Origin of the sequence: Mycobacterium pseudokansasii, assembly GCF_900566075.1 — a bacterium.
GTDB classification, from domain to species: Bacteria; Actinomycetota; Actinomycetes; order Mycobacteriales; family Mycobacteriaceae; genus Mycobacterium; species Mycobacterium pseudokansasii.
This window is the reverse complement of the sequence record NZ_UPHU01000001.1, coordinates 980,416-1,095,758: the sequence shown is the minus strand read 5'-3', so window position 1 is coordinate 1,095,758 and position 115,343 is coordinate 980,416. Positions and strand designations below refer to the sequence as shown.

Here is a 115,343-nt window from a genome sequence, read left to right as displayed (position 1 = left end):
CCCAACACTCGCAGGCCAGGACGTAAGGGCCGCATTATCTACAGCGCGTCAAACCGTTACGAGATTAACAGCTGATCTGGGCGGGACTTGCCAGGGTGGCCGTGGCGGCGCCGGGTGAGGGGCACAGTCTTGGTAGTTCGTTACACTTGCTAAGTATCAATGGGTGGCCGACGGAGGGCAAACGAATGACGCAATTGGGTAGCGCGAGCTTCGAGGGCGACACCTGGGACCTGGCTTCCAGCGTGGGTTTGACGGCCACCATGGTCGCGGCGGCCTGCCGGGACGGCGCCGGAGCCATTGCCAGCGACCACTTCGCCGAGCCGCTGGTCACAGCGGTGGGCGTCGACTTCTTCAGCCGCGTCGCCAGTGGCGAGCTGAATACCGCTGACCCCGATGACGACACGGCCAACGGCATCCGGCACTTCGCAACGCCATGGCGATCCGAACGAGGTTCTTCGACGACTTCTTCACCGACGCAACCCGGGCCGGTATCCGCCAAGCCTTGACGTCCTCCCCGCAATGAAATTGCGGGGATTCCTCGTGCCGACCGGCTGTCTCGATAGGCGCTCATGCGGCTATCGCCGTGGGCTGGTCGGTAGTGGAGGTTCGCGCCGAGCGGCTCTGTCGCTTCAAGGCCCTGCGGGCCTTGATACGCGCCACCGACCTCCGCGAAGGCGGATGCCTGCGGCCTCGCCGCTTGGATACTGCTACGGCCAGACCTCGACGCCCATCAACGTCGTGACGGTGAAGCGGCCAACCATCGTTGGCTGCTTGCAGGTCCAGCCGGTCGAGACCATCAGCCCCCGTGCGGACATGCAGTCCCAGGTATGCCGACAATAGGTCCCGGTCTTCTTTGATTCCGCATTCACAACGGTGGCCCCGTTGGGAGAGCGGCTTTTTCTTGCGGTTCCCGCATAGACAGGATTGCGACAGGGTTGTGGTTGTGGTGTTGAACTCGTAGAGACGATTACCGCCGGCGCTTTCAGCCTTGCGGCGCATCCTCTCCACGAGCAACCCCGGTGCCCGGTCGCGCACACTGCGCGGGAAGTTCTTCTGCCACGAAACGTAATCCAGCTTCTCGCACGCCACATCAGCGCCGTGCGCCAACAACCTATTCGCCAACCCACCGTGCAACGTCTTACGGTGCTGCGCCAGCCGGCGATGCTCCTCAGCCACATCCGTAGTGGTCCGCTTGGCCGTGCGGGAACGCTGCCGCCAATCGCAACCGCCGGTCTTGTGGGTGCCGTCGGCGCGGAAGCAGCCCGGCGACCCGGCGCGGTGCTGGCGATCCAGGCGCCGCTGGCGGCGGCGTAACCGCACCGTGTTCAACCGGATTCGATCGGCCAGCGGCTCAATCCATCCCATCCAAGTTCGATCGCTTCGTTGGACGCTGACCGCGATCTCGCTAGGCCCGAGGTCGAACGAGACCCGCCCGTCGCCGACCGGATGCCGGCGGGTCGGTTGCCCATCGCAGACCAGTTGCATGCGGTAGGTGTCGCGCCCGGCGATTACCGTGCGAACGATCCGGGTGGACAACACTTTCCCGGCCACGATCAGTGCCTTGATTTCGGCCAGCTCGGCCTGTTGTTCCTTGCCGCGCCGGCCCGTGCGCGCAGGCGAAGCGATCCCAACCACGAAACCCGCACCCCATTGCAGGCCCACCAGTCGACCGGCCTCATCGGTCTTGGGTCGCAACGCACCATTGCCATCTTTGGCCGCCAGCGAATGCAACCCCCGCCTGGTCGACTTGAACCGCGGCTTGCCTCTTTTGCCGAAGTGTCACTGCTTGACCGCCTCGAACGCCCGCGCCCCCACGTTCTGGGTCCCTGGAAATTACGGACTCGGTCGTGCAAAAAGCCGGGTGTTCTGATCCGGTGGTGTCGGGTGTTCTGAGCAATTTCTTTGAAGTCGAAAACGCCGACAGGGTAGGTGAAGTCGGCTTCGGTGCTTCGGCACGAACGAAGGCATTACCGAATGGGTCGGTTTCCTGTCGCACATCAATGAGCGCCACCCGGGTTTGCACCTCGGGCTGAGTACCCCGACCCAGCCGAGAACAACGGTCGGCTGGACCGCGCCGCTACACCTCGACATGATCCTCGACGGATGCAGCATCTGGTTCGACGAGGCGCTGGTCTTCTCCGACGGCCGGTGGGACCGCGCCGCACTGGACTCTCAGAGCCAGGGGCACACTGTAGGGGAAGTCCTTCACATCGACGCGGTCTGAAACTCAAACACATGGCAATCGACTCATCCCGATCCCCCGGCGACAGCTGGGATTTGGCATCCAGTGTGGGCGCCACGGCGACGATGGTCGCCGCCGCCCGCGCGCTGGCGTCCACGTCGGCCGACCCGATCGTCGACGACCCGTTCGCCGCACCGCTGGTGCGCGCGGTCGGCCTCGACTTCTTCGCTCGCCTGGTCGACGGTGACATTCCCCGCGACGACGAAGCCGACCGCGAATTGCAGGTCATCACGGAGTCGATCGCGGTGCGCACCCGGTTCTTCGACGAATACTTCCGCGATGCCGCCCGCGAGGGGCTTCGCCAATACGTCATTTTGGCCGCCGGCCTTGACGCCCGGGCCTACCGGTTGTCCTGGCCGGGCGACAGCGTGGTCTACGAAGTAGATCAGCCCGCGGTTGTCGAGTTCAAGAGCAGCACCATGTCGGAGCTGGGCGCCGTCCCCGCGGCACGGCGCCGAACGGTCAGCATCGACCTACGCGACGACTGGCCGAATGCTCTGCGCCACAAGGGATTCGACGACAGTAAACCGACGGCCTGGGGCGCGGAGGGCTTGCTGATGTATCTTCCGCCCGATGCGCAGGACCGCCTGTTCGACAACATCACCGAACTGAGCGCGCCCGGAAGCAGGCTGGCCACCGAGTACCATCCCGACACCGGTTCGACGATGGCGCAGCGTGCCCAGGAGTTCAACCAGCGGTGGGCCACGTTAGGCTGCGATATCGACCTGTCGGGGCTGTTCTACGACGGCGAGCGCAGCAACGTCGTGGAGTACCTGACCGGCCGGGGCTGGCAGGTGGGCACCCGGCCGCGCCGGGAGTTGTTCACCGATTACGGTCGCGTGCTACCCGATGACGACATGTCGCAGCTCGGCGATATCGTTGCCGTCACCGCAACGCTCTAACCCCTAAGCCGGATGGGCCGCCGGCGCGCGGACGACCATGGGAACGGCCGGGAACGCCCACGCCATCTCCGAGCGCGACTTGCGCAGTGCCGCCGTGCCGTAACCCTTCTTACGGTGCTCGGGGCGTATCCAGATCCGGACGTTCACCTCGCCGTGGAGAAGCTCGCCGAACACCATGCCGACCTTCTCCCCGGAATCGATGGCGACAAACCAGGCCGCCTCCTCGTCGTCGACTCGGCTGATCGCCGCCCTGATCTCGTCATCGAGGTTGCCGGCGGGTCCGCCGGACCCGTCGCCGGCCGCACCCATTTCCTCGGTGCGTGCGGCGAAGATGTCACGGTCCTCGTCGGCGGAGAAGGGCCGCAGCTCCAGGCTCTCGCCGAAGCTGGCCGGACGGTCTTTCGCGGCGAAAGTCAGCTGTTGGTTCAAGTCTTCGAGTTCGGCCAGGATCTGCGTGCGCGCATCCTGGGTGAGCTGGTCGAAGGACATGCTCATCACCGCTTCGGCGGCCACATGCGAGGTGCCCAGCAGCGTCACGATCGCCTCGACCGCAGCCGCTTTGTTCTCGGCGTCGACAATGGCGTCGGCGACCTCGTGCCGACGTTCAAGTGCGGCGAGCAAGGCATCTGCGATCTCGCGGCGGACGGCGGTCTGGTCGTGGTCTGTCATTGCATAAGCGTAGAACGACACACCCGGTATCGCGCCACCCGCTAGGCCAACTTTGATCCACTGAGCTCCAGGAACCGCCGATAGCGCTCCTTGGTCGGGCCGATCCACTCCGGACGGGGTTCCACGACCCGCTCGATCGTGGCCCAGCGGGCGGCGTCGGTGATCGACGACTCCAGACCGGCCGCCATGCGCCCGAGGAAAGCCGCGCCCAGGGCGGCTCCCTCGGCCACGCGGGACACCTGCACCGGCCGGCCGGTCGCCTCGGCGATGGCCTGCAGCCAGGGCTGGACGCGGGTGCCGCCACCGGATGCGACGAGACGCAAGGCCGGCGCCCCGCTCAACTCGATCAGTTGGCGAACCACGAAGCCCGATGCTTCGAAGGCCGCCCGCCGAACCGACGCGGGGTCCTGGGTGAGGTCCAGGCCGTCGAGCAGGCCTCGGCGGTCGGGATCATGGAACGGCGTCCGTTCGCCACGAATGTAAGGTAGCCAGACCGGTACCCGCTGTGGATCGGCAGCAGCCGGATCGCCCTGTGCCACAACGCGATCTACCCAGCCGAGGAACAAGCCACCGGCGTTGCTGGCCCCGCCGATCTGGCTTTTGCCGGCGGCCGTGTGCGGAATGGTCCACAAGCCCGGCACCTGCCGGGGCTCGGCGATGGTCGTCCACACGATCAGCGTCGTGCCACACAGCACCAGCACATCGCCGTCGTGGTCGGCGCCCGCCACGATCTGCTCACACAGGGCGTCGATGGCGCCGGTACCCAGCACCGCGTCGGTGCCGTGCACCTGACCGATCGCCGTACCGAACGTTTCGACCCGAGGCAGCTGCGCGACACTGGCCCCGCAGTCGGCGCACGCCGCCGGGTTCCAGCCGGACCCGTCGAACAACGGCAAACCCGTGACGGCCGTGGCGAAGTCGATCACCGGCTCACCCGCCAACGCGTAATTGGCCACCGCCGGCGCCGGCCAGTAGCCGGTCGCGTCTGGCGCTTCGGCCGCCGTCCAGCGCAGGAATTCGGCCGCTTCACCCACCGACGGCAGCGGCTGTTGGGCGGCACCGGGTACCCGGCCCCTGCTGTCGCCGTAGAGCAGTCCCGGGGTGACGGGCCGGCCGTCGGAGTCGACGGCGGTCAGGGAGGGCGCCATCGCCGAAACGGCCACCGCTTTCGCAGCGGCAGGGGCCAGCTGGTCCAGGGCCGCCAACGGCCCCCGCCGCCATGCCTCGTCGGCATCGTGCTCGAGCCGGTCGGGCGCCGGCACCCGCAGCTGATGCGGGATCCGCACCCGTGCTGTGACGTTGCCGTTCTCGTCGGCGACCACCGCTTTGACCGCTGTGCTGCCGATGTCGATGCCCATTGTGACGGCTTCACGTGACACGGGCGCCACGGTACGCCAGCATTGGCATACGTGACGTCTCGACCGCGCGCCCTGGTGACGGCCCCGCTGCGGGGACCAGGCCTGGCCAAACTGCAGCACCTGGCCGATGTCGTATACGACCCCTGGATAGACCAGACCCCACTGCGCATCTACAACGCCGAGCAGCTAGCCCAACGGATCACCGTCGAGGCCGCCGATATCGTTGTGGTGGAATCGGATTCGGTCAGCGGGCCGGTGTTCGAGCAGCGGTCGCGGACCCTGATTGCCGTAGCGGCCACCCGTGGGGATCCCAACAACGTCGACATCCGGGGCGCCACCGCGGCCGGCATCCCGGTGCTGAACACCCCGGCCCGCAACGCCGACGCGGTTGCCGAGATGACGGTGGCGCTGTTGCTGGCCGCCACCCGACATGTGCTCACCGCGGACGCAGATATGCGCTCCGGCAACATGTTTCGCGACGGCACGATTCCCTATCAGCGGTTCCGCGGCTGGGAAATCGCCGGGCTCACCGCGGGACTGGTGGGTCTGGGCGCGGTGGGCCGCGCCCTGCGCTGGCGACTCGCCGGGCTGGGTTTGCGGGTCATCGCCCACGACCCGTACAACGACCAAGCCCGCCACGGCCTCGACGAGCTGTTCGCCGAATCCGACGTCATCTCCCTGCACGCGCCGGTCACCGACGAGACTGAGGGCATGATCGGCGCCGATCAGTTCGCGGCGATGCGCGACGGCGTCGTCTTCCTCAACACCGCCCGGGCGCAACTGCACGACACCGATGCGCTGGTGGACGCCCTGCGCAGCGGCAAGGTGGCCGCAGCCGGGCTGGACCACTTCGCCGGCGAATGGCTGCCTGCCGATCATCCGCTGACGGGCCTGCCCAACGTGGTGCTCACGCCGCACATCGGCGGGGCAACGTGGAACACTGAGGTCCGGCAGGCCCAGCTGGTGGCCGACGACCTGGAGGCGCTGCTGTCGGGCAACCGGCCCGCCCATATCGTCAACCCGGAGGTGCTCGGCTCATGACATCGGTGACATCCGTGAAATCCGTGGACAATCCGGAGGCCGCGGTGCTGGCGGCGGCCAAGGACATGCTGCGCCGCGGCCTGGTCGAAGGTACGGCGGGCAATATTTCCGCTCGGCGCTGCGACGGCAACATCGTCATCACGCCGTCCTCGGTCGACTACGGCGACATGATCCTCGACGACCTGGTACTCGTCGACCCGGAAGGCGCTGTGCTGCACGCCAAGCCGGGGCGCTCACCGTCGACGGAGATGAAGCTGCATCTGGCGTGTTACCAGGCGTTCGACGACATCGGCAGCGTCATCCACAGCCATCCGGTGTGGGCGACCATGTTCGCCATCGCCCATCAGCCGATTCCGGCCTGTATCGACGAGTTCGCGGTTTACTGCGGCGGGGACGTTCGCTGCACCGAGTACGCCTCGTCCGGTACTCCCGAGGTCGGGCGTAACGCGGTGCGGGCTTTGCAGGACCGCGCCGCAGCGCTGATCGCCAACCACGGCCTGGTGGCCGTCGGGCCCCGGCCGGACAAGGTTTTGCATGTCACCGCGCTCGTCGAGCGGACCGCCCAAATCGTCTGGGGTGCACGCGCTCTCGGTGGACCGGTCGCTATCCCCGAGGAAGTGAACCGCAATTTCGCCGGCGTCTACAGCTACCTGCGCGCCAATCCGTTGTAGCCCGCCGCGCGTGCGAACCGTGCGACGCGACATGCCGCGGAGGCGTCGTGAGATTCACAATCGCCGCGCGCCGTACCGCTGATCGATGGCCACCTTGACGGCCCCGGTCACACCCTGATCGGCGATCGCCAGGAAGGCATCGCGCCATTGCTCCAGCCCGAAGGTGTGGGTCAGCAGGGGCCGCAGGTCCACCCGGCCGGCTTGCACCAACTCGAGGTAGTGGGCGATGGCGTGCCGGCGGACACCGTCGACCTCCTCGATACCGAAGGCGTTGGACCCGACCCAGCTGATCTCTTTGAAGTAGAGCGGACTCCACTCCCAACGGCCGGGTGTGTGGACACCGGCCTTGACCAGCGTCCCGCGCGAGGTCAGCACTCGCACCCCCACCTCGAACGTTTCCGGCTTGCCGACGGTGTCGTAGACAACGTCGACCGGGCCGGGGTGGGCCATCGGCAGGCCCAGCAACGGCTGACGCAGCCGGCCACCACCCCAGGCCACCAGTTCCTCGATGATGGCCAGACGTGGTTCGTGCGCAACGACTTTGGCGGCGCCGAACCGCCGGGCAAGCTCGGCTTGCGCCGGGAACCGGGCGACGACGGCCACCGCCACGTCCGGATACAGCGCCCGCAGGATCGCCAGTGCACACAATCCGAGCGAGCCGGCCCCGTACACCAGCACCCGGCCCGAGTGCGGCGGCGGATGGCGGGTGATCGCATGCAGCGACACCGAGAACGGGTCGGCGAACACGGCCGCCTCGTCGGGAACGGAGTCGGGAACGGCGAACAGCATGCTGTGGTGGGCGGGCATCAGCTCGGCATATCCACCGGTCACGTCGGCCGACACCCCGGTGTGGATTCCGGGTTTGATGTCGCCGTCGGCGAAGCTCCAGCACAGGCTGTAGTCGCCGGCTTCGCAGGCCGGACATGGCGGTTCGATGCCACGTGGCCCGCACGACAGCCACGGATTGAGCACCACCCGCTGTCCCACCGCAATCCCGCGGGCCTCCGGCCCCAGCTCGACCACGTCGGCAACCACCTCGTGGCCCATGACCTGCGGGAAGGAGCAGAATGCGGCCATGGCGTTGTCGGCGTCATGCTCGCCGAAGTCCAGCAGGATCTGCTTGGAATCAGACCCGCAGATGCCCGTCAGCCGCGGTCGGGTGATCACCCAGTCCGGGCGCAGCAACCGCGGGTCGGGCAGCTGCCGCAGGCCCGTCGGGCTGTGCGACAGATTCTGGGTGAGGGCGTTGGCGCCGTCGGGGACCTCGAACGGCTCGGGTGGCACGCCGTAAACCAATGCCCTCATTGCCAGGTCATGGCCGCCGCGCCGGCGATAAACGCGTCCAGGTCGGCGTTCTTGGCGTCGACGACGTCTTTGAGGGCCATCAACTCGGGCAGATAGTGTTCGAACCGGTCGCTGCCGATGGCCGCGACGATGCCCTCGGCCACCAGGTCGGCGCCAACCTTGGGCCCCCGATAAAGAGGTTCGTCGTTGTCCGGCCGGTCCCAGATCTCGGTGTCCACCGGACCCGGCTGGATCAGCTTCACCGACACTCCGGTGCCCGCCAGGTCGACCGCCATCGCCTCGCTCCAGCCGCATAGCGCGAATTTGCTTGCGCAATAGGCAGCTTCGTGGATGATGCCGAGGCGTCCGCCGACGCTCGACACGTTGACAATGACGCCGGACCGGCGAGCCAGCATCCGTGGCAGCAGTGCCAGCGTCATCCGCATCGGGGCGAAGAAGTTGACCCGCATCACCTCCTCCACGTCAGCCGGCTTCAGCGCGGTCACCGCCCGGCGTCTGGGTATTGCCGCGTTGTTCACCAGCACGTCGATGCCCCCTAGGGCGTGCCAGGCTTGCAATGCCAGCCGTGCGGCCGCGGGGGTGTCGCCCAGGTCGGCGGCCCACATCGCCGACTCCGGCGAGGTCCTGCGGCAGTCGGCCAGCACCTCACCCAGCCGGTCCCGCCGTCGGGCGATCAGCCCGACCACCGCCTGCTGGGCCGCCAGCCGCCTGGCCAGGGCCGCTCCGACTCCCGAGGATGCGCCCGTGATCAACACCCGCTTGCCGGCCATCGCGTACGACATAGTTCTAGGTTGCCGTGCGGGGCTGCCCAAAGCCAGCGCTTTATGCTGGTTTTCGTGGCCCACCATCATCTGCATCGCGTCGTCACCGCCCTCGGAAAGCGGCATGACTACTTCCCGGCCGCGGGCCATGATGCGCTGCTGCCGCTCTACGATCTGTTGGCACGGCTCTTGGGATTCACCCGGGTCTACGAGAAGCTCATCGCGCAGGCCGATATCGGCGACAGCCAGCGCGTCCTGGAAATCGGTTGTGGCACCGGGAATCTGGTGATCCGGGTAAAACATGCCCACCCCGCGGCGCAGCTGGTCGGCTGTGATCCTGATCCGCTGGCATTACGTCGAGCGCAGCGAAAGTCGTTACAGCTGACCGATATTCGTTTCGAACGTTGTTACGCCCAGCAGCTGCCCTATCCCGACGGCGAATTCGACCGGGTGCTGTCGTCGATGATGCTGCACCACCTGGACGATGCGGCGAAAACCGCTGCCGCGGCAGAGGCATTCCGGGTCTTGCGGCCCGGCGGCCGGCTACACCTGGTCGACATGGGGGGTGACCTGACCGATCACGACGGCTTGGCCGCGCGGCTCATCGTGCGCGGCCACCGCGGCGCCGGCAATCTCGGCGATGCGATTCCGCGGCTGCTGACGGCGGCCGGGTTCGACTGCGCCGAGGTCGATACTCAACGGCATCGTGTCTTCGGGCGGCTCACCTACTATCGGGCCATCCGTACCCCGACCACCGGGCAGCAAACCGAATGATATGCATCGAGCCACAACTTACCCGACCGACGGTGACAGCCGGCGGGTATCGGCGACATAAGCTACGTCACCGGAACCCAACTAGACCCGGATAGGACGGACATGGCACGCACTCACGACGACAGCTGGGATCTGGCCTCCAGCGTCGGTGTCACCGCGACCATGGTCGCCGCGGGGCGCGCAATGGCGACCAAGGATCCCCGCGGGTTGATCAACGATCCCTTCGCCGAACCGCTGGTGCGTGCCGTCGGCGTCGACTTCTTCATCAAAATGATGGACGGCGACCTCGATATGGCGGCCATCCAAGATGTGTCACCGACCCGGGCACAGGCAATGGTCGACGGAATGGCGGTGCGCACCAAGTACTTCGACGACTACTTCATCAACGCCACCGGCGGCGGAATCCGGCAGGCGGTGATCCTGGCATCCGGCCTGGACGCGCGCGCCTACCGGTTGCCATGGCCGGCCGGGACCGTGGTCTATGAACTTGACCAGCCCCGGGTGGCCGAGTTCAAGACAACGACGTTGGCCCGGCTGGGCGCCGAGCCGACCGCTTCTCGGCGGGTGATCCCGATCGATCTGCGCGGCGATTGGCCGACGGCACTGCGGGCCGCGGGCCTGGATGCGGCCGCACCGACAGCGTGGTTGGCCGAAGGCCTGCTGATCTACTTACCACCGGATGCCCAGGACCGGCTGTTCGACAACATCGCTGCGCTCAGCGTCCCGGGCAGCACCATAGCCACCGAATTCGTGCCGGGCATAGTGGATTTCGACGCCGACCGGATACGGGAGCAATCGGCGGCGTTCCGGGAGCACGGCTTCGACATCGACATGGCGTCGCTGGTGTATCCCGGCGAACGCAACCATGTCGTCGACTACCTGAGCGCCAGGGGCTGGGACGTCGAGGGTGTGACCCGAGCTGAACTGTTCCGGCGCGCCGGCATTCCGGTGCCCGATCCGGACGACGACGATCCGCTCGGCGAGATCATCTTCATCAGTGCCGTCTTAGCCGCCTAGAAGCGCGACTCCCCCAGCCACAACGCGCTGGCGCCGCTGAGCGTCTGCTCGATACGCTCGACGACACCGGTGATCGAGCGAATCAGCAGCGTCCCGACGGCATCCGGCACCGAAGCCGCCGCCGGTCGCGACGACATGCGCGGAAGCAGCAGGTCCAACAGCGACGAGCCCGGATAGCTGACCAGGCGGACCTCGGTGTCCTCGTCCAGGCCCGCCAGGATTTTCGCGCGCCGTACCGCCGTGCGGAAGCCGCCGAGTTCGTCGACCAGGCCACGCTCGAGCGCATCGGCACCGGTCCAGACCCGGCCTCGGGCCACCACATCCACGGCTTCGGTGCTGAGGTTGCGGCCCTCGGCGACGCGGGCCACGAAGTCGCCGTAGAACAGATCGGCCTCCGCCTCCCGGCGGGCCCGCTGCTCCGGCGTGAACGGCTCGTCTATCGACCAGGCGTCGGCGTTGGCGTTGGTGCGCAAGGTTTCCGACCCGACTCCCAGCCGGTCCTTCAGATCGCGAACCACCAGCTTGCCGGTGATCACTCCGATGGAACCGGTGACGGTGCCGGGATTGGCGACGATCGCGTCTGCCGCCATCGACACGTAGTAGCCGCCGGAGGCAGCGACCGCACCCATCGATGCGACGACGGGCTTGCCCCGGCGACGGGCCCGCTTCACCTCACGCCAGATCGTCTCCGACGCGGTGACGGATCCCCCCGGACTGTCCACCCGCAGCACGATCGCCGAAATCGAGTCGTCGGCGGCCACCTCCCGTAGCGCCGCCGCGATGGTGTCGCCACCGGCGCTGGACGGGCCGAACGGAAGACCCTGCGGGCCACCGCGTCCGCTGACGATCGGACCTTCCACGGTGACCACCGCGATCGTCGGCTTGGAACGGCGGCCGGGTATCGACGGTACCGGTGGCGCCAGTCGCGACCGTGCAGTGCCCGCATAGCGCGCCAGGTACATTCGCGCCGGCTTCTCGTCGGTGTCGACAGAGTCCGACGAAACACCTTCGATACCAACCAGTTCCGCCATATGAGCGTAGGCCTCGTCGCGGAACCCGATCCGGTCGATCAGGCCGGCGGCCACGGCCTCGTCACGCAACAGCGGAGCCCGGTCGGCCAGCTCGTTGAGCACGTCGACGTCGATGCCGCGCGATTCGGCGACCGCCCGCCACACCTGGCCCTGCAGGCTTTCCAACATCCGAGTGACAGCCTCGCGATGGGCGTCGGTGTAGCCGTCTTCGGTGAGAAGGTTGGCCGCCGACTTGTATTCGCCGCGCGTGAAGATCTCGGCTTCGATGCCGGCCTTGTCCAGCGCGTCGCGCAGAAACATCGCGTTGCTGGCGAAGCCGATCAGCCCGACGCTTCCCGAGGGCTGCAGCCAGATCTCGCGGAATGCCGAAGCCAGGTAGTAGGACAGCGTGCCCGGATAGGTTTCCGCCCACGCCACCGACGGCTTGACGGCGCTGAAGGCCGCGATCGCCTCCCGAAGCTCCTGAACGGCACCGGCGGGCGACGGCGGAAGCTGGACGCGCGCAATCATTCCGGCGACCCGTGGGTCCTCGGCGGCCCGATGGATCGCGGCGACGGCGTCGCGCAGAGCCATTGGCCGGCCGCCTCCGGACAGGATTGTCAGCGGGTCGAAACCCGTCGTCTCCACCGGCATGTTGCGCAGATTGAATTCGAGCACGCAACCGTTGGGCACGCCGTGGTGGCGCGCGGTGTCCACCCGGTCAGCAAGGGCGCGCACGTCGTCGACGCCGGGCAGAAAAGACAGGAAGGCGAACATGTTTACCCAGCCTACCGATAGCCGGCGGGCAGCCACCGTACGGTGAGGGTGTGCGGTTTAGCATCGCGATCCCCCAACTGGACTACGACACCTTCGACACCGCCGGGCTGCGCTCGTATCTGGGTCGCGCCGAGGAGTTGGGCTTCGAAGGCGGCTGGGTGCTCGAACAGGCCGTCGGCGAGTCACCGTTGCTGGCACCGTTGGAGCTGCTGGCATATTCGGCTGCCTGCACCGAGCGGCTACGGCTGGGGGTCGCCGTGCTGGTGACCTCGCTGCATGATCCGTTGCAGCTGGCCTCGGCGGTGACCGCCGTCGACCGGCTCAGCCACGGCCGTCTCGATCTCGGTGTTGCGGCCGGCGGTGGTTCCCGCAGATTCGCGGCGTTCGGCGTCGACAAAGCCACCCACGTCCGATATTTCACCGAGGGCCTGGCCTTGATGAAAGCGGCGTGGTCCGACGAACCGCGCGTGACATTCCACGGCCGGTTCCGCGACGTCGACGACCTGCCCATCGCGCCCAAACCGGTGCAGCGGCCACACCCGCCGATCTGGTTCGGCGGCCGGGCGCCCACGGCGCTGGCCAGAGCGGTGCGCCGCGGTGACGCGTTCCTGGGGGCGGGTTCGTCGACAACGGCCGACTTTGCCCAAGCAGTCACCGCGGTGCGTCGTGAGCTCGCCGAACAACACAAGGATCCGGCAACCTTCACCATCGGCAAACGGGTTTATCTGATGGTGGACGACGACGGCGACCGGGGCCGCGAGCTCGTGCTCGACGGGTTACGCGGCATCTACGGCAGGATGTCCGGCATCGATTCGGTGGCGGTGGCGGGCACCCCCGACGACGTTGTTCGGGGCCTGAGCGAAGTGATCGACGCCGGGGCCGAGATGCTGCTGCTCAATCCGGTGGGCGCCGACGTCGTGCAGAACCGCGAGCAGATGGAACGCCTTGCCGCCGAGGTGATTCCGCGGCTGGGTTAGCTTGCGCGAGCGGTATTAGAGCTCGGTGGCTGAGCCGCCGGCCGCGGTGATCTTCTCGCGTGCGCTGCCGCTGAACTTGTGCGCGGTGAGGTCGACCTTGACGGTCAGCTTGCCGTCACCGAGCACCTTGACCAGAGCGTTCTTGCGAACCGCTCCCTTGGCCACCAGGTCCTCGACGCCGACGGTGCCGCCCTGTGGGAACAGCCGATTGATGTCGCCGACGTTGACGATCTCGTATTCGGTGCGGAACCGGTTACGGAATCCCTTGAGCTTGGGCAGTCGCATGTGGATGGGCATCTGCCCGCCCTCAAAGGTCACCGGCACCTGCTTGCGGGCCTTGGTGCCCTTGGTGCCACGCCCCGCTGACTTGCCCTTGGAGCCCCCACCGCGACCGACGCGGGTGCGTGCGGTCTTCGATCCGGGCGCCGGCCGCAGGTCGTGCAGCTTGATGGTCACTTGGTCTTACCTCCGGTCGCCTCCACGTTTGTGGACTCCACCTCGACGAGGTGCCGCACCACCGCGATCAGGCCGCGGGTCTGAGGGTTGTCCTCGCGAACCACCGAGTGGCGAATCCGCCGCAAGCCCAGAGTGCGCAGGCTCTCGCGCTGCTTCCAGCGGGCCCCGATGGTGCTACGCACCTGGGTGATCTTGAGTTGGCTCATGGCTGTGCCGCCTCCCGCACCGCCGCGGCGGCGAGCGCGTCACTTTCGCGGCGCGCCTTCAGCATGCCGGCCGGAGCGACGTCCTCGATCGGCAGACCGCGACGGGCGGCCACCTCCTCGGGACGCTGCAGCATCTTCAGCGCAGCAACGGTGGCGTGCACCACGTTGATCGCGTTGTCGCTGCCCAACGATTTGGCCAGAATGTCGTGCACGCCAGCGCATTCCAGCACCGCGCGGGCCGCACCACCGGCGATCACACCGGTACCGGGGCTGGCCGGGCGCAACAACACCACGCCGGCGGCCGCTTCGCCCTGCACCGGGTGCGTGATGGTGCCGCGGATCAAAGGCACCCGGAAAAAGCCCTTACGAGCCTCCTCGACGCCCTTGGCGATCGCGGCCGGAACCTCCTTGGCCTTGCCGTAGCCGACACCGACCATCCCGTTGCCGTCGCCCACGATGACCAGCGCGGTGAAGCTGAATCGCCGACCACCCTTGACCACCTTGGAAACCCGGTTGATGGCCACGACACGCTCCAAGTAATTGCTCTTGTCGCCGTCGCGGCCGCCGCGGCCGCTGTCGCGCCGGCCCCGGCCGTCGCGCGAGTCGCGGCTGTCCGGGGCGCCTTGCCCGCCAGCCGACTGTTCCGCCATTATGCGGTCCTCCCGTTCATCAGAAGTTCAATCCGTTCTCGCGTGCGGCATCTGCCAGCGCCGCGATCCGCCCGCCGTAGCTGTAGCCGCCGCGGTCGAATACCACGGTGTCGATGCCGGCCGCCTTGGCCCGTTCCGCGATCAGCTGGCCGACCCGGACGCTGCGGGCTTTCTTGTCCCCGTCCAGACCACGCACATCGGCTTCGATCGAGGATGCCGCGGCGACGGTGGTGCCGTTGAGGTCGTTGACCAGTTGCACGTGAATGTGCCGCGCGGACCGGTGTACCACCAGCCGGGGACGCTGCGGGGTGCCGGCGATCTTCTTGCGCAGCCGTGCGTGCCTGCGCAGCCGGGAGACTCGCCGGGTTGCGGATACGCTCTGCCCCACCGGCTTTCGCGCAGCGGTTTCAGCCTGTGATTGCGCCATGACTACTTACCTGTCTTTCCGACCTTGCGGCGGATCTGCTCGCCTTCGTAGCGCACGCCCTTGCCCTTGTACGGGTCGGGACGACGCAGCCGGCGGATATTCGCCGAAATCTGGCCGACCTTCTGCTTGTCGATCCCGGACACCGTGAACTTCGTCGGCGCCTGGACCGCGAACGTGATGCCTTCGGGCGCTTCGATCACCACCGGGTGGCTGTATCCGAGCGCGAACTCGAGATTGGCGCCCTTGAGCTGGACGCGGTAACCGACACCGTAGATCTCCATTTTGGTGGTGTATCCCTGCGTCACGCCGGTGACGAGGTTGGAGACCAGGGTGCGCGACAGCCCGTGCAGGGAGCGGTTGCGCCGCTCATCGTTGGGACGCGTGACGACGATGGCGCCGTCATCGTTGCGGGACACCGTGATTGGCTCGGCGACCGTCATGTCCAGGGCGCCCTTGGGCCCCTTGACGGAGATGTTCTGGCCGTCGATCGTGATGTCGACTCCGGGCGGTACCGGAATCGGTTGCTTACCAATACGCGACATGGTTGCTTCCTCTCACCACACTCTCACCAGACATATGCGAGGACTTCGCCGCCCACGCCCTGTCTGGCTGCCTGACGGTCGGTGAGCAAGCCCGAGGAGGTCGAAATGATCGCCACACCCAGGCCGCCGAGTACCCGCGGCAGATTGGTGGATTTCGCGTAGACCCGCAACCCCGGCTTGGACACCCGGCGCAAACCGGCGATGCTGCGCTCCCGGCTGGGCCCGTACTTGAGCTGCACGATCAGCGATTTGCCGACCCGAGCATCCTCGGTGCGGAAGTCGCTGATGTAGCCCTCGTTCTTCAGTATCTGGGCGATGTTGGCCTTGATCTTGGAGTGCGGCAACCGCACCTCGTCGTGGTACGCCGAATTGGCATTGCGCAGACGGGTCAAGAAGTCTGCGATCGGGTCAGTCATGGTCATGACAGCGTCTGTACCCTTCCTCGCGGTTACCAGCTGCTCTTTTGCACACCGGGTAACTCACCCGCATGCGCCATCTCGCGCAGGCAAATCCTGCATAACCCGAACTTGCGGAACACCGCGCGCGGGCGGCCGCACTTGCTGCATCGGGTGTAGCCGCGCACCGCGAACTTGGGCTTGCGTGCGGCCTTGTTGACGAGTGCCTTCTTCGCCATCTGCTCAGTTCTCCTTGAAGGGAAAGCCGAGGGCCCGCAACAGCACTCGTCCTTCCTCGTCGGTTGTCGCCGAGGTGACGACGTTGATGTCCATGCCGCGCACCCGGTCGATCTTGTCCACGTCGATCTCGTGGAACACCGACTGCTCGGCCAGTCCGAAGGTGTAGTTGCCCACTCCGTCGAATTGCTTGGGCGACAACCCGCGGAAGTCGCGGATACGCGGCAATGCGATCGACGTGAGCCGGTCGAGGAACTCCCACATCCGGTCTCCGCGCAGCGTGACGCGTACGCCGACCGGCATGCCCTCACGCAATTTGAACTGCGCTATGGACTTACGTGCCCGGCGGATTTCCGGGCGCTGCCCGGTGATCAGTGCCAGGTCGTTGACCGCGCCATTGATCAACTTGGCGTCCCGAGCGGCCTCACCGACGCCCATGTTGACCACGACCTTGGTCACGGTCGGGATCTGCATGACGTTGCGGTAGCCGAACTCCTTTTGCAGCGTGTCGCGGATCTCGTTGCGGTAGCGCTCTTTTAGACGCGGCAGGGTCTTCTCTGCAGTGGTCATCAGATGTCCTTGCCGTTGCGCTTCGAAATACGGACCCGTTTGCCGGTCTCCTCGTCGACCCGGTAGCCGATTCGGGTGGGATTGCCGTCGGAGTCGACGACCATCACGTTGGAGACGTGGATCGGGGCCTCCTGGGTGACGATCCCGCCCGACCTGGCGCCACGCTGGTTGGTGGAAACCGCGGTGTGCTTCTTGATCCGGTTGACTCCCTCGACCAGGACCCGGTTACGGTCCGGGTACGCCTGCAAAACCTTGCCCTTTGCTCCTTTGTCTTTACCGGCAATCACCAGCACGGTGTCGCCCTTGTGGACCTTCATCTACAACACCTCCGGGGCCAGCGAGATGATCTTCATGAATCGCTTCTCCCGCAGTTCCCGCCCGACCGGCCCGAAGATGCGGGTTCCGCGCGGGTCGTTGTCGGGCTTGATGATCACCGCGGCGTTCTCGTCGAACTTGATGTAGCTGCCGTCGGGACGCCGGCGTTCCTTGGCGGTGCGCACCACGACGGCCTTGACGACGTCTCCGCGCTTGACGTTGCCGCCGGGAATCGCGTCCTTGACCGTGGCGACGATGACGTCACCGATGCCGGCATAGCGTCGCGACGATCCGCCGAGCACGCGGATGCACAAGATCTCCTTGGCGCCGGTGTTGTCGGCGACCTTGAGCCGCGATTCCTGCTGAATCACTAGATCTCCTGACCTGGTTGACGTGTGCACGGCAGGGTTAACCGAACACCCTGACATGCGCGGTCTTTCGTCACCGACGGGCACGCGGGGCCGATAACGCCTGCGCGCACCGGCCGAGGTCTGCCCAAGGCAACCCCTAGAGTCTAGGGGACGGCCAGCTCAGAGCCAAATTCGAGGGCCGCTTAGCAGGGCGGGCTGCCGGGTGACCGACTTCGATCGCATCTGGGTTGTGCTGGGACTGCGGGCAGGTGAGCCGCGGTGTGGCTTTCGCCGGCAAGCTATGCCGCGCAGGCATGACCAGCTCTGGACCACAGGGGCGTGTTCATCGAGGCTAGAGCCACGGCGACCTGCCTGTGAATCTGCGCGGTGCGTCGTGCACGTGGTTGCAGGCTGGCGGCGACGAGGCGGCGTTTGACAGGGCCGCGCGACGCCACCAGCCACATCGGTCACAGACGCACCGTCCGGCGGCCATTGGCGGATCCACGACGGGTGATCTCGCACGCACCAGTATCCGAACGCCGTCCACACGAAAGCCAGACCCAAGATCCAGACGACCTCACCGAAATCGCCGGCCGAGTTGAAAATTGCCTGGGCAAAGTCGGCTATTCACTCATTCCTGTCGCGAGCCAGTGGAGCGTCTCTTCGTCCAGCTTCAGGGACAATGCCGCCGCGTTCTCGGCGAATTTCTCAAACGTCGTGCAGCCGACCACGGCAAACACCTCAAGCGGGTGGCGCAGCACGTAGGCAAGCGCGACCTGTGCGACGGTGACCCGATGCTCGCGCGCGAATATCCTTGTGCGCTCCAGCTTTTTGATGTTCTCATCGGCGCCGAAGTGGGCGGTACACCGCCGGCTCACGCGATTGGCGGCCGGATGCTTCGGGTCGAAGTGATCTGAAAAGAATCCGCGGCCAAGGCTGGACCACGCGAACACTGATAGCCCGTGCATCGAATACCATTCCCGTGCGGCATGCTGGCCGTCCCCCCCGAGGGTGACCGCTCCAGGCCACAGAGGTCGTGTCCAGTCGGCAAGGCTGAATTGAGCGCTCGACGCGGTGAACGGTTTCAGCCGCTGGCTGATGGCGAGCGCATTGGCGTCAGCAATTCGCTCGTGCGACCAGTTCGACGCACCTATAGCGGTGATTTTGCCTTCGTCAATGTGACGGTTGAGCCGTTCCATGAGCGGTTCGATTTGCGCACCGGGGTGGTCGTAGTGGAGCAGATACAGATCAATGAAATCGGTGCCGAGCGCTTTGAGGGATGCGTGCAGGTCGCGGGTGACGTCTGACGCAGACAGCCGCGGGCGTTTTGACAACAGCGTGGGATGACATCCCTTGCTGATGACCACCACGTCGTCGCGATTCCGGCGTTCCCGAATCCATACCCCCAGCGTCCGTTCGCTGTCCCAATATAAGCGTGCCGTGTCGAAGGAGTTGCACCCGAGTTCGAAGGTCCGATCTAAAAGCGAGAACACCTGTTGCTCACGGCCTCGATTGGGTAGCGACTGCAATAGCGTGCTCCGCAGGCGATCGGTGCCGAAGACGATTCGCGAGACGGGTTTATCGATCCCGGCAACCTTTCCGTACTCCATTCAGTTCACATACTTCGCATAGTCACCAACGATGAATCGACACGCTCGAACCGTGAGAGCCATGATCGTGAGCGTGGGATTCTGGAATCCGGGGTGGACAAAGCATGCGCCGTCGGTCACGAACACGTTGTCCGCGTCCCAGCACTGACAGTACGAATTCAACACCGAGTTTTCGGGTTTGTCGCCCATGCGCGCGCCGCCGGTCTCGTGAATGGCCACTCCAGGCCGGCAGAGAAAACTAGAACGAAGCAGGCGATTGAAGATCTTGTCGACCTTGAGGCCGCCGGCGACCGCAATTTCTGGGAGCCGCTGCCTCATATGGGCAATCATATTGAACTCAGGCCGAGAATAGCTACACGAGATATGAGCCACTGGAATCCCCCACGCGTCTGTGACGGTCGGGTCGAGCGACACATGATTTTGGTATCGAGGCTGCATTTCGCCGAACGCGGTCATGGCCCACCACGGTCGCCCGCGGCCGATCGACATCTGGATGCCGTAGCCGCCGGGAAAGTTTGTTGATTCCTTTTCGCAGAAGCTCGGGATGTAGAGTCCAACGTTTCCAAAATCGAAGCCATCCGCGTTCGTACCGGGCTCGACATCCCTTTTGGGCACTGTGCCAACAAGCGTATGCACCACGTGGTCGCACAGATAGCGACCGAGATTGCCCGACGATCCGCCGACACCGGACGGATGCCTGGCGCAAGCCGAGTTCAGAAGAATCCGCACGCTTTCGATTGTCGACGCGCAGAGGACGACGACTTTCCCGTAAACCAGCTGCGGATTCCCCGTCAATCGCTCGATGTATTCGACGCCGGTCGCCTTCCCCGTTCGCGCATCGATGAGCAACCGGCTCACGACGGCGTCCGTCCGTATGTCGAGGCGGCCTGTTGCCCGGGCGACTCTGGCGGGAAGCGGAATCCGCTCGTTGTCGTACTTGACCTTCCTTGCGTACGTCACGCGAAGCCCCGGGAGACGCTTCTCGACTCGGGACAGAAACGTCTCTTCGACCTTTGTTGTTTTCGCACGTCCGATGAACTGGCCATCCGGGCAATTTGGAATTCCTGCGGATTCTCCGTGGACTCCGAGCGTCCGTTCGACGATATCGTAGTACGGTGCCAGATCTTCGTACGACAATGGCCAGTCGACGCCGTCTCCGCGGACACTTGCGGCTTTGAATTCGTAATTCGACATCCGCGGTGCATGTCGATACCACGTGTGAAGGCGGCCGCCGAGTTGTCGGCCCCTGAACCAGAGGAACGTATTTCCTGGTGCCGATGTATACGGGTTCTCCCGGTCGTTGACATAGAACCGCTTTGTAGTCTCGGAAAAAGCTGGCGATCGCGCCTGAACATGTTGGCCATTGATCGCCGACTTGACGCGTGGCGCAATCCCACTAAATTTCAAGTCGGCGTCGGCAGGAAAGTCGCGCGCGATATCCAGGTTCCGGCCGGCCTCGAGCAGGACCACCCTCAGGCCGCCTTCCGTCAGCTCTTTGACAGCCCACGAGCCAGCAGCTCCGGAGCCGACGACGATGGCGTCATACGTTGACCCAGTCCGGCGCATATGTGCTTGTCTCATTCCTCCGATGTGATTTGCCCGATTTGCGTCGTCAGTTGCGGCAACCGTGGCCAGCGCTGCCGCGATAGCTGCGGATCAGGCCTGCTCGTCCTGGTGATCGTTGGCGGCCATGACCTGACGCAGCAGTTCGTCGACATGGTCGTCGGAAATCTTCGGCATCCGGCCAAGCAGGTCCATCCACCCTGAGCCGGCGATATCGGTGACCTCCGACGACCCGCCGGCGGGGTCCAGCCGGCAGCCGATGCCGACGGCGGCGAACGGTTCGGCTGGGCTCGCGGAGCCACTGGCTGTCTCCACCGCTGCGGCAGGCTCGGCCAAATGTCCGGACAACAGGTCGATCGTCGGGTACTCCTGCGTCAGCGTGGGCGAGAGCTCACGTCCGAGCCAGGTTTCCATTGCTGCGGTCAACCGGATGGCACGGATCGAATCAAGACCGTAGTGCGCGAGCGGCAACGATGTGTCGATCTCAGCCGGTGATAGGCCAAGCTCGAGAGAAAGCCTGGAAACAAACCACTCTGAGATCTCGGCACGCCCGGCGTGCAGTGGAGTCGGCTCGGTAGGCGATACGGCCGGCTGCGGATCGCGCGGCATGTGCCACTGCGCGAAAACCTCGAGGCCGCCGTCGAGGAACCGTTGCCGGCAGGCGTTTCGCCGGATCTTTCCGCTCGAGGTTGTCGGGATCCGCAGCGGCTCCACCAATAAGACGGCGTGCGCCTGAATCTCATGGTCCTCGGTGACCGCGGCACGAATTGCGGCGATAACCGCGCCGACGTCGGCTTCGCGGATCCGCTCGCGATCCACCTCCTGTACGACGATGAGCTGTTCGGCGTCATTGGCTGACGGCATTACCGAGAACGCCGCACCCCGCCCGCGCAGCAGCGCCGCATGGCTGTCCTGCACCGTGGCCTCGATGTCTTCGGCGTAGTAGTTGCGGCCGCGGATGATGACGAGGTCCTTGAGCCGCCCCGTGACGAACAGCTCGCCGTCCAGGAAGAACCCCAGGTCCCCGGTGCGTAGGAACGGTCCGCGCCCGGTATCGGCGAGGAACGCCGAGAATGTCTCTTCCGTCTCGATCGGTTCGCCCCAATATCCCTGCGCGATACCGCCGCCGGCGAGCCAGATCTCGCCGACTTCGCCGTCCGCACAGGACCGTCGGGTGTCCGGATCGACGATAACCACTTCCACGTCGTACAGTGCGGGACCGCAGCCTACGAGCGTGACGGCGGCCGGGTGCGCCGGCGAGACGCCTACCACGTGGTGCTCGCGCAGCGCAACAGGATCGACGTGTCGGACGAGCGGGACGATCCAATCGGCCTGACCGGATGCCAGCAGTGTCGCCTCCGCCAGACCGTACGCCGGTTTGAACGCCTCCGGCTGGAAGCCGCTGGGGCCGAAGGCATCGGCGAACCGGTCCAAGGTAGCGGCGCGCACCGGCTCGGCGGCACACACGGCTAACAACCACTTTGAGAGGTCGAGCGCGGCGCGTTCCTGTTCGCTGCTGCGTTCGACACACAGGTCGTAGGCGAAATTCGGTGCAGCGGTGATCGTGCCGCCATAACGGGAAAGCGCTTCGAGCCAACGCATTGGGCGTTCGATGAAAGCTTCGGGCGGCATCAAGAAGCAACTGCCCCCAAAGCAAATCGTCCCGAGAATCATGCTGATAAGGCCCATGTCGTGATGCGGCGGCAGCCAGGACACCGCGACGTACGAGTCGACCCAGCCCGTGGCCCTACGGATGGTCTCCAGGTTGGACAGCAGGTTTCGGTGCGTCACCATCACGCCTTTTGGTGTGCTCGTAGAACCCGAGGTGTACTGCACGAAAGCGATTGCGCTCGGGTCGATGTCCGGTGTGATCCACTCCGTGGCGGATTGCGGGTTGACGGTGTCTACGGCACACCACTGCAGGGAACTCCCGTCGGCCAAGCCGTCCACCACATTCTTGACCTTCGCTTGGACTTCCGCGGTGGTAAGCACGAAGCGCGCTTGCACATCCGCGATAATCGACGCCACGCGCCCAATCACCCGGTCGCGAACCGGTGGATGCACCGGTACAGCGACGGCCCCGGCGTGGATACACCCGAAGAAGCCGGCGATAAAATCCAGACCCGAGGGACAGAGGACCAGTACCCGTTCGCCCGCAGCGCCCTGTTGTTGCAAGATCGACGCGATCGCACGCGCCTTGATGTCGAGTTCGCGATAGGTTAGCTGGCTATGTTCTTCCCCGTTGGGGGAATACCGGCAATAGTCGAATGCAACCTTGTCTGAATAGCTTTCGGCGTTACCACGCACAAGGTCTGACAAGGTTGGTGGAGCCGGGAACACGCTATCTGTCGGCATCTACTACTCCTTGCTCCGATGGCAATCCGGTTGTTGGGTCGTCGTGCCAGCCGGCGCCACCCCCACCACGACCGGCTCCCTGACGCCATCGGGTCCGTCGTTGCGAAACCCACCTCGGCGAAGCGGGTATGTCCATCAGCCAAACCGCCTCAGGCGAGCCGCATCTTCCAACGCGTCGGCGGTGGCGGCGATACTGTCGGCGGGTTTGCTCATCCGGGCGGCGATTTCGCGCGCACGGCCGCCGCGTTCTGGTGTGAGGATGGCACTCAAGTCGGCGACCAGCGATTCCTGCGTGACATTAGAGAAACGCCGGCCAGTGCCAACGTTGAGCCGCTTGACCGCGGCCGCAAACATCGGCTGGTCGGAAGTGAACCACAGGATCAACGTCGGGACGCCGGCCCGCAAACCCGCGGACGTGGTGCCGGCTCCACCGTGGTGGACCACCGCGCGGCACGCGGGAAAAATGGCCGCGTGGCTCACCGCGCGAACAACTTTGACATGGTCGCGATCCGGAGTCGCGGTGAAATCATTCTCGCCGGTGCAAATCAGCGCCCGCTCACCCAGCTTTTCGCAGGATGCGCTGATCATGGCGATCAGGTCTGCGATCGATTTGACCGGCCTACTGCCGAATCCGAAGTAGATCGGCGGCGCGCCGGCGGCAATCCACGACGCGACCTCGTTGTCGACATCCGTTGCCAATTCCATCGTTAGCGCACCAACAAAGGGCCACCGCCCAGCCCATTCGGCTGCCAGCCCGGGAAATAGCAGCTCGTCGTAGGCTTGGATCTCAAGCGATCCCCGCTCGCCGTTTCGTCGTCCCGCCGAGGGCGTCGCTGTTGGCAAACCCAATTCACGGCGTTGCGCCGCCTCGGCTTCCTTCGTCATCCTCCAGTACATCCACCAGGCCGCCGAAAGCGCGCCGCGGCCCAACGGAGCGGGAAGGCTCGGCAAGAGTCGGCTATTGACTTGCAGTGGAGCGAAATTCAGCATAGCAACCGGAATGCCATAGTATTCGCCAACATTGGCGGCGATCCCGGGGTACATCCAGCTTGACATGATGAGATCGGCATCGCGCGCCAGAGCTGTCAGTGTTGCGCTCATCTCGGCCCAACCCCTGGTGATGAAATCTCTGCCCTTGTGCAGAAACGTGGTCGGAGTCCGGATCATCTTCCAGAAGTCCTTGGCGAAATCGTCCTTCTGTTGCTCCCGCGAGTCCGGCCCGTAGGGGACCGCCGTAAGCCCGACCGACTCGGCAAAGCCAAGCAAGTTGGGCGGCACTGCAATACGCACGTCGTGGCCCCGCCGCAACAGCTCCAGCGCGACCGCTGCGCAGGGCTCGACATCTCCGCGCGTTCCGTAGGAGACCAGGGCAAATTTCATGACGGACCGCGGCCTTTCATGTTGCAGCACAACACAACAACATTGTGGCGACCAAACACATCGCCGGTTCGGCCGGCAACTGCGCGGATCGTTCGTGGGTTGCCGTTCTTCCCGTAACGGCAGTCAACATCGGCATCAGAAGCGGTAGGTGGCACAACCGACCTCGATGCCGGAGCCGACGCTGATGACCAGCCCGATATCGCCCGGACTGACCAGCTGATGCCTCCAGGCGTGTTCCAGTTCGTAGGGCAGACACGAGGAGAACAAATCGGATTCGGTCGCGAGGTCAATGAATCGTGAAACCGGAATGTTCAGGCGCGCGGCGAGTTCGGTGCGATCCGCCGGGGACAGGTGCGGAGGGAACACGGCCGCGATCTGGGAGCCGTCCAGCTCTTCGAGCTTGAGCAGTTCCTCGACAGCGGCCGGGATGCAGTCCAGGTAGCGGGCCGACAGGTCCGGATCGCGGTCGATCTGCAGCCAGCTGCGTCCATCCCCTTGCTGCAAGTACGTTTCCAGTGCGGAGGCGTACTCCGGATGGTGATGGAAGACAAACCGGCCGAAGCCTGAATTGCCGTCGGACCTGCCCAGAATCACCGCGGAGCCCGTCTCGCTGACGCCATACAACGGGTGCCCGCTGTCGGCGCCGTTATTTTCGATCTCGGCAGCCACGACCATCGCGTGTTCGGCTTTTCCAGCGCCGATCATCTGCACGCCCACTTGACACGCGTTGAGGAAGCCGACCGCGCCATTGAGCACGTCGAAGGCGAAAGTCTTTGACGCATCGGGAGAATCGATGTCGACGTTAGCACCGAGTTCGCAGGCCACCAACGCCGCGATGGCCGGTTCGGCGATGAAGTCTTCCCGGTACACCCCGGCGTAGAGGATCAGTTCGAGCTGTGCCGGATCCATGACGCGCCGGCTGAGGCACTGTCTGGCGGCTTGCGTCGCGAGCTCGACTGCACGCCGAGGCCGGGATTGCTCGGCGGCGGTGCCGACCCCTTCGATCCGCACCCGGGGCCCCGGTGGTGGCTCCGGGCGCCGTCGACGGGCCGAGAAGCCGTGGTGGTGGTGTTGACCCTCGGGCGCCCTGCGCATTCGGGCCGGCAGGTCGTCGAAGGTGTAGAGGGCGGCGCCGATCGTCTGTCCGGTGCCGCTGATACTGAACAGCACTTTGTCCCCTGGGTTGATCCGATTGGCCCGGATCTGATCGCCGAGGGCCACGAAGTGTGTGGTGCTGGCGGTGTTTCCCCGTTCACCCAGATTGTTGACGACGCTGGCCGGTTGGGCGCTACCCGGGCCGAACATCCCATTCATCGCCACGACCGCGTCGTTGAGCGATGCCTTTGATGTCTGATGTATGACGATGTGGTCGCAGTGTTCAGGCCGCCAGCCGCGTCGACTCATCACGGCGGCGGTGTACGGCAGTAAACGCTTGACCACCGTGGCGGTGATGTTGATCGAGTCGGTGGTCATAATCGCGCCGCCGTGTGGACCATCGCTTGCCTTGGCCATGCAAAGGGTGCTGTACCGGCTCAGCGTGGCCATGTCGATGTCGTGAAAGCCGACCCGGTCATTGGTGCCGCGCTCGAGGATCACCGCGGCGCCGGCGTCACCAACGGTCAAGCACGCGAGCCGCGGATCCATTGGTCCCTCGATTTGCTGCTGCGCCGTCTCGGTGATGTGGCTGATGTATTCACCACTGACGACCATGGCGCACTCGACCAGTCCGGCCTGCAGGAATGCATCGGCCACGGCGACACCGGTGAACATCCCGGCGCATGCGTTGGAAACGTCGAAGGCAATCGCATTGGTAAGGCCGCATTGGTCTCGAAGCCGCGCCGCGGTGCTGGGCTCGAACACGACCTTGTGCCCGGGTCCGTCGTAGCGGGAAATGTTGCAGCAGATGACCAGATCAATCTCGTCAGGCGCATACTTCGACCGGGCCAGACAGTCGGCCATCGCATTTCGGGCCAGGTCGATCGAGAACTCGCCCGGTCCGACCACCCGCCTGCTGCGGATTCCGGTCAGACGTTCCAACGGAATACCGATCTCGTTGACGCAGCCTGCCAGGACGCTCTCGGTCGACATCACTCCCGCCGGCAGATACACACCGATGCTTTCCATCACCGTGTTACGCGTCTGCGGGCTGGTAGCGGGCACCGGCGGAGCAGAGTCGGCTGCGACGACCTGGCTGCCGGGCTCGGATGTCTCGGATGCTCTAGCCACGTCGGGTTCTGGCACGTCCTGCGTGGCCTTGCCGCCGTACTCGCCGGCCAGCTCGGCGATGGTGCCGAAGACGAACAACGACTCCGGCCGCAACGGTAGGTTGGCTGCATTCGCTTTCGCCGCGACTTCCAGGCTGTGGCTCGAGGAGCCGCCAAGGGAGAAGAAATCATCATGCACGCCAACCGTTTCCAGATCGAGCACCTCACACCAGATCGCGGTGAGGATCTTCTCAGCAGGCGTCCGCGCGGCGACGAACTCCGGCCCCGTTACCGGCGCCGCTTGACGTGCCGCCTTCAGCGCGCGGCGGTCGACCTTTCCGCTCGACGTATGTGGCAGGGATTCGACCATCGAGAAGACCGCCGGCACCATCGCCGCGGGAAGCTGATCGAGGAGAAAGCGGCGCAGCTCGGCAACACTCGGCACGGCATCCTGGGTCGCCACAATATGGGCGACCAGCCGCGGGTTGCCGCGGCTGTCGGTGTCGGCCACGACCGCGCTGTCGCTGACGCCGGGGTGCTTTAGCAGTGCGGCCTCCACCTCACCCGGCTCGATCCGGACGCCGCTGATCTTCACCTGGTTATCGAGGCGGCCCATGTACTCGATGTTGCCGTCCGGCAGGTACCGCGCCCGGTCGCCGGTCCGATACAGCAGCCCTCCGGGAACCTCCGCGAACGGATCGGTGAGGAAGCTGGCTGCTGTTGCGTCGGGCTGATTGAGGTAGCCGCGCGCCACCCCTACCCCACCGATGCACAGCTCGCCCGGCACGCCGACCGGCACCGGGTGCTGATGAGCGTCCAAGAGATGAATGCGAATGTTGGCGATCGGTCGCCCAATCGGGACCGGCGAGCGGGACTCACCACGTTTGCAGTGGTAATGGGTGACGTCGATCGCTGCCTCGGTGGGACCGTAGAGGTTGTAAAGCTCGGCGTCCAAGGTGTCCAGGAAGCGGTCCTGAAGGTCACCCGGCAGCACTTCGCCGCTGCAGAACACCCGGCGCAACCTGACGCACTCGGTTGCCCCGGGCTGAGCCAGGAAGGAGCGCAGCATTGACGGCACGAAATGCACTGTGGTGACAGCCTGTTCGACGATGGTGCGAACCAGCGCAGCCGGGTCCTTATGAACCTCGGGTTCGGCGATGACAAGCCGTGCGCCGACGATCAACGGCCAGAAGATCTCCCAGATCGAGGGGTCGAAACTTATCGGAGTCTTGTGCAGGACCCGGTCCGCAGGAGTGAGTTGGTAGGTGGCCTGCATCCACAACAGCCGATTCCGGATCCCGCCGTGGGTGTTGAGCGCACCCTTTGGCGTGCCGGTCGAGCCGGACGTGTGGACGACGTAGGCAAGGCTTGCCGCCCGACCGCAGCCGTGGGTACCGGCGGCCGCCGCGACGCCGTCTGCCGGCGTCATGGGCAGGTCGAGGCAGAGGCGATGACCGGTGAATCCGGGCAGGCTTTGCAGATGTCGGCGGTGCGTGACGCATACCAGCGCGTCCGGCACGTTGCCAATCATCGCCGCGATGCGGTTGGCCGGTTGCGCCGGGTCCAGCGGCATGAACGCGCCGCCGGCCTTGAGCACTCCCAGCAAAGCCACCACCAGGTCTGCTGAGCGGTCCAACAGCACCGGAACGATGCTGTCGGGCCCCACTCCCAAGCCGCGCAGCCGATGGGCCAGGGCATTCGCTTGGTCGTCGAGCTGCCCGTACGTCATCTCCTGATCGGCGAACGACACGGCGACGGTGTGCGGGCTGCGCCGGGCGGTTTGCGCAACCATCTCGTGCAGGCAATCGGGGGCGTCGTAGCAGACCCGGGTGTCGTTCCATGCCGCCTGTTGGCGGCGCTCCAGCTCGGTCAGCAGCGGCAGCTCCGACAGGCGACCGGCGGGATCGGTGACGATGCCGTCGAGCAGCGTCGTGAAGTGCCCGACCATCCGCTCTATCGTCGCGTCATCGAAAAGATCGCTGTTGTAATGCAGATCGCAGGTGAACTCCCCGCCCGCATCGGCCACCTGGATCATCAAGTCAAAGGCCGCACCGCCCTGGCCGACGTGCAGGGTCTCGAGTTCAAGTGCTTCGGGACCCAGGTCCCCGCCGGCTGCGCGCTGGAATCGGCGGGACTGTTCCCACGCGAACGAGACCTGGACGATCGGCGTAGAGCTCAGGTCCCGGGACGGACGTAGCCGTTCCACAAGCAAGGCAAAGGGGTAATCCTGGTGCGCGAGCGCGCCCAGAACCGTCTGCTTGACCCGTCCCAGCAACGACGAGAACGTCGGGTCACCATGCAACTCGGCGCGCAGAACGACCGTGTTGGCCACGTAGCCGACCAGACCCTCCATCCCGACCCGATCGCGGCAGGCGAATGGTGAGCCGATCAGCAGGTCGTCCTGGCCGGTGTACCGATGCAACAGCGTGGCGAATGCGGCCAGAAACGTCATGTATGGTGTCGCGCCGGCGCCCCGGGCCACCTCCCTGAGATCGGAGGCCAGCCGGCCGTCAACGCTGAATCGTCGCAGGGCACTGCGCAACGACGGAGCCGCGGGTCGCGGCCGGTCGGTGGGTAGGCCCAGTTTCGGCAAGTCGCCGGCCAGCTGTGCGCGCCAATAGTGCCAAAGGCGATCCCCCTCGGTACTCGACAGCATCTGCGTCTGCCGATCCGCGTAACCGACATAACGCTCTGGGCTAACCGCCGGCGCGTCGGCGCCGTGCTGTGCGGCATAGAGTTTGCAGAGATCGTCGAGAATGACGTCGACAGACCAGAAGTCGGCGGCGATGTGATGCACTGCGAGCACCAGGACGTGCTCGTGTGGTGATTGCCGGAGCAACGTCAGGCGGAAAACCGGCCCGGTTTTCAGGTCGAACGCACGATGGGATTCCTGACGTATCCACTCGTCAACCTCGCCAGCATCCACATCTTGTCGGACAATGCGCACCGGCCAGTGTGGATGGACGAGTTGAACCGGCTGCCCGTCGCGCACGACGAACGTGGTGCGCAGGATCGCATGCCGTTCGACAAGTGCCTGTGCGGCGCGTTCCAGCGCCGCCACATCCACCTCGCCGCTGATCCGTCCGGCATAGCTGAGGGTGTAGGCGGGGTTGCCGGGCGCAAGCTGGTAAAGAAACCACAGCGACCGCTGCCCGTATGACAACGGATGCGCCGACGCCGACGCCTGCGCCTTCTCCATCAGTAGCCGCGACAACAACGCGCGCTTTTCCTCGGCGGAGAGCTTGGTGATGTCGATCGACTTCTCGCTGGACCTATCCGTCATCCTCAATCTCCCTTGGCGGCAATAACCTGACGAAGCAGTTCGTCGACGTCGTCATCTGAAACCTGCGGGACCTGGGTCAGCAGCTCGATCCACGGTGCGCCGGCGGTGTCGGTGGCCTCCGGCGTCCGGTTAGGCTGCGCCGCAGTGGTATCGGCGGCCGCGGTCGGATCGGGCTGCGCCGTAGCCGCGCCGGAAAGCTGGTCGGCGAGCCACTCGGCAAGGCCTGCGATGCTGCCGCCGTCCAGCAGCTGAACGGCCGGGACAGCGATGCCGAAATCGTGGTCAATCTGATTGCGCAGCGCCAACGCGCTCAGCGAGTCGAGCCCCAAGCGGTCGAGGGCCGACTGGGTGTCCAGGCGAGACGGTGTCACACCGAGTTTGCCGGCAGCCAGATCACACAGGTACGACTCGAGCCGACGTTGACGCTCCTGGCGGTCTGCGTGGCGCAGCGCGTCGCCCAAGCTCGCTTCCTGGTCGCGCGGGCCGGCCAGCCCGGCCAGCAGCGAGGACTCTTTGGCGGCGGGGAAAGATTGGAACCACTGGCGGGCGTCGAATCTGAACACTCCGGTGCGGGCCCGGTCGGCAACCAGAAGTTGTTGCATGGCAGCCAATCCCAGCTCCGGGGTGAGCATCGAAAAGCCCCGATCGGCCAGGAATTGCCCACGACCCACCTGCGCCCACGGCCCCCAGTTGATTCCGATCGCCGGTAGACCCTGAGAGCGTCGGTAGGCCACCAGCCCATCCACCCACGAGTTGGCTGCCGCATAGGCCCCCTGTCCCGGTGAGCCCAATAGCGAAGCAGCCGACGAAAAGGTCAACCACCAGTCCAGGTCGAGGTGAGCGGTGGCTTTGTGTAACCACCAGTGGCCGGCCACTTTTGGCGCGAACACTCGCGCCATCGCCGACGCCGACATGTTCGACACGATCTCATCGGCCAACACCATCGCGCTGTGCAACAAACCGGCCGGCCGCAGTCCGGCTTCCTCGACGGCGGCCACCAACCGCGCCGCGGTATCAGGTTGGGCGATATCGCCGGTGATGACCTGCACCCGGCGTCGGCCGGTGTTCATTTCCGCAATCGCGTCCGCAACCTCGGCGCCGGGCGCCGAGCGCCCGTTAAGCACCACCAGGCCCGCGCCCTCGGCGACCAGCCAGCGCGCCACGACAAAGCCCAGCCCGCCCATGCCGCCCACCACGATGTAGCCGCCATCGGCCCGGACCAGCGGTTGGGCGGGCGGGAAGGCAAGCGCTGCAATGCTTCCCGCGGTCGGCATCGAGATCACGATCTTGCCGATGTGAGTGTCCGAAGCCATCATCTCGAAGGCGTCGACGGCCTGGTCGAGGCTGAATACGCTGACCGGGAGCGGCTGCAGCTCGCCGGCCACCACCTGTTGCAGAATCTCTTGCAACAGCTCACGGTAACGTCGCGACCGCAATCTCAGATTCACATCCAGATCGACCACTGCGAAAGACGCACTCCTGGCCAGCGCAGCCAGCTCCAGCTGCGCACCGGCGTAGCCGTCGCGTTTACTGAGTTCGACGAATCGCCCACCGGGAGCCAGGATCTCCATGCCACGACGCCGAATCGCTTCTTCGGCCGACGAATTGAGGATGACGTCGACGCCTTGCCCCCCGGTGGACGCTGCTATCTCATCAGCGAACCCCAAGCCGTGCGAATCGCCGACGTAATCAACACCCAACTGCGTCAACATCTCACGCTGGGCCGGCGAGTTCGCCGTCACGTAAACGATCGCCCCGACGACCCTGGCGATCGACACCGCCGCCAACCCGACATCACCGGCGGCCGAATGGATCAACACCCGTTCCCCGGCCGTAAGCCGCCCCACCTCACACAATCCGTGCCACGCCGTCAGGTAGGCAACACTCAGGCCGGCCGCCTCATGATCCGACAACGCCTGCGGCACCGGCACTACCAAATCGGCCGATGTCGTCAGATACGAAGCAAGCGAACCAGGCCCCAACGCGATAACCCGCTGTCCCAGCTGAACCGAATCCACCGCAGCGCCAAGGCCGGTCACATATCCCACGCATTCGCTGCCAAGCGCCGGCACACCGTCGCCCACCGTGTCGTCCAACGCGGGATACAAACCCTTCGCCTTGAGCACGTCGCTGCTGTTGAGCCCAGCGGCCACCACCCGGACCTCGACCTGATCCGCTGCCAGCGGCATACGCCGCGCCGCATGCACCGCCAACGCACCCAACCGCCCCGGCTGATCGGTCTGCAAGCGCACCGCGCCGCCACGATCGAGATCGACCAGCGCCGGACGCCGCTCGGCAGCCACGACACCGGTAGCCGAAACCGGTACCCGGACAAGGCGATTCACGTACCGCTGCCCATTGCGCAAGGCCACCTCATCGTGGCCGCAATCGGCGCACAACTCATCAACCAGCGCGTCAGCCGACATATCGGCTTCGGCATCAACGTCCACGATGGTGGTCTGCAACTCCGGATGCTCAAACGTCAACACCCGCGCCATGCCACGAAGCGTTGTCTGCGCCAACGTCACCCGCTCACCAGCAGCTACGTGCTGAGCTCCGCGGGTCACCATCCACAACCGCGGACGACCGCGAATACCGCTCCGCGACAAACTCTTGACAATGTCGGCAACCAACAGTGTCCGCGACTGCGCCACCTCCAACTGCGCAGAATCAGACAACGCCTCATCGACCGAACGCGGTGGACACACCAGCACCACCGCGCTCCACCACACATCGCTTTCGGTCAACGCGTCCTGAAGCCCGGCCCGATCCCCCGCCAGCACCACCTGACAGTGCGACGCCCGTCGTGAAAGCCCTGCGTGGACCGCGTCCAGCAACCCGTCAGCTGCACCATGTTCACCCACCAGCAACACCGCACCCACCGCAGCGGCCGGCTTATCCGCATCCACCGGCTCCCAGGCCAAGGTGAACGTGTGACCGGCCACCTCGTTGCCGGCCCCGGCCCGCACCACCGCCATCTCGATCTCATCGATCACCAGCAAGGCCTGCCCCTGGCTGCCTGTGAGCACCACTCGGCCTACGTACCGATCCGGGTCCGCCGTCGGCCTCAGCACCCCCAGCGCGGCAACACCTTCGGTGAGATCTCCATAAACCCGCACACCGCGAAACCGTGCCGGAAGCACCATCGACCCGGTGCCCTGCGCACCGCCAAGGTCGGTAGCCGGCTTGGTCGCGCCAAGTGTCTGCAACGCAACATCGACCATCACCGGATGCGCCAGGAGCCGCCGCACACCCTGCCGGGCAACCGATGGCAGCCGCACCTCGGCCCGAGCCGCGCCGCAACCGAATACGCTGAGCCCGATCACCCCCTGGAAAGCAGGACCATGCTGTTGAGCGGCACTGCGCAACCGGTGATAAAGGCTGTCGGCATCCAACTCCGTAACCGACGAGTCGTCAACGTCAATCGGTTCGACGACCCGCGGCACGCCGCGCTCCAGCACCGCGCTGGCATGCAGCGTCCACCCCGAATCCTGGCTTCCGGAAAGGATTTCCACGCTCGGCCGGGACGCGGTACCACTCAGTGTCGTGACGACGACGGTAGGTTCGGTGATCGGCATCAATTCGCGCAGGCACAACTCAACAACTTCCCACGGCATATCGCGGTCAGTCCCATGCGCATCGGTCGCCGCCGCCAACGCCATCTCGATATACGCCGCGCCCGGCAAGACGCAGCTGCCATCTATACGGTGATCGCCGAGCCACAGGTAATCGGGAGTCAGCGTGCGTTCCCACACCCGAATTCCATTGGTGGGATCGGTAACGCCGACCCCCAACAGCGGATGGCCCACCACCGCCGCGGCGGTGGCCGACCCGGCGGAAAGCCAGTGCCGCTCATGCTGCCAAGGAGTGGCCGGCAGCACCGGATGCGGGCCGGAGGGATGCGGCAGGCGTGGCGGGTGACTGATGCTGGCAGCGTTGAGGTTGGTGTGGAAGCTCAGCGTGTCGTCGCCGTCACGCCACAGCGTGCCAATGCTGTGATGGTGCATCTCCGATCCCAACGTTTCGGTGATGGCATACGTCAGCATCGGGTGCGGGCTGATTTCGATGAAGATCGCATGGTCTTGCCCGGCGGCAGTGATGGCCCCGCTCAGCAGTACCGGTTGCCGGAGATTGGCCACCCAATAGTCGGCATCCAGCGGCGGGTTGGCGGTACCTGTGACGGTGGAGAGCAACGGAATCATCGGCGTCTTGGGGGCCAAATCGGCTAGCGCGGAACGCCACTCGGGCAGGATCGGATCCATCAAAGCGGTATGCGAGGCGACCTCCATGTTGACCCGCCGGGCAAACCGGTCTTGCCGCTGCACCTCGGTGATCACCGCGGCCACCTCGGTTGGGGGTCCGGCGATCACCGTTTGCCGCGGCGACAAGAAACCCGCCGCGCTGACCCCGGGATGGGTGTCGAGCAACGCGGCCGTGGCCTCGGCGTCGAGTTCTATCAGGGCCACCGCGCCCTGGCCGGCCAGCCGCGCCATCAATCGCGATCGGACCGCGATCACCCGCAACCCCTCGGCAGGTGTCAACGCCTCGGCCACCACCGCCGCGGTGACCTCGCCCATCGAATGACCGATCACCGCATCCGGATGGACCCCGTAAGAACGCCACAACTGCGTCAGTGCCAGCTGCAGTCCCATGATCACCGGCTGAACCCGCGCATCACCGGTCACCGGCTGCGCCTCGGCCAGTACCTGATGCAGCGAAAACCCCACCTGCTCGACGAATATCGGCTCGAGTTCGGCCACCGCCGCCGCGAAAACCGGTTCGTCGGCCAACAACTGCCGACCCATTCCCGCCCACTGCGAGCCCTGACCCGAGTACACGAACACCGTGCCCGTCCGGCAGGCCCCCTCATGCGGGCCGACTAGCCCGGTTACCGCCCGGCCGGCTGCCAACGCCCGTAGCCCGGCCACCGCCTGCGCCCGTTCCCGGGCACACACCGTGGCAAACCGGGAATGGTGCACCCGGTGATGCGCGAGCGTGTGAGCCACCTCCGCCAACTCGACCCCGGCACCCGCACCGGCCATCCAGTCCGCCAACACCCCCGCCGCCGCCGCAATCCGCTGCGGCGTCTTACCCGAGACCACCAACGTGCCGACGGCCGGGTCCGGCTCGCGCACCACCCCAACGTGCTCGGGGGCTTGCTCCAACACCACATGTGCATTCGTGCCGCCGAATCCAAACGACGACACTCCCGCCCGCCGGGGTCGGCCCACTGCCGGCCACTCCTGCTGATCCGCAACGACTTTCAACCGCAACTGGTCAAAAGCAATATGGGGGTTGGGGGTTTCGAAGTGCAAGCTCGCCGGCAGCCGGCCCCGCTGCACCGCCAGCACCGCCTTGATGAAACCCGCGACCCCCGCCGCCGCCTCGAAATGTCCCAGATTCGTCTTGATGGAGCCGATCAACAGCGGGGAGGTGGCCGCGCGCCCGCGACCCAACACCTTGCCCAGGGCACGCGCCTCGATGGGATCACCCAACAAGGTCCCGGTCCCATGCGCCTCCACATAGTCCACCTCGCGCGGCGGCACGTCTGCGTTGGCATAAGCGGCCCGCAGCACCGCCATCTGAGCAGCCGGATTCGGAGCCATCAGCCCGTTGGATCGGCCATCTTGATTGACCGCCGAACCGCGCACCACCGCGAGCACCCGATCCCCGGCACGCAGCGCGTCATTGAGCCGTTTGAGCACCACCACGCCACAGCCCTCGCCACGCACAAAGCCGTCGGCATCCGCGGAAAAAGCATGACAGCGACCGGTTGGCGACAAGACACCGGCTTGATCGAAGCCGTGGAAAATCGCCGGCGACAACAGCAGATTGACCCCCGCGGCAATGGCCAGGTCCGAGTCGCCCATCCGCAGGCTTTGACAAGCCAGATGGATCGCCACCAACGACGACGAACATGCGGTATCCACCGCAACGGACGGGCCGTGCAGATCAAGGAAATACGACAACCGATTGGCGATGATGCTCAACGCACCGCCGGTGTTGTTCCACGCATCAACCCCGGGCAAATCGGTGGCTGCCAGGTGCCCATATTCGCTGACACAAGCGCCGGCGAACACTCCGGTCTGCGAGCGCCGCAATGACGTCGCGGGAATCCCAGCGTGCTCCAAGGCTTCCCAGGCCACTTCCAGGAGCAGTCGCTGCTGGGGATCCATCTTGGCGGCTTCGCTCGGGGAGATCTCGAAGAACTCGGCATCAAACGCGTCGATGTCGCTCAGGAACGAGCCCCACCGAGTCGTCCGGGCGAGGGTTTGTTCTACCGCGGGCGAGCCGTCATCGAACGGCATCCAGCGATCAGCCGGAACCTCACCTATCGAACAGCGACCTTCCCACAGAAACTGCCACAGTGCTTCGGGCCCGGAAATCCCTCCCGGGAACCGGCAGCCCAGGCCGATGACCGCGATCGGTTCGTCGACCCAACGATTGATCGAATGACCCTCGTCCACAACAGATTCCGACTCCGTCGTGGTGAGAAAAGCGACCAGAGCGTTGATCGTCGGGTGCTGCCAACAGTCCACCGGCGACACCGGCCGACCGAGCAGCTTGGCCAGCTCGCCCGACATATTGATGACATCCCGGGAGCCCAGCCCTAAGTCCTTCAGCGACAGGTCTGGGTCGATCCCATCCGCATTGCACTCAACGTTGGTTACCAGGTAATCGATCAGCCACTTTCGAAGTTCCACATCGCCAGGAAGGCTCGCCGTCACGGCGTGACCTCGACACGCTCCAATTCATCCCGCCGATAACGCTCGGCACAGGCCGAACGCCGAACCTTGCCGCTGGTCGTGGTCGGAATCGAACCAAGCGTCACAAAAACGAGATCCGCGATGCGCAGGCCATGCGAGTTCGAAATCGCCGAGGTGACTTCACCCTTCAGCGTTCGGAGCTTTTCCTTTTGCTCTTCATCGGACATGCCGGTTGGCTTGACCTCGGCAATGGCGACCAGCTGCTCGGTCCCGTCATTGGGAACAGACACCGCCGCGGCCCGGCCCCTGGTTATTTCGTGAATGGTCGCCTCGATGTCGTCCGGATAGTGATTGGACCCGTCCACGATCAGCAGATCCTTGATTCGGCCGATGATGAACAACTCGTCGTCGGAAATGACCCCTAAATCGCCGGTTCGCAGCCACGGTCCGACCGGCGTGCCGGTCGACGGATTAACCAGGCGGGCGCGGAATGTTTGTTCCGTCTTTTCAGGATTGCGCCAGTACCCCATCGCGACGTTGTCGCCCTGCACCCAGATTTCGCCGGTCCGTCCCGCCGGACACTCGGTCCGCGTCTCGGGGTCGACGATCCGCACCAGCGGTGATTGCGCCAACCCGTAACCGACCAGCGCCGCACCGCCATCCCGGCACCGCTTAGCCCGCCCGGCGGACAGTTCCTCCGAGTCGAAATGAACGATGTCCGGCGGCTGAGCCGGTGTTCGGGTCGACGCGTACACCACCGTCTCGGCGAGCCCATAGGTGGGCCGTATCACCGTATCGGGCAGATTGAAGGGCGCAAACCGCCGCGTGAAGCGCTCCAAGGTTGCCGGCTGTACCCGCTCTCCACCGCTGCAGAGAATCAGCAAGCCGCCAAGGTCCAGCCCGGCCATGTCCTCGTCGGCGGTTTTTCGTGCCGCCAATTCGAAGGCAAAGTTCGGCGCCGACGTTAAGACGGTCCCATTGGTCGCTGCCAATTGCATCCAACGAGCCGGCCGTTGCACGAACGACACTGGACTCATGAGCACGGCGTGTCCGCCGGACAGCATCGGCTGGCAAAGTCCCATCATCAATCCCAAGTCGTGGTAGAACGGCAGCCACGAGACCGCGGTTATCGCACCACGGTGACCGCCAGCCAAATCGCGCGTCCACTGCCGAAAATTGGCCACCACGTTCCGATGCGAGATCATGACCCCGGTGGGCCGACCGGTCGATCCCGACGTGTATTGGAGATACGCGGGTTGGGAAGGTGGGCAACGCCTGGGTTCCGATTGGCATAGCGCTTCGGTGTCCAGCGAATCGATCTCGATGGCTGAAGCGGCGGAACCGTCGTTGCAACCACCCGTGTACCTCACGGCATCTGCAGCGGCGCCGCTGGTCGTGAGAATTACCGAGGGAGCGCAATCTCGCAGCGCTGAAGAAACCCGCTCCTCGTGAACGCCGAACTGCGGAAACGGCAACGGAACCGCTATGAATCCGGCGTGGAGTGCACCCCAGAAAGCAACAATGTATTCAAGGCCCTGCGGGGCCAGGATGGCGGCCCGATCACCGCTCGAGCCGCATATCAAGAGCTCTTCGGCAACAACTTGTGCTCGTTGATGAACTTCTCCCCAGGTGAGGGTTTCGGAAATGCCGTTCGGGTCGGTCTCGTAGTCGATAAAAGTGTATGCGTCGCGGTCAGGGTGCTGGTTGGCTATTTCCTGCAGCAGTTCCGTCAGAGAAGGTTCACCGGCCATAGGTAATCGTCGCCTCCGTCTGTCTCATGTTGGATAGACCTCGCCCAGATCAGCCTCGGACAGATTAGCTTCGAACTGTGGGGACGTACGCGGAATGGCAATAATTATCGATCACGTAGATCGCAGTCGTGCCGGGACCCAGATCGGTTTGGCCATACCGGTTTTCGGGACCGGTTTTCGGGACCGGTTTTCGGGCGGTGACGCGTTGCGCGGTCTTCAGCGATGCGCTCTGATCACGGCGGGCCAACCGGATTCCTCGGCACCGACGTCGCCACGTCCGGCCCGCTGCTACTCCGATTCCCGGTACCACGCAATGACGTAGACCACCATGGCCGTGGCGAGCGCTATCAGCACCCAGATCACCACGGCCTGGTCGATCCACGACCCCGCCGGCGGCGAGCCGGGAAGGATATTGCGCAGCGGCACCACGGCGAACAGCATCGCCGCATACCACGTGGAGAATGGTGGCAGGAATTTTCGCCGGCCGGTGACCATCTGGATGGCCACGAACAGGGCCAGCGTCGGCAGCGTGACCAGGACCAAACAGATTCCCAGGTCGAAAACCAGCGGGCCCTTGGCTCGCTTCAGCGTGATGATCACGTTGTCCGGGCGATCCGAGGTCTGACTCGCGTCCCCGACGCGCTGGGCGCTGATGTCCCAGCCCTCCAGCGATCCGGTCACTTCGACGCGGGCCGGCTTGTACTGGCGAGTGTCGCCCGCCCCGACCAGCACATCGGCCTGGATGGTGTCGGTGGTGTAGGTGTCGAATGGCCAGTTACCCGGATCACCGTGCGCCTCGATGGTGGTGGCGACCTGAGCCGGCGATTTCCCTACCGGGTACTGCAGGTCACCCAGGTCGTTGGTCGGATAAAGGCGCACCGAAGTGTCGGTGGTCAGCACGTCCAGACGCTTGTCGATCATCGAATCGTCGGGCATTACCAGAACTTTCACGTCGAGGCGATTTGCCACGGTGTGCAGCTGCTCGAAGCGCACCAACACCACGGTGTCCTCGGTGGTGCCCACATCCGGCTTGGGCAACGGTCCGGGCGTGCTGGCCAGCCAGTGATAGCCGACCAGCGACAGGACGTAGACGACGGCGACACCGACAATGATCGACACGTCGAGCACCAGATGTTTCCGCCGCGACATGTGGGGGCGGGCCGGCGGAGACGCCGCTGATCCGCCCGGCGGAGACGCCGCCGCAGGTGTACCCGGCTCTGGCGCCGCCGGCGCGTGGTTATCGGTCATCTGCGGTCACCGCCGGAGAGACCGCTGACATATGCCTGCCCCCGAACACGGAGTCAGATGGTAGCAACCGGCGTTCCCGCCGGTGACGTTTCTAGATCAGTCCGATTGCCGGCGGTAGGCGAAGATGAACAGGCTCATCGCCACGATCAATGCGATCAGCACCCATAGCGTGACGGCTTGGTCGATCCAGGAGCCGGGCGGCGGGTTGCCGGGCAGGATATTGCGCAACGGGACCACGGCGAACAGCATGGCGGCAAACCACGACACGAACGGCGGCAAGAACTTCTTCCTGCCCAACGCCATCGGGATGGACACCCACAGCCCCAACGTCGGCAGGCTGATGAGGACCAGAATGATGCCCAGGTCGAAGATCAGCGAGCCCTTGGCCCGATGCAAGGTGATGATGACGTTGTCAGGGCGAGTGGTGGTCTGGCTGGATTCCCCGACCCGCTGCACGCTGACGTCCCAGCCGTCCAATGACCCGATCACCTCGACCCGGGCGGGTTCTTTCACCCGGCTCTCGCCGGTCCCGACGATCACGTCGGCAGAGATGACGCCGGTGGTGTAGGAGTCGAACGGCCAGTTGGCGGGATCGCCTTCGGCCTCGATCGCGGTGCTGACCTGCGCCGGTGTCTTACCCACCGGGTACTGCAGGTCGCCGAGATCGTTCTCTGGATACAACCGCACGGCCAGGTCTTGGGTCAACACGTCGAGGCGCTTGTCGAACTTCGAATCTTCTGGAATGACAAGCACATTCACCGTGAGACGGTTGGCCACCGTCTCCAGCTTCTCGAGCCGGACCTGCACGACGGTGTCTTCGGTGGTGCCCAGGTCCGGTTCCGGAAGCGGGGGCGCCGACGTGGCCAGCAAATGCACACCGAATAGCGATAGGGCGTAGACGACGATGACGCCGACGACGACGGCCAAGCCGATCGCGAGGCGCATTCCACGCGACTTGCCCGGGGGCGGAGACGCTGGTGCCGGGGCCTCCGGAGCCTGATGCGTCATAGCGCCCAGCTCTTCGTGGTGAACACGGGGCAGATGCTAATAAGCCGCACCGGCGATCAGGCGGCAACGCGCCGGGCCGAAGACCCGCGAATTTCCTTAGCCCGATCCGCGTTCGGCCACACACCGGAATCCGATGTGGGTGGTCGCGGTGTCCTGTGATTGCGGCGAGCGGGCCGCCGGCCGATACCGATGGCAATACTCCGGCGCGCACAGATGCGAGCCGCCTTTGAGGGTCTGGCTGATGGTGGGGTCGGCAGGACCGGCCGGAGCGCAACACGCCTTCGGAGCCTGATCGAGGCGGTGGTGCGCGGCGAACTCGGTTGCGGTCCATTCCCACACGTTGCCGATCATGTCGACCAGACCGAAGCCGTTGGGCGGGAAGGCGCCTACCGGCGAGGTGCCCACCCAGCCCAGCGCGCCGTCGTTGCGGTAGGGAAACTGCCCCTGCCAGGTGTTGGCCATCAGCTGCCCGCCGGGCGTGGCCTCGTCGCCCCAGGCATACGTCGTCGTGGTTCCCCCGCGCGCCGCGTACTCCCACTCGGCCTCGCTCGGCAGCCGCCGTCCCGCCCACCGCGCGTAGGCGGCCGCGTCGGGATAGGCCACCTGCACGACCGGGTGGTCGGGCTTGTCGGCGATGTCGCTATCCGGGCCAAAGGGCTGGCGCCAGGTCGCACCCGGCGCCCAATCCCACCACTGCCGCCAGTCGCGCAGGTCGACCGGACCTGCGGTCGGACGGAACACCATCGCACCGGGAACCAGGTCGTCGGGGTTAGCCCCCGGATAGAACGCAGGGTCCATCGGTTGTTCGGCGACGGTGACATACCCTGTGGCAGCGACGAATTCGGCAAACTGCGCATTGGTGACCGGGTGGCGCTCGATCGCGAACGCGGACACGGTGACGGTATGAATCGGCGCTTCTTCGGGGTAGAAGCTCGTCGACCCCATCCGGAACGACCCGCCCGGCAGCTCAACCAGTTCGGTTAACACGGCTTCAGGGTATGACTCAGGGGATGACGACGGCGAAGTTCTGCATCAAGGCGGACTTTGCCGAACGGAAGCCGGGCACCGCCGCCGGGCCCTCCAGATGGATGGCCACCAGGTAGTTCTTGGTGTTGGTCCAGATGTGAGTGATGCGGTCGGCGAATTCGATCGGGCCGGACGATCCCTGCAGGGTGCCGGTCAACAGCTGACTGCTGAAGCCGCAGAACGGCGCCCCGGTGGCGGAGAAATTGAGGCGCCGCACCGACCGGCCCAGGCTGGCGGTGTAGGCCAGGAAAGCGCTGTCCGGCTGCCGGTCGGTGGGGGCGATGGTCACTGTCGCCGACATGCCTTTGGGGCCGGTCAAAGTCAGCGCCGTATCCCCGCTGCCGGGGGTCGAGGTCCAACCGTCTGGCACGCTGATCGTGATCCTGGGTGCGGCCGGGTCCGAGACACTGGCGAGCGTCGCTCGCCCCTCGCCGGTCAGCGACGGCGAACAGGCGACCGTGTCGGGCGGGATGTGCTCGGGGTGCGTCGTCACGATGCCGGGCACCGGCTCCGCCGGGTCAGGATGTGCGGGCGTGCCCGGCCCACCACCGCGCTCACCGCAGCCGGCCACGATGCCCGACGGGCATAGCAGCGCCACCGCGCACAGCAGTCTCGCTGCGCGCCTAGTCGCGCGAAAAGGCAAGGGCGAGTTCTTTTTCCACGTCTTCATACGGTCGTCCGGATAGGTCGATCGTCACTTGGGCAATGGTTCCGCCGGTGAAGGCGAACGGCGCCTTGTAGCGGCTGGACACCGCCGAACCGCCGTTGTGTCCGACGGTGATACCGGCACCTGCCAACCCGAATGTTCCCGGGTGGGTGGTCACGTCGGCGAGCGCACCGACCTCGTGGTGGTCGAAGTACATCGTCAGGTCACCCAGCGGGGTGTGGCTGTTGGGCACGGTTCCGGTCCGCGCGTAGCGCACGCCGAGCAGGTGTCGGCCGAGCGGGATCGGGCCGACCGACGAGAGCAACTGCTGGCGCTCACCAAGGAAGTTGTAGACGTAGTGCAGGCGTCCGTCCTGGATGAACAACACGTGCCCGCCGTGCGCGCCGCCCTGCTTGAACAGCACGCCTTCGGCACCGGTGGTGTCGACTGTCACGTCGGCCACGACGGCGAACGAACGGCCGCGGATTTCGGCGGCGGCCCCGATACCGACGTCAGCGCAATTGGGGTAGTAGATGTAGGTGGATCGTTCGGTGACCAGGTAGGGCCGCGACCGCATCATGGTTTCCACGATGTTGAGATCCGACAGCGGCAGGCCGTTGTACTTGGCCGCCTCGGAATACCACAGCGCCTTGAGTTCTTCGAGCTTGTCGGGGTGCTCGGCAGCGAGGTCATGGCATTGGCTGCGGTCTTTTTCGATGTGGAACAGTTCCCACCGATCGGTGTCGAAATGCGACCAGCCAGCCGGTGTGGCGGCGTGGATGGTGTTGGCGAACCAGCCCTCGTGCCAGATCCCGCGGGTGCCGAGCATGGCGTAGAACTGAGTGCGCTTGCCGCTGTCGGCGGCCGGATCGTCAAGGGCGGCTTTGAAACTCACCCCATCCAGGGGCTTCTGGGTGATGCCTTTGACGGTGTCCGGCGGCGTCATGCCCAGCAGCTCGTAAACGGTCGGGGTGACGTCGGCGACGTTGACGTAGTTGTCCCGGACTGCACCGTGGGCCGCGACGCCGGACGGCCAGGAGATGATGGCCGTATCGGCGATTCCGCCTTCGTGCGAGGCATAGCGCTTGAACAGCTTGTAGGGCGTGTTGAAGGCCATCGCCCACCCGATCGGGTAGTGGTTGTAGGTTTGCGGGCCACCCAGGTGGTCGAAGAGCTTCATGCTCTCTTCGACGGTGTCGATATAGCCGTTGAAGAATTTTCCTTCGTTGACCGACCCGTTGGGTCCGCCCTCGCCGCTGGCACCATTGTCGGAGATCACCACGATGATGGTGTTATCCAGCTGTCCCGATTCCTCGAGGTAGTCCAGGATCCGGCCGATCTGTGCATCGGTGTAGCTCAGGAAACCGGCGAACACCTCGGCCATCCGGCAGAACAGCTTCTTCTCTTCATCGTTGAGTGAGTCCCACGGCCGCACGGTGTCCTGCAGTGGCCATGGCTCGCCTTGCGGTCCCTTCACGTCGAGATAGGGGTTGATGGGCGACAATTCGGTGTCCGGCGGCACGATCCCCATCGATTTCTGCCGTTCCAGCACGACCTCGCGATACTTTTCATAGCCCATGTCGAACTTGCCGGCGTATTTGTCCGCCCACTCCTTGAAGACGTGGTGCGGTGCATGCCCGGCGCCCGGGCACAGGTAGGTGAACCAGGGTTTGTCCGGCGCGATCACCTTGGCATCGCGGATGAATTGGATCGCCTTGTCCGCCAGGTCCTTCGACAGGTGATAGCCGTCCTCAGGGGTGCCGGGCGGGCTGACCGGGTGGTTGTCGTACACCAGGTCGGGATACCACTGGTCGGTCTCGCCACCCATGAATCCGTAGAAACGTTCGAATCCCCGAGACGTGGGCCAATGCCGCTTCGTCGAGGCCATGTTGGCCTCTTCCAGCGGTGTCAGGTGCCACTTGCCCACGCAATAGGTGTTGTAGCCGCGTTCGGCAAGCACCTCCGAAAGTAGGGCGGTATCGGCCGGTATCCGTCCGTTGCAGTTGGGGAAACCGTCGGTGAATTCTTCGATGGTCGCCATGCCGACGGTGGTCGCGTTGCGACCGGTCAACAGCGACGCCCTGGTTGGCGAACACAACGCGGTGGTGTGGAATTGCGTCAGGCGCACGCCACGCTCGGCGATGCGCGTCATGGCGGGCATCTCCACCACGCCACCAAAGCAGTCCCAGGTCGCGATGCCGGTGTCGTCCCAGACCAGATATAAGATGTTGGGCGCGTTCTCCGGCGCGGTCGGCGCCGCGTAGGGCCCCCAATCCGGTTCCGAATCACGGATGTCCAGCTCGATCTTGCCTTGAAACCCGGTTGACCCCGTCGTCACTGCAACACACCCACTTTCTGTACGCACATTTATCGGCGTCGCGTGGAGATTACCCCGAACAGAGGTGACCCGACCGCACAACGACGCGGCAGTGCACAATTTGGGCGCTTGCCAGATTTTGCGGCCTGCCGCTACCTTACATTGTCAACATAGTATGACAAATTTCGCGGGGCCGGCATCGGGGTCTTGCCGGGCGTTCCGCGGGCCCCGCCACTGCTGGCGGCTTCCCGCCCGCCGGCACCGGTGGCGCGGTCAGTTGAATTCCACGACGAGGTGCCGCAACCCGTTACGGCGGTTGCTACCGGTCCACTCCACGGGCGCCGACACCTCGCCTTCTTCGGAAGGCGGCGGCGTAGCAACTGGCTGTCGCGCCATGATCCGGCCGCCGCACCGAACGCCCGTGCGATGTACTCCGCTCGGAGCCGCGGTGTCGGGCGATTCGCCTCACCACGACCAACTGTCATGTCCAAGAAGAAGCGCCGGGTCAGGCGATGAAAATCAGCTGACCCGGCGCTCAGAAAACTCTTTCGGCCGTTACTTGGCCTTCTCGAGGATCTCGACCAGCCGCCAGCGTTTGGTCGCCGAAAGCGGACGGGTCTCCATCAGCGAAACGCGGTCGCCGATGCCGGCGATGCTGTTCTCGTCGTGCGCCTTGACCTTCTTGGTGGTGCGAATGATCTTGCCGTACAACGGGTGCCGCATGCGGTCTTCGAGCTCGACCACGATGGTCTTCTGCATCTTGTCGCTCACCACGTAGCCGATGCGTGTCTTACGACGGCCCCGCGACTTGGGTGCGCTCGGAGTGTGCTTGGGGCCCTTCGCTTTCGAGGGGACGTCCTTGGCTGCGGCCTCTTTGGACGCTGCCTTGCGTGGGGCTTTAGCCGCCGCGGGTGCCGCCTTTGCGCCAGTCTTAGCCTCTGCCATCACGATTCCTTACCTTCGGGACCTTCGGGGCCGGAAGCCAGACCCAGTTCTCGTTCGCGCAGCACCGTATAGACGCGGGCGATTTCCCGACGCACCGTGCGGAGCCGGCGGATGTTGTTGAGCTGGCCGGTCGCCATCTGGAAGCGCAAGTTGAACAACTCTGCCTTGGCTTCGCGCAACCGCTCGGTCAGTTCCTCGTCGGTGAGCTCACGCAGTTCGCCAGGGGAAATTCCCACTGCCATCAGAACTGTTCCTCTCGCGTGATAATGCGTGCCTTGATCGGCAACTTGTGGATCGCACGGGTCAGCGCGGCCCGCGCGATCGCTTCATTGGGGTAGCTGAGCTCGAACAGCACCCGGCCCGGCTTGACGTTGGCCACCCACCACTCCGGGGAGCCCTTGCCCGAACCCATCCGGGTCTCGGCGGGCTTCTTGGTCAACGGGCGGTCCGGAAAGATGTTGATCCACACCTTGCCGCCACGCTTGATGTGCCTGTTGATGGCGATACGGGCCGACTCGATCTGCCGGTTGGTGACATAGGCGTGCTCGAGGGCCTGGATCCCGTAGTCGCCGAAATTCACCGACGTTCCACCGCTGGCGATGCCTCGCTGGCGGGGGTGATGCTGCTTGCGGTGCTTGACCTTGCGGGGAATCAGCATGATTCATTCACTCCGTACTCTGCGCTTCAACGGCCGGCGCGGTCTCGTTGCCGGCCCCCGCGGTGCTCTCTTCGCCGCCCGCGGCGCGGCCCGCGTCGGTGCCCGTGGCCGTCGTGCCCGAGGCACCGCTGCGGCGCGGACGGGTGCCCGCCGGCCGTTCGCGGCGCGGCCGTTCGGGGCCCGCGGGGACCGCGGCGGCCAATTCGCGCTTGCCGCCGACGATGTCGCCCTTGTAAATCCACACCTTCACGCCGATCCGGCCGAAGGTGGTCTTGGCCTCGTACAGGCCGTAGTCGATGTCCGCGCGCAAGGTATGCAGGGGCACCCGGCCTTCGCGGTAGAACTCCGAGCGGCTCATCTCGGCCCCGCCAAGGCGGCCCGAGCACTGAACCCTGATCCCCTTGACGTTGGGCTGACGCATCGCCGACTGGATGGCCTTGCGCATCGCGCGACGGAACGCCACCCGGTTGCTCAACTGTTCGGCAACGCCCTGGGCCACCAATTGAGCTTGCGACTCGGGGTTTTTCACTTCCAGGATGTTGAGCTGAACCTGCTTGCCGGTCAGCTTTTCCAGGTCCGCACGGATGCGGTCCGCCTCGGTGCCGCGGCGGCCGATGACGATGCCCGGGCGCGCGGTGTGAATGTCCACCCGGACCCGATCGCGGGTCCGCTCGATCTCCACGTCGGCGATACCCGCGCGCTCCAGGCCGCTCGACAGCAACCGGCGGATCGCGACGTCCTCCTTGACGTACTCGGCGTACTGCTTATCTGCGTACCAGCGCGACTTCCAGTCGGTGGTGATGCCCAGCCGGAAGCCGTGCGGATTGATCTTCTGGCCCACTAGTCTGAGCCTCCCTTCGCTTCAGAAGTCTCAGATGTCTTTGCGGGTGACTTCTTGGCGGGCGCTTTGGCAGCCGCCTTCTTGGCAGGCGCCTTGCTCGCCGCCTTCTTAGCCCCCGAACCAGGACCCGCCTTTGCGGCGGCCTTGCTGCCCTCGGCACGGCGCGCCCTCGACGACTTCGAAGACCGCTCGTCCTTGGCCGGCCGACTCTCCACCACCACGGTGATGTGGCTGGTGCGCCGGCGAATTCGGAACGCACGACCCTGGGCTCGCGGACGGATGCGCTTGGCGGTCGGACCCTCGTCGGCGTAGACCGTGGCGACCACCAACGTCGTCGGGTCCAGGCCGTTGTTGTTCTGCGCGTTGGCGGCGGCACTGGCGATCACCTTGGCCACCGGCTCACTGGCGGCCTGCGGCGCCCAGCGCAGGATATCGAGTGCATCCGATACCGAGCGGCCCCGCACCAGATCGATGACCCGGCGCGCCTTTCTCGGCGATACCCGCACGAACCGTGCCTTGGCGACGGCCGACGGATATTCGGTAGTGGTAGTCATCGCCGCTTACTCTTCCGGTCGTCCTTGATGTGCCCCTTGAAGGTGCGCGTCGGTGCGAATTCACCGAGCTTGTGACCCACCATCGCCTCGGTGACGAACACTGGGACATGTTTGCGGCCGTCGTGCACCGCGAAGGTGTGGCCGATGAAGTCGGGGATGATGGTCGAACGTCGCGACCAGGTCTTGATGACCTGCTTGGTGTTCTTCTCGTTTTGTACGTCGACCTTCTTGAGCAGATGGTCGTCGACGAACGGGCCCTTCTTCAGGCTGCGTGGCATAGTTGGCTACTCCTGAAATTTCCTGGGTCTAAATTGCCCGCGCGCATCGTCGCGAGGCTAGCGGCCATGCTTCTTGCCGGTGCGCCGGCGGCGGACGATGAGCTTGTTACTTTGCTTGTTCGGATGGCGGGTGCGCCCTTCCTTCTTGCCCCAGGGGCTGACCGGGTGACGGCCACCGGAGGTCTTACCCTCGCCACCACCGTGCGGGTGGTCGACGGGGTTCATCACCACGCCACGGACCGACGGGCGCTTGCCCTTCCATCGCATCCGACCGGCCTTGCCCCAGTTGATGTTCGCTTGCTCGGCGTTGCCCACCTCGCCGACCGTCGCGCGGCAGCGGACGTCGACCCGGCGGATCTCGCCGCTGGGCATACGCAGCGACGCGTAACTGGCTTCCTTGCCGAGCAACTGGATGCTCGACCCGGCCGAGCGCGCAAGCTTGGCCCCGCCGCCGGGCCGCAACTCCACGGCGTGGACCAAGGTGCCGGCCGGGATGTTGCGCAGCGGCAGGTTGTTACCAGGCTTGATGTCGGCATTGGGACCCGATTCCACCACGTCGCCCTGCGAAAGCCCGTTGGGCGCAATGATGTAGCGCTTTTCGCCGTCGAGATAATGCAGCAGTGCGATCCTTGCGGTGCGGTTCGGGTCGTACTCGATGTGCGCGACCTTGGCGTTGACCCCGTCCTTGTCGTTACGACGGAAGTCGATGAGCCGGTAGGCGCGCTTGTGACCGCCGCCCTTGTGGCGGGTGGTGATCCGGCCGTGCGCGTTGCGGCCGCCGTGGCCGTGCAACGGACGCACCAGCGACTTCTCCGGCGTGGACCGGGTGATCTCGGCGAAATCCGACACACTGGCGCCGCGGCGGCCCGGCGTCGTCGGCTTGTACTTGCGAATTGCCATGTCTAATCAGGTCTTTCTCTCGCGCGCGGCTGGCGGTATTGCCCAGCTCCTCCTCATCGCTTCGCTCTGCATCGTTCGCCGGGCTACGCCGGTGCTCCGAACAGGTCAATCGGCTTGCTGCCCGCCGCCAAGGTCACGATGGCGCGCTTGGTGTTGTTGCGCCTGCCGTATCCGGTGCGGGTGCGCTTGCGCTTGCCTGGCCGGTTCGCGGTGTTCACCGATGCGACCTTGACCGAGAAGATTTTCTCGATGGCGATCTTGATCTGCGTCTTGTTGGAATCGGGATGCACCACGAACGTGTAGACGTTGTCGTCGAGCAACCCGTAGGACTTCTCCGAGATCACCGGGGCCAGGATGATGTCGCGGGGGTCGGCGATGGTCGCCATCAGGCCGAAACCTCCTCGGGAGTGTTGGCTGTTGTATTAGCTGCTGTACTGGCGGCTATGTAGGCGTTGAGCGCCGCCACGCTGAAAACCACGTCGTCGGCGCGCAGCACGTCGTAGGTGTTGAGTTGGTCAGGCGACAGGACGTGCACACCGGGCAGGTTGCGGACGCTCTTGGCCGCTGTCTCGTCATCGCGCCCGATGACCACCAGCAGCTGCTTGCGGTCGGTCAGCGTGGCCAGAAATGTCTTGGCGCTCTTGGTGGACGGGGTTTGACCGGCGACTAACTCGGTGACGGCATGGATGCGCCCGTTGCGCGCCCGGTCCGACAACGCGCCCCGCAACGCGGCGGCGATCATCTTCTTGGGGGTGCGCTGGCTGTAGTCACGGGGCTTGGGACCGTGCACGACGCCGCCTCCGGTGAACTGCGGCGCCCGCGTCGATCCCTGCCGGGCGCGACCGGTGCCCTTCTGCCGGTACGGCTTACGACCACCGCCGCTGACATCGCCGCGCGTCTTCGTCGAGTGCGTGCCCTGGCGGGCCGCTGCACGCTGCGCGGTGACCACCTGGTGCATCAGCGCGATGTTGGCCGGTACGTCGAACAACTCGGCCGGCAGCTCGATGGAGCCCTCGACCTTGCCGGCCGGTGTCTTGACGTCAATCTTGAGGATGGTGGCAGCCATTACTTTTCACCTCGTTTGATCGCGCTGCGGACCATCACGAGTCCGCCGGTGCGGCCGGGAACCGCACCCTTGATCAACAGCACACCATTTTCGGCATCGACCTTGTGCACCAACAGGTTCTGCACGGTTACCCGGTCATTGCCCATCCGGCCGGCCATCCGGGTGCCCTTGAACACCCGCGCCGGGGTGGCACAACCGCCGATGGAGCCGGGACGCCGGTGCACCGCCTGGGCGCCGTGGGCAGCTCCCTGACCGCGGAAGCCGTGCCGCTTCATGGTGCCGGCGAAGCCTTTGCCCTTGGAGGTACCGGTCACGTCCACGTAGCTGCCGTCGGCGAAGATCTCGGCCGTCAGCTCCTGCCCGACCTCGTATTCGGCCACCGCGTCCGGGTCATCGAGGCGCAGCTCGGCCAGGTGCCGCCGCGGATTGACGCCTGCGGCGGTGTATTGACCGGTCAGCGGCTTGGTGACCTTGCGGGGACTGATTTCGCCGTAGGCCAGCTGCACGGCGCTGTAGCCGTCGCGCTCCGGCGTGCGGATGCGCGTCACGACGTTCGGCCCTGCCTTGACCACTGTCACCGGTACGACTCTGTTGTTCTCGTCGAATACCTGCGTCATGCCCAGCTTGGTACCGAGAATGCCCTTTCGTGCCATGCTCTGCAGACTCCTACTGGATATTGACGTCGACGCTGGCTGGAAGATCGATGCGCATGAGTGCGTCAACCGTCTTCGGGGTCGGGTCGAGAATGTCGATCAACCGCTTGTGGGTGCGCATCTCGAAGTGCTCCCGCGAGTCCTTGTACTTATGCGGGGAGCGGATGACGCAATACACGTTCTTCTCGGTCGGCAGTGGCACCGGACCTACGACGCTGGCACCCGTGCGGACGACGGTCTCGACGATCTTGCGCGCCGAAGCGTCGATAGCCTCATGGTCGTAGGCCTTCAGCCTGATGCGGATCTTCTGTCCCGCCACGCTTCTCCTACCTCACTCCAATACTTTCAGGCCCGGGTCCGGACCTGGTGCCCCCAGCCCGCCGTTCGACCCGGCCGATCCCGGGTCGAACGAGCGTGCGCCGGATACTGCGCCGCTGTTTACCTGTCGTGGTCCACCGACCCCCGCGGTCGGGCGTGTCGCCCGCACGCAGCCTCGTAGGCGCCGAAATCGGTCGCGCTCCAAGGATGGGGCCGGACGCGCCCGTGTGGGCGCCGGTCGTGTGCCTGGCCAGGCGCAAACCTGGCGCAAGGCAACCTGAACAGTATGCCCCAGATCACCGCTTCGGCCAAATCCCGGGTCATCGACATAGATCGACATATGTGGGGCCGCCCGCGGTGTCTGCAGGGCGGTCCACGGTAAGCGCCGGCAGCGACCCTACCAGCGCTTTTGGCTTGTTCCACCCGGACACCGGCGCTACGCGTAGGCTCTCATCCCGTGATCGGGCCGGATTTGGGGGAACCTGACGCCGCGCAACCGATGGTCGACTGGATCAACGGTGCCCCGCCGGGCGAACTAGCCGCCGAACTGATGGCGGCCTTCGACCCCAACGTGTCAGGGAGGGCGCCGGCACTGGCGTTGTCGGAGTTCAGTGACTGGATGTTCCGCGGCTTCCCGAGGCGCCGAGGCCTCATTGTGCCCGCTAGATCGGTGCTCGAGCCGATGCTGGAAGCCATTCAGCTGTTGGAGCATTCCGAACTGATTCTGGTGCGCTGGATCATCAATAACGAGTTCAAGTGGAGCGCTACCCGCCTGGGCTTGGCCACACTGGCCGAAGGCAACGCCGCGGTCAGGCAGCGGATCAAGGATCGGACCGGCCGGTAAGGCAGCTCAAATCCGTTGAGCGGGAGGCAGATTCGTCCGTTGACTCATGCCGATTCGATGTTGGTGGCAGCCACCGCTCCGTCCCGCCGGCGCTGGACGTACAGAAAGCCGTCGACTGCTGCCCGCGCGCATTCCCGATAATCGAAGTCCGGCAGGGTGCTCAAGCGTCCCAGCACCAGTGGGCCGATCAGCAGGGCGATCGCGCGGGACCGGTCGATCTCGCCCAATTCGGCCGCCTCCGGGCTGTCGAAAATCGCATCGAATGGCGCCGCATACTGCTGGGCGATGCGTTCGCGCAAGGTGGCAAGCGCAGTGCTGTCACCGCTATGGGCGCGCCGCGCTTCCGGCAGTTGTTCAAGATCGCCGCCCAGCGCGACCCAGGCCATTGCAGTCAGCATCCCCGGCGCTTCGGCAATCAGCTCGGCCTGAGCCTGTAACAACGCGATGAGCCGGTCCCGCAGCGAACCTTCCGAAGGCGGCATGGGCGCCGGCGGTATCAGGCTGTTGAACGTCGCGGCCAGCAGGTCGTTACCACTGGAGAAGTGGCGGTACAACGTGGCTCTGGCAACGTTGGCGCCGCGAGTGACCGCCTCCACGGTCACCGCCCTCGGCCCGCCGGAACGCAGCAGCGCAGCGGCGGCTTCCAGTAACCGAGCCCGAGACCGCTCCGGGCGGGGATCAACGCTACTGCCGGCGATCTGCACTACCTCCGTTTAAGAACGAGACTATCCGTCTATATGCAAGACCGTTAGTCTCGGCAAGTACTTGCCGCCGGAAGGAGGCGTACAGCATGGTGAACACCCTCATCCGGCCTCATCAGCGTACCGACGGGATGCCGTCGGGTACCTCTGATCGCGCTCGAATCTGGACCCTGGCGGTGGCCTGCACGGGCGTGTCGCTCGTCGTTGCGTCGATGGTCGCGTTGAACACGGCACTGGGCGACCTTGCAGTGGCGACCTCGGCGACGCAATCCGAGCTGACCTGGGTGGTCGACGGTTACACCGTGGCGCTGGCCTGCCTGCTGCTACCGGCCGGGGCCATCGGCGACCGTTACGGCCGGCGTGGCGCGCTGCTGTTCGGTCTGACTGTGGCCTCGGTGGCCTCGGTGGCGCCGGCGATCTTCGACGCCCCGCTGCAGATCATCGCGGCCCGGGCGGTGGCCGGCGCCGGCGCGGCATTCGTGATGCCCGCGACGCTCTCCCTGCTGACCGTTGCTTATCCGAAAGAAGAGCGGATGAAGGCCGTCGGGATCTGGGCCGGAGTGGCGGGCTCCGGAGGGGTGCTGGGCATGTTCGGTTCCGGTATCCTTCTCAGCTTCTGGGATTGGAAGTCGATCTTTTGGGCACTCGGCGCCGCCGGCGCGTTGGTCTTTGTGCTGACGTGCACCGTCGCGTCGTCACGCGAACCCGATGCACCGCGAGTCGACTGGCTGGGCGCGGTACTGATCGGCGCCGCCGTCGCGGTGTCGGTATTCGGCATCCTGCAAGCACCCCAGCGCGGGTGGAGCGACGCCGTCGTCGTCGGCGGCCTGGTCGCCGGAGCGGTCCTTGCCGGGGCCTTCGGTGTCGTCGAATTCCGGCGGCGGCAACCGCTTCTCGACGTGCGCCTGTTCGCCGATCCCGGCTTTGCCACCGGGGTGGGAACGATCGTCATGCTGTTCGGTGCGACCTTCGGCTTCTTCTACCTCGGCATGCAATACGTCCAGCAGATCATGGGCTACTCCGCTCTGATGACGGCGGTCGCCTTCGGCCCGTTCATGGTGCCGCTGGGCATCTTGTCGGCACTGTCGTTCTGGTACGTCCCGAAACTCGGTCTGCGGCTGGTGCTGCTGGTGGGCATGCTGGTGATGTCGGTCGGTTTCCTGTGCATGCGCGGGCTGTCGGTGGACTCGTCGTACTTCGACCTGGCCTGGCCCGCGTTGATACTCAGCGCGGGCATCGGGTTATGCACGGCACCAACGACTTCGGCGATCATGGCGGCGGTTCCCGACGAAAAGCAGGGCGTGGCATCGGCGGTCAACGACACCACCCGGGAGGTGGGAGGAGCGTTGGGAATCGCGGTGGCCGGCTCGATACTGGCCGGACGCTACGCGCAAGAGCTCGCGACGAGTTTGTCGGCCTTCCCGCCGGCTGTCCGCAACCCGGCGGGCGATTCGCTGGCCAAGGCCGTGGAGGTGGCCAACAAGCTTGGGCCCCAGGGAAAGCAGCTTGCCGACGTCAGCAAGGCGGCTTTCCTGACCGCCATGCACGCCTCGACGCTGGTGATGGCCGTGATTGTGGCCGTCGCAGCGGTGCTGATCGGACTGTGGGCACCCGGCCGGGATGGACGGCAACTGGGTCTGATCCGCCGGGTCGTCGCACCGGCGCCGGCAACGGCGGGAGGTCACCGGGCCTGAAGCTCATGCGACGAATTCGGCCGCCCGATGCCCCAGCATCACAATGGTGGCATGCGGACCGCGGCTGGTGATCACCGGCAGGACGGAACCGTCGATCACCCATAGGTTTTGGATACCGTGCACCCGGCACCGGACGTCCACGACGCCCCGCGGGTCACCGTCGGCACCCATGGGGGCGCTGCCGCACAGGTGTTGTGACGTCGACCACGCCGCTTGCCCAATATCCGTTGCTGCACAGGATATTTCGCGGACCAGGTCGACGCCCCGCTGCAGAGCGGCGACGTCGGCCGGCTCGCTGTCGTAACGATGCTCGATCCGCGGCGGCACGTCGGGATCCGCCGAGATCAGCGTGATCCGACCGCGCGCCCTGGGCTGCATGAGCGCCACCCCGATATGTGGCCAATCAGGCTGTCCCGCAATACCATTACCGGTCATCGCCACGAAACCACCGGTATAGGGCCTGATCTCGAGGCCGTCTGCGGTATGGAGCACCACTTCCAGCACCGGCCGTTCGGGAACCACGCCCCACGTCGTGGGGAGCACCCATTCCGCGTGATCGCTGCAATTCATTCCGACCGCCAGCGGCGCCACCACCGGCACGCCAACCGCACGCAGCATCGCCTCGTCACCGACGCCGGACAGCATGAGCAGATGCGCCGACTCAATCGCACCGGCGCAGAGAACAATTCGGTCGGCCGCCAGAATAATCGGCCCGGATGGGCCAACCGCGTCGACACCGACGGCTCTGGTGCCGGAGAAGCGCAATCGCAAGGCGCGGGTTTGCTCCAGCAGTGTCAGGTTTGGCCGCCGCAGCGCGGGCAGCAGATACCCGGCGCCGGACCCGGTCCGGACACCGTCCACGATGTTCAGCGGGACCGCGCCCACCCCCGAGACACTCGACGGTCCAACGTCGTTCAGGTCGTCGATCCAGGGGAATCCGGCGCGCTCGGCAGCAGTGATGAAGCGCTGGGTGATGCCGGCCATCTCGCGCGTCCGCCGAACCAGGATGGGGCCGGCGCCACCGTGCGCAGGCGTGTTGAAATCCAGATCTGTCTCGATGGCCCGGAAGTGTTCGAGTACGTCTGGCCATGCCCAGCCGGGTAGCGCGGCGCGATCGAAATCCTGTGGTAGTCCGCGGCAGAAGTAGCCGCCGTTGATCGCACCGCAACCACCGAGCGTTGCACCCCGAACGATCGCCAGTCGGCGAATCGGCCGGTCGGTGAGCCGGGTCTGGTACCGCCGGACCAGCGGACTACCGACGCCGATCGGCAGCCGAAACCCATCGGAGGTTTGTGCCAGCAGCTGCGGATCGGCGAGGCCGGGACCCGCCTCGAGGACGGTCACGACACAGCGGGGATCGGCAGAAAGACGGGCGGCCACAACCGATCCGGCGCTGCCCGCGCCGACGATCAACACGTCGCTGTGCCCGGCGGCAGCGGTCAAGGTGGCCGTTATGCCCGAATTTGCGGTTTGAGCGCGCCGACATTGCGTTCGCGCACCACGCCGTACCACAGGCCCAGGCCGTAGGCGAGGTCGTCGACGCGCTTGAGTAACACGTAGGTCAGCACGCCGATCGGTTCGGTATCGCCATCGGCGGCCTCTTTACGGCGGAGCCAGTCGACCACGCCCTCGACGATCGCGGCGACCAGCACGACCCGCCGGCAGCGCCGAAAAAGCAGGGCCGCAACCAAGGTCACCGGCCAGTAGTGCCGGCACATAGCCGACGCCAACTGCAAAGCCGCGGAACACAATCCGCGCGTGGCGACTACCAGCACATCCGACAGTGAGGTGTCTGCGCTGCGCATTGTCCTGGCGATGCGCCGACCGGTCACCACCGCGATGACCAGCGACGCCAGCTGACAAAGCCCGGTACCCAATGACATCAGGATCCAGGCCGTCAGTGCCCAGCCGGAAATCACCAGCGGCGCGGTCTTGTCGGGGTGACGCACAGACAAGGGCGCGGCCGAACCGCCGTAGAAGGCCTTGCGCGCAATCCAGTCCCGTAGCTGCGTGCGATGGTCGTGCGCGACCAGCGCGATCGGCTCGTAGCGCAGCCGGGCGCCGACTTCGATCAACCGCCAGCACAGGTCGACGTCCTCTCCCGAATACAGGGTCTCGTCGAAACCACCCACGTCGCGCAGGGCTGCGGCGCGGCAGACGATCGCGGCGCTCGGCACGTAGGACACCGGGCTGTGCGGTAGCACCGGCGCCTCCCGCAAACCGAGATCCAGCGACGAGCGCACCGCCTCGTAACGAGCCACCAGGTTCTCGCTTTGCGCCATACCGACGATGCGGGGCGCGACCAAGGCGACCGTGGGATCACAGAAGTGGCCCAGCAGCGCTTCGAGCCATCCCCGGCGTGGCGCCACGTCGGAATCCAGGAATGCCACGAAGTCGGTGGTGCACGCCGCCAGACCAGTGTTGCGTGCCGCCGCCGGACCTTTGCTGCGCGGGTGATGCAGCACCTCGATGTCGCAGCGCGCCCCGGGAAAATCCTCCAATTCGACCGGGCACGCCGACCCGTCGTCGACCACGATGACGCGCAATCCACGCAGTGAGGCCACCAACCGGCGCACACCAGATGTGTTGTCGCGCACCGGTATAACTATGGTGACGTCACGATATGAGGGACCGCTGGCGGGGCGCGGATGCGCCACCGTGGCATCCAGCAGGGTGCGGGCCAGTTGTGCGCTGAGCTCGTCGCGCACCTTGAGCCGGCCGTCGGAAAGCATGTCCTGCGCGGCGGGAGCCAGCCGCAGCAGCCGGGTCGGTGAACCACCGAGCAGGGCCGAGCCGTGGCCGAGCACCCGCACGCGGCGGTCGACCTGCACCGCGAACCCATCCGGCAGTCGCGTCTGGGTCATGCCAGCATCCCGTCGGGTCCGGGTAACCACCGGGCAATCCGACGCCGGCAATCATCGACCATCTCCGCGAAGATCCGTCTTCCGGCCGCCGCCGTCGCCGTGGTTGGGTCGCCCAGCACCCCGGTCGGACTGACGGCCGCGACTCCGCCGCGCCGCATCGACGGCAGCAATTCCTGCAGCGGCGCGCCGTTGCCGGCCAACAACCGGTCGGTCAGCACTTCGTCCGGCGAAATATGCAGCAGTACCGATGTTTCAGTGTGCCCGGCATGCGCGTCACCGCCCACGGTGCTGCACGAACACCATCCGGCGTCGCGACCTTCGGAGCGCAGCAGGCCGACTGCGCGGCCCAACGCCCCGATATTGCCGCCGTGACCGTTGACGAAAACCAGCCGATCGGCCCAGCAAGTGGCCGACCTGCCGTACTCCACCAGCAGCATGGCCAGGGCGTCGATACCGATGGAGATCGTCCCGGCAAAGCTCTGATGCTCACCGCTGGCGCCGTAGGCGATCGCCGGAGCCACCAGCCAGTCCGGCCGGGGCAAACGCGTGGCCACCGCCCGGGCGACGGCGGTCGCGATCCGGGTGTCGGTATCCAGCGGCAGGTGCGGACCGTGTTGTTCGGTAGACCCCAACGGGACCACTATCGTCGGCGAGATGCTTGGTAGCTGGCTCGACGTCGAGTTCCCCAGTTCGCCGCGTACGGGCACTCGCCGATGGTAGGCCGAATTTACCTGCCGTGCACCGATTGTTACCTCTTCTACTGAATTTTTTTCTGCGCCACCGATATTGACGCGGCCGGAATTTACTTGGAAGTTACACACCCAATTCCCGAGCGAAACCCGCGGGCACGATGATGTCGTCCGGCCGCAGGTCATGGACCGAACTGCGGCAAAGGCCCATCAACGCGGAGTCGATGCCGCCGCGCAGGATGTCGAGGACGTTTTCGACGCCGGCCTGGCCGTTGGCGGCCAGTCCCCAGAGGTACGCGCGGCCGATCATCACTGCTCGCGCACCCAACGCGACCGCTTTGACGACGTCGCTGCCCCGCCGGATGCCGCCGTCCAGCAACACCTCGATCTGGTCGCCGACCGCTGCCGCCACGGCGGGCAGGGCACGAATCGAGGCAGGCGTGCCGTCCAGGTTGTTGCCGCCGTGGTTGGATACCGATATCGCGGAAACGCCGGCATCGACCGCTCTTTTGGCGTCGTCCACCCGCATCACTCCCTTGAGCATGAACGGGCCCCCCCACAGCTCACGCAGCCAGGCGATGTCTTCCCAGGTCGGCGGCGGGGTGCCGAGCCACTCGCCGTAGGCGGCGAAGAACGTCGGGCCGGGTTCGCCGCGGCGGCCCTGATTGGGCACCCGCAGATCCGGTGGGCGCAGCGTCTTGCCGAACTTCCACAACCAGCGCGGCCGCACCATCGCCTCCGGGAACCGCTGCACCACCGACCACAAGCTCATCTCTTCGGGAATCTTGGGGCTACCCCAGTCGCGCCCGTGCGAGAACGACCAGTCGGTGGTGACGATCAGCCCGACCGCTGCGGCCTGCCGAGCCCGTTCGACACGCTCGGCGATGGCGTCGCGGCCGCCGAGCCAGTAAATCTGGAAGAAGATCTTGGGATTGGCGGCAACGACCTCTTCGATCGGTTTGCTGGCGAACGAGGACAAGCCCATCGCGGTGCCCCGGGCCGCCGCCGCCCGCGCGACGGCCACCTCGCCGTCGGGATCGACCGCCTGCACACCGGTCGGCGAAATGATCACCGGCAGCGAAATATCCTGGCCCATCACGGTCGTGGCCAAGTCACGCTTTTCCGTCGCGCCGATGACGTGTGGCGCGAAGCCGAGTTCTGCGAAGGCCGCGACATTGTCGGCGACCGTGATTCCGTTTTCGCTTGCCGCGATCAGCGACGAGTACACCGACTTGGGCAATCGCCGCTTTGCGCGTTGCTGGGCGACCGCCACCGTTTCGAACCAGGCATCGGCCATGACTACAGCGGGCTTTCGTTGCAGAGCCTGGCCGGCGGTCTGACGTTCAGTGTCAGGGGTACGGGTCGACTTGCCTTTCGCGAATGGTCGACGCGCGGGCGCGGCGCCTCGCGTTGGCGGGCCAGGGCCGGCGCAGCGTGGCCTTGCACGCATTCGGGATCCGGGCCGTCCAGTGGCAGGCCGGTGAAAAACTTGGCCGCCATGCATCCGCCCCGGCAGCTGTCGTAGTGCCCGCAGCTGCCGCAAGCACCCGCGGATTGCGGCTCCCGCAATTCACGGAATAACGGAGCGTTCTTCCAAACATTCTCGAAGCCAGTGCCAAAGCCGGAGTCGGACAACACGTTTCCGGCCAGAAAGCGGTCATGGATGGCAAACGGGCAGGCATACACGTCGCCCACCGGATCGATCAGGCAGACCACCCGGCCGGCGCCGCACATATTGAGACCGGCCAGCGCACCGGATTCGCCCAGTGGGGACAGGTGGAAGAAGGAGTCGCCGGTGAGCACCCGCTCGCCGTTGCGCACCAACCAGTCGTAGAGCTCAACCTGCTGAGCCGCCGTGGGGTGCAGGTCTTCCCAGACATCGGCGCCCCGCCCCGACGGGCGCAGCCGGGTGATCCGCAGGGTGGCGTCGTAACGGCTTGCCAGCGCGGCGAATTCGTCGAGCTGACCGACATTGTGGCGGGTGACCACCACCGAGATCTTGGCGGCTCCGGCCTTGCCGAAGCCCGCCTCGGCCAGGTTTTCCAGAGCACGCACCGCCATCGCATACGAGCCCGGGCCGCGGACCGCGTCGTTGACCTCGGCGGTCGCGCCGTCGAGCGAGATCTGGACGTCCACGTAGTCACTGGCGGCCAACCGCGCCGCCACCTCCGGGGTGATGCGAACCCCATTGGTGGAGAACTTCACGCCGACCCGGTGGGCGGTGGCGTAATCCACCAACTCCCAAAAGTCGGGACGCACCGTAGGTTCACCGCCACCGATGTTCACGTAGAACACCTGCATGCGTTCGAGCTCGTCGATGATGTCCTTGCACTGGCGGGTGGACAGCTCGCGCGGATCACGTCTGCCGGACGACGAAAGACAGTGCACACACGCCAGGTTGCAAGCGTAGGTCAACTCCCAGGTCAGACAGATCGGCGCGTCCAGTCCGTGTTCGAACTGCTCGATGAGCCGCGGTACCGTCACCGGTCCTCCCGGGGGATCAACATCGTCGAAGCGGCCAGCACACCCAGCGCATGCAGATAGGGACCCTGTCCGGAATCCGCCACACCGGCGCCACGGCAGGCGGAGCGCGCGTCGGGATAATCGGCCAGCGACTGCACCACCGTCAGGATGGTGCGATTCTTCAGAAACGACAGCTTGCGGTTGCCGAAGTGATACAGCAGCGCGCCGAAGGGCTCGGGCCGAACCGCCACCTGCGGGTGCAGCCGCCAGCCGCGATCCGGATCGAACTCGTCAGGCACGCCCTGCGACGATGCGGGCCGGATAGCACCCCGAGGTGGGGGTCCCACCCGCTTGCGGGGGAGAACCGGGCAATCCGGCACCGGGTCAGTAGACCCCGCACATGCCGTCAATGGAAACTTCTTCAACCAGGGTCTCGGTGACGAGTTCGACGTCGGTGTCAGTCTCGTGGTCCACGTGGATGCCTTTCGTCCTGGGCCTCGACAATGTGAGGTGGTACCGGTCACACTGATCGCTAGAATATGGCATCGAGTGCCTAAATGGAAGGGCGGGGTCTGATGCTGCACGCGTCGCGGGTGGGCCGGCGCCGCTCGACGACCAAGCACCACATCACCGACGTTGCCATCGAGTTGTTCGCTGCCCGCGGCTTCGGCGAAGTCAGCGTCGACGACGTCGCGCAGGCAGCCGGCATCGCCCGTCGCACCCTCTTTCGCTACTACGCATCCAAGAACGCGATTCCGTGGGGTGACTTCGACGCCCACCTCGCGCAGTTACAGCTCCTGCTCGACAACATCGATCCGCGGGTCCGACTGGGCGCTGCGTTGCGTGCGGCGCTGTTGGCGTTCAACACCTTCGACGAGTCCGAGACCGTCCGGCACCGCCAGCGGATGCGTATCATTCTGGAAACCGCTGAGCTGCAGGCATATTCGATGACGATGTATGCCGGCTGGCGAGCGGTGATCGCCGGGTTCGTGGCCCGCAGGCTCGGCGGCAGGACCACCGACCTATTGCCTCAGACCATCGCCTGGACGATGCTCGGGGTCGCTTTGAGCGCCTACGAAAACTGGCTGGGTGACGAATCCGTGTCGCTGCCCGAGACACTCGGCAATGCCTTCGACGTCGTCGGCGCCGGGTTGGACCGGCTCGGATGAGCGGCCCCATCGATAGCGGGCACCTGCTGCACACCCTGCGATCGCAGGGACGGTTCTGCGCCGGCTCCGGCTCACCGATGTACGGCGAGCTGTTCGAGCTGGTGGCCGCCGACGTCGAAGCCGACGGGGTCTTCGCGACCGTCCTGGCCGGCCACGAGGCCGACCCATCACGCCACGCAGTGCCGCTGCGTCTACTCGGCGGCCTGCACCGGTTGGTACTCGACGGCCGGGCGCCGTCGTTGCGCCGCTGGTATCCGAGCACCGGCGGCAGCTGGGATGCCGCATCCGCCTGGCCCGACATCGTGCGTGTCGCCGTCGATCGCACCGATGCGTTGCGGGCGGCCCTGGACCAACCACCACAAACCAACGAGGTCGGCCGGTCCGCCGCGCTGATCGGTGGCCTGTTACACCTCAACCACGAATTCAGGTTGCCGGTAAGACTTTTCGAGATCGGTGCCAGCGCCGGCCTGAACCTGCGGGCAGACCGGTACCGCTATCGCTACCACGGCGGCCAGTGGGGACCGGCCGAGACACCGGTGACGATCGACGATGCGTGGCGCGGTCGGTTGCCGCCGACCGCTGCGGTGCGCATCGTCGAGCGCCACGGGTACGACATCGCGCCCATCGATGTGACCGGCGCCGACGGCGAATTGACCGTGTTGAGCTACGTCTGGCCCGACCAGCACGCCCGCCTGAAACGGCTGCGCGGCGCCATCGAGGTCGCCCGGAACGTCCCGGCGCAACTGCACCGTCAGACCGCGGCCGAGGCGGTCGCCGCGCTGACACTGGCCGACGGCGCCATGACGGTGCTGTGGCATTCGATCACCTGGCAGTACCTGTCCGCCGACGAGCGGTCCGCGATCGGCGCCGCGGTCGAGCACCTGGGCGCGCAAGCCGGCGAGCGCACCCCGTTCGCGCACCTGACGCTCGAGCCGGCGCGCAACGGACCCGCCGGTGCGCTGAAATTCCTGGTCCGCGCCGCCAGTTGGCCTGACGGGCGGACGCGGGTCCTGGGCGAATGTCATCCGCACGGGCCACCGGTGACCTGGCAGTAGTTTTGTCGCGCCCGGGTCGTGGGCCTGTCCACCGATCGGAGAACACCACCCGCGCCATTCGGGGATCGGCGTTCAGCCCGATAAATGGCTATTCGGCTCATGCCATACGGTCCGCCGGTCACGCAGTATGATAAGGCGGTGACTCGCATCCCATTCGGCGGGTCATCGCCTCTGTGCGTCTCACCAAATCTCCGTAGATGCTGCCATGCCGATTCATGCTCACCGGGCACCACGGGGAATTTCGGCCCGGATTGGTCCTTTTGGCCCAATCGGTTCCTCGGCTCGGCCGACCCTGCGGTTATCGGCCATCGCACGGGCACGCATCGGACCATCAGCCCCGAGGAGACATGGCAGGCCGTACAGCCATCCCGTTCCGCTGCCGGTATCACTCCCGTCGCCGATATCACCTGGCTGGACAGTCTCGGTATTCCCGCAGTGCAGGCGGTGCGCCCGGCGTCGCTGACGGTGTCGGTGAGCCAGGGAAAGGCGACCAGCTACCGCGCGGCCCACGTTAACGTGCCCGAACGCGAGCTCGCCGCCGGCCCGGCCGAGCATCCCCCCACGCTGTCGTGACCGCGACACCGGTAGTTCTGTGCGGCACCAACTACGGCGCCTGCTACGTCCCGTCGCTGCAGGAACTGACCGACTCGTTCGAGCTGATCGGCATACTCGCCGCCGGCAGCGAGCGTTCCGCACGGCTTGCCGCGCGGCGAAACGTTCCTGGACAAGCGTCGCGGAGGTTCCCGACAAGGCGCGGGCCGCCATCGTCGCGCTTCCGCCGCCAACCGCGGGATTGGTGACCGCACAGCTGCTGCGCCGCGGTGTGCACGTCCTGATGGAGCACCCGGTGCGCGCCGACCTACTCCGGGAGCTGCGTCAAAAAGCCTTGTCGGCGAAGGTAATTCATGCCGTCAACTGCCACTTCGCGGAATTGGGCCCGGCGCGCGCGTTCGTCGGCGAATGCCGTCGGCGCCGAGCCTCGAACCCGCCGACGTACGCCTCCGTCGTTACCGCGCCCCGATCGGCATATGCCACATTCGATCTGCTGGGACGAGCGCTGGGCTCCCTGGCCGGGTCAGCCCTGGAGCGCGAAGTGGCGCCGAGCGCTACACCGGAACACCCGTTCAGGAGCTTTCGCGGGGTCATCGACGACGTGCCGGTACGCGTGCAATGCAGCCATGACGCCGGCGCCGTCGACGACGGGAGCGACAGCCCCGTACCGCAGCGCATCGAAATCGGATTCCCGGACGGCAGCCTGATACTGCACTCATACGCCGGCCCGGTCATCTGGCTGGAGAAGTTCCGAATGCAGTTGCATAACACCACGATTCCGCTGTGGCGGACCCACGCACCGGAGATTGCGACGTTTTCGGGATTGATGGACGAGCGCGTGCAGGCGAACAGTCGAGCACTACGGGAATTCCGTCAGCAAATCCAGACCGGAAAACAGCCCGAACACCGAACCACCGAATGGCTGACCGCCGTGGCTGAGCTCGCAAGGGCCATCCGAACCCGTCAAGTGCTGCCGGAATAAGGCTCAACCGGCGTCGGGTGATTCCAGCATTTCGGAGATGGGTACGCCGGCGGCGATCTTGGAGCGCACCTTCATGACCTTGCCCGGCATCCCGCCGCCCACCACCCCGACCAGCACACCATCGCGCTCGTAGTAGGCCAGGAACCTTCGGCCGTCGTCCTCGACGAGGTGGACGATATCGGTGGCGTGCGGCTCACCCAAGCACTGGATCTTGACGTCATACTGGTCGCTCCAGAAATAGGGGACGACCACGTTGGACGGTACGTCGCGGCCCAGCATCGCCGGCACAACCACCCGGGCCTGGTCGGCAACATTGCTCCAATGTTCCACGCGCACTTGGTGTCCCATCGGATCGCGCCAGGAGGCGACATCACCGAGCGCCCAGACATTGGGCGCACTGGTGCGTCCGGCTTCGTCACAGATCACGCCGTTGTCGACGTTGACGCCGCTACCGTCGAGCCAGCCGGTCGCCGGATGCGACCCTATGCCGACAACCACCAGGTCGGCGGGTAGTTCCGTACCGTCGGTCAGGACCACCGTGTCGACATGGCCCGCACCGCGGACCTCGGCCACGCCGATACCGGTGCGCACGTCGACGCCCTCGTCCCGATGTAGGCGGGCCACCAGCTGACCGATCTGCGCGCCGAGCACCGATGCCAGCGGCGTCGGCTGCGGTTCGACCAACACCACGGCCACACCCAGACCGCGCAGGCTGGCCGCCACCTCGCAGCCGATAAAACCGGCCCCGACGACGACGGCGCGGGTGGCGGCCGACGCGTGGGTGCGCAACGCCATGCACTCGTCGTACGACCGCAGCACCCGAATGCCCTCGATGTCCGGGAAGGTCGGAATGCGCCGCGGCACCAGGCCGGTCGCGATGACGAGCTCGTCGTAGCCCAAGACGGTTCCGTCGGCCAGGGTCAGTGTCTGGGCGACGGTGTCGAGGCCGGTGGCCGCCGACCCCAGCCGAAGCGTGATGTCCTTCTCGTCGTACCACTCACGCGGTTTGAGGGCGACGTCGTCGACCTCCTTGCGCAGTACTTCCTTGGACAACGGCGGCCGGTCGTAGGGGAGGTGGACTTCGTCGCTGACAATCGTGAGGCGACCCGCGTAGCCGGCCCGGCGGAGTTGCTCGGCGGTCCGGGCTGCGGCCAGTCCCCCACCGACGATCACGATCCCGCGGTTTACGCCTTCGCTACTGGTCACCTGCAGTTCATACACGATCGCGCGTCAATACTTCAAGGCGCCCTTGTCGACGGGTATCTGCGTTCCGGTCAGCGTGCCCGAGCCGTCGCCGGCCAACCACACGACCACGTCGGAGACCTCATCGGGAGCCATGAATCCCTTGGGCTGCAACGGCATTGGCGGGAAGCTATGCACATAGCCGGCATGCTTGGCAAATATTTGCATCATCACTTTGGGCTCGATCATCGGGCTGTCGACCGAATACGGGTGGATGGAGTTGACCCGGATACCGAACTCGCCGAGCTCGAGCGCCAGCGTGTTGGTCAACGCGACCAATCCGTGCTTGCTCGCTGCGTAGTGTCCGTTTCCCGGCGTGGCCTTCAGCCCCGCCGCAGAGCTGACCACCACGATCGACCCGCCGTTGCCCGCCTCGATCATCGCGGGCACCGCGGCGCGCAGGGTCTGCCAGGTGCCGGTGAGGTTGACCCCGACCACGGTGTCCCACTGCTCATCGGTGAGTTCCCAGAGCCGCCCCCAGCCCAGCACCCCGGCATTGGCCACCAGGATGTCCAGCCGGCCGAAAGCCGCGATGCCATCGGCCACCAGCTGGCGCAGCGCCGCGCCGTCGCGGACATCGGCCTCGCGCGCCAGCACCTTGCGGCCCTCGGCCTCCACCGCGCGGACGGTCTCGTTGAGGTCCTCCGGTGTGGCCGCGGGGTAAGTGAGACAGTCCGACGCCGGCGCACAGATGTCCAGCGCGATGATGTCGGCCCCCTCCCGGGCCAGCCGCACCGCGTGCGACCGTCCCTGAGCGCGGGCAGCTCCGGTGACGAATGCGACCCGTCCCCGTAGTGATCCAGCCACGTGCACCCCTTCCGCCGCCTGTCAGGCTAGCAGCGGAATTGGAACGTGTTCTAACGGCCGGCGACGAGGCGACGGCGGGTCACGGGCGGGCTTGGCCGTCGAGTGTGCAGTGGCGGCTTTGACTGTGCGGCCACGGCGAGTTCCCGGCCGGTATGCCGCCGTGTGGTCACACCGGAATCCGTAGGCGCACACTCGAACAAACGCAGTCGGCGGAGGCGGACCGGGCGATCCAGCCGCCCGGCGACGACCCGTCCCCGCTCAGATTTCGGCGATGATCTGCGCCCGCCGGCTGGTGTACTCCTGATCGTTCACCACGCCGCTGGCCCGCAGCGACTCCAGCTCCTGCAGCCGATCGGCGATCGACGCCTGCGAGGCGGCCGGCTGGGACCCCGGTGCCTGCTGCTCGGCCGCCCGTCGTACCACCGCTTGGATCTGCTGACGCAACGCCGGATTCGACCGGATGTCGACCATTCGGTTGAGTGGAATGCCATTGGCCTTCAGGATCTGCAGGATCTCCATCAACGGGCCGGCCTGCCCGCTCAAGTCGTAGGTCTTGTTGTCCTCGGCCAAGGTGAACTGGGCCGGGAGCAGGCCGTTGACCAACGCGCTGCGCTCCCAATCAATCAGGTATTGCTGGGTGGACGGGTCGACCAGAACGACAAGCTTGCGCGCGGTCAGGTTGCCGAGGCGGGTCACGCTGGCGATGACCCGGTCTTCGCTGTCGAACGGCACGATGCCGGGTCCGGCGATGTGCAGGTGCACCTTGACCACCGGTTGGTCATTGATCCGGGTCCCGGTTTCTGTGAGGCCGGTGATTTGCGCGAGCGCCAGCACACCGCTCTGCTCGAGCGCGGCACTCTTGGCCGCCGTCTTGACGCCCCAATTGGTCAATGCCAGCGCGATCAGCACGTCCGCCACGGTGATCAGGAGACCGACATAGAACATCCACGACATCAGGCTGCCCAGGCCAAGCGTGAAGTAAACGATCAAGAAGATCGGCCCGACCAGGCCGCCGCACAACAGCACCAACAACTGCATCTTGATATAGCGCGCCAGCATGTGCCTGCTCCTCGCATCACGGTTAGGTCGTGTCAGATTAGCGCGCACGTTCGGCTACCGATCACATACCGCGCTGCGGACACAGTCGCTTGCCGAGGGCAACAAGCACCAGGCCCGGATTGCCATGATCGGCAATCCGGGCCTGGCGATGAACCGGTTAGCGCTACTTGATGATCTTGGTGACCCGGCCGGCGCCGACAGTACGGCCGCCTTCACGGATCGCGAACCGAAGACCTTCGTCCATGGCGACGGGCTGGATCAGCTTCACCGCAATGTTGGTGTTGTCGCCGGGCATCACCATCTCGGTGCCCTCCGGCAGCGTCACCACACCGGTCACGTCGGTGGTGCGGAAGTAGAACTGCGGACGGTAGTTGTTGAAGAACGGCGTGTGCCGCCCGCCCTCGTCCTTGGACAGGATGTAGACCTGGCCCTCGAACTCGGTGTGCGGTGTGGTGGTGCCGGGCTTGATGACGACCTGGCCGCGCTCGACGTCTTCACGCTTGACGCCACGGAGCAACAGCCCGACGTTGTCGCCGGCCTGCCCCTGGTCGAGCAACTTGCGGAACATCTCCACACCGGTGACGGTGGTCTTGGTGGTCGTCGGGCGGATGCCGACGATCTCCACTTCCTCGTTGACGTTGACCACGCCGCGCTCCACACGACCGGTGACCACGGTGCCGCGGCCGGTGATGGTGAAGACGTCCTCGACGGGCATCAGGAACGGCTTGTCGGTCTCACGGACCGGGTCCGGGATCGACTCGTCGACCGCATCCATCAGCTGCTCCACCGACTCCACCCACTTGGGATCGCCCTCGAGAGCCTTGAGTGCCGAGACCCGCACTACCGGGGCGTCCTCGTCGAACTCCTGGGCGGCCAGCAGTTCGCGGACCTCCATCTCGACGAGCTCGAGCAGCTCCTCGTCGTCGACGGCGTCGGCCTTGTTCAGCGCGACCAAGATGTAGGGCACACCCACCTGACGCGCGAGCAGCACGTGCTCACGGGTCTGCGGCATCGGGCCGTCCGTGGCGGCAACCACCAGGATCGCGCCGTCCATCTGGGCGGCGCCAGTGATCATGTTCTTGATGTAGTCGGCGTGGCCCGGCGCGTCGACGTGTGCATAGTGCCGCTTCTCGGTCTGGTACTCCACGTGCGCGATGTTGATCGTGATACCGCGCTGACGCTCCTCAGGCGCGTTGTCGATCTGGTCGAACGCCTTCGACTCGTTCAGGTCCGGGAACTTGTCGTGCAGGACCTTGGTGATAGCCGCGGTCAGGGTGGTCTTGCCGTGGTCAACGTGACCGATGGTCCCGATGTTGACGTGGGGCTTGGTCCGCTGGAACTTCGCCTTCGCCACTGTTGTGTCCTCCTGGACTGTTGGTGCTTATAAAAGCAGTGTTGATGTTTTCGGTTATGCCGCGGTAGGTAACCGGGCCAGCTTACTCGTGAGCCCGACGACCTATTACTCGCCCGTCGCCTTCGCTGTGCTCATTGCTCGACTCCTTGCCTCGTAGGCTGCACCTACTCGCCCGTCGCCTTCGCTGTGCTCATTGCTCGACTCCTTGCCTCGTAGGCTGCACCTACTCGCCCGTCGCCTTCGCGATGATCTCCTTCGACACCTGAGCCGGCACTTCGGCGTAGGAGTCGAACACCATCGAGTAGTTCGCCCGGCCTTGAGTCTTGGACCGCAGGTCGCCGACGTAGCCGAACATCTCCGACAGCGGCACGTGCGCCTTGACGACGCGCGAACCGCCCCGCTCCTCCATGGCCTGGATCTGACCACGGCGCGAGTTCAAGTCGCCGATCACATCGCCCATATACGTTTCGGGCGTGGTGACCTCCACGGCCATGATCGGCTCCAGGATGACCGGCTGCGCCTGGGCCGCCGCCTTCTTCAGCGCCTGGGAACCGGCGATCTTGAATGCCATTTCCGAGGAGTCGACCTCGTGGAAGGCACCGTCGAGCAAGGTGACCTTGAGATTCACCAGCGGGTAGCCGGCCAGCACACCGTATTGCATAGCGTCTTGGGCTCCGGCGTCGACCGACGGGATGTACTCGCGCGGGATGCGGCCACCGGTGACCTTGTTCTCGAACTCGTAGGTCGCACCGTCTTCGCCGGTGAACGGCTCCAGTTTGATGATCACCTTGGCGAACTGGCCGGAGCCGCCCGTCTGCTTCTTGTGGGTGTACTCGACGGTGTCCACCACGCGGCGAATGGTCTCCTTGTAGGCCACCTGCGGCTTGCCGACATTGGCCTCGACCTTGAACTCGCGGCGCATCCGGTCCACCAGGATGTCCAGGTGCAGCTCGCCCATACCACCGATCACGGTCTGGCCGGTTTCTTGATCCAGATGCACCTTGAAGGTGGGGTCCTCCTCGGCGAGCTTCTGGATTGACAGGCTCAGCTTCTCCTGGTCGCTCTTGGTCTTGGGCTCGATCGCCACCTCGATCACCGGGTCGGGGAAAGTCATCGACTCCAGCACGATCTGGTTGTTCGGGTCGGCCAGCGTGTCACCGGTCGTGGTGTCCTTTAGGCCGATCACCGCGTAGATGTGGCCGGCGCTGGCCCGCTCGACAGGGTTCTCCTTGTTGGAATGCATCTGGAACAGCTTGCCCAGCCGCTCCTTTTTGCCCTTGGTGGCATTGATGACCTGGCTGCCGGACTCGACGGTGCCCGAGTACACCCGGATGTAGGTCAACTTGCCGAAGAACGGATGCGTGGCGATCTTGAACGCCAGCGCTGCGAAGGGCTCGTCGGTAGTCGCGTTGCGGACGACCTCTTCGTCCTCCTTGCCGGGCGGATGGCCGATGGCCGGCGGCACGTCCAGCGGCGACGGCAGGTAATCCACCACGGCGTCGAGCATCGGCTGCACGCCCTTGTTCTTGAAGGCGCTGCCGCACAGCACCGGGTAAATCTCACTGGCGATCGTCAGCTTGCGGATCCCGGCCTTGATCTCCGCGACGGTGAGTTCCTCGCCGCCGAGGTACTTCTCCAGCAACTCCTCGTCAGTCTCGGCGACCGTCTCGATCAGCTTGGTGCGGTATTCCTCGGCTTTTTCCCGCAGGTCGGCCGGGATTTCGATGGTGTCGTAGGTCTCGCCCAGCTTGGTCTCGCCGCGCCATACCTTGGCGTTCATCTCGACCAGGTCGACGACGCCTTCGAAGTCGGCCTCGGAGCCGATGGGCAGCTGGATCGGCACGGCGTTGGCCCCCAGCCGCTCCTCCATGGTGCGCACCGAGAAGTAGAAGTCGGCGCCGATCTTGTCCATCTTGTTGACGAAGCAGATACGCGGGACATCATATTTGTCGGCTTGGCGCCAGACTTGCTCGGACTGCGGCTCGACGCCCTCTTTGCCGTCGAAAACGGCGACCGCCCCGTCGAGCACCCGCAGGTTGCGCTCCACCTCGACGGTGAAGTCGACGTGTCCCGGCGTGTCAATGATGTTGAGCTGGTTGTCTTTCCAGAACGTCGTCGTCGCAGCAGAGGTGATGGTGATACCGCGCTCCTGCTCCTGCTCCATCCAGTCCATCGTCGCGGCGCCGTCGTGCACCTCACCGATCTTGTAGTTGATGCCGGTGTAGTACAGGATTCGCTCGGTCGTCGTGGTTTTGCCGGCATCGATATGTGCCATGATGCCGAAGTTGCGGACCCTGCTCAGGTCAGTTAGCACGTCCTTCTGTGCCACAGAAGTCTTCCCACTCTTTCGGTTGCGTAGTTAATTCGCTGTCGGTTGCGCCCGGCCGCCTCTCGCCGGCAGCTCTCACCAGCGATAATGCGCAAAGGCGCGGTTCGCCTCGGCCATCTTGTGGGTGTCCTCACGCCGCTTGACGGAGGCCCCGAGGCCGTTGCTGGCATCCAGAATTTCGTTTGCCAACCGTTCGATCATCGTCTTCTCCCGGCGTTGCCGCGAGTAGCCGACGAGCCAGCGCAGCGCCAGCGTGGTCGACCGGTCCGGGCGCACCTCGACCGGCACCTGGTAGGTCGCACCACCCACGCGGCGGCTGCGGACCTCCAAGGCCGGTTTGACATTGTCGAGAGCGCGCTTGAGGGTGATGACGGGATCGGTGCCGGTCTTGTCGCGGGCATGTTCGAGCGCTCCATAAACAATGCGCTCGGCCAGCGATTTCTTCCCCTTCAGCAGAACCTTGTTCACCAGTTGGGTGACCAGCTGCGACCCGTACACCGGGTCGTTGACCAACGGACGCTTGGGCGCGGGCCCTTTGCGCGGCATCAGCTCTTCTCCTTCTTGGCGCCGTAACGGCTGCGAGCCTGCTTGCGGTTCTTCACTCCCTGGGTGTCGAGCGAACCGCGGATGATTTTGTACCGCACACCGGGCAGGTCCTTCACCCGGCCGCCACGCACCAGCACCATCGAGTGCTCCTGCAGGTTGTGGCCCTCGCCGGGGATGTATGCCGTGACCTCAACCTGACTGGTCAGCTTCACCCGCGCGACCTTGCGAAGCGCCGAGTTCGGCTTCTTCGGAGTGGTGGTGTACACCCGAGTGCACACGCCACGGCGCTGCGGGCTGCCCTTGAGAGCCGCGGTCTTGACCTTGGCGATCTTGTCCCGACGACCCTTTCGGACCAGCTGCTGAATGGTTGGCATCTACCGGCTTTCTGTGTCGCTGTCTAGGGTCCGGCTCCGGTCCCCGTATTGTTATCAAGTCCTTGTACTGCAGTTATGCCCTGCCTCGGAACCAACGTCGTGTCAAACGCCGTACCCCGCTGCCGGGTGCGTCGCATGCGGTTGGCCTCCGAACTCAATCCGCCTCGTCCATGACATCTCGGTGACATCATGGACATGCGAATTGGCCCGGCATCCACGCCCTCAAGTCGGGCGCTGTAGGCCGCCAGGCACGAGCAACCACAATACCGCTCGGCGGTCAGGCAGGTCAAAGTGGTGCCCGAACCAAGCGGAGATCCATTACCCGGGCCTACCCAATCAGCGTTAGGCCTGCTTGGCGCCGTGCTCCGCGGTGCGCTTTTCCATCCCCGCCGCCAGGCGCAACACCATGTCGGAGAACACCGCGTCGGTATCGATCTCATCCATCACGCCGGTCATTTCCAGCAGCACGAACCCGTGTAGTGCCGACCAGAACTCCAGCGCTGCGTAAAAGGCCTCTTCGCCTTCCAGGCCGTAGGAGGACAGCACAGCGATCACCGGCGCGGCGGCACTTCTGGTCGCCGCGGCGTACTCGGGATCGTCGCCGCCCAACGGCATCCGGGTGAATGCCGAGTACCGACCCGGATGGTGGTGGGCATAGCTGCGGTACGCACCCGCCATGACCAATACCGCGTCATCGCGGGCGCGCCCCTCGCCAACCCTGTTCAGCATCGTGATGATGTCGTCGATCACCCGAACCCGCACCGCGCGGCGCAGGTCCTCCAGGCTGTCCACATGGTTGTACAGCGACGGCCCCTTGGTTCCCAGTTGGGTCGCCAGCGCGTTGATGGTCAGCGAATCCCAGCCCTCCCGGTCCAGGAAGGTCAGGGCACCCTCGACGATGGAATCTCGGCTCAACTTGGCCGGCCGCGCCGCGGCTTTCACGGCGCGCTGGCGCCCAGCCGTTGACGGCGATTCCGGCGAAGCTGCCATGACGATCGTCCTTCAATTGCTCCACGTGCGAATGACGGTGGGTCATCGCCGCTCTAGCGGTTGTGGGAGGTCAACGGTGGGTCAACTAATGACTCTAGTTGACCCGACCGTGGATCGACCGCGCCAGAGGCGGGCGCGGCGGGGTGTCAACCAAATGCGCTCAACGCTGTCGTCGGGCAGGGCACTACACCTAGGCTAGGTGCACACCTCAATCGAGCACCGATCACGCGCCAACGGAGGGGGGGGGCCCGCAGTGAAATGGACAACCGCCGCCGCGTCACTGGCCAGCTGCGCCGTCACCATCGTCACCACCGCCGTCACGTCGATCGCGCTACCGCCGGCCGCGCACGCGAAAAACGGCGACACCCATATCACCGGCGAGGGCCTCGAGCAGGTCTTGGACTGCAACGATTCGACCCTGTTGGTCAACGGCACCGCCAACATCATCACCGCGAAGGGAACGTGCTGGGCGGTGACGGTGATGGGCTCGTCCAACACCGTCGTTGCCGACACGGTGATCAACGACATCACGGTCTACGGTTGGGATCAGACGGTGTTCTTCAAGAACGGCGATCCATTCATCTGGGATCGCGGCCGCGAACTGGGTATGGTCAACCGGCTCCAGCGAGTGGGCCCCTAAGGAATCGAGGAGCCTATGCGCGCTCACGTCCCCACCTCGCGGCTGTCCGCGATCGCTCTGACACTGGCACTCGGCACGACGGCCGCCGGGCTGGTCGCCTGCAGCTCGACGGCCAATCCCCCGCCGGCCACCAGCAGCTCCGGAAAGTCCACAACCGCGACGAGCAGCGGAACGGCGGCGCCGTCCACGTCCAACGGGCCCCCGACGACCGCGTCGATCGAGATCGGCAACATGCTGAACTACGGGTCGATCGGGACGACCGCCACCCTGGACTGCGCCGACGGCAAGTCACTGAATGTCGCCGGCTCGGAAAACACCCTCACCGTCAACGGCACCTGCTCGACGGTGACCATCGGCGGCACCAACAACAAGATCACCTTCGACAAGATCGACCAGCACCTGAGCGTGCTGGGGCTCAACAACACCATCACCTACAAGGACGGTGACCCGAAGGTCGACAACATCGGCTCGGGCAACACCATCAACAAAGGCGGCTGACGCGCCGGGCGCCGTCACGTCACGCCGGGGCGCCGTGGCGACCGGCGCCCGCGGCAAAGCGTGCGGCTCCCGTCGACGCCTCGCCCGCCACCCGGGACATGCTGGCGAATTCCAGATCGAGCGCCGCCGATTCGGGCAGACCCCATTGGTGCAGCGCCGACAACCGATCCGATCGCAGGCACTGCTGCGGCAGGGCGGCCAACTCGGCCGCCAACGCCTCGGCCGCCTGCCTGGCCTGCCCCTTGGGCACCACACGATTGGCCAGTCCCATCGCCAGCGCCTCATCAGCCCGCACCGCCCGGCCGGTGAGGATCATGTCCATCGCCCGGCTGTGTCCGATCAGCCGCGGCAACCGCACCGTGCCGCCGTCGATCAGCGGTACTCCCCAGCGGCGGCAGAACACACCGAACACGGCGTCCTCTTCGGCCACCCGCAGGTCGCACCACAACGCCAATTCCAGACCACCGGCTACGGCGTAGCCACTGACAGCGGCAATTACCGGTTTGGACAGCACCATTCGTGACGGGCCCATCGGACCTGGGCCCGTGCGGTGCACGGCATTTGCCTCCGCCGTGCCGAAGGCCTTCAAATCAGCTCCGGCGCAAAAGGTTCCGCCATTACCGCACAACACGGCCACCGCAGCGGTGTCGTCGCGGTCGAATTGCTCGAATGCCGAATAGAGCGCGGCGGCCGTCGGGCCGTTGACCGCATTGCGCTCCGCCGGCCGGTTGATGATTACCGTGGTCACCGGGCCGGTGCGCTCCACTTGCACCAGATCGCTCACGTCGCCTCCAGAAGTTGAGTTGGGTCAAGGCGTTTCGCCAGCTCGGTGGCGAAGTCATGGTATGCCGCGCGCAGCCGGGCACCCGGCCACTGTGCGGGCAGCAGTTCGGCGGGCAGCATCGGATCGGTGAGCAGATGGCGGACCATCGCGGCGGCCACCACGAAACGACCGGGAATGTCTGCGGCTTGGGCGATCTCGTCCAGCAACTGCTCGCCGGCGTCGGCCCAGTCGGCTAGGTCCCATAGCCGTGCCGCCAGCTCAGCGGGTGCGTCATCGTGGGCGCTGAGCACCCGCACCTGAGCTGTGATATCAGGGGGAAGTTCCAGGTCGAGGTTGTCGGGCCGCAACCACACCCCTTCGCGTAGTTCACCGAACCGCTTGTCCTGCAGGTTGGTTCGCAACGCGGCGCGGGTGCGGGCGTCGTTGCCGACGCTGGTGATCACTACCAGGCGCCAGGAGCCGTTCCAGTCCCGGGCCCGCGGGCGCATAGCCTCGTCCTGCCGCCGCTGACGGGCCAGCAACCGATCCGAAAGCCGGTAACCGTCGGCGGATCTGATCAGGTCGCCGGTGCTGACCATACGGGTCAGCGCCACCCGCAACGTCGCCTCCTTGATACCGAAATCGGCTGTCAGCCTGACCAGTTTGCCTGCACTGGCCCACGCGGGGTGAGCCCCGAGCAGCAGACTGAGCACCACTGAGCGAGCGGTCATGCGCGCCAGCGATTTCGGCATGAAGTTACACTCCGGACGCTTTCCGGCCGTAGTCGCCGAAGGGCTCGTCGCGGTGCTTGACCGCATCCCGGAAGCCGTGCTCGACCGCGTCGGCGACGAAGGCGTGGCCCTCGGGCGTGTGCCGGGCGATCCCGTCGAATACCGTGCTGACCATCCTGCTGGTGGCCACACCCTGTTGCAGCAGAGCCGAATTGAGCGCCAGCTTGATCATGACCAGCTGATTGACCGGCAAGGCAGCGATCCGTTGCACCAGCCGCTCGGTGCGTTCGTCGAGGTCCTTCGGATCCGGCGCCTCAACGGCCAGGCCCCATTCGGCCGCTAGGGCACCGGTGATGCAATCGCCCGTGAACAGCAAACGTTTGGCACGCTGGTCGCCGAGCCGGTGTGCCCACAAGCCCGCCGCGGGCACACCCCAGACCCGTGTCGGCGGGTACCCGATCTTGGCGTCGGCTGCGGCGATCACCTGGTCGGCGTGCAGCGCGATGTCGGTGCCGCCGGCCACGCAGTAGCCGTGAATCTTGACCACCGTCGGCTTGTCGGCATGCATCAGGCTGGAGAACCCGCGCACGAACCGGCTCATCATCTGGTAGTCGATCATCGGGTCCCACGGCTGGTTGGGCAGGTGGTTGACGGCCTGCGTCTTGCCGTCCAGCACCGTGCCCTGGTAGGCGCCGGTGCCGCCCGCCGAGCCGGTGCCGTCCGCGTAAGCCGACAGGTCGAAGCCCGCGCAGAAACCGTCGCCCCGGCCGGAGACCAGAATGACGTGCACCTTGGGATCGAGGTCGGCGCGCTCCACCAGCGCCGACAACTCCAGCGGTGTATCCGCGACGATCGCGTTGCCTTTCTCGGGCCGATTGAAGGTGATCCGCGCAACTCGATCGGCGACCTCGTAGGTCATCGTTTTCAGATTGCCGAAATCGACCGGCCTGATCGCATGAGTCATCCCTTGACTAAAGCACGCTCGAGAATGGGCGCCAGATCCAGTCCGGTCGGCATGGTGCCGAACGCCCCGCCCCACTGCCCGCCGAGCCGGGTGGCCAAGAACGCCTCGGCCACGGCCGGATGCCCGTGTCGCACCAGCAGTGACCCCTGTAGCGCCAGGCAGATATCCTCGGCTATCTTGCGGGCCCGGTATTGGATGGTGTCCAGGTCGCCCAGCTGTTCCCGCAGCCGGTCGACATGGCCGTCCAAGCGGGCATCCTGGCCCGCACTGTTAGCCAGGTCGTCGAACAGCACCTCCACGCATTCTGGACGAGTTGCCATGGCGCGCAACGTGTCCAGTGCGCTGACATTGCCCGAGCCCTCCCAGATGCCCATCAGCGGCGCCTCCCGGTAGAGCCTGGGCATGCCGGAATCCTCGACATAGCCGTTGCCGCCCAAGCATTCCAGCGCCTCGGCGGCGTGCGGAGTTGACCGTTTGCACACCCAATACTTGCTGGCCGCCAGGCCGATACGGCGGAATAACGCCTCGGTCTCGTCGCCGCGCGCCGCGTTATCGGTGGCACCGGCCATCCGCATCGCCACGATCGTGGCCGCCTCGGCCTCCACCGCCAGGTCGGCCAGCACGTTGCGCATCAACGGCTGGTCGATCAGGTAGGCGCCGAACGCCTTACGGTGCTGCGCATGGTGGATGGCACGGGTGAGACCGGTGCGCATGCTGGTGGCGCTGCCCAGGGTGCAGTCCAGGCGGGTCAGGTTGACCATTTCGATGATGGTGGGGACGCCGCGGCCCTCCTCGCCGACCAGCCACGCGATGGCACCGTCGTATTCGACTTCGCTGGAGGCGTTGGCGTGGTTGCCGAGCTTGTCCTTGAGCCGCTGCAGGAACATCCGGTTGCGGGTGCCGTCGGGAAGGATCCGCGGCAGCATGAAGCAGGACAACCCCTTTGGGGCCTGCGCGAGCACCAGAAAGATGTCGCACATCGGCGCGGAGGTGAACCACTTGTGGCCGGTCAAGCTGTAGGTGCCATCAGCGTTCGGCGTCGCCTCGGTGGTGCCGGCGCGCACGTCGGAGCCGCCCTGCTTCTCGGTCATCGACATGCCCGCGGTGATACCGCGTTTCGTGCTGGCGAGCTTGAGCTCCGGATCGTACTCGCGGCTGGTAAGCAGCGGCTCGTAAACGCTTGCCAGCTCGGGGTTGTGGCGCAGCGCCGGCACGACGGCGTAGGTCATCGAGATCGGACAGATATGGCCGGGCTCGACGGTCCACACGGACGTCTTGGCGGCGCGCACCACGTGGGCTCCCGGCCGGTCGTCGGCCCAGGGGGCGGCATGCAGCCCGTGCGCGATCGCGGTGCGCATCAGTTCGTGGTAAGCCGGGTCGTATTCGACTTCATCGATGCGGTGGCCCACCCGGTCATGGGTGTGCAGGACGGGCCGGTTGCGATCGGCCAGCTCACCCCAGCGCTGGGCGTCGTGGCCGCCCGAGATCGCGCCGAGCTCGTTCACCTCGTCCAGTCCCCACTGTCCACCCTCGCGGATCAGCGCTTCGACGAGCATCGGTGAAGTGGCGGGATTGTGGTTGTCCAGCGGCGGGACCTGATTGGTGACGACATGGGTGTCTGGCATGTCACCAATATTACATTTTACCGACAACCGTACAAGAGGTGTAATGGGTCGTGCTCAACGAGGATGGGCAGCGAAGAACTCCCACAACATTTCGCTGGCCACCGATGGCCACTCATGGCCGCCGTCGTCAACGGTGACCAGCACCACGCTGCGGTCGTTCGCGCATGTAGCGGTGGACGTGGTAACCCGGCCATTGGTCGTGGTGGCAGGGCGCGCACATTGATCAACGTTGCGCCAGAACGCATTCAGCTCCTCGACCGGCGGCCCGTCGATCTGGGCGAATCCGGCCCCCGGCCCACCGAAGTAGCGGACAAGTGGATCCCCGGTGCCGTGAATATGCATGACCGACACCCGATGCGGGGATGGGCACGGGTCGAGTTGCGTTCCCGAAACGGGACCGATCGCGGCGAAGATCCCGGTGTTGCAGGCCAGGGTGTAGGCCATGATGGCACCGTTGCTCATGCCGGTGGCGTAGATCCTGGCCGGGTCGACGGGCACGTTCGCGGCGACGTCGGCAACCGCCGCGCTGACAAAGGCGACGTCGTCGACGCCTTCGCGTGCGGACCGGCCGCAGCAGCCGCCACCGTTGGCGTTCCACGCCCTATTCAGACCGTCGGGGTAGGCGACGACGAACTTCTCCGAATCGGCCAATTCGTCCCAGTCGTAAGATCTTTCAGCCTGTCGGGCGCTGCCGAATCCACCGTGCAGCATGACGACCAGCGGGGCTGCTCGCGGCAGGCCTGCGGGCTTGTATAGCCGGTAGGAGCGCTGGACACCGCCGACGTCGATGGTGTGGAAGCTCGTGCCGTTTCCAAACCCGGCGGGCGGCGGCGCCGGGATGTGCGCGCAGCCAGCCAGCAGCCCCACGACGCCCAGCAGCGTGACGAAATGGCGAACCATAGGTTAACGGTAGGCCCGCGACGCGACGTTAACGAGGTTTAATTGAGCCGTGAAATCAGCCGTTGACTTTTTCCCGCAGGAACGCGATGTCGTCCTTGCGGCCCTCGTCGGCGGTTTCGCAGATCACCGGCGCATCGGCGGCCGTGACCACCGCGACGAGGTGGTCGGGATCGATCCGACCGTTGCCGATATTGGCATGCCGGTCGGCACCTGACCCCGCGGCGTCCCGTGAGTCGTTGCAGTGCACCAGGTCGATGCGGCCGGTCAGGGCCTTGATCCGGTCGACCGCGTCGATCAGTTGCTCACCCGCGGCCCACGCGTGGCAGGTGTCCAGGCAGAAGCCGAGTCCCTTGTCGCCGATGTGATCCCATAGTCTGCCGATGGTGTCGAAGTGGCGGGCCATCGCATGGTCGCCGCCCGCGGTGTTTTCCAGGTACAGCTGCACGTCCGTTTCGAGGTAATCCAGCGCTTTGACCCACCGCTCGAAGCCGGCCTCCATGTCGTTGTCGTCGGCGTGGCCGCCGTGCACGATCACCGCCGTCGCGTTGATGGCAGCGGCCGCGTCACAGGTGTCCTGCAGGATCTTGCGCGACGGGATGCGGATGCGGTTGTTGGCCGATGCGACGTTGATCAGATACGGCGCGTGGACATACAGCGGAATGGTCGACGCCTTCAGCATCTCGGCGTCGTGCCGCGGCTTGGGCTTCTTCCAGCTCTGCGGGTTGCCGAGGAAGAATTGCACCACGTCAGCGCCGTCGGCCTGAGCGGCAGCCAGGGGATCGTCCGAGTGGACGTGCGAACCGATGAGCACGACGGCCAGTCTAGTGGGTTGCCTTTCTGTGACGAGCAGTCGCAAAAGCCCCCGACACGCCGTGGGTGGGGGCGCCTTTGCGGCTGCTCGCCGGACTGAGCAGGTGGAATGTGATGCGGTCCGCGAGGCTCACGGGGTCGCCGCGAATGTCGTCGACCGTCATGGGGATGCTGGTCCAGCCGCATTCCTGCAGACGGGCGGTTTTCAGCCGGTCGTGGACGAGGGCCTCGCGGCTCGTGTGCCACTGGATGCTGTCGTACTCGGCGACGACCATCGCTTCCGGCCATGCGAAGTCGACGCGCCAGACTCTGCCGTAACGGTCCACAATGGCATACTGCACCTGCAGCATCGGTAATCGGTTGTCAATGAACACAAGTCGCGCCTCGCTCGCCATCGGTGATTCGGCACGACCGTCGGCGTAGCGGATCAATTCCCGGACTCCGACGATGCCGCGGCGGCCTCGTTGTTCGCGGATCGCCGCATCCAATTCGCCTCTGGTGCATGCGCCAAACCTGCAAAGCAGCATCGAGCGTCGCCAACGCACGCGGCCGACGCAATGTCCGCGCGACTTCGATCACCGTCCACGCCGGCGCTGTCGCAAGCCGGCACCGCCGACAGTTTGATCCCGGCATCTTCGAGCAGCTTTTCCAGCCGCTGGATTTCTTTGGTGCGCGCTCGGGTGATGGTGGTGCGCGCCCGGGTCAGATCACGCAACATCCGAATCGGCTCCGGCGGCACAAACGAGGCGCGCACCAGGCCATGAGCACCCAGATCAGCCAGCCAGGTGGCATCCGAGACATCTTGCGTCCGGGCACATTGCGCACCGCCTTGGCGTTGACCAGCACCACATTCAACGCGTCTTCGAGCAGGTAATAAAACGGCTTGCAGTCGGGTAGCTCCGGCGCGTCGCCGCGCCGGAGCCCCCTCAGAACTTGGGTGACGGCCTCGGCAGTGTGTGTGAATGAGACGGAACGCGGTATAACCCAATGACTCTGGCCCCGAATCGACGACGATCGCCTGGTGGCGGATCGCCTTGGCGGTGGCAGTGATCCACTGCTCCCACTCGTCGGGGTGTTGCGGCTCGACCTCAGCGTGCAGCAGTAGCTGGCCGCAAAGCGGGCAGCGTCCGCGCTGCATGCGGATCAGTCTCGACCGGGCCCGGCCCAGCGGGGGTCTCCCGCGGCGGCGCCGGGTCGCCCAGTAGTCGGTCAAGGCAGGGTCGTCCGGGGACGCCCAGCCCTTGACCAGGGTGTGCCGGGTGATCGCCGTCCAGGCGAACTTGACCAGTAGGCGCCGCTGTCGCGGTCACCGAATACCCAGCGGTCGCGCCGGGACGGGTGGAACGCGCCGAAGTAACGGGACACGATCCAGCGCCGTCCCTTGTGCGGATGGGTGAATCTGGCCCACTTGTCGGTGAGCTTGCGTCGACCCCACCGGCCCGCCAAACAACCACTTACCCAGCCGAACGGCCGGCACTAATTTTCATCCCCCACCGCGGGGCGACGCCCCCCGCACAGCTGCTCGCGGAATTACCGGTAGTCGCTGTAGCCGTAGTCGTCCAGCGGCACCGCGGCCCCGGTGGCCTGGCCGAAGTCCGGGCTGTAGTACTGGTCCTCGTAGGACGGGATCGTGTACGCCGCTGCCCGGGCCTCCTCGGTCGGCTGCACCGCGATGTTGCGGTAGCGGTTGATACCGGTACCGGCCGGGATCAGCTTTCCAATGATCACGTTTTCCTTCAGACCGTTGAGCTTGTCGCTGCGGCAGTTGATCGCCGCATCGGTCAGCACTCGCGTGGTCTCCTGGAACGACGCCGCCGAGAGCCACGAGTCGGTGGCCAGCGACGCCTTGGTGATTCCCATCAGCACCGGGCGGCCGGCGGCGGGCTCGCCGCCCTCAGCCACCACCCGGCGGTTCTCCGCCTCGAACTCGGCACGGTCGATCAGCGAGCCGGGCAAGAATTCCGTCGAGCCCGAGTCGATGATGGTGACCCGGCGCAGCATCTGGCGAACGATCACCTCGATGTGCTTGTCGTGAATCGACACGCCCTGCGCGCGGTAGACCTCCTGGACCTCGCGGACCAAGTGGATCTGCACCTCGCGGGGGCCCTGCACCCGCAGCACCTCGTGCGGGTCGGCCGAGCCTTCCATCAGCTGCTGGCCCACCTCGACGTGGTCGCCGTCGGAAAGCACCCGCTCCGAGCCGTCCTCGTGCTTGAACACCCGCAGCCGCTGCCGCTTGGAGAGCTTGTCGTACACGACCTCCTCGCTGCCGTCGTCGGGCACGATGGTGATCTTGTAGAAGCGTTCACCGTCCTCGAGGCGCACCCGCCCGGTGACGTCGGCGATCGGCGCCTTACCGCGGGGCACCCGGGCCTCGAACAGCTCCTGCACCCGCGGCAGACCGCCGGTGATGTCCTCACCCACACCACCCTGGTGGAAGGTACGCATGGTCAGCTGGGTGCCGGGCTCGCCGATGGACTGGGCGGCCACGATACCGACCGCCTCGCCGATATCCACCAGCTTGCCGGTGGCCATCGAACGTCCGTAGCACGTCGCGCACACGCCGGTGCCCGTGGTGCAGGTCAGCACCGAGCGCACCTTCACCTGCGTGATGCCCGCCGCCAGCAGCGCGTCGATCTCCGGGTCACCCAGGTCCTCGCCGCGCGCGACGACCACGTTGCCGGCCTCGTCGACCGCGTCGATGCCCAAAGTCCTTGCGTACGCCGAGGTTTCGATGTACGGGTCACGGATCAGCGCGACCTTGCCATCAGCCCCGGGCTGGCGCTCGGCCAGCTCGACGACGATGCCGCGTTCGGTGCCGCAGTCGTGCTCGCGCACGATGACATCCTGGGACACGTCCACCAGACGACGGGTCAGGTAACCCGAGTCGGCGGTACGCAACGCGGTGTCGGCCAAGCCCTTTCGAGCACCGTGGGTGTTGATGAAGTACTCCAGCACGGTCAGGCCCTCACGGAACGACGACTTGACCGGACGCGGGATGAACTCACCCTTGGGGTTGGTCACCAGACCCTTCATGCCGGCCAGCGTCCGGGTCTGGGTGAAGTTACCCGTGGCGCCGGAGTCGACGATGGTGATGATCGGGTTGTCGCTCGGATAGTGCTCCCGCAGCGCCTGGCCCACCTCGTCGGTGGCTTCCTTCCAGATCTCCACCAAGGCCTCGTTGCGTTCGTCGTGGTTCAAAGCGCCACGCTGGAACTGCTTTTCGACCTTGTCGGCGCGATCCTCGTAGCGGTCGAGGATCTCCTTCTTGCGCGGCGGAACGAGCACGTCGGCCATCGAGACCGTGACGCCGCTTCGGGTCGCCCAGTAGAACCCGGCGTCCTTGAGCTTGTCGACGGTCTGCGCGACCACGATCATCGGGTAGCGCTCGGCCAGGTCGTTGATGATCGACGCCTGGACCTTCTTGTGCATCTGCTTGTTAACGAACGGGTAGCCCGGCGGCAGCAACTCGTTGAACAGCACCCGGCCCAGCGTCGTCTCGGCAATCCAGGGCTCGCCCGGATGCCAGCCGTTGGCTCCGAACAGCTCGGCCTCGATCTCGGCCGACGGACGCAACTGGGTCAGCCGCACCTTGATCTTGGCCCGCACCGAGAGCACACCGCGGTCGGCCGCCATGATGGCTTCGGCCGGCGAGGAGTACACCCCCGTCTCGGGACGGTCGGCTGCGGCCGGCTGGTATTCGCCGGTGTCGCCGTCGACCTCGGTGGTCAAGTAGTACAACCCGGTCACCATGTCCAGACGCGGCATGGCCAACGGGCGACCGGAGGCGGGCGACAGGATGTTGTTGCTCGACAGCATCAGAATCCGGGCCTCTGCCTGCGCCTCGGCGGACAGCGGCAGGTGCACGGCCATCTGGTCACCATCAAAGTCGGCGTTGAACGCCTCACACACCAGCGGGTGCAGCTGAATCGCCTTGCCCTCGATCAGCATCGGCTCGAACGCCTGGATACCCAGCCGGTGCAGGGTGGGCGCCCGGTTCAGCAACACCGGGTGCTCGGCGATGACCTCCTCCAGCACATCCCACACCTGCGGACGCTGACGTTCCACCATCCGCTTGGCGCTCTTGATGTTCTGCGCGTGGTTGAGGTCGACGAGCCGCTTCATCACAAACGGCTTGAACAGCTCCAGCGCCATCAGCTTGGGCAGACCGCACTGATGCAGCTTGAGCTGCGGACCGACCACGATAACGGACCTGCCCGAGTAGTCGACACGCTTGCCGAGCAGGTTCTGGCGGAATCGGCCCTGCTTGCCCTTGAGCAGATCACTCAACGACTTCAGCGGACGGTTACCCGGCCCGGTAACAGGCCGGCCGCGACGTCCGTTGTCGAACAGCGCGTCCACCGACTCCTGCAGCATCCGCTTCTCGTTGTTGACGATGATCTCGGGTGCGCCGAGGTCGATCAGCCTCTTGAGCCGGTTGTTGCGGTTGATCACCCGGCGGTACAGGTCGTTCAGGTCCGACGTGGCGAAGCGGCCACCGTCGAGCTGCACCATCGGGCGCAGCTCCGGCGGGATCACCGGGACGGCGTCGAGCACCATGCCCATCGGCGAGTTGCCCGACTGCTGGAACGCGGCGACCACCTTCAGCCGCTTGAGAGCGCGAAGTTTCTTCTGCCCCTTGCCGCTTCGGATGACCTCGCGCAGCGCCTCGGCCTCTGCGTCGATGTCGAAGTTCTCGATGAGCTTCTGGATCGACTCCGCTCCCATGGCGCCGGTGAAGTATTCGCCGTAGCGGTCCTGCAGCTCGCGGTAGAGGTTCTCGTCGACGATCAGCTGCTTGGGCGCCAGCTTGGTGAAGGTGTTCCAGATGTCTTCCAGCCGGTCCAGCTCACGCTGGGCCCGGTCGCGCAGCTGACGCATCTCGCGCTCGCCGCCGTCGCGAACCTTGCGCCGAGCGTCGGCCTTGGCACCCTCGGCCTCCAGCTGGGCCAGGTCGGCCTCCAGCTTTTGGGCACGCGCTTCCAAGTCCGCATCACGCTGGTCCTCAACGGCCTTGCGCTCCACCATCATTTCGGCCTCGAGCGTGGACAGCTCGTTGTGCCGCATCTCCTCGTCGACCGCAGTGATCACATAGGCGGCGAAATAGATGATCTTCTCGAGGTCCTTGGGCGCCAGGTCCAGCAGGTAGCCCAGGCGCGACGGCACGCCCTTGAAGTACCAGATGTGGGTGACGGGTGCGGCCAGCTCGATGTGGCCCATCCGTTCCCGGCGCACCTTGGCGCGTGTCACCTCGACACCGCAACGCTCGCAGATGATGCCCTTGAAGCGCACCCGCTTGTACTTGCCGCAGTAGCACTCCCAGTCGCGAGTCGGCCCGAAGATCTTCTCGCAGAACAAGCCATCCTTCTCGGGCTTGAGCGTGCGGTAGTTGATCGTCTCCGGCTTCTTGACCTCGCCGTAGGACCATTGCCGGATGTCCTCCGCGGTGGCCAGGCCGATGCGGAGTTCATCGAAGAAGTTGACGTCTAGCACGTAACTCCCTTTCCCCTTGCGGGTTTAGTTACTTCCAAGAAGGTTCAGGCCAAGTCCTCGACGGAGGCGGATTCGTTGCGGGACAAGTTGATTCCCAGATTTGCTGCCGCGCGCTCCAAGTCCTCGTCCTCGCCTTCGCGCAGCTCGATCGCCGCGCCGTCGGACGACAGCACCTCCACGTTGAGGCACAGCGACTGTAGCTCCTTGAGCAGCACCTTGAACGATTCGGGGATGCCCGGCTCCGGGATGTTCTCGCCCTTGACGATCGCCTCGTAGACCTTGACCCGGCCGACGGTGTCGTCGGACTTGATGGTCAACAGCTCCTGTAGCGTGTACGCCGCGCCGTAGGCCTGCATGGCCCAGCACTCCATCTCACCGAACCGCTGGCCACCGAACTGCGCCTTACCGCCCAGCGGCTGCTGGGTGATCATCGAGTACGGGCCGGTGGAGCGGGCGTGGATCTTGTCGTCCACCAGGTGGTGCAGCTTCATGATGTACATGAAGCCGACAGTCACCGGGTACGGGAACGGCTCGCCGCTACGGCCGTCGAAAAGGACCGCCTTGCCGTCGCCGTCGACCAGCACGTCGCCGTCACGGTCGGGCAATGTCGACGACAACAGGCCCTGCAGTTCGGCTTCCTGGGCGCCGTCGAACACCGGAGTCGACACGATCTGGTTCGGCTCGGCGCTGCGCAACGCCTCGGGCAGGTTGGCCGCCCACTCGGGTGAGCCCTCGATCTGCCACCCGCTGTGCGCGCACCACCCCAGGTGGGTTTCCAGGATCTGGCCGATGTTCATCCGTCGCGGCACTCCGTGGGTGTTCAGGATGATGTCCACCGGGGTGCCGTCCGGAAGGAACGGCATGTCCTCTTGCGCCAGGATCTTGCCGATGACGCCCTTGTTGCCGTGCCGGCCGGCCAGCTTGTCGCCGTCGGAGATCTTGCGCTTCTGGGCCACGTAGACGCGGACCAGCTCGTTGACACCGGCGGGCAACTCGTCGTCGTCCTCGCGGGAGAACACCCGGATGCCGATCACCTTGCCGGACTCGCCGTGCGGCACCTTCAGCGAGGTGTCGCGGACCTCGCGGGCCTTTTCGCCGAAGATCGCCCGCAGCAGCCGCTCCTCGGGTGTCAGCTCGGTCTCACCCTTCGGCGTGACCTTGCCGACCAGGATGTCGCCGTCGCGCACCTCGGCGCCGATGCGCACGATGCCGCGCTCGTCCAAGTCCGCAAGGACCTCGTCGGAGACGTTGGGGATGTCCCGGGTGATTTCCTCGGCGCCCAGCTTGGTGTCGCGGGCGTCGATCTCGTGCTCCTCGATGTGGATCGAGGTGAGGATGTCCTCTTCGACCAGCCGGTTGGACAGGATGATGGCGTCCTCGTAGTTGTGGCCCTCCCACGGCATGATCGCCACCAGCAGGTTCTTGCCCAGCGCCATCTCGCCGTTCTGGGTGCACGGACCGTCGGCGATCACCTGGCCGGCCTCCACGCGGTCACCCGCATCCACGATCGGAGACTGGTTGGCGCAGGTGCCGTGGTTGGAGCGGGCGAACTTGCGCATCCGGTAGGTGTGCCGGGTGCCGTCGTCGGCCATCACGGTGATGTAGTCGGCGGACACCTCCTCGATCACCCCGGACTTCTCGGCGACGACGACGTCGCCGGCGTCGATGGCCGCACGCAACTCCATGCCGGTGCCCACCAGCGGCGCCTCGCTGCGTACCAGCGGAACCGCCTGACGCTGCATGTTGGCGCCCATCAGTGCCCGGTTGGCGTCGTCGTGCTCGAGGAACGGGATCATCGCGGTGGCCACCGACACCATTTGGCGTGGCGAGACGTCCATGTAGTCCACCTCGGAGGAGGCGACGTATTCGACCTCGCCCGCCTTGCGGCGCACCAGAACGCGCGGCTCGACAAAGCGGCCGTCAGCGTCGATCGGCGAGTTGGCCTGTGCCACGACGTGGCGGTCCTCTTCGTCGGCCGTCAGGTAGTGGATCTCATCGGTGACCAGCCCGTCGATCACCTTCCGGTACGGCGTCTCGATGAAGCCGAACGGGTTGACCCGCGCGTACACCGACAGCGATCCGATCAGGCCGATGTTGGGACCCTCCGGGGTCTCGATCGGGCACATCCGGCCGTAGTGCGAAGGGTGCACGTCACGCACTTCCAGGCCGGCACGCTCACGGGACAGACCGCCCGGCCCCAGCGCCGAAAGCCGGCGCTTGTGGGTCAGGCCCGACAACGGGTTGTTCTGGTCCATGAACTGCGACAGCTGGCTGGTGCCGAAGAACTCCTTGATGGCGGCGACCACCGGGCGGATGTTGATCAGTGTCTGCGGCGTGATCGCCTCGACGTCCTGAGTGGTCATCCGTTCCCGGACCACCCGCTCCATCCTCGACATGCCGACCCGGATCTGGTTTTGGATCAACTCGCCGACGGTGCGCAGCCGCCGGTTGCCGAAGTGGTCGATGTCGTCGGTTTCCACCGGGACCTCGACCCCGCCGGGCACAGTCATGACGGCGGGCTGGCCATCCTGAGAAGCATGATGCAGGCGGACCAGGTACTCGATGGTGGCGACGACGTCTTCTTCGCTCAGCGTGGTCGTGGTGATCGGATGATCGGTGTTGAGGCCGAGCTTCTTGTTGACCTTGTAGCGGCCCACGCGGGCCAGGTCGTAGCGCTTCTCCTTGAAGAACAGGTTCTCCAGCAGGGTCTGGGCGGACTCTTTGGTCGGCGGCTCGCCCGGACGCAGCTTGCGGTAGATGTCCAGCAGCGCTTCGTCGGTGCCGGCGGTGTTGTCCTTTTCCAGCGTCGACATCATGATCTCGGAGAACCCGAACCGCTCGGTGATCCGCTCGCTGGTCCAGCCGAGGGCCTTGAGCAGCACGGTGACCGGCTGCCGACGCTTGCGGTCGATGCGCACGCCGACGGTGTCGCGCTTGTCGACGTCGAACTCCAGCCAGGCCCCCCGACTGGGGATCACCTTGACGCTGTGCAGCGTCTTGTCGGTGGACTTGTCGATGGTCTCGTCGAAGTAGACACCGGGCGACCGGACGAGCTGGCTGACCACCACGCGCTCGGTGCCGTTGATGATGAACGTGCCCTTCTCGGTCATCATCGGGAAATCACCCATGAACACCGTCTGGCTCTTGATCTCGCCGGTGTTGTTGTTGATGAATTCGGCCGTCACGAACAGCGGGGCCGCGTACGTCATGTCCTTGTCTTTGCACTCATCGACCGGCGCCTTGACCTCGTCAAAGCGGGGGTCGGAGAAAGACAGCGACATCGACCCGGAGAAGTCCTCGATCGGCGAGAGCTCGTCGAGCACCTCTTCCAGGCCGCCGATCGGGTTCATCCCCCCTGCGGCCTCGCCTCGGGCTATAGCGGAGTCCCGCCAGCGCTGGGAGCCGATCAGCCACTCGAACGAGTCGGTCTGCACGTCAAGCAGCCCCGGAACCTCCAGCGGTTCGCGGAGCTTGGCGAAGGAAACCCGATTAGGCGCTCCGGGCACGGAGCTGTTTGAAGAACTTTGCGGGCGACTCTGAGTGGGACTAGCGTCTGTTTTGCTTTGGCGGAAATCAGCCAAGATGCGTCCTTCCAGCACCTCGTGCGACTACCGGGAGCCGGCGGTCACCGGACCTTTCGCCGCAGATAATTGTGTCGGTTAGGCCGGCGAACGAACTGTCCGGATCTCACGCACGCAACCGAACAACTGAGCCGGAAACTGGGCTCAGGCTTAGACCACAATGTCAAGTGGCGGGTGAGGTGGGCAGGAGGTAGCCAGCGCAACGTCCTACACTAGCGCAGGACAGCGCATTCCTCAAATAGCTACCGATATGTGTCCCCGGGAAGCGGCGCTGGCTGGCATTTCGACTTGCCCTGGTACAGGTACAACACATGCTGCCCAACAGATTGACCCGTTTACGCCCCGTCGTCAAGGGGACGGGCGGCAAGTTACCGCAAGTTAGCGTGAATTCTTGCTCACCGACCGCCCGCGGACACGGCCACTGTTAGTTGCGTCACCGCGCGCATGAGATTGACTGAAACAGCCGCCGTCACCGCCGCCGCGGGTTGCGGCGCTTCACCGCCGGCGTCGCCGGGGTTAGCCGCCGAACTCGCTCGCGTGATACTTGTGTGTGCCCTCGAGATCGTCGAGGATCGCTTCCTGGGCCTTCTTCGGCAAGGTGTGCAGCATGGCGCGCACCCGGGCCTGGCGGCGCGCCACCGCTTTGCGCTCCGGCATGCCCGGCGTCGCGGTGATCTGCGGCGGCACGCCCTCGATCTCCTCGACGCCGCCCGCCTGGTGACCGGCGTCTAGCAGCGCCTGCTCTTCGGCCATGGTGGCCTCGTCCTTTTCCTCGGACATGCCGATCGGCCCGATGCGCCGGCCGTTGAGGAACTGTCGCACCACCGGCTCGTCGCTGGTCAGCAGCACTTCGCGGGGTCCGAACATGACCAGGTGCTTGCGGAACAACATGCCCATGTTGTCGGGCACCGTACGGGCGATGTTGATGTTGTGGGTAACGATGAGGATGGTCGCGTCGATCTGGGCGTTGATGTCCATGATCAGCTGGCTCAGGTAGGCGGTACGGACGGGGTCTAGACCTGAGTCGGGCTCGTCGCAAAGAATGATCTGCGGATCGAGAACCAGCGCCCGGGCCAGGCCGGCACGCTTGCGCATACCGCCGGAGATCTCGCCGGGGAACTTCTTCTCGTCACCGCCCAAGCCGACCAGCGCCAGCTTCTCCATGACGATGTCACGGATCTCTTTTTCTTTTTTCTTGGTGTGCTCGCGCAGCGGGAAAGCGGTGTTGTCAAACAGGTTCATCGACCCGAACAGCGCACCGTCCTGGAAAAGCACACCGAACAACGTCCGGATCTCGTAGAGCTCCTTGGCCGAGCATTCGATGATGTCGGTGCCGTCGATGACGATCGAGCCGCGTTCGGGCCGAAGCAGGCCGATGAGGGACTTCAGGAACACCGACTTGCCGGTACCCGACGGTCCCAGCAACACGCTGACCTCGCCGGCGGGGATCGTGAGCGTGACGTCCTCCCAGATCCTCGAGGAACCGAAGGACTTCGTGAGTCCGTTGACCTCGATAGCGACGCCCATGGGAAATCCTTCCGACGCTCAACATTTGCAAGATGCCCGCCACCTGCCACTTTATGTGGCTTGAGTCACTGTAGCGCACCGCTGGGGCGCGACATCAGGGTTGGATACATAACAATCCTCGCCGAGGCCGGCGCGTGGTGTCGGGGCGCCTCAAGCAGCCGCCGGTGCCCAGTTGCCGTGGAAGCCCATCGGGACCCGCTGCGGCAGGTGCACGGTGGCGATCAATTCGCACGTCTGGGCGTCCAGCAACAACAGCTGGCCCTCGTCGCGGTCGCGGTGGTAGCCGTACCCCATCAGGATGCCGTCGTCTTCCGCCCTTTCCCCGGAAGCACCCGGTGGGTTCGGGACGAAGCACATCTCGCCGATCAGCAGGGCAGCATCCAGCGGGGCGAGTTGGCAGGATCCGGTCTTGTAGTCGTGCTTGTACAGCGAGGTGGACATTTCCGTCGTTCCGCCGGTCAGGTAGCCGCCGTCCACGCCGAGGGTGTAGCCGAAGCGATGCCGAGCGCCCAGCAAGGTCTCGTTGATCCGGGGAAACTCCTGCGGCCGGTCGTCGCGGCATTCGGTGGTGACGGCGCCGGTGGCCAGGTTGAGGGTCCAGCGGTCCAGCGATGGACGCGTGTCGCCGGGGCCGTGCCGATCGCGGTCGAACATCCGTGAGTACCGCACCACGTCGAGCACCAGCAGCTCGGACCCGTCTCGGGCTTCGGCGTAGGCGTTGAGGGGGTGGTAGACATAGCAGGGCTCAATGTCGAACCACCGCACGTCCCGATTGGTTCCGTTCCGCGGCATGACACCGATACGGGCCGGATAGTCCCGATTCCAGGCGTACGGCATGCGATCCGACGGCTTGGGGTTGCGGTTCATCATCGCGGCGATCGGTCCGGGGACCCGAACGTGACCGATCAGGGCCTGCATCACCAGCTGGGCCGGCAAACTCAGCCAGCGCGGCATTTTCGCGGGCAGCACCTGCGATGAGTCGAAGGTCACCGGCAGGTCGTAGACCACCACGTAGTTGTCGGTCAATGAAAAATCGTGCATCATCGGCGATCCGGTCACCTCGATGTCAACGGTGCGGCGCGCCCGCCCTCGGGTATCGATTACCGAATACTGCACCGTCCCTCCGCGGGCGAAGGAATAGGAAACGGCGTGCAGTTCGCCGGTCCGGGGGTCGCGGTGCGGATGGGCCGTGTAGCCGCCGCGCAGGGTGCCGCCGAAGTCGCATGTCCCGACGGTGTCGAGGTCCTCGGTGAGTTCGTAGTTGGCGACACCGCCCTCGACCAGCGCCAGGGTGCGTCCGGCGTGGGTCAGCACGCTGGTGTTGGCGCCCAGGGACAACATCCCCGCCCGGGGATCGAGCCTGCTCGGAGCCGGCTCTCCGAGGGCCGCACAGACCGGCAGGCTGCGCACCCAGCGGTTGCGATACCAGCTGGCCCGCCCTTGACGAAGGGCGACCCCGTGCACCATCCCGTCACCGCTGAACCAGTGATAGACGGCGGGATCGACCTCGGCGACCGGGTTGGGCCCATTGCGCAGATACCGTCCGTCGAGATGCTCCGGGATCTGCCCGGTGACCTTCAGGTCGGTCGCGGTCACCTCGTTGCGCACCGGCGCCATGAAGCCCTCGAGATACGGGTTCCCGGATTGGGCAGTTCGCATTGTCGTCACCGCTGAACTCCTATAACGTCGTTATTTCAGTGTTATTCGGACCGTACGCCTGCGATGAGACGATGGCAAGGGATGACGAGAAATGGCTGAACAAGCCCAACACGGCATTCGCGGTGTTCGCGAGGAGATGGTGCACGCCGCCGTCGCCCTGCTCGACGAGCACGGACCCGACGCCCTGCAAACCCGCAAGGTGTCCGGAGCCGCCGGGACGTCGACGATGTCCGTCTACACCCATTTCGGCGGCATGCGGGAACTCATTGCGGCGGTGGCCGAGGAGGGATTGCGGCAGTTCGACGCCGCGCTCGCTGTGGTGGTGCCGACGGCCGATCCCGTTGCCGATCTATTGGTTGTCGGGGCAGCGTATCGACACTATGCCATCGAACGACCGCACATGTATCGGCTGATGTTCGGCAGTACCAGCGCCCACGGCATCAAGGCGCCGGCCCGCGATGTCCTGACGCTGACGGTCGTAGAGATCGAGCAGCACCACCCCAGCTTCGGGCACGTGGTGCGCGCGGTGCACCGCTCGATACTGGCGGGACGAATCACCGTGGGTTCGACGGGCGACGGGGACATCCCGGACCAGGTGGTCGTTTCCGTTGCCGCCCAGTTCTGGGCGTTGATCCACGGCTTCGTGATGCTCGAACTGGCCGGTTTCTTCGGCGAGGAGGGCGCGGCGGTCCCACCGGTGCTGGCCGCGATGACCACGAACCTGCTTGTGGCGCTGGGCGATTCACCCGAGCGGGTGCGGCTGTCGCAGCGCTCCGCGTTCGGCTGAGCGCACCATGCCCCCGGTTCCGATACCGGGGGCTTGGGCGTGCGGACTTACTTGACGGTGACGGTGGCGCCGGCAGCCTCGAGCTTGGCCTTGGCCTCGTCGGCGGCCTCCTTGGCAACCTTTTCGAGCAGCGGCTTGGGCGCGCTGTCGACCAGGTCCTTGGCCTCCTTGAGGCCCAGGCCGGACACGATCTCGCGGACAACCTTGATGACGCCGATCTTCTTCTCTCCGGCGGCCTCGAGGATCACGTCGAACTCGGACTGCTCTTCGGCGGCCTCAGCCGGCGCGCCACCGGCGGCAGGACCGGCCGCGGCGACGGCGACCGGTGCGGCCGCGGTGACCTCGAAGGTCTCCTCGAACTTCTTGACGAAGTCGGAGAGCTCCAACAGGGTCATTTCCTTGAACGCGTCAAGCAGTTCGTCTGTCGAGAGCTTGGCCATGGTGTGGGTCCTTCCTGGTTTCGGGTAGTGGGGTTATTCGGCTGATGCCGGTTCTGGAGCCGGGGTTTCAGGGGTGGCAGCCGGCGCGTCTGCGGCAGGTTCTGCCGCGGCCCGCTTCTCCTGCAGCGCGGCCGCCAACCGGGCAACCTGCGAGGCGGGCGCGTTGAACAGCCCGGCGGCCTTGGCGAGGTTGCCCTTCATCGCGCCGGCCAGCTTGGCCAGCAGCACCTCGCGCGACTCCAGGTCGGCGATCCGCTCCACCTCGGCGACGGTCAACGGGTGGCCGTCCATGTAGCCGCCCTTGATGACCAGCGCCTTGTGTTCCCTGGCGAAGGTCTTGAGGGCCTTGGCCGCGTCGACCGGCTCACCGGTGACGAACGCGATCGCCGTGGGGCCCGCGAACAGCTCATCGAGGCCGTCGATACCGGCCTCGGATGCCGCTCGCTTGATGAGGGTGTTCTTGGCCACGGCGTAGGTGGCCGACTCGCCCAGCGATCGGCGCAGCTGAGCCAGGTGGGCCACCGTCAAGCCGCGGTATTCGGTGATGACGGTCGCGGTCGAGGCCTTGAAGCGCTCTGCGATGTCTGCAACGGCGGTGGCCTTGTCAGCCCTGGCCATGCATACCTCCTGAAGTGTGCGACGTGGCGTCTGCGGCCACCTCGGAACGTCGAAGAACGTCGAAGAACGTCGAAAGAACGTCTGAGAACGACGAACGCCCCGGCGCAGGGAACGGCACGGGGCGTAACTGATGCACCGACGCTCGCGCCGGCGCTGATGCCTCGTCCTCCTGCGTGGGCCGCCGGGTTGTTCCCGGACCTTCAACCGATTGCTCGGTGACCGACGGTCTTCGGTGGATCGGCAACCACAATAGCGTTACCGGTTCGATCAGCCAAAACCGGGTGGACCCGGCGCACCGGGGCGTCAAGTGTGCTCCCACGGCTCCGGACGAGCATGCCGGGCGGCTACACGCCGACGTCTCCGACCAGGTTGCACAGTCGAAGCCAACGACTCGCGCTCGACGGACACTGGGCGCGCAATGGCCGAACCTGCTCCGTCACGGCGCGCGGGCTAGCCGGGCCCCACCAGCCGGGCCGCGCCGACCAGCCCGGCCGCACCACCGAGCTGGGCCGGCACCAGCCGCAGCCCGGCCAGGAAATCCAGCCGCGCATGATCGGCCAGCGCCGCCCGCAGCGGGTCGAACAGCAGGTGCCCCGACTTGGCCACTCCCCCGCCGATGACCACGAGGTCCAGATCGCACACCGCCCCGACGGACGCGATCATCGCCGCCAGCGCTGTGGCACTCCGGCGGAAAGCGGCCAGCGCCAATGCATTTCCGGCGACCGCTGCCTCGGCAAGCTCCTTGGCGCCGGCGCCGCGGGGCGCGGACCAGCCGTTGTTGCGGGCCCAACGCACCATCGACGGGCCGGACGCGATGGTCTCCACGCAACCGCGGCCACCGCACGCACACCGCGCACCATCCTGGTCGACCACGACGTGACCGACGTGACCGGCGTTACCGGTGCGGCCGGGATAGGGAGCACCGTTGAGCACCAACCCGCCGCCGACACCGGTGGACACCACCATCCCCAGCAGGAATCGGGCGCCCCGTCCCGCGCCGAGCCAGTGCTCGCCCAACGCCATACACACGCCGTCGCCGCCGAGCTCCACCGGCGCGCCGGGCACCACCGCCGAAACCCGGTCGCGCACCGGAAACCCCCGCCACGACGGAATGTTGATCGGGCTGACGGTTCCGCTGAGCCGGTCGATCGGACCGGCCGACGCGATGCCGACGCCACGAACGGCGCCACCGGCGACGAGTAATGCATCGGCGATCATCGCGGCGACCACGTCCCAAATCCGTTCGGCTCCTTCGGCAGCCGGGGTCGGACGTTCGGCGGTGTGCACCAGGGAGCCGCCCGGGTCAGCCAGGCCGGCAGCGATCTTGGTGCCGCCGATGTCAAGGCAGAGGGTATGCATCAGTGGCGGTGGGTGTTGTCGGGCTGTCGGGGGTCACCGGGATGCTCATAGCCGGGAGCCAGCCGCACCGCCTCGGCCCGGCGGGCATCCAGCCAGATTCGAAAGGCGCGCCGCCGCGCGGCGGCCAGCAGATGACCGGCGATCGCCGGCCGCACCTGCTCCAGTGGCGGACCGGCCACGGCGGGAGCGCGCCAGCCGTGAACTTCGGGGCGCGGCGGGGCGAACCGCAGCGGGTTGCGCGCATGGTAGTCGGCCACCTCGTCGTCGGTGATGACGACCTCGGCGGTGACGTCGGCGAACAAGGCCCGCGCGCGCGAGTCGGCCAACACCGCCGCGGCGACGCTACCGATCTCCAGCCGCGCCGCCACATCCGGCAGCAGCTCGGCCTCGGTCGGAGCGGCTGCCGCCGTCAGTCCGCGCGCCGCCGCCTCGGCGGCAATCAGGCGCTCGGTGACGATCAGTTGGGTCAGCCAGCGCCGCAGCTGGCGTCCCTCGCTGGTGCCGCTTGGCGGCAGGGCGGCCGCACGCGGACTGTTGCGCAACCCTGCTTCCCGCGCGTCGACGTCGCCGACGTGGACGGGAACTCCGGTGACGGTAGCAACCGGGTCGGCGCTCATGTCACCGTCACCTTCACCGCCGGCGAGTAGACCAGCCCACCGGCGCAGCCGACCCGCACCAGCGCCCACCACTGGCCGGGTTCCCGCCACGGCGGCGGGGTTACGTCGAATGCAAGCTCGACCGTGCCGCCCGCGGGCAAGACAGCAGCTCGTACCGCCGGACCGAGCCACTCCCAGGTGCCCCACGGGCTGATCAGGTGCGCCTCGACTGCCACGTCGGCTCCGGCACGGCTCCCGAGGGTGACGATGATGCGAGCCGAGTCGCCGGCGACCACGTCGATGTCTGTCGGCCCATCGACGAGGTAGGCCAGCTCCTGCTGAGGTGTACCGACCGCCAGCACGCACACGTCCTCCACCACCTGCCGCCACGCGGCCGGCGCCTCCCGGTCGGTGACGGCCAGCCGGGCCCGGACCGGATACAGCCCCGGCGGCGTGTCGGCCGGGATCATCACGACGACATCGGCTTCCAGGTATTCGCCGGCAGCCAAGGTGAACGGCAGCCGGGCCGGCGCCACCGACCAGCCGCCGGGACACACCACATCCACCGTGCCGCCCAACGCGGAATCGCTGCAGTCGCTGGCGGCGGTGAGACGCAACACCACCTGGTTTCCCGCCTCGGCGCTGACCAGCCGGGGATGAAGGTAGGCGACGGCCGGCAGTCCGCCCAGCGGAGCCGGGCCGCGGTTGTGTAGCCAGTAACGGGCATACAGCGGCTGCGCCGTTTCGGCTTGCGGCCCGAGTTCGGCGTCGCCGGGGGTCTCGCTGATGTCGAGCCGCGCCACCACGGTCGCGACCTGGTAGCCGTGCAGGTCGATTGATCGCTTCCGCTGCTGCGGGGATTCCAGCAGGTCGGCCATCCGGAATCCGGCTACCTTGCCGACGCCGGAGCCGATCCGGACGCGGGCGGCGGCCCCGGTGGTCTCCACCAGCCGCAGCGCGACCACCGCGGGATCGACGGGCTGGGCGCTGCCGGCCGTCAACGGGTTGCCCGCCGCTTTGAGCGCGCTCAGGTGGACCGCATCGGCGGGATCGACTTGCAGCAACGAGCCGGCCGACGGCAGCCTTGCCGCCGATTTTCGCGGGATCACCGCGATGAGCGGATGCGCGAACTGCGCGCTGCTCGTGGGCAGGCCGGCCCTTCGCCAGTCGCCGTCAGCGCAGACCAGGGCGTAGTCGAAATCGTGTGTCCAGTGCTGGAGCTGGAAGTTGGAGCCGTCGGGCGCGGTGCGGCGCGGTTCGTCGATCCAGACACCGGACGGCCAGCCGGTGCAGGAGCGCATCAGCGCGGTATGCAAGGTGCCCTCGGTGTCGACGGCGAAGCTGGGCACCCCGCGGTTGAGCAGTGCCACGGTGCGGGCCTCGAAGGGTTGCATCGCAGGCGGTGCCTGTTGACGGACCTCGATCTCGGCGTCGCCTAGGTCGGCGATCAACGAGGTGATCGCCGCGGCGAGGCTGGCGTCATCGCGGCCGTCAATCACCAGCACCGGCAGCGCGCCCGGCGCGCGCAGGTCCGCCCCGGGCACCCAGACCGCCGGCAACGGCGCCGCAGCCGGCACCCACATCCTGGCCCGGCCGGTCTCGGCCAGCTGCCGCTGGAGTTCGGCGGTGTATGCCGGGTCGGCCTCGGCCAACACCGCCTTGGTGAACACGTTGCGGTCGGGCCCGCCCAGCGCGATCCGGGTGTCCGGCAGGTTGGAGTCCACGTCGAGGTTGCCGTAACGCGGTTTATCGGCGCCGCTGCAGGTGGCCGTGACGCCGGCGCGAACCAGCGCGACCATCAGCTCGCGAGCCATCGGGCCCGACATCGTCTCGCCGGGCGAAACCACCTCGGCGACCGATACCGCCCGGACGGCGTCACCGCCGGCGCGGACCCGCACCGCCGACGACAAGCCGAACCAGCCGTGGGCCGGGTTGTCCAGCGTCCACGGGTGGTCTGCTGTGTCGACCGAGCGGTGCCCCGATTCACCCGCGCTGTGCAGCAGCGCGAAACCGCGCCCGACGACGGCATCGCCCACCTCGCTGACCGGCATGGCGCCCGGGACCGGACACGGCCAGCGCAGGCGCAGCAAGCGGTCCTCGCCGGTGAACCCGTCAACCGTGGTGCGGCAGTCCACACGGGCCACGCCGTTCCATAGGGTCAGGGTTTGGGTGTAGCGCAAGACCGTGCCGATCCGGCCGCGCACCACCAGCTGCTGGCCCAGCGGGCACCGGTAGGCCCGCACCTGCGCCGGCGATTCCGACGAGCAGACCACCGGCCCCTTGGGCAGCAGGTGCCAGGGACCCTCACCCTGCGTCGGGTGCGCGGGGTATTCCTCGTAGACGGCAAGCTCGTTGCCCACCCCGCCGTCGGCGATGAGCTGACGACCGTCCTGCACCAGCGAGGCCACCGCTCCGCCGCGCGCGGGATCGACGCTCAAGCGGTAGTGCTCGTTGGCAATCGCTTCACCGGACGCCGGTTGCCAGCCGACCGGGCCGTGGGCCGTTTCCAGTCGGTAGCACCGCCAGCCCAGTGACGGCACGTCCCGCGCCAGCCAGGTGACCGTGCGCCCGTCGTGCTCGACGAGTGCGGGAACCTCGGCGCCCTCGGAGTCACGGACCCGCACCCCGGCGACCTGCGGCGCTTCGAGCCGCACCGTGACGATGTCGGTGCGCCGGTGGGTCAGCGGGTTCCACACGACGACAGCGCCCTCGGGAGCATCGACCAGGCCGGAAATCGATGCCAGCGCGTTGTCGCGGGCGGTGCGGCCCAGTTCCCACGCGTCACGCCAGCCGGTCAGCAGATCGAGGTAAACCTGGTCGGATTCCGACCCGGTGATCGCGTCGTGGTGAGCGCCGTAGGCCAACTGCACCCAGGCTTTGGCCAACCCTGCCTGCGGATACCGGGCGCCGGTCAACACCGCGGCGAACACGGCGAATCGTTCGGCGTCCAACAACGCGTTCTCGGCGCCCCGATTCGCTTGCTTGGTGTCGATGTACGAGACGTCCTTGCCGGTGTAGATCGGGTTCATGTCGCGAGTCTGCGGCGACGGCACGGCACCGCGCTCGGCGAGTTCGGCGCGTACCGCCGCGAAGAACTCCCGCGGCAGCCCGCACACGAACCGCGGCCAGGTGTAGCGCGCCGCCCAGTGGCGGTGGATCTCGGTCACCCACTTGTTCGGCGGGGTGTAATCGGTCCCGACTGGCAGCAACACATTGCGGGTCAGCGCAACCTTCTTGAGCTGGTCGAAAAGCGCATACGCGGCCTCCTCCGCCTCGGCCAGCGAGCTCGACGAGTCCATCCACCAGCCCGCCGAATAATGTGCCGGCATGTAGTGGGTGAGCAATCCGCGGCCCGACGGCGAAATCCACTCGAACTCGCTGGAAAATTGCATCCGGTCGACACCGCCGCCGTCAGAGCCCCCCTGGGCCGGGCCCCATTGATGGTGTGGCCCACGAGCCCACGAACTGGACGTCAGCCCCGCGTCGGCGGCCATCCCGGGAAATTGCGGGTCGTGGCCGAACACGTCGAGCTGCCACGCGGTGGCCGGATCGGCACCCAGCACGTGACGTTGAAACCCGCTGCCGTGAACCAGGTTTCGAATCGTCGTCTCGGGACCGGTGAGATTGGTGTTGGGCTCGTTATAGGTGCCGCCCATCACCTCGACACGGGCCTCGGCGAGGAACCGGCGCAAGTCGGCACGGTCCTCGGGGTGGGTGTCCCAGTATGGCTTGAGGTAGTCGACTTCGGCGAGCACGAACTTGTAGTCGGGATCGCGGCGCGCCAGCTCGAGATGGGCGCGCACGAGCTCGAAGCCATTGGCCTGTCGGGCTCGCCCCGGCGGGTCTTCACGCCACTGGCTGGTGTAGCCGGCCTGGGTGTTCCACCACACCGGGTCGTAGTGGAAGTGGCTGACCATGTACATGGTCCAGCCCGGCTCGGCCACAACGAAATCGAAAGCCAGGCCGGCCCCAGCGGCGCGCACCCGCGCGGGCAGCCGCGCCCCCACCACCGGCCGGTCCACCGAGACCGCGATCTCGACCACCTCTTCGCCGGAAGCCACGACCGTCTCCCCGCTCAGGCCGTCACCGTCGATGCGCAGCGGTGTCGACTCGGCGCATCCGGCGACGGCGACGCGTACCAGTTGCAGCGGCTGATCGGGCGGGCCTACGAACAGCTCGGTCGATGCCGCCGAAACCAGTTGCATGACCGCACCCTACGGTGCCGTACCCGCACGATGAAGACGTTTGCCCATCGCACCCGCCGCCGCCTGCACCAGCACCTCGAACTCGGCACCCACCTTCGCGAAGTACAACACCATCCGCTGTCCACACCCGACGCGACTGCAGCAACCCCAGCAGCTGCAGCACCCGACTCGTGGTCGCCGACGTGCGAGCAAGTCTGGCACTGGCCCACCCAGCTGCGCCCGCGCCCGGACGGCCTGACCGACGACGGATACTTCTGGTAGCCGGTGCCGGACTGCTGGACCATGCATCCGGACGGCTCGGTGGATTTCGTGTATGCGACTCCCAGCCCGACGCCGTTCACCACCATCGCCTGGCGGCTGGCTCACGTCATCGTCGGAGCGTTCGCTGTTGCGCAACCACCACCACTCCGGGGGTCCGCCGGCGGACTACCGGAAGTGGCGGTACGCCACCCACGCCGCGACCGCCCTGCGGCAACTAGACGAGGCTTACGCGAACTGGATGTGCGTGCGCTGTCCGCCACCGACCTGAACCGGCCATGCGGTCCGGCGGCAGGACCCTACGCCCAGTACGCATTGAGTGAATTTATCCTGCACATCAACCGTGAGGCGATCCATCACGGCGCTGAGATCGCATGTCTGCGAGACCTTTGCCTGCACAACCAACTGCACACAACTCCACAACCACCCGCACAACCAGTTGCACGACCGAAAGGATTGACAATGCCGGCCCTTGCCGCTCCAGTCACCGATGAGCGCAGCGCGCTGCGCGAGTTCCTGGCCTATCACCAGAGCGCCTATTTCGCGGTGTCTTACGGCCTGACCGACGACCAGGCGCGATCGGCGCCGTCGGCCAGCGCGCTGTCCATCGGCGGTCTGATCAAGCACGTCACCGGTATGCAAAGGGTATGGATGGCACGGGTGGCCGCCGCGCCGAACCCCCCGCAGGAGGATCCGCGGCCGTTAGCTCAACGCACCGCCGAACACGCCGGCGAATTTGTGATGCGGCCCGAGGAAACCCTTGCGGATTTACTCGAGACATTTGCCGCGCAGAACGCGGAATCGCTGCGGCTCGTCGACACCACTGACCTCGACGCCGCGGTGCCGGTCCCGCGGGACGCCCCCTGGTTTCCCAAGGACGTCGAAGCCTGGTCGGTGCGCTGGGTCATCTTGCACGTGGTCAACGAACTGGCGCGCCACGCCGGGCACGCCGACATCGTCCGGGAAAGCATCGACGGGGCCACCATGTACGAATTGATCGCCGGCCTGGAGAAGTGGCGGCCGCAGCCGTGGCTGACACCCTGGCAACCCAAATAGACCGCCGAACGTGTACTCAGTGCGAAAATCCGCGCCGATTTTCGCAGTACATACACGTTCAGCGAAGGCATAGCCCATCCGTCGGCCGCGCTTTTGCCGCGAGTGAGGGCAGCGCACGCAAATTGTGAGTCGTCTCCACCAATTTGGCACACTGCACAGATGAGTTCCACCAAACACCGCGACGTGGCCAAGCTCGACCGGGTGCCGTTGCCGGTCGAAGCGGCCCGGGTCGCCACTACTGGTTGGCAGGTCACCCGCACCGCCGCTCGGGTGCTCACAAGGCTGCCGGCTAAGGGTCCGTGGCACCAGAAGATCATCAAGGAAATCCCGCAGACCTTCGCCGATCTGGGGCCCACGTATGTGAAATTCGGGCAAATCATCGCCTCCAGCCCGGGGGCGTTCGGCGAGTCGTTGTCGCGGGAATTCCGCAGCCTGCTGGACCAGGTGCCGCCCGCCGACACCGACGAGGTACACCGGCTTTTCATCGAGGAGCTCGGCGACGAGCCGGCCAAGCTGTTCGCCACCTTCGAAGAAGAGCCGTTCGCCTCAGCATCGATCGCCCAGGTGCACTACGCGACCCTGAAGACCGGCGAGGACGTCGTGGTCAAGATCCAGCGTCCGGGCATCCGCCGGCGGGTCGCCGCCGACCTGCAGATCCTGAAGCGCTTCGCGCAGGCGGTGGAGTTGGCCAAGCTGGGCCGGCGGCTCTCGGCACAAGACGTGGTTGCCGACTTCTCCGACAACCTGGCCGAAGAGCTGGACTTCCGGCTCGAGGCACAGTCGATGGAGGCGTGGGTGTCGCACCTGCACGCCTCCCCGCTGGGCAAGAACATCCGGGTTCCGCACGTGCACTGGGACTTCACCAGCGAGCGGGTGCTGACGATGGAGAAGGTGCAGGGTATCCGCATCGACAACGTCGCCGCCATCCGCAAGGCCGGGTTCGACGGCACCGAACTCGTCAAGGCGCTGCTGTTCAGCGTGTTCGAGGGCGGGCTGCGCCACGGGCTGTTCCACGGCGACCTGCACGCGGGCAACCTGTACGTCGACGACCAGGGCCGCATCGTGTTCTTCGACTTCGGGATCATGGGCCGCATCGATCCGCGTACCCGCTGGCTGCTGCGCGAGCTGGTCTATGCCCTGCTGGTCAAGAAGGACCATGCCGCCGCCGGCAAGATCGTCGTGTTGATGGGCGCCGTCGGGACCGTGAAACCCGAGGCCCAGGCCGCCGAAGACCTGGAGAAGTTCGCCACCCCGCTTACCATGCAATCGCTGGGCGAGATGTCATATGCCGACATCGGCCGGCAGCTGTCGGCGCTGGCCGACGCCTACGACGTCAAGCTGCCCCGAGAGCTGGTGCTGATCGGCAAGCAGTTCTTATACGTCGAGCGGTACATGAAGCTGCTGGCGCCCAAGTGGCAGATGATGTCGGACCCGCAGCTCACCGGGTACTTCGCCAACTTTATGGTCGAGGTCAGCCGCGAGCATCAGTCGGACTTAGAGATCCAGTGAGGTCCAGTGAGGTCCAGCGAAGTCCAGTGAGGTCCAGCGGAGGTCTGGTGGAAGTTCGCAGCGGCACCGCGGTCGCGGGGCAGGTGAAGTTGTACTACGAGGACATGGGTGACCCCGACGACCCACCCGTGCTGCTGATCATGGGTCTTGGTGCCCAACTGCTCCTGTGGCGGACCGCCTTCTGCGAGAAGCTCGTCGCCCAAGGTCTGCGAGTCATCCGTTACGACAACCGCGACGTCGGCCTGTCCAGCAGGACCGAGCACGTCGACCCCGGCCAGCCGATGCCCTCGCGGCTGCTGCGCTTCTGGTTCGGCCTGCGCAGCCAGGCCGCATACACGCTGGAGGACATGACCGACGACGCGGCCGCGCTGCTGGACCACCTGGACATCGAGCACGCCCACATCGTTGGCGCGTCGATGGGCGGCATGATCGCCCAGGTCTTCGCGGCACGCTTCCCGGAGCGGACAAAGGCCTTGGCGATCATTTTCTCCAGCAACAACCGAGCGTGCCTGCGGCCGCCGGCACTACGCGCCTTGCGGGCCATGCTCAACGGCCCACCGCCGGGTTCGCCGCGCGAGGTAGTGGTCGACAACGTCGTGCGGGTCACCAGGATCACGGGCAGTCCCGGCTATCGCCTGCCCGAGGAACGCGTCCGGGCCGACGCGGCCGAGAACTACGATCGCAGCTTCGACCCGCTGGGGGTGCGCCGACAGTTCAACGCGGTCCTGGGCAGTGGCAGCCTGCTCCACTACAACAGGCGCATCACGGCGCCGACCGTGGTGATCCACGGCCGAAAGGACATAATGGTGCGGCCTTCCAATGGCCGCGCGGTCGCCCGCGCGATCGATGACGCTCGACTGGTGTTGTTCGACAGGATGGGCCACGATCTGCCCGAACCGCTGTGGGACGGGGTGATCAGTGTGCTGATGAGCAACTTTGCCAGGGCCGGCTGAGTCTTGAACGAGGGTTGTAGGGTTGCAAAAGGAGGTTGTCTCACGTGGCCGAGTTGACACCGTATTACGAGGACTCGCAAGCGGCGTACGACATTTCGGACGACTTTTTCGGGCTTTTCCTTGATCCGACGTGGGTCTACACCTGCGCCTACTTCGACCGCGACGACATGAGCCTGCAAGAGGCGCAGCTGGCCAAGCTCGACCTGGCGTTGGACAAGTTGAATCTCGAGCCCGGGATGACGCTGCTGGACGTCGGGTGCGGCTGGGGCGGCGCGCTGGTCCGGGCGGTCGAGAAATACGACGTCAATGTCATCGGCCTGACGCTGAGCAAGAACCACTGTCAACGCAGCCAGGACCGGCTCGCCGCAATTCCCACCCAGCGGCGGGCCGAGGCGCGGTTGCAGGGCTGGGAAGAGTTCGACGAGAAGGTGGACCGGATCGTCTCCTTCGAAGCGTTCGACGCCTTTCACAAAGAGCGCTACGGCGCGTTCTTCGAACGCGCATACGAGATCATGCCCGACGACGGGCGGATGCTGCTGCACAGCCTCTTCACCTATGACCGCAGGTGGCTGCACGAACAGGGCATCGCGCTCACGATGAGCGACATCCGATTCCTGAAGTTCCTGCGCGAATCGATCTTTCCGGGCGGCGAACTGCCTTCCGAACCCGACATCGTCGACAACGCGAAGGCCGCGGGTTTCTCCGTCGAACAGATCCAATTGATGCAACAGCATTACGCCCGGACCCTGGACATGTGGGCCGCCAACTTGGCGAACGCGCGCGAACGTGCCATCGAAATCCAGTCCGAAGCGGTCTACGACAACTTCATGCACTACCTGACCGGATGCGCCGAGCGGTTCCGTCGCCGCCTGATCAACGTCGCCCAGTTCACCCTGGCGAAATAGCCCGGCACCGGCTCTGGCCTGGGCAGACTCGGTCGTGATTTAGTGCTGCGGCGCCAAATCAGATAACATTCCCCGAGCACATGGGGGAGCGTTTTTCGGTGCATCTTATGTGAGCACCGTAGGGCCGGTCCTGGCCCGGAAAGGCATTCATAAGGTCATGGCTGAACAACTGACGCCGCATTTCGACGACGTGCAGGCGCACTACGACTTGTCCGACGAGTTCTTCCGGCTGTTCCTGGACCCGACCCAGACCTACAGCTGCGCCTACTTCGAGCGCGACGACATGACCCTGGAACAGGCCCAGATCGCCAAGATCGACCTGGCGCTGGGCAAACTGGGCCTGCAACCCGGGATGACGCTGCTCGACGTCGGCTGCGGCTGGGGCGCCACCATGCGCCGGGCCATCGAAAAGTACGATGTCAACGTCATCGGCCTGACCCTGTCGAAGAACCAGGCCGCCCACGTCCAGAAGAGCTTCGACGAACTCGACACCCCGCGTACCAGGACGGTGCTACTGAAGGGCTGGGAACAGTTCGACGAGCCCGTCGACCGGATCGTGTCCATCGGCGCCTTCGAGCACTTCGGCCACGACCGCTACGACGACTTCTTCGCCATGGCACACCGGGTTCTGCCCGCCGACGGCGTGATGCTGCTGCACACCATCACCGGGCTGACCGGACCGCAGATCGTAGAGCGCGGCATGCCGATGACCTTCGAGATGGCGCGCTTTATCAAGTTCATCGTGACCGAGATCTTCCCCGGTGGCCGGTTGCCGTCGATCGAGAAAGTCGAGGAGCACGCGGGCAAGGCCGGCTTCACCCTGACTCGGCGGCAGTCGCTGCAGCCCCACTACGCGCGGACCCTGGACCTGTGGGCCGCGGCGCTACAGGCGCACCAGGACGAGGCCATCGCGATCCAGTCCGAAGAGGTCTACGAGCGCTACATGAAGTACCTGACCGGCTGTGCCAATGCGTTCCGCATCGGCTACATCGACGTCAACCAGTTCACCCTGGAAAAGTAGTGACTGCGACCATCGCAGATCCAGTCGGGAAAAACCGGCGTCTCATCGACTTTCAATGCGATGGATGTGCCCTACCCGGTGTAGGGTGCCGTGGATGATCACCGCGTGAGGGTGCTCATCTGTTCTTGGAGGACATATGGCTGGTAAGACCACAAATGCCGTAAGCACCCGGTCTAACTTGGACGACGTCCAGGCTCATTACGACATATCCAACGAGTTTTTCGCCCTTTTCGTCGATCCCACGCGCACCTACAGCTGCGCGTACTTCGAACGCGACGACATGACCCTGCACGAAGCGCAGCTCGCCAAGATCGACCTGACGCTGGACAAGCTGGGACTGCAGCCGGGGATGACGCTGCTCGACATCGGTTGCGGCTGGGGCTCGGTGCTCAAGCGCGCGGTCGAGAAGTACGACGTCAACGTCGTCGGGCTGACCCTTTCCAAGAACCAGCACGCCTACTGCCAGCAGGTGCTCGACGAGGTCGACAGCAGCCGCTCACGTCGAGTGCTGCTGCGCGACTGGGCCGAGTTCACCGAACCGGTGGACCGCATCGTCGTCATCGAAGCGCTGGAGCACTTCGGCTTCCACCGCTATGACGACTTCTTCAAATTCGCCTACAACGCCATGCCCAGTGACGGGGTGATGCTGCTGCATGCGATCACCGGGTTGCATGTTAAGCAGGTCATGGAGCGCGGCATACCGTTGACCATGGAGATGGCCAAGTTCATCAGGTTCATCGTGACCGACATCTTCCCGGGCGGCCGGCTGCCGATGATCGAGAAGGTCGAGGAGCACGCGGACAAGGTCGGTTTCACGGTGGCCCGCCGCCAGTCGCTGCAACTGGACTTCGCCAGGACTCTGGACTTCTGGGCGGAGGCGTTGGAGACACGAAAGGACGAGGCGATCGCGATCCAGTCCGAGGAGGTCTACGACCGGTACATGAAGTACCTGACCGGTTGCGCCAAGGCATTCCGGATGGGCTACATCGACTGCAACCAGTTCACACTCGCCAAGTAGACTCTGGTGCCACAGACGGGCTATGGGTGCACACGCTCGCGTCGATAGGTAATAACGCCTCGAGGGTGCGTCGAGCGGTTGCACAAGTCACACCGAGGCTTCGCGTGCGTTCGGGCAATGAACACTATCCAGGAGAACAGGACGACAATGGCTGAAAAGGCGCCGACACAGACGAAGACCCGGACGCGCTCGGAAGACATCCAAGCGCACTACGACGTCTCCGACGACTTCTTCGCCCTGTTTCAAGACCCGACCCGGACCTATAGCTGCGCTTACTTCGAGCGCGACGACATGACACTCGAAGAAGCTCAGTACGCCAAGATCGACCTCAACCTGGACAAGTTGGACCTCAAGCCGGGTATGACGCTGCTCGACATCGGCTGCGGCTGGGGTATCACGATGAGGCGGGCCGTCGAGCGTTTCGACGTCAACGTCATCGGCCTGACCCTGTCCAAGAACCAGCACGCCCGCTGTGAGCAGGTACTGGCCGCCCTGGACACCAACCGCTCACGTCAGGTGCGGCTACAAGGCTGGGAAGACTTCACCGAGCCCGTCGACCGGATCGTCTCCATCGAGGCCTTCGAGCACTTCGGACACGAGAACTACGACGACTTCTTCAAACGGTGTTTCGACATCATGCCTGACGACGGGCGGATGACGGTGCAAAGCAGCGTCGGCTACCACCCCTTCGACATGGCCGCCCGCGGCAAGAAGCTGAGCTTCGAGACGGCGCGCTTCATCAAGTTCATCATCACCGAGATCTTTCCGGGCGGCCGGCTGCCGTCGACCGAGATGATGGTCGAACACGGCGAAAAGGCGGGTTTCACCGTCCCCGAACCCCTTTCACTGCGACCGCATTACATCAGGACGCTGCGGATCTGGGGTGACACCCTGGAGTCCAACCGGGACAAGGCTATCGAGGTGACCTCCGAAGAGGTGTACAACCGCTACATGAAGTATCTGCGCGGTTGCGAGCACTACTTCACCGACGAGATGCTGGACTGCAGCCTGGTGACCTACCTCAAGCCGGGCGCCGTCGCCGCCTAGTTGGTGTCGGATTAGGGCTGCGCGGTCGTCTAACCGGTAGAGAGTGGAGCACAGGGCTTCGCTCACTGCCGGAGGTGACCACGATGCAGTACTTCGCCCTATTGATCAGCCAGGAGCGCGACCGCACGCCCGACGAGCGGGCCAGCGAGATGGCGGCCTACGAGGCCTTTCACACCAGGGTGGCTTCGGCGATCCGCGGGGGTGACGCGCTGCTGCCGGCGGCGACCGCCGTGCGCATCACCGGCGGGCCCGACGCACCGATCGTCACCGACGGCCCATTCGCCGAGACCGCGGAGGTGGCCGGCGGCTACTACGTGTTCGAAGCCGACAACCTGGATGAGGCATTGGCTTTGGCGCGCGACATCCCCGCGGCCAAACACGGCGCAGTGGAGGTCTGGCCGATGTTCGGCAGCTTCGAACCGACCCGGCGGGAAGGCAGCCAGTGGCTGGCGCTGCTGCTGGAACCGCCATCGAACGCGGTCGCGCCGGGCAGCCCCGAATGGCAGGCGTTGGCCGCACCGCACCAGGAATTCATGGCCGCAGCCGGTGATCACATCACCGGCGGAGCCGCCCTGCACGAACCGTCCACGGCGACCACCGTGCGGGTGCGTGGCGTCGAGGCCCTCATCACCGACGGACCCTACGCCGAGGCTAGCGAAGTGGCCAACGGCTTCTATGTGCTCAGCGCAGCCGACCGCGACGAGGCCGTCAAGCTCGCATCGATGATCCCTGCCTCCGCCGTGCACCTACGTCAGCAGGCCGGCGTATCCGGACTGTAGCTGTCGATGGTCAATCTGGACGGCGTCTTGCGTCGCGAATGGGGTCCGGGCCGTCGCCGCGATCGCCCGGTGGTCCGGCGACCTCACCGTTGCCGAAGACGCCGTCCAGGAGGCCTGCGCGGAAGCGCTTCGCGCCTGGCCGCGTGACGGACTGCCGGATCGCCCCGGGGGTGGCTGGTAACGGTCGCCCGCAACCGCGTCCGGGACCGCCGGACCGCCTTCGCCGCGAATCTGCGCGTCCTGGAAAGGAAATGGCGGCCGTGATCGACGAGATTCGGGCGCGTACCGATGGCACCGACCCACATCCGGTTCGCGACGACGAGCTACGGATGATGTTCACCTGCGCCCACCCGGCATTGGACCGGCAGTCGCAGCTGGCGCTCACACTACGGCTGGTGTAGGGGCTGACCGTCGCGGAGATCGCCCGCGCGCTGCTGCAGACCGAGACGGCGGTCGGTCAGCGAATCACCCGTGCGAAGAACAAGATTCGCCGTGCCAATATCCCGCTGCGGGTGCCGCCCGCCGAGCTGCTGGCCGAGCGGACTCCGCATGTGCTCGGCTGCATCTACTCGGTGTTCACCGAAGGATATTGGTCCACGGCAGCTCCGTCGGCGATTCGTGACGAACTGTGCGACGAGGGAATCCGGCTGGCAGAAGAGCTGTGTGCGCTGATGCCGAATGAACTGAACACACATGCGCTGGCCGCCCTTGTGCTGCTGCATGATTCGCGGCGAGTCACTCGGGTGGACGCCTCCGGGGTGCTGGTGCCGCTGGAGGAACAGGACCGTCACCACTGGGACCGCGGCCGCATCGCCCGCGGCCTGGACCGGCTCCGGCAGGCCCGCGGATCGACCGGACCGCGATCTGCGCGGCCTACGACCGGCTACTGCAGCTGACCGACTCTCCGGTGGTGCAGGCCAACCGAGCGCTGGCGCTTGGTTTCCGCGACGGCCCCGGTGCCGGTTTGGCGGCACTGGAATGGGTGGCTCACGACCCCCGACTGGCCCGTGCGAACCTGGTCGCCGGGTACGTGCCGATCTGCTGCGCCGCGCCGGACGCCGATCCGAAGCCCTGGTCTGGTACCGAAAGGCGTTGGACGCCAACGGCTCCGATCCGGGCCGGGCATTCCTGCGGCGCCGCATCGCCGAGTGCGGCCGGTAATCCGCCAGCGGTGTTCGCCGGGCCCGGCCCGGCCACCAGACACAAAAGCGCCGGACACGCCGGGGAAATAGGAGCTTTTGCGACTGCTCGCCGGGGCGGACTAGGCCTCGGCGAAGTTGCGGGTGATGGACGGGTCGACCGGAATGCCGGGGCCGGTCGTCGTCGACACGGTGATCTTCTTCAGATAGCGCCCCTTCGATGCCGACGGCTTGAGCCGCAGCACCTCGTCGAGAGCGGCGCCGTAGTTCTCGGCCAGCCGCTTCTCGTCGAACGACGCCTTGCCGATGACGAAGTGCAAGTTGGCCTGCTTGTCCACCCGGAAATTGATCTTGCCGCCCTTGATGTCGGCGACGGCCTTGGCGACATCGGGGGTGACGGTGCCGGTCTTGGGGTTGGGCATCAGGCCCCGCGGGCCCAGCACCCGCGCGATGCGGCCGACCTTGGCCATCTGGTCGGGTGTCGCGATCGCGGCGTCGAAGTCCAAGAACCCGCCCTGAATCTTCTCGATCAGGTCGTCACTGCCGACAATATCGGCTCCCGCGGCGACGGCAGCATCGGCCTTTTCCCCTACCGCGAACACCGCGACCCGGGCGGTCTTACCGGTGCCGTGGGGCAGGTTGACGGTGCCGCGGACCATCTGATCAGCCTTGCGCGGGTCAACCCCGAGCCGAATCGCCACCTCGACGGTCGCGTCCTGCTTGGTCGACGACGTCTCCTTGGCGAGCTTGGCCGCTTCCAGCGGCGTATAGAGCTTGCTGCGATCCACCTTCTCGGCGGCGGCGCGGTAAGCCTTGCTGGTCTTGCTCATATTCGATATCCAATCTGGTGTTGGGTCGTGGTTTCCAAACGGGCCGAAGCGAGCCCTCCCACGCGGGTTTGATCCCGGCTTATGCCGACCTATGCCGACCTATTCAACAGTGATGCCCATCGACCGGGCGGTGCCGGCGATGATCTTGGCCGCAGCGTCGATGTCGTTGGCGTTGAGGTCGGTCTTCTTGGTCTCGGCGATCTCGCGAACCTGATCCCAGGTGACCTTGGCGACCTTGTTCTTGTGTGGCTCCGCCGAACCCTTGGCCACACCTGCGGCCTTGAGCAGCAGCTTGGCCGCGGGCGGCGTCTTCAGCGCGAAAGTGAAGCTGCGGTCCTCGTAGACCGTGATCTCCACCGGGATGACCTGGCCGCGCTGGTTCTCCGTTGCGGCGTTGTACGCCTTGCAGAACTCCATGATGTTGACGCCGTGCTGACCGAGCGCAGGGCCAACCGGCGGTGCCGGGTTGGCCTGACCTGCCACGATCTGCAGCTTGATCAGCCCGGCGACCTTCTTCTTCTTCGGGGGCATGGCGACTCGATTGTTCCTTCCTGGTTAAACCTGGTTAATGCGCTGTGCTTGATTGTCCGGCCCGCTCCGGCCGGCGGGGGCGGGCCCCCCTGCGGCGGGCCGGCTAGATCTTGGAGACCTGGCTGAAGGTCAACTCCACCGGTGTCTCGCGGCCGAAGATCGAGACCAGCACCTTGAGCTTCTGCTGTTCGGCATTGACCTCGCTGATGGTCGCGGGCAATGTGGCGAACGGCCCGTCCATGACGGTGACCGATTCGCCCACCTCGTAGTCGACCTCGACAACCGGACGTTCCAGCCCGCCGGCTTCGGTGACGGCGGCGGTGCTGGCCGCACCCTTCGCCGCCTTCTTCGCCGCTCCCCGGGGCAGTAGGAACTTCACCACGTCGTCGAGGGAGAGCGCCGATGGGCGCGAGGTTGCCCCGACGAACCCGGTGACCCCGGGCGTGTTGCGCACCGCCGCCCAGGAGTCGTCGGTCAAGTCCATCCGCACCAGGATGTAGCCGGGCAGCACCTTGCGGTTGACCTGCTTGCGTTGGCCGTTCTTGATCTCGGTGACCTCTTCGGTGGGCACCTCCACCTGGAAGATGTAGTCACCGACGTCAAGGTTCTGCACCCGGGTTTCCAGGTTGGCTTTGACCTTGTTCTCATAACCCGCGTAGGAATGGATGACGTACCAGTCGCCGGGCTTGCTGCGCAGTTCCGCCTTGAGCGCAGCTGCCGGGTCGACCTCTTCAGCGGGGGCGTCTACTTCCTGGGCGGTAGTGGCCTCTTGCAGGTCCACCGCCTCACCCGCGGACGTGTCACCGTCGAAGGTAGTCACGGTTTTCAGTCCTCTCTGTCACTGCCAAGTCTCAGCCGAACACCAGCATCACGAGCCTGCCCAGGCCGAGATCGGCGCCGCCCACCAGCGCCACCATGAAGGCAAGAAATACCAGCACCACAGACGTGTAGGTGATCATCTGCCTGCGGTTAGGCCAGATCACCTTCCGCATCTCGGCCACAACCTGCTTCATGTAGTTGTAGACGAAGATGAACGGGTTGGCCGAGCGTGCGGCAGGTCTGCCGGCCTTCGTGGCTTTCTTGGCCTTCACCGACTTCTTAGCCTTAGCCGACGTCTTAGCCGACTTCGTGTCTTTCTTGGCGGAGCCCTTCTTCGAGACCTCGGTCGCGGTCGACGACTCCGTGTCCTCGGCGTCCTCGTCGGTCTCTACCGCGCGCTGCCGAGACCGCTTGCCGGTCGGTCGTTGCGGCCGCACCACGGACTTCGTCACCACGGCCGTGCGACCACCGCCGTCGCTGCCGTCCTCGGTTGCGCCGCCGTCGTTTGCGGCGCCATCGGCGGCGTCGCGCTCGTCGCTCACCGCGTGCTCCTTTGTTCGCTAACTATCCCGCCAGCCGTCTCGCTAAGACTGGGTATCCTCCCAGTGTCCAGCATGGCATGTCTTTGCCTTCAGCAGGGGCGACAGGACTTGAACCTGCAACCTGCGGTTTTGGAGACCGCTGCTCTGCCAGTTGAGCTACGCCCCTTCGCGGTTGGCAGGCCAACCTACTCGTGTCGGGGCTTACATGACACGCGCGCACCCGGTCGGTGGTCACGAACCGAAGTGAGACAATTCGTTCGTCTCGCTCCCGTCGCCGGCTTCGCTCGACCGACTCACGGAAAAGTGCGCTGATGTTGGGAAACCCCGGGGTCCGAGTGTACTAGAGTCTACCCAGGCGCCGGTGCCAGATACTAATTACGCAGTCCTGATGACCTGCCCGGATTCCTTGTCCCATTTGAGTTTGGCGGAGCCGTCGCCCTGCTGACCCATCAGGGTGGTGTAGGCCTCCAGCACCAGCTCGCCGTCGTCGTTGTGGCAGGTGTTCTTTGTGACGACGATGTCGGCGCCGAAACGCTCGTCCACGGAGTGGATGTCCATCCGGGCCCATAGCTTGTCCCCGGCAAGCACGGGTTTGTAGAACACGAACCGCTGGTCGACCTGGACGATCTGCATGGTCTCCATGCCGATGTCGACGCTTCGGAAGAAGTCGAGCTGGACCAGCTTGGCGAGGATTGTCACGAAGGTCATGGGCGCGACGATCGCGCCGTAGCCCAGTTCGGCGGCCGCGTCCTCTTCGAAGTAGGCCGGATGGTCGCACTTGATGGCTTGGGCAAACTGGCGGAGTTGCTCGCGGCCGACGATGAAGTAGTCGGGGTAACGCCAGATCATCCCGCGGATATCGGTTTTCAAGGCCATGGCTATGCGAATTCCTAAGCCAATTTCGCCGACGCGATCGCCCGCCCGAAGATTTTCTTGCCGCCGGTGGTGGCAGTGAGCGCGATGGTGACCGACTTGCTGTCCGGATCCACCGACTTCACCCGGCCGCTGAACACGAGCTCGGCGCCCTTGCCGTCGTTGGGCACCGGTACCACCGCGGTGAACCGCACGTTGTACTCGGTGATCGCGCCCGGATCCCCGACCCACGACGTGACGTAACCACCGCCGATACCCATCGTCAGCATGCCGTGGGCGATCGCGGTGTCCAGCCCGACGACCTTGGCGAGCTCGTCGTCCCAGTGAATCGGGTTCAAGTCACCCGACACGCCGGCGTAGTTCACCAGATCCTGGCGAGTCAGCGGATAGGTCCGCTCCGGAAGCTGGTCTCCGACCTTGACCGAACTGAACTCACGCAGCGCCATCTGAAAATCCCACTTCCCCGTCCTCGCCGGCACGACCCGCCAGGGTCGTGTAGGTCTCCTGCACAATGTCACCGTCTTCGTTGGTGATGATGTTCTTGGTCACGATGATCTGGGTGCCATGCGCCTCACGCATCGAATCCACGTAGACGTCGCAGTAGAGCTTGTCACCGGCAACGATCGGCTTGGCGAACTTCAGCACCTGGTCGACCTGGACAACCTGCGCGTCCTGGACGGCGATGTTCGCGTGTTTGAAAAACGCCGACTGCGCCTTGTAGCCGAACACACAGATGAACGTCAACGGGGCCAACAGCCCGTCGTAGCCGAGCTCCGCGGAGGCCTTCTCGTCGAAAAAGAAGGCGTCGTCGTTTTGCACGGCCTGCGCATGTTCGCGGATTTTCTCGCGTTCTACCTCGTAATGGTCGGGGTAGCGGTAATGCATCCCGACAATGTTGGTTGTCAGTGGCACGGCTATCGAATCTACCGAATCAGTTTGCGTCCCGTATGTGGTCACCGCGTCTCGCGGTGCGCTTGGTGCTTGCCGCAGTTCGGGCAGAACTTCTTGAGCTCCAGGCGGTCGGGGTCGTTGCGGCGATTCTTTTTGGTGATGTAGTTGCGGTGCTTGCACACCTCGCATGCCAAAGTGATCTTCGGCCGCACGTCGGTACTGGAAGCCATGACGGTTCTCTCTCGAATCTGATGTCAAACGTCTCGATGTTGTGTTGTAGCGATGGCCGGACTCGAACCGGCGACCTAACGATTATGAGTCGTTCGCTCTAACCGACTGAGCTACATCGCCTCTGGGCGGCCCTTGGTTCGGGGCTGCCCGCCTGCTCGGCGTCCGCCGAGCCCCCTAACGGAATCGAACCGTTGACCTTTTCCTTACCATGGAAACGCTCTACCGACTGAGCTAAGGGGGCCGCTCACCCGTAACGGCCAGTCGTGCCCCGGGCAAAAAGAGGGTACAGCCTGGTGCGCGGGGTCACCAAACCACGTGCGCGACGCGATGGGCCAACTGACGGCCTGGAGACGCGGGACAACGGCGGCCACGACGGGTGCGCAGATCAGCTGCTGCGGTTGCCCCGGCGAGGGTCGAGCACACTGAGATCGCTGAACTCGTCGTATTCCTCCTCGTCGGCCTCCCCGCTACCGCCCTCGGCGAGAAGGGTCCGCAACGCGAGATGGACCGCCTCCCGCGCACCAGCCAGACCGTACCGACGAATCGCTTCCTGGACCAGATCGTCGTCGATCTCGATCTCGACCTTCTTCAGCATGCGCCAAGAATACCCACCGGCCTCGCCCCGGGAATCACAGAAGGGCCGCATTTCGCATCCGGGCCATCATGGCTTCAACGCCGCCAGCATTGGACCGATCTTGGATCAGTCATAGTCTGGTGACGTGTCAGACTCGGACCGGCTGTATTTCCGGCAACTGCTCTCCGGTCGCGACTTTGCGGTCGGCGACATGATCGCCGCGCAAATGCGCAACTTCGCCTACCTGATCGGCGACCGCCAGACCGGCGACTGCGTGGTGGTCGACCCCGCCTACGCCGCCGGCGACCTCTTCGACACGCTGGAAACTGACGACATGCACCTGTCGGGAGTGTTGGTGACGCATCATCACCCGGACCATGTCGGCGGCTCGATGATGGGCTTCGAGCTCAAGGGATTGGCCGAGTTGCTGGAGCGGGCCACCGTACCGGTGCACGTGAACACCCATGAGGCACTGTGGGTTTCCCGGGTGACCG

At 65.7% G+C, this 115,343-nt stretch carries 103 protein-coding genes, 3 tRNA genes and 6 pseudogenes (1 of these 112 running past the window's edge); 28 read left to right on the top strand and 84 right to left on the bottom strand.

Annotated features, from left to right (window positions below):
• Positions 1–185: 185 nt before the first annotated feature.
• Positions 186–505 (top strand): annotated as a pseudogene (locus EET10_RS05080) (class I SAM-dependent methyltransferase); the annotation flags it as partial.
• 62 nt (positions 506–567) lie between these two features.
• On the opposite strand, the gene EET10_RS05075 reads toward EET10_RS05080, so the two are convergent.
• A complete protein-coding gene (locus EET10_RS05075; RefSeq protein ID WP_036398351.1) occupies positions 568–1,731 on the bottom strand; it encodes a zinc ribbon domain-containing protein in 1,164 nt (387 codons plus the stop codon).
• 286 nt (positions 1,732–2,017) lie between these two features.
• Here EET10_RS05075 and EET10_RS30120 point away from each other — a divergent pair, with 286 nt between their 5' ends.
• Both EET10_RS30120 and EET10_RS05065 read left to right on the top strand, forming a co-directional pair.
• Positions 2,018–2,224, top strand: a complete 207-nt coding sequence (locus EET10_RS30120) for a hypothetical protein (protein ID WP_036398353.1) — start codon at positions 2,018–2,020, stop codon at positions 2,222–2,224.
• 11 nt (positions 2,225–2,235) lie between these two features.
• The gene (locus EET10_RS05065; protein ID WP_122501945.1) at positions 2,236–3,144 is read left to right on the top strand and encodes a class I SAM-dependent methyltransferase; all 909 of its coding nucleotides are present in this window, start codon (positions 2,236–2,238) and stop codon (positions 3,142–3,144) included.
• Positions 3,145–3,147: 3 nt separating this feature from the next.
• On the opposite strand, the gene EET10_RS05060 is transcribed toward EET10_RS05065, so the two are convergent.
• Positions 3,148–3,813 carry a GNAT family N-acetyltransferase gene (locus tag EET10_RS05060; RefSeq protein ID WP_063467679.1) on the bottom strand — a complete coding sequence of 222 codons (666 nt, stop codon included), beginning with the start codon at positions 3,811–3,813 and terminating at the stop codon, positions 3,148–3,150.
• A 41-nt stretch (positions 3,814–3,854) separates the two neighbouring features.
• Complete coding sequence (locus EET10_RS05055; RefSeq protein WP_099188659.1) at positions 3,855–5,192, bottom strand: xylulokinase; 1,338 nt, start codon at positions 5,190–5,192, stop codon at positions 3,855–3,857.
• Positions 5,193–5,222: 30 nt separating this feature from the next.
• Here EET10_RS05055 and EET10_RS05050 point away from each other — a divergent pair, with 30 nt between their 5' ends.
• The gene (locus EET10_RS05050) at positions 5,223–6,212 is read left to right on the top strand and encodes an NAD(P)-dependent oxidoreductase (protein ID WP_036398357.1); all 990 of its coding nucleotides are present in this window, start codon (positions 5,223–5,225) and stop codon (positions 6,210–6,212) included.
• A 14-nt stretch (positions 6,213–6,226) separates the two neighbouring features.
• Positions 6,227–6,883 (top strand): L-fuculose-phosphate aldolase, encoded by a 657-nt coding sequence (locus EET10_RS05045; RefSeq protein WP_036399434.1) that lies wholly within the window; start codon positions 6,227–6,229, stop codon positions 6,881–6,883.
• A gap of 54 nt (positions 6,884–6,937) precedes the next feature.
• Here EET10_RS05045 and EET10_RS05040 read toward each other — a convergent pair whose 3' ends face one another.
• Both EET10_RS05040 and EET10_RS05035 read right to left on the bottom strand, forming a co-directional pair.
• A complete protein-coding gene (locus EET10_RS05040; protein ID WP_036398359.1) occupies positions 6,938–8,188 on the bottom strand; it encodes a zinc-dependent alcohol dehydrogenase in 1,251 nt (416 codons plus the stop codon).
• A complete protein-coding gene (locus EET10_RS05035; RefSeq protein WP_036399437.1) occupies positions 8,185–8,958 on the bottom strand; it encodes an SDR family NAD(P)-dependent oxidoreductase in 774 nt (257 codons plus the stop codon). Before EET10_RS05035 ends, EET10_RS05040 begins: the two co-directional genes overlap by 4 nt.
• A gap of 66 nt (positions 8,959–9,024) precedes the next feature.
• Between EET10_RS05035 and EET10_RS05030 the strand changes: the two genes are divergently transcribed.
• The gene (locus EET10_RS05030; RefSeq protein WP_246013602.1) at positions 9,025–9,723 is read left to right on the top strand and encodes a class I SAM-dependent methyltransferase; all 699 of its coding nucleotides are present in this window, start codon (positions 9,025–9,027) and stop codon (positions 9,721–9,723) included.
• A gap of 102 nt (positions 9,724–9,825) precedes the next feature.
• Positions 9,826–10,740 carry a class I SAM-dependent methyltransferase gene (locus EET10_RS05025; protein ID WP_063467651.1) on the top strand — a complete coding sequence of 305 codons (915 nt, stop codon included), beginning with the start codon at positions 9,826–9,828 and terminating at the stop codon, positions 10,738–10,740.
• Here the strand turns inward: EET10_RS05025 and sppA are convergent.
• Positions 10,737–12,527: a signal peptide peptidase SppA gene (gene sppA / locus EET10_RS05020; RefSeq protein WP_063467650.1), complete on the bottom strand. Its 1,791-nt coding sequence runs from the start codon at positions 12,525–12,527 to the stop codon at positions 10,737–10,739. The genes EET10_RS05025 and sppA overlap by 4 nt on opposite strands.
• Positions 12,528–12,577: 50 nt before the next feature.
• On the opposite strand from sppA, the gene EET10_RS05015 reads away from it, so the two are divergent.
• Positions 12,578–13,504 (top strand): LLM class flavin-dependent oxidoreductase, encoded by a 927-nt coding sequence (locus EET10_RS05015; RefSeq protein WP_122501943.1) that lies wholly within the window; start codon positions 12,578–12,580, stop codon positions 13,502–13,504.
• A gap of 15 nt (positions 13,505–13,519) precedes the next feature.
• Here EET10_RS05015 and rplO read toward each other — a convergent pair whose 3' ends face one another.
• The 33 genes from rplO to rpsJ form a co-directional block, all read right to left on the bottom strand.
• Complete coding sequence (gene rplO, locus EET10_RS05010; protein ID WP_063467648.1) at positions 13,520–13,960, bottom strand: 50S ribosomal protein L15; 441 nt, start codon at positions 13,958–13,960, stop codon at positions 13,520–13,522.
• Positions 13,957–14,166 (bottom strand): 50S ribosomal protein L30, encoded by a 210-nt coding sequence (gene rpmD / locus EET10_RS05005; RefSeq protein WP_063467647.1) that lies wholly within the window; start codon positions 14,164–14,166, stop codon positions 13,957–13,959. Before rpmD ends, rplO begins: the two co-directional genes overlap by 4 nt.
• Positions 14,163–14,816: a 30S ribosomal protein S5 gene (gene rpsE, locus EET10_RS05000; RefSeq protein WP_063467646.1), complete on the bottom strand. Its 654-nt coding sequence runs from the start codon at positions 14,814–14,816 to the stop codon at positions 14,163–14,165. The genes rpmD and rpsE overlap by 4 nt, the downstream gene beginning before the upstream one ends.
• 19 nt (positions 14,817–14,835) lie before the next feature.
• Positions 14,836–15,204 carry a 50S ribosomal protein L18 gene (gene rplR, locus EET10_RS04995; RefSeq protein ID WP_081260668.1) on the bottom strand — a complete coding sequence of 123 codons (369 nt, stop codon included), beginning with the start codon at positions 15,202–15,204 and terminating at the stop codon, positions 14,836–14,838.
• 41 nt (positions 15,205–15,245) lie between these two features.
• Entirely contained in the window at positions 15,246–15,785 is a 540-nt protein-coding gene (gene rplF / locus EET10_RS04990) for a 50S ribosomal protein L6 (RefSeq protein WP_063467644.1), read from the bottom strand.
• A gap of 23 nt (positions 15,786–15,808) precedes the next feature.
• A complete protein-coding gene (rpsH, locus tag EET10_RS04985; RefSeq protein ID WP_023370958.1) occupies positions 15,809–16,207 on the bottom strand; it encodes a 30S ribosomal protein S8 in 399 nt (132 codons plus the stop codon).
• A gap of 26 nt (positions 16,208–16,233) precedes the next feature.
• Positions 16,234–16,419: a type Z 30S ribosomal protein S14 gene (locus EET10_RS04980; protein WP_011739072.1), complete on the bottom strand. Its 186-nt coding sequence runs from the start codon at positions 16,417–16,419 to the stop codon at positions 16,234–16,236.
• 4 nt (positions 16,420–16,423) lie between these two features.
• Positions 16,424–16,987 (bottom strand): 50S ribosomal protein L5, encoded by a 564-nt coding sequence (rplE, locus tag EET10_RS04975; protein WP_063467643.1) that lies wholly within the window; start codon positions 16,985–16,987, stop codon positions 16,424–16,426.
• On the bottom strand, positions 16,987–17,304 hold the full coding sequence (gene rplX, locus EET10_RS04970) for a 50S ribosomal protein L24 (protein WP_036398370.1): 318 nt from the start codon (positions 17,302–17,304) through the stop codon (positions 16,987–16,989). Before rplX ends, rplE begins: the two co-directional genes overlap by 1 nt.
• Positions 17,305–17,673: a 50S ribosomal protein L14 gene (rplN, locus tag EET10_RS04965; RefSeq protein ID WP_023370951.1), complete on the bottom strand. Its 369-nt coding sequence runs from the start codon at positions 17,671–17,673 to the stop codon at positions 17,305–17,307.
• A 602-nt stretch (positions 17,674–18,275) separates the two neighbouring features.
• On the bottom strand, positions 18,276–19,262 hold the full coding sequence (locus tag EET10_RS04960) for an aldo/keto reductase (protein WP_051490187.1): 987 nt from the start codon (positions 19,260–19,262) through the stop codon (positions 18,276–18,278).
• Positions 19,263–20,843 carry a GMC oxidoreductase gene (locus EET10_RS04955; RefSeq protein WP_246013601.1) on the bottom strand — a complete coding sequence of 527 codons (1,581 nt, stop codon included), beginning with the start codon at positions 20,841–20,843 and terminating at the stop codon, positions 19,263–19,265.
• A gap of 75 nt (positions 20,844–20,918) precedes the next feature.
• Positions 20,919–23,180: an AMP-binding protein gene (locus EET10_RS04950; protein ID WP_081260662.1), complete on the bottom strand. Its 2,262-nt coding sequence runs from the start codon at positions 23,178–23,180 to the stop codon at positions 20,919–20,921.
• Positions 23,181–23,315: 135 nt separating this feature from the next.
• Positions 23,316–24,560: a glycosyltransferase gene (locus EET10_RS04945; RefSeq protein ID WP_036399446.1), complete on the bottom strand. Its 1,245-nt coding sequence runs from the start codon at positions 24,558–24,560 to the stop codon at positions 23,316–23,318.
• A 135-nt stretch (positions 24,561–24,695) separates the two neighbouring features.
• On the bottom strand, positions 24,696–30,047 hold the full coding sequence (locus tag EET10_RS04940) for a non-ribosomal peptide synthetase (protein WP_122501941.1): 5,352 nt from the start codon (positions 30,045–30,047) through the stop codon (positions 24,696–24,698).
• A gap of 2 nt (positions 30,048–30,049) precedes the next feature.
• A complete protein-coding gene (locus EET10_RS04935) occupies positions 30,050–36,775 on the bottom strand; it encodes a type I polyketide synthase (protein WP_122501940.1) in 6,726 nt (2,241 codons plus the stop codon).
• Positions 36,772–38,505 (bottom strand): AMP-binding protein, encoded by a 1,734-nt coding sequence (locus EET10_RS04930; protein WP_036398371.1) that lies wholly within the window; start codon positions 38,503–38,505, stop codon positions 36,772–36,774. Before EET10_RS04930 ends, EET10_RS04935 begins: the two co-directional genes overlap by 4 nt.
• A 288-nt stretch (positions 38,506–38,793) precedes the next feature.
• A complete protein-coding gene (locus EET10_RS04920; RefSeq protein ID WP_036398375.1) occupies positions 38,794–39,753 on the bottom strand; it encodes a DUF4436 domain-containing protein in 960 nt (319 codons plus the stop codon).
• A 96-nt stretch (positions 39,754–39,849) separates the two neighbouring features.
• Positions 39,850–40,761: a DUF4436 domain-containing protein gene (locus EET10_RS04915; protein ID WP_036398377.1), complete on the bottom strand. Its 912-nt coding sequence runs from the start codon at positions 40,759–40,761 to the stop codon at positions 39,850–39,852.
• A gap of 96 nt (positions 40,762–40,857) precedes the next feature.
• Complete coding sequence (locus tag EET10_RS04910) at positions 40,858–41,748, bottom strand: formylglycine-generating enzyme family protein (protein ID WP_122501939.1); 891 nt, start codon at positions 41,746–41,748, stop codon at positions 40,858–40,860.
• 16 nt (positions 41,749–41,764) lie between these two features.
• Positions 41,765–42,430 (bottom strand): hypothetical protein, encoded by a 666-nt coding sequence (locus tag EET10_RS30520; protein ID WP_244601841.1) that lies wholly within the window; start codon positions 42,428–42,430, stop codon positions 41,765–41,767.
• Positions 42,411–44,771, bottom strand: coding sequence for an arylsulfatase (locus tag EET10_RS04900; RefSeq protein ID WP_122501938.1), 2,361 nt, complete (start codon positions 44,769–44,771; stop codon positions 42,411–42,413). Before EET10_RS04900 ends, EET10_RS30520 begins: the two co-directional genes overlap by 20 nt.
• A gap of 534 nt (positions 44,772–45,305) precedes the next feature.
• A complete protein-coding gene (gene rpsQ, locus EET10_RS04895) occupies positions 45,306–45,698 on the bottom strand; it encodes a 30S ribosomal protein S17 (RefSeq protein WP_122447175.1) in 393 nt (130 codons plus the stop codon).
• Positions 45,695–45,937 (bottom strand): 50S ribosomal protein L29, encoded by a 243-nt coding sequence (gene rpmC, locus EET10_RS04890; protein WP_063467636.1) that lies wholly within the window; start codon positions 45,935–45,937, stop codon positions 45,695–45,697. Before rpmC ends, rpsQ begins: the two co-directional genes overlap by 4 nt.
• On the bottom strand, positions 45,937–46,353 hold the full coding sequence (gene rplP / locus EET10_RS04885; RefSeq protein ID WP_011739064.1) for a 50S ribosomal protein L16: 417 nt from the start codon (positions 46,351–46,353) through the stop codon (positions 45,937–45,939). Before rplP ends, rpmC begins: the two co-directional genes overlap by 1 nt.
• A 7-nt stretch (positions 46,354–46,360) precedes the next feature.
• The gene (gene rpsC / locus EET10_RS04880; RefSeq protein ID WP_063467635.1) at positions 46,361–47,194 is read right to left on the bottom strand and encodes a 30S ribosomal protein S3; all 834 of its coding nucleotides are present in this window, start codon (positions 47,192–47,194) and stop codon (positions 46,361–46,363) included.
• A complete protein-coding gene (gene rplV, locus EET10_RS04875) occupies positions 47,194–47,748 on the bottom strand; it encodes a 50S ribosomal protein L22 (protein ID WP_063467634.1) in 555 nt (184 codons plus the stop codon). Before rplV ends, rpsC begins: the two co-directional genes overlap by 1 nt.
• Positions 47,745–48,026, bottom strand: a complete 282-nt coding sequence (rpsS, locus tag EET10_RS04870; RefSeq protein WP_003892827.1) for a 30S ribosomal protein S19 — start codon at positions 48,024–48,026, stop codon at positions 47,745–47,747. Before rpsS ends, rplV begins: the two co-directional genes overlap by 4 nt.
• A 57-nt stretch (positions 48,027–48,083) precedes the next feature.
• Complete coding sequence (gene rplB, locus EET10_RS04865; protein ID WP_023370926.1) at positions 48,084–48,926, bottom strand: 50S ribosomal protein L2; 843 nt, start codon at positions 48,924–48,926, stop codon at positions 48,084–48,086.
• Between the two features lie 83 nt (positions 48,927–49,009).
• Positions 49,010–49,312: a 50S ribosomal protein L23 gene (gene rplW, locus EET10_RS04860; RefSeq protein WP_036398384.1), complete on the bottom strand. Its 303-nt coding sequence runs from the start codon at positions 49,310–49,312 to the stop codon at positions 49,010–49,012.
• The gene (gene rplD, locus EET10_RS04855; RefSeq protein WP_036398385.1) at positions 49,312–49,992 is read right to left on the bottom strand and encodes a 50S ribosomal protein L4; all 681 of its coding nucleotides are present in this window, start codon (positions 49,990–49,992) and stop codon (positions 49,312–49,314) included. Before rplD ends, rplW begins: the two co-directional genes overlap by 1 nt.
• Positions 49,992–50,645, bottom strand: a complete 654-nt coding sequence (rplC, locus tag EET10_RS04850) for a 50S ribosomal protein L3 (protein WP_023370920.1) — start codon at positions 50,643–50,645, stop codon at positions 49,992–49,994. The genes rplD and rplC overlap by 1 nt, the downstream gene beginning before the upstream one ends.
• A gap of 13 nt (positions 50,646–50,658) precedes the next feature.
• Positions 50,659–50,964 (bottom strand): 30S ribosomal protein S10, encoded by a 306-nt coding sequence (rpsJ, locus tag EET10_RS04845; RefSeq protein ID WP_003873519.1) that lies wholly within the window; start codon positions 50,962–50,964, stop codon positions 50,659–50,661.
• A 456-nt stretch (positions 50,965–51,420) separates the two neighbouring features.
• Between rpsJ and EET10_RS04840 the strand changes: the two genes are divergently transcribed.
• Positions 51,421–51,807 carry a hypothetical protein gene (locus tag EET10_RS04840; protein ID WP_036398386.1) on the top strand — a complete coding sequence of 129 codons (387 nt, stop codon included), beginning with the start codon at positions 51,421–51,423 and terminating at the stop codon, positions 51,805–51,807.
• A 44-nt stretch (positions 51,808–51,851) separates the two neighbouring features.
• On the opposite strand, the gene EET10_RS04835 is transcribed toward EET10_RS04840, so the two are convergent.
• Entirely contained in the window at positions 51,852–52,454 is a 603-nt protein-coding gene (locus EET10_RS04835; protein ID WP_051490267.1) for a TetR/AcrR family transcriptional regulator, read from the bottom strand.
• A 143-nt stretch (positions 52,455–52,597) separates the two neighbouring features.
• On the opposite strand from EET10_RS04835, the gene EET10_RS04830 reads away from it, so the two are divergent.
• Complete coding sequence (locus EET10_RS04830; protein ID WP_122501937.1) at positions 52,598–54,202, top strand: MFS transporter; 1,605 nt, start codon at positions 52,598–52,600, stop codon at positions 54,200–54,202.
• Between the two features lie 3 nt (positions 54,203–54,205).
• On the opposite strand, the gene mftG is transcribed toward EET10_RS04830, so the two are convergent.
• The 7 genes from mftG to mftA form a co-directional block, all read right to left on the bottom strand.
• Positions 54,206–55,645 carry a mycofactocin dehydrogenase MftG gene (gene mftG, locus EET10_RS04825; protein ID WP_063467632.1) on the bottom strand — a complete coding sequence of 480 codons (1,440 nt, stop codon included), beginning with the start codon at positions 55,643–55,645 and terminating at the stop codon, positions 54,206–54,208.
• Between the two features lie 8 nt (positions 55,646–55,653).
• Entirely contained in the window at positions 55,654–57,066 is a 1,413-nt protein-coding gene (gene mftF, locus EET10_RS04820) for a mycofactocin biosynthesis glycosyltransferase MftF (protein ID WP_036398390.1), read from the bottom strand.
• Complete coding sequence (gene mftE / locus EET10_RS04815; protein ID WP_063467676.1) at positions 57,063–57,812, bottom strand: mycofactocin biosynthesis peptidyl-dipeptidase MftE; 750 nt, start codon at positions 57,810–57,812, stop codon at positions 57,063–57,065. Before mftE ends, mftF begins: the two co-directional genes overlap by 4 nt.
• Positions 57,813–57,879: 67 nt before the next feature.
• On the bottom strand, positions 57,880–59,052 hold the full coding sequence (gene mftD / locus EET10_RS04810) for a pre-mycofactocin synthase MftD (RefSeq protein ID WP_063467631.1): 1,173 nt from the start codon (positions 59,050–59,052) through the stop codon (positions 57,880–57,882).
• A gap of 2 nt (positions 59,053–59,054) precedes the next feature.
• Positions 59,055–60,239 carry a mycofactocin radical SAM maturase gene (mftC, locus tag EET10_RS04805; RefSeq protein WP_122501936.1) on the bottom strand — a complete coding sequence of 395 codons (1,185 nt, stop codon included), beginning with the start codon at positions 60,237–60,239 and terminating at the stop codon, positions 59,055–59,057.
• Positions 60,236–60,517 (bottom strand): mycofactocin biosynthesis chaperone MftB, encoded by a 282-nt coding sequence (mftB, locus tag EET10_RS04800; protein WP_244601840.1) that lies wholly within the window; start codon positions 60,515–60,517, stop codon positions 60,236–60,238. Before mftB ends, mftC begins: the two co-directional genes overlap by 4 nt.
• A gap of 85 nt (positions 60,518–60,602) precedes the next feature.
• Positions 60,603–60,692 carry a mycofactocin precursor MftA gene (gene mftA, locus EET10_RS04795; protein ID WP_036395329.1) on the bottom strand — a complete coding sequence of 30 codons (90 nt, stop codon included), beginning with the start codon at positions 60,690–60,692 and terminating at the stop codon, positions 60,603–60,605.
• Between the two features lie 101 nt (positions 60,693–60,793).
• On the opposite strand from mftA, the gene mftR reads away from it, so the two are divergent.
• From mftR to EET10_RS04775, 4 genes and pseudogenes are all read left to right on the top strand, one after another.
• Positions 60,794–61,387, top strand: coding sequence for a mycofactocin system transcriptional regulator (gene mftR / locus EET10_RS04790; RefSeq protein ID WP_036399460.1), 594 nt, complete (start codon positions 60,794–60,796; stop codon positions 61,385–61,387).
• On the top strand, positions 61,384–62,442 hold the full coding sequence (locus EET10_RS04785; RefSeq protein ID WP_036398391.1) for a DUF2332 domain-containing protein: 1,059 nt from the start codon (positions 61,384–61,386) through the stop codon (positions 62,440–62,442). Before mftR ends, EET10_RS04785 begins: the two co-directional genes overlap by 4 nt.
• Positions 62,443–62,613: 171 nt before the next feature.
• Positions 62,614–62,997: pseudogene (locus EET10_RS04780) on the top strand (hypothetical protein); the annotation flags it as partial.
• A 37-nt stretch (positions 62,998–63,034) separates the two neighbouring features.
• Positions 63,035–63,976, top strand: coding sequence for a Gfo/Idh/MocA family oxidoreductase (locus EET10_RS04775; RefSeq protein ID WP_167480127.1), 942 nt, complete (start codon positions 63,035–63,037; stop codon positions 63,974–63,976).
• 3 nt (positions 63,977–63,979) lie between these two features.
• Here EET10_RS04775 and EET10_RS04770 read toward each other — a convergent pair whose 3' ends face one another.
• From EET10_RS04770 to EET10_RS04735, 8 genes are all read right to left on the bottom strand, one after another.
• A complete protein-coding gene (locus EET10_RS04770; RefSeq protein ID WP_246013714.1) occupies positions 63,980–65,188 on the bottom strand; it encodes an NAD(P)/FAD-dependent oxidoreductase in 1,209 nt (402 codons plus the stop codon).
• An 18-nt stretch (positions 65,189–65,206) separates the two neighbouring features.
• On the bottom strand, positions 65,207–66,031 hold the full coding sequence (locus EET10_RS04765; protein WP_174719673.1) for a mycofactocin-coupled SDR family oxidoreductase: 825 nt from the start codon (positions 66,029–66,031) through the stop codon (positions 65,207–65,209).
• A gap of 252 nt (positions 66,032–66,283) precedes the next feature.
• The gene (locus EET10_RS04760; RefSeq protein ID WP_036398400.1) at positions 66,284–67,084 is read right to left on the bottom strand and encodes an SHOCT domain-containing protein; all 801 of its coding nucleotides are present in this window, start codon (positions 67,082–67,084) and stop codon (positions 66,284–66,286) included.
• A gap of 163 nt (positions 67,085–67,247) precedes the next feature.
• Entirely contained in the window at positions 67,248–68,438 is a 1,191-nt protein-coding gene (gene tuf / locus EET10_RS04755; protein WP_023370882.1) for an elongation factor Tu, read from the bottom strand.
• Positions 68,439–68,661: 223 nt separating this feature from the next.
• Complete coding sequence (gene fusA / locus EET10_RS04750) at positions 68,662–70,767, bottom strand: elongation factor G (RefSeq protein ID WP_036398405.1); 2,106 nt, start codon at positions 70,765–70,767, stop codon at positions 68,662–68,664.
• Between the two features lie 75 nt (positions 70,768–70,842).
• A complete protein-coding gene (gene rpsG / locus EET10_RS04745; RefSeq protein ID WP_023370878.1) occupies positions 70,843–71,313 on the bottom strand; it encodes a 30S ribosomal protein S7 in 471 nt (156 codons plus the stop codon).
• Positions 71,313–71,687 carry a 30S ribosomal protein S12 gene (gene rpsL / locus EET10_RS04740; RefSeq protein ID WP_007167812.1) on the bottom strand — a complete coding sequence of 125 codons (375 nt, stop codon included), beginning with the start codon at positions 71,685–71,687 and terminating at the stop codon, positions 71,313–71,315. The genes rpsG and rpsL overlap by 1 nt, the downstream gene beginning before the upstream one ends.
• A gap of 342 nt (positions 71,688–72,029) precedes the next feature.
• The gene (locus tag EET10_RS04735; protein WP_036398407.1) at positions 72,030–72,677 is read right to left on the bottom strand and encodes a TetR/AcrR family transcriptional regulator; all 648 of its coding nucleotides are present in this window, start codon (positions 72,675–72,677) and stop codon (positions 72,030–72,032) included.
• Positions 72,678–72,930: 253 nt separating this feature from the next.
• On the opposite strand from EET10_RS04735, the gene EET10_RS04730 reads away from it, so the two are divergent.
• Complete coding sequence (locus EET10_RS04730; RefSeq protein WP_036398409.1) at positions 72,931–73,317, top strand: DUF3060 domain-containing protein; 387 nt, start codon at positions 72,931–72,933, stop codon at positions 73,315–73,317.
• A gap of 15 nt (positions 73,318–73,332) precedes the next feature.
• Entirely contained in the window at positions 73,333–73,815 is a 483-nt protein-coding gene (locus EET10_RS04725) for a DUF3060 domain-containing protein (protein WP_036398411.1), read from the top strand.
• A gap of 19 nt (positions 73,816–73,834) precedes the next feature.
• On the opposite strand, the gene EET10_RS04720 is transcribed toward EET10_RS04725, so the two are convergent.
• The 12 genes and pseudogenes from EET10_RS04720 to EET10_RS04665 form a co-directional block, all read right to left on the bottom strand.
• The gene (locus tag EET10_RS04720) at positions 73,835–74,599 is read right to left on the bottom strand and encodes a crotonase/enoyl-CoA hydratase family protein (protein WP_063467627.1); all 765 of its coding nucleotides are present in this window, start codon (positions 74,597–74,599) and stop codon (positions 73,835–73,837) included.
• Positions 74,596–75,318, bottom strand: a complete 723-nt coding sequence (locus tag EET10_RS04715) for a PaaX family transcriptional regulator C-terminal domain-containing protein (protein ID WP_099188657.1) — start codon at positions 75,316–75,318, stop codon at positions 74,596–74,598. The genes EET10_RS04720 and EET10_RS04715 overlap by 4 nt, the downstream gene beginning before the upstream one ends.
• A gap of 16 nt (positions 75,319–75,334) precedes the next feature.
• On the bottom strand, positions 75,335–76,273 hold the full coding sequence (locus EET10_RS04710) for a crotonase/enoyl-CoA hydratase family protein (RefSeq protein ID WP_036398415.1): 939 nt from the start codon (positions 76,271–76,273) through the stop codon (positions 75,335–75,337).
• The gene (locus EET10_RS04705; RefSeq protein ID WP_122501934.1) at positions 76,270–77,898 is read right to left on the bottom strand and encodes an acyl-CoA dehydrogenase family protein; all 1,629 of its coding nucleotides are present in this window, start codon (positions 77,896–77,898) and stop codon (positions 76,270–76,272) included. The genes EET10_RS04710 and EET10_RS04705 overlap by 4 nt, the downstream gene beginning before the upstream one ends.
• 54 nt (positions 77,899–77,952) lie before the next feature.
• Positions 77,953–78,798 (bottom strand): CE1 family esterase, encoded by an 846-nt coding sequence (locus tag EET10_RS04700; RefSeq protein ID WP_036398419.1) that lies wholly within the window; start codon positions 78,796–78,798, stop codon positions 77,953–77,955.
• Between the two features lie 55 nt (positions 78,799–78,853).
• Positions 78,854–79,609: a deoxyribonuclease IV gene (locus EET10_RS04695; RefSeq protein ID WP_036398424.1), complete on the bottom strand. Its 756-nt coding sequence runs from the start codon at positions 79,607–79,609 to the stop codon at positions 78,854–78,856.
• 10 nt (positions 79,610–79,619) lie between these two features.
• Positions 79,620–80,214: pseudogene (locus EET10_RS04690) on the bottom strand (hypothetical protein); the annotation flags it as partial.
• Positions 80,186–80,493, bottom strand: a pseudogene (locus EET10_RS04685) (IS110 family transposase); the annotation flags it as partial. The pseudogenes EET10_RS04690 and EET10_RS04685, both read right to left, overlap by 29 nt.
• 645 nt (positions 80,494–81,138) lie before the next feature.
• Positions 81,139–85,101 carry a DNA-directed RNA polymerase subunit beta' gene (locus EET10_RS04680; protein ID WP_036398426.1) on the bottom strand — a complete coding sequence of 1,321 codons (3,963 nt, stop codon included), beginning with the start codon at positions 85,099–85,101 and terminating at the stop codon, positions 81,139–81,141.
• Between the two features lie 44 nt (positions 85,102–85,145).
• Positions 85,146–88,682, bottom strand: coding sequence for a DNA-directed RNA polymerase subunit beta (gene rpoB, locus EET10_RS04675; RefSeq protein ID WP_122502743.1), 3,537 nt, complete (start codon positions 88,680–88,682; stop codon positions 85,146–85,148).
• Positions 88,683–89,198: 516 nt separating this feature from the next.
• Positions 89,199–90,209: an ABC transporter ATP-binding protein gene (locus EET10_RS04670; protein WP_023370852.1), complete on the bottom strand. Its 1,011-nt coding sequence runs from the start codon at positions 90,207–90,209 to the stop codon at positions 89,199–89,201.
• 150 nt (positions 90,210–90,359) lie between these two features.
• The gene (locus tag EET10_RS04665) at positions 90,360–91,877 is read right to left on the bottom strand and encodes a carotenoid oxygenase family protein (RefSeq protein ID WP_122501933.1); all 1,518 of its coding nucleotides are present in this window, start codon (positions 91,875–91,877) and stop codon (positions 90,360–90,362) included.
• A gap of 82 nt (positions 91,878–91,959) precedes the next feature.
• Here EET10_RS04665 and EET10_RS04660 point away from each other — a divergent pair, with 82 nt between their 5' ends.
• Positions 91,960–92,655 (top strand): TetR/AcrR family transcriptional regulator, encoded by a 696-nt coding sequence (locus EET10_RS04660; RefSeq protein WP_036398430.1) that lies wholly within the window; start codon positions 91,960–91,962, stop codon positions 92,653–92,655.
• Positions 92,656–92,702: 47 nt separating this feature from the next.
• Here the strand turns inward: EET10_RS04660 and rplL are convergent, their stop codons facing one another.
• From rplL to EET10_RS04635, 5 genes are all read right to left on the bottom strand, one after another.
• Complete coding sequence (rplL, locus tag EET10_RS04655; RefSeq protein ID WP_036398434.1) at positions 92,703–93,095, bottom strand: 50S ribosomal protein L7/L12; 393 nt, start codon at positions 93,093–93,095, stop codon at positions 92,703–92,705.
• A gap of 33 nt (positions 93,096–93,128) precedes the next feature.
• Positions 93,129–93,713, bottom strand: coding sequence for a 50S ribosomal protein L10 (rplJ, locus tag EET10_RS04650; RefSeq protein WP_036398436.1), 585 nt, complete (start codon positions 93,711–93,713; stop codon positions 93,129–93,131).
• A gap of 450 nt (positions 93,714–94,163) precedes the next feature.
• Positions 94,164–95,072, bottom strand: coding sequence for an ROK family protein (locus EET10_RS04645; protein WP_036398437.1), 909 nt, complete (start codon positions 95,070–95,072; stop codon positions 94,164–94,166).
• Positions 95,072–95,689, bottom strand: coding sequence for a DUF7158 domain-containing protein (locus EET10_RS04640; RefSeq protein WP_122502742.1), 618 nt, complete (start codon positions 95,687–95,689; stop codon positions 95,072–95,074). Before EET10_RS04640 ends, EET10_RS04645 begins: the two co-directional genes overlap by 1 nt.
• Positions 95,686–99,873, bottom strand: a complete 4,188-nt coding sequence (locus tag EET10_RS04635; protein WP_122501932.1) for a glycoside hydrolase family 38 N-terminal domain-containing protein — start codon at positions 99,871–99,873, stop codon at positions 95,686–95,688. The genes EET10_RS04640 and EET10_RS04635 overlap by 4 nt, the downstream gene beginning before the upstream one ends.
• A 213-nt stretch (positions 99,874–100,086) precedes the next feature.
• Here EET10_RS04635 and EET10_RS04630 point away from each other — a divergent pair.
• From EET10_RS04630 to EET10_RS04585, 10 genes and pseudogenes are all read left to right on the top strand, one after another.
• A pseudogene (locus tag EET10_RS04630) lies at positions 100,087–100,530 on the top strand (DinB family protein); the annotation flags it as partial.
• A gap of 63 nt (positions 100,531–100,593) precedes the next feature.
• The gene (locus EET10_RS04625; protein WP_036399471.1) at positions 100,594–101,187 is read left to right on the top strand and encodes a DinB family protein; all 594 of its coding nucleotides are present in this window, start codon (positions 100,594–100,596) and stop codon (positions 101,185–101,187) included.
• Between the two features lie 159 nt (positions 101,188–101,346).
• Positions 101,347–102,696 carry an ABC1 kinase family protein gene (locus EET10_RS04620; RefSeq protein WP_036398438.1) on the top strand — a complete coding sequence of 450 codons (1,350 nt, stop codon included), beginning with the start codon at positions 101,347–101,349 and terminating at the stop codon, positions 102,694–102,696.
• A 44-nt stretch (positions 102,697–102,740) separates the two neighbouring features.
• A complete protein-coding gene (locus EET10_RS04615; RefSeq protein WP_276862797.1) occupies positions 102,741–103,649 on the top strand; it encodes an alpha/beta fold hydrolase in 909 nt (302 codons plus the stop codon).
• Between the two features lie 44 nt (positions 103,650–103,693).
• Positions 103,694–104,554 (top strand): mycolic acid methyltransferase MmaA1, encoded by an 861-nt coding sequence (gene mmaA1, locus EET10_RS04610; RefSeq protein WP_036398440.1) that lies wholly within the window; start codon positions 103,694–103,696, stop codon positions 104,552–104,554.
• 157 nt (positions 104,555–104,711) lie between these two features.
• Positions 104,712–105,575, top strand: coding sequence for a cyclopropane mycolic acid synthase MmaA2 (mmaA2, locus tag EET10_RS04605; protein ID WP_036398441.1), 864 nt, complete (start codon positions 104,712–104,714; stop codon positions 105,573–105,575).
• A 136-nt stretch (positions 105,576–105,711) separates the two neighbouring features.
• The gene (gene mmaA3 / locus EET10_RS04600) at positions 105,712–106,593 is read left to right on the top strand and encodes a methoxy mycolic acid synthase MmaA3 (protein WP_036398442.1); all 882 of its coding nucleotides are present in this window, start codon (positions 105,712–105,714) and stop codon (positions 106,591–106,593) included.
• A 117-nt stretch (positions 106,594–106,710) separates the two neighbouring features.
• Entirely contained in the window at positions 106,711–107,640 is a 930-nt protein-coding gene (gene mmaA4 / locus EET10_RS04595) for a hydroxymycolate synthase MmaA4 (protein WP_281279996.1), read from the top strand.
• Positions 107,641–107,723: 83 nt separating this feature from the next.
• Complete coding sequence (locus tag EET10_RS04590) at positions 107,724–108,419, top strand: YciI family protein (protein WP_036399474.1); 696 nt, start codon at positions 107,724–107,726, stop codon at positions 108,417–108,419.
• 6 nt (positions 108,420–108,425) lie between these two features.
• Positions 108,426–109,580 (top strand): annotated as a pseudogene (locus tag EET10_RS04585) (RNA polymerase sigma factor).
• 100 nt (positions 109,581–109,680) lie between these two features.
• On the opposite strand, the gene rplA reads toward EET10_RS04585, so the two are convergent.
• The 12 genes from rplA to EET10_RS04525 form a co-directional block, all read right to left on the bottom strand.
• Complete coding sequence (gene rplA, locus EET10_RS04580; RefSeq protein ID WP_036398445.1) at positions 109,681–110,388, bottom strand: 50S ribosomal protein L1; 708 nt, start codon at positions 110,386–110,388, stop codon at positions 109,681–109,683.
• A gap of 99 nt (positions 110,389–110,487) precedes the next feature.
• A complete protein-coding gene (gene rplK, locus EET10_RS04575) occupies positions 110,488–110,919 on the bottom strand; it encodes a 50S ribosomal protein L11 (RefSeq protein ID WP_036398447.1) in 432 nt (143 codons plus the stop codon).
• 103 nt (positions 110,920–111,022) lie between these two features.
• Positions 111,023–111,739 (bottom strand): transcription termination/antitermination protein NusG, encoded by a 717-nt coding sequence (nusG, locus tag EET10_RS04570; protein WP_036398449.1) that lies wholly within the window; start codon positions 111,737–111,739, stop codon positions 111,023–111,025.
• 31 nt (positions 111,740–111,770) lie between these two features.
• Positions 111,771–112,280 (bottom strand): preprotein translocase subunit SecE, encoded by a 510-nt coding sequence (secE, locus tag EET10_RS04565; protein ID WP_036398451.1) that lies wholly within the window; start codon positions 112,278–112,280, stop codon positions 111,771–111,773.
• A gap of 93 nt (positions 112,281–112,373) precedes the next feature.
• Positions 112,374–112,446, bottom strand: a tRNA-Trp gene (locus EET10_RS04560).
• A gap of 209 nt (positions 112,447–112,655) precedes the next feature.
• Positions 112,656–113,156, bottom strand: a complete 501-nt coding sequence (hadC, locus tag EET10_RS04555) for a (3R)-hydroxyacyl-ACP dehydratase subunit HadC (RefSeq protein ID WP_036398454.1) — start codon at positions 113,154–113,156, stop codon at positions 112,656–112,658.
• Between the two features lie 14 nt (positions 113,157–113,170).
• The gene (gene hadB, locus EET10_RS04550) at positions 113,171–113,599 is read right to left on the bottom strand and encodes a (3R)-hydroxyacyl-ACP dehydratase subunit HadB (protein WP_036398456.1); all 429 of its coding nucleotides are present in this window, start codon (positions 113,597–113,599) and stop codon (positions 113,171–113,173) included.
• On the bottom strand, positions 113,586–114,038 hold the full coding sequence (gene hadA / locus EET10_RS04545; protein WP_423793600.1) for a (3R)-hydroxyacyl-ACP dehydratase subunit HadA: 453 nt from the start codon (positions 114,036–114,038) through the stop codon (positions 113,586–113,588). The genes hadB and hadA overlap by 14 nt, the downstream gene beginning before the upstream one ends.
• 68 nt (positions 114,039–114,106) lie before the next feature.
• Positions 114,107–114,274 carry a 50S ribosomal protein L33 gene (gene rpmG / locus EET10_RS04540; RefSeq protein WP_003898538.1) on the bottom strand — a complete coding sequence of 56 codons (168 nt, stop codon included), beginning with the start codon at positions 114,272–114,274 and terminating at the stop codon, positions 114,107–114,109.
• A gap of 47 nt (positions 114,275–114,321) precedes the next feature.
• A tRNA-Met gene (locus EET10_RS04535) sits at positions 114,322–114,395 on the bottom strand.
• A 48-nt stretch (positions 114,396–114,443) separates the two neighbouring features.
• Positions 114,444–114,516, bottom strand: a tRNA-Thr gene (locus EET10_RS04530).
• Positions 114,517–114,660: 144 nt separating this feature from the next.
• Positions 114,661–114,870, bottom strand: coding sequence for a type II toxin-antitoxin system VapB family antitoxin (locus tag EET10_RS04525; protein WP_036398460.1), 210 nt, complete (start codon positions 114,868–114,870; stop codon positions 114,661–114,663).
• A gap of 124 nt (positions 114,871–114,994) precedes the next feature.
• Between EET10_RS04525 and EET10_RS04520 the strand changes: the two genes are divergently transcribed.
• Positions 114,995–115,343: the beginning of an MBL fold metallo-hydrolase gene (locus tag EET10_RS04520; RefSeq protein ID WP_036398462.1), read on the top strand. Its footprint extends 368 nt past the window's final position; only the first 349 of its 717 coding nucleotides appear in the window; the start codon lies at positions 114,995–114,997; its stop codon lies off the right edge, out of view.

Bases quoted from the DNA above. Each gene is read 5' to 3' on its own strand.
- rpmG (WP_003898538.1), bottom strand. From the start codon at position 114,274: ATGGCTTCCAGTACCGACGTGCGGCCGAAGATCACTTTGGCATGCGAG.
- hadA (WP_423793600.1), bottom strand. From the start codon at position 114,038: ATGCATTACCGCTACCCCGACCATTACGAGGTAGAACGCGAGAAAATC.
- EET10_RS04635 (WP_122501932.1), bottom strand. From the start codon at position 99,873: ATGCAACTGGTTTCGGCGGCATCGACCGAGCTGTTCGTAGGCCCGCCC.
- EET10_RS04785 (WP_036398391.1), top strand. From the start codon at position 61,384: ATGAGCGGCCCCATCGATAGCGGGCACCTGCTGCACACCCTGCGATCG.
- EET10_RS04930 (WP_036398371.1), bottom strand. From the start codon at position 38,505: ATGGCCGGTGAACCTTCTCTGACGGAACTGCTGCAGGAAATAGCCAAC.
- rplD (WP_036398385.1), bottom strand. From the start codon at position 49,992: ATGGCTGCCACCATCCTCAAGATTGACGTCAAGACACCGGCCGGCAAG.
- EET10_RS05060 (WP_063467679.1), bottom strand. From the start codon at position 3,813: ATGACAGACCACGACCAGACCGCCGTCCGCCGCGAGATCGCAGATGCC.
- rpsH (WP_023370958.1), bottom strand. From the start codon at position 16,207: ATGACCATGACTGACCCGATCGCAGACTTCTTGACCCGTCTGCGCAAT.
- rpsL (WP_007167812.1), bottom strand. From the start codon at position 71,687: ATGCCAACCATTCAGCAGCTGGTCCGAAAGGGTCGTCGGGACAAGATC.
- rplX (WP_036398370.1), bottom strand. From the start codon at position 17,304: ATGAAGGTCCACAAGGGCGACACCGTGCTGGTGATTGCCGGTAAAGAC.
- rplA (WP_036398445.1), bottom strand. From the start codon at position 110,388: ATGAGCAAGACCAGCAAGGCTTACCGCGCCGCCGCCGAGAAGGTGGAT.
- rplL (WP_036398434.1), bottom strand. From the start codon at position 93,095: ATGGCCAAGCTCTCGACAGACGAACTGCTTGACGCGTTCAAGGAAATG.
- EET10_RS04590 (WP_036399474.1), top strand. From the start codon at position 107,724: ATGCAGTACTTCGCCCTATTGATCAGCCAGGAGCGCGACCGCACGCCC.
- EET10_RS04640 (WP_122502742.1), bottom strand. From the start codon at position 95,689: ATGAGCGCCGACCCGGTTGCTACCGTCACCGGAGTTCCCGTCCACGTC.
- mftF (WP_036398390.1), bottom strand. From the start codon at position 57,066: ATGACCCAGACGCGACTGCCGGATGGGTTCGCGGTGCAGGTCGACCGC.
- sppA (WP_063467650.1), bottom strand. From the start codon at position 12,527: ATGTTCGCCTTCCTGTCTTTTCTGCCCGGCGTCGACGACGTGCGCGCC.
- hadB (WP_036398456.1), bottom strand. From the start codon at position 113,599: ATGGCGCTGCGTGAGTTCAGTTCGGTCAAGGTCGGAGACCAGCTTCCG.
- EET10_RS05065 (WP_122501945.1), top strand. From the start codon at position 2,236: ATGGCAATCGACTCATCCCGATCCCCCGGCGACAGCTGGGATTTGGCA.
- mmaA3 (WP_036398442.1), top strand. From the start codon at position 105,712: ATGGCTGGTAAGACCACAAATGCCGTAAGCACCCGGTCTAACTTGGAC.
- EET10_RS04915 (WP_036398377.1), bottom strand. From the start codon at position 40,761: ATGACGCATCAGGCTCCGGAGGCCCCGGCACCAGCGTCTCCGCCCCCG.
- rpmC (WP_063467636.1), bottom strand. From the start codon at position 45,937: ATGGCAGTGGGAATTTCCCCTGGCGAACTGCGTGAGCTCACCGACGAG.
- EET10_RS04620 (WP_036398438.1), top strand. From the start codon at position 101,347: ATGAGTTCCACCAAACACCGCGACGTGGCCAAGCTCGACCGGGTGCCG.
- EET10_RS04705 (WP_122501934.1), bottom strand. From the start codon at position 77,898: ATGCCAGACACCCATGTCGTCACCAATCAGGTCCCGCCGCTGGACAAC.
- EET10_RS05040 (WP_036398359.1), bottom strand. From the start codon at position 8,188: ATGAGGGCATTGGTTTACGGCGTGCCACCCGAGCCGTTCGAGGTCCCC.
- mmaA4 (WP_281279996.1), top strand. From the start codon at position 106,711: ATGAACACTATCCAGGAGAACAGGACGACAATGGCTGAAAAGGCGCCG.
- EET10_RS04625 (WP_036399471.1), top strand. From the start codon at position 100,594: ATGCCGGCCCTTGCCGCTCCAGTCACCGATGAGCGCAGCGCGCTGCGC.
- EET10_RS05025 (WP_063467651.1), top strand. From the start codon at position 9,826: ATGGCACGCACTCACGACGACAGCTGGGATCTGGCCTCCAGCGTCGGT.
- rplV (WP_063467634.1), bottom strand. From the start codon at position 47,748: ATGACTACCACTACCGAATATCCGTCGGCCGTCGCCAAGGCACGGTTC.
- EET10_RS04945 (WP_036399446.1), bottom strand. From the start codon at position 24,560: ATGAAATTTGCCCTGGTCTCCTACGGAACGCGCGGAGATGTCGAGCCC.
- EET10_RS04955 (WP_246013601.1), bottom strand. From the start codon at position 20,843: ATGAGACAAGCACATATGCGCCGGACTGGGTCAACGTATGACGCCATC.
- rpmD (WP_063467647.1), bottom strand. From the start codon at position 14,166: ATGAGCCAACTCAAGATCACCCAGGTGCGTAGCACCATCGGGGCCCGC.
- EET10_RS04760 (WP_036398400.1), bottom strand. From the start codon at position 67,084: ATGCTGGCGCGCTATATCAAGATGCAGTTGTTGGTGCTGTTGTGCGGC.
- mftD (WP_063467631.1), bottom strand. From the start codon at position 59,052: ATGGCCGATGCCTGGTTCGAAACGGTGGCGGTCGCCCAGCAACGCGCA.
- rpsE (WP_063467646.1), bottom strand. From the start codon at position 14,816: ATGGCGGAACAGTCGGCTGGCGGGCAAGGCGCCCCGGACAGCCGCGAC.
- EET10_RS04950 (WP_081260662.1), bottom strand. From the start codon at position 23,180: ATGCCGACAGATAGCGTGTTCCCGGCTCCACCAACCTTGTCAGACCTT.
- EET10_RS04525 (WP_036398460.1), bottom strand. From the start codon at position 114,870: ATGCTGAAGAAGGTCGAGATCGAGATCGACGACGATCTGGTCCAGGAA.
- EET10_RS04830 (WP_122501937.1), top strand. From the start codon at position 52,598: ATGGTGAACACCCTCATCCGGCCTCATCAGCGTACCGACGGGATGCCG.
- EET10_RS04660 (WP_036398430.1), top strand. From the start codon at position 91,960: ATGGCTGAACAAGCCCAACACGGCATTCGCGGTGTTCGCGAGGAGATG.
- rplP (WP_011739064.1), bottom strand. From the start codon at position 46,353: ATGCTGATTCCCCGCAAGGTCAAGCACCGCAAGCAGCATCACCCCCGC.
- mftR (WP_036399460.1), top strand. From the start codon at position 60,794: ATGCTGCACGCGTCGCGGGTGGGCCGGCGCCGCTCGACGACCAAGCAC.
- EET10_RS05035 (WP_036399437.1), bottom strand. From the start codon at position 8,958: ATGGCCGGCAAGCGGGTGTTGATCACGGGCGCATCCTCGGGAGTCGGA.
- mmaA2 (WP_036398441.1), top strand. From the start codon at position 104,712: ATGGCTGAACAACTGACGCCGCATTTCGACGACGTGCAGGCGCACTAC.
- EET10_RS04710 (WP_036398415.1), bottom strand. From the start codon at position 76,273: ATGACTCATGCGATCAGGCCGGTCGATTTCGGCAATCTGAAAACGATG.
- EET10_RS04725 (WP_036398411.1), top strand. From the start codon at position 73,333: ATGCGCGCTCACGTCCCCACCTCGCGGCTGTCCGCGATCGCTCTGACA.
- EET10_RS04700 (WP_036398419.1), bottom strand. From the start codon at position 78,798: ATGGTTCGCCATTTCGTCACGCTGCTGGGCGTCGTGGGGCTGCTGGCT.
- rpsG (WP_023370878.1), bottom strand. From the start codon at position 71,313: ATGCCGCGCAAAGGGCCCGCGCCCAAGCGTCCGTTGGTCAACGACCCG.
- EET10_RS04920 (WP_036398375.1), bottom strand. From the start codon at position 39,753: ATGACCGATAACCACGCGCCGGCGGCGCCAGAGCCGGGTACACCTGCG.
- EET10_RS04980 (WP_011739072.1), bottom strand. From the start codon at position 16,419: ATGGCGAAGAAGGCACTCGTCAACAAGGCCGCACGCAAGCCCAAGTTC.
- rpsS (WP_003892827.1), bottom strand. From the start codon at position 48,026: ATGCCACGCAGCCTGAAGAAGGGCCCGTTCGTCGACGACCATCTGCTC.
- EET10_RS04960 (WP_051490187.1), bottom strand. From the start codon at position 19,262: ATGGAGTACGGAAAGGTTGCCGGGATCGATAAACCCGTCTCGCGAATC.
- rplC (WP_023370920.1), bottom strand. From the start codon at position 50,645: ATGGCACGAAAGGGCATTCTCGGTACCAAGCTGGGCATGACGCAGGTA.
- rplB (WP_023370926.1), bottom strand. From the start codon at position 48,926: ATGGCAATTCGCAAGTACAAGCCGACGACGCCGGGCCGCCGCGGCGCC.
- EET10_RS04670 (WP_023370852.1), bottom strand. From the start codon at position 90,209: ATGGGCGTCGCTATCGAGGTCAACGGACTCACGAAGTCCTTCGGTTCC.
- rplJ (WP_036398436.1), bottom strand. From the start codon at position 93,713: ATGGCCAGGGCTGACAAGGCCACCGCCGTTGCAGACATCGCAGAGCGC.
- EET10_RS04645 (WP_036398437.1), bottom strand. From the start codon at position 95,072: ATGCATACCCTCTGCCTTGACATCGGCGGCACCAAGATCGCTGCCGGC.
- EET10_RS04735 (WP_036398407.1), bottom strand. From the start codon at position 72,677: ATGGCAGCTTCGCCGGAATCGCCGTCAACGGCTGGGCGCCAGCGCGCC.
- rplW (WP_036398384.1), bottom strand. From the start codon at position 49,312: ATGGCGACCATCGCCGACCCCCGCGACATCATCCTGGCCCCGGTGATC.
- EET10_RS04940 (WP_122501941.1), bottom strand. From the start codon at position 30,047: ATGACGGATAGGTCCAGCGAGAAGTCGATCGACATCACCAAGCTCTCC.
- rplE (WP_063467643.1), bottom strand. From the start codon at position 16,987: ATGACCACTGCAGAGAAGACCCTGCCGCGTCTAAAAGAGCGCTACCGC.
- rplK (WP_036398447.1), bottom strand. From the start codon at position 110,919: ATGCCCCCGAAGAAGAAGAAGGTCGCCGGGCTGATCAAGCTGCAGATC.
- rplF (WP_063467644.1), bottom strand. From the start codon at position 15,785: ATGTCGCGTATTGGTAAGCAACCGATTCCGGTACCGCCCGGAGTCGAC.
- hadC (WP_036398454.1), bottom strand. From the start codon at position 113,156: ATGGCCTTGAAAACCGATATCCGCGGGATGATCTGGCGTTACCCCGAC.